This window comes from Bacillota bacterium (assembly GCA_030019365.1).
Taxonomy (GTDB): domain Bacteria; phylum Bacillota; class Sulfobacillia; order JACIYH01; family JACIYH01; genus JACIYH01.
Window position 1 is genome coordinate 1 of record JASEFA010000005.1, and the last position, 115343, is coordinate 115343.

95 protein-coding genes, 3 pseudogenes and 2 riboswitches are annotated in these 115343 nt (G+C 67.8%); of the genes and pseudogenes, 69 read left to right on the top strand and 29 right to left on the bottom strand.

The annotated features are described in order from the left end of the window. Nucleotides 1–87: 87 nt before the first annotated feature. A complete protein-coding gene (locus QME70_08855; protein MDI6894697.1) occupies nt 88–2979 on the bottom strand; it encodes an FAD-linked oxidase C-terminal domain-containing protein in 2892 nt (963 codons plus the stop codon). 136 nt (nt 2980–3115) lie between these two features. On the opposite strand from QME70_08855, the gene QME70_08860 reads away from it, so the two are divergent. The 18 genes from QME70_08860 (at nt 3116) to QME70_08945 (ending at nt 23518) form a co-directional block, all read left to right on the top strand. Continuing rightward, the gene (locus QME70_08860; GenBank protein ID MDI6894698.1) at nt 3116–3904 is read left to right on the top strand and encodes an IclR family transcriptional regulator; all 789 of its coding nucleotides are present in this window, start codon (nt 3116–3118) and stop codon (nt 3902–3904) included. 177 nt (nt 3905–4081) lie between these two features. After that, a complete protein-coding gene (locus tag QME70_08865; protein ID MDI6894699.1) occupies nt 4082–4861 on the top strand; it encodes a hypothetical protein in 780 nt (259 codons plus the stop codon). Between the two features lie 57 nt (nt 4862–4918). Beyond that, nucleotides 4919–6763: an energy-coupling factor transporter ATPase gene (locus QME70_08870; protein MDI6894700.1), complete on the top strand. Its 1845-nt coding sequence runs from the start codon at nt 4919–4921 to the stop codon at nt 6761–6763. 2 nt (nt 6764–6765) lie between these two features. Then, nucleotides 6766–7578, top strand: coding sequence for an energy-coupling factor transporter transmembrane component T (locus QME70_08875; protein MDI6894701.1), 813 nt, complete (start codon nt 6766–6768; stop codon nt 7576–7578). A 56-nt stretch (nt 7579–7634) separates the two neighbouring features. Then, nucleotides 7635–8939 (top strand): aspartate aminotransferase family protein, encoded by a 1305-nt coding sequence (locus QME70_08880; GenBank protein ID MDI6894702.1) that lies wholly within the window; start codon nt 7635–7637, stop codon nt 8937–8939. 233 nt (nt 8940–9172) lie between these two features. Next, nucleotides 9173–10933 carry a PucR family transcriptional regulator ligand-binding domain-containing protein gene (locus QME70_08885; GenBank protein ID MDI6894703.1) on the top strand — a complete coding sequence of 587 codons (1761 nt, stop codon included), beginning with the start codon at nt 9173–9175 and terminating at the stop codon, nt 10931–10933. Between the two features lie 219 nt (nt 10934–11152). Continuing rightward, complete coding sequence (locus QME70_08890) at nt 11153–12196, top strand: leucyl aminopeptidase (protein MDI6894704.1); 1044 nt, start codon at nt 11153–11155, stop codon at nt 12194–12196. Between the two features lie 5 nt (nt 12197–12201). Then, nucleotides 12202–12927: an aspartate/glutamate racemase family protein gene (locus tag QME70_08895; protein ID MDI6894705.1), complete on the top strand. Its 726-nt coding sequence runs from the start codon at nt 12202–12204 to the stop codon at nt 12925–12927. A gap of 5 nt (nt 12928–12932) precedes the next feature. Then, nucleotides 12933–13904 (top strand): aminopeptidase, encoded by a 972-nt coding sequence (locus QME70_08900; protein ID MDI6894706.1) that lies wholly within the window; start codon nt 12933–12935, stop codon nt 13902–13904. 128 nt (nt 13905–14032) lie between these two features. Further along, on the top strand, nt 14033–15721 hold the full coding sequence (locus QME70_08905; GenBank protein MDI6894707.1) for an ABC transporter substrate-binding protein: 1689 nt from the start codon (nt 14033–14035) through the stop codon (nt 15719–15721). Nucleotides 15722–15862: 141 nt separating this feature from the next. Next, on the top strand, nt 15863–16894 hold the full coding sequence (locus tag QME70_08910; GenBank protein ID MDI6894708.1) for an ABC transporter permease: 1032 nt from the start codon (nt 15863–15865) through the stop codon (nt 16892–16894). After that, nucleotides 16887–17756 (top strand): ABC transporter permease, encoded by an 870-nt coding sequence (locus QME70_08915; protein ID MDI6894709.1) that lies wholly within the window; start codon nt 16887–16889, stop codon nt 17754–17756. The genes QME70_08910 and QME70_08915 overlap by 8 nt, the downstream gene beginning before the upstream one ends. A gap of 2 nt (nt 17757–17758) precedes the next feature. Further along, complete coding sequence (locus QME70_08920) at nt 17759–18748, top strand: ABC transporter ATP-binding protein (protein MDI6894710.1); 990 nt, start codon at nt 17759–17761, stop codon at nt 18746–18748. Next, nucleotides 18741–19784, top strand: coding sequence for an ABC transporter ATP-binding protein (locus QME70_08925; protein MDI6894711.1), 1044 nt, complete (start codon nt 18741–18743; stop codon nt 19782–19784). Before QME70_08920 ends, QME70_08925 begins: the two co-directional genes overlap by 8 nt. Beyond that, nucleotides 19750–20301, top strand: coding sequence for a nitroreductase family protein (locus QME70_08930; protein MDI6894712.1), 552 nt, complete (start codon nt 19750–19752; stop codon nt 20299–20301). Before QME70_08925 ends, QME70_08930 begins: the two co-directional genes overlap by 35 nt. A 4-nt stretch (nt 20302–20305) precedes the next feature. Next, nucleotides 20306–20614 (top strand): DUF6092 family protein, encoded by a 309-nt coding sequence (locus tag QME70_08935; GenBank protein MDI6894713.1) that lies wholly within the window; start codon nt 20306–20308, stop codon nt 20612–20614. A gap of 82 nt (nt 20615–20696) precedes the next feature. Further along, the gene (locus QME70_08940; GenBank protein ID MDI6894714.1) at nt 20697–21929 is read left to right on the top strand and encodes a DUF917 domain-containing protein; all 1233 of its coding nucleotides are present in this window, start codon (nt 20697–20699) and stop codon (nt 21927–21929) included. 5 nt (nt 21930–21934) lie between these two features. Then, on the top strand, nt 21935–23518 hold the full coding sequence (locus tag QME70_08945; protein MDI6894715.1) for a hydantoinase/oxoprolinase family protein: 1584 nt from the start codon (nt 21935–21937) through the stop codon (nt 23516–23518). A gap of 74 nt (nt 23519–23592) precedes the next feature. Here the strand turns inward: QME70_08945 and QME70_08950 are convergent, their stop codons facing one another. Beyond that, on the bottom strand, nt 23593–23787 hold the full coding sequence (locus QME70_08950; protein MDI6894716.1) for a hypothetical protein: 195 nt from the start codon (nt 23785–23787) through the stop codon (nt 23593–23595). 130 nt (nt 23788–23917) lie between these two features. Here QME70_08950 and QME70_08955 point away from each other — a divergent pair, with 130 nt between their 5' ends. The 9 genes from QME70_08955 (at nt 23918) to QME70_08995 (ending at nt 35224) form a co-directional block, all read left to right on the top strand. Beyond that, a complete protein-coding gene (locus QME70_08955) occupies nt 23918–25528 on the top strand; it encodes an ABC transporter substrate-binding protein (protein ID MDI6894717.1) in 1611 nt (536 codons plus the stop codon). A gap of 98 nt (nt 25529–25626) precedes the next feature. Further along, the gene (locus QME70_08960; GenBank protein MDI6894718.1) at nt 25627–26589 is read left to right on the top strand and encodes an ABC transporter permease; all 963 of its coding nucleotides are present in this window, start codon (nt 25627–25629) and stop codon (nt 26587–26589) included. A 4-nt stretch (nt 26590–26593) separates the two neighbouring features. Then, nucleotides 26594–27436: an ABC transporter permease gene (locus QME70_08965; protein ID MDI6894719.1), complete on the top strand. Its 843-nt coding sequence runs from the start codon at nt 26594–26596 to the stop codon at nt 27434–27436. Nucleotides 27437–27663: 227 nt separating this feature from the next. Next, a complete protein-coding gene (locus QME70_08970; GenBank protein ID MDI6894720.1) occupies nt 27664–29283 on the top strand; it encodes an ABC transporter substrate-binding protein in 1620 nt (539 codons plus the stop codon). A gap of 2 nt (nt 29284–29285) precedes the next feature. Further along, entirely contained in the window at nt 29286–30206 is a 921-nt protein-coding gene (locus QME70_08975; GenBank protein MDI6894721.1) for an ABC transporter permease, read from the top strand. 46 nt (nt 30207–30252) lie between these two features. After that, the gene (locus QME70_08980) at nt 30253–31080 is read left to right on the top strand and encodes an ABC transporter permease (protein ID MDI6894722.1); all 828 of its coding nucleotides are present in this window, start codon (nt 30253–30255) and stop codon (nt 31078–31080) included. A 16-nt stretch (nt 31081–31096) separates the two neighbouring features. Continuing rightward, a complete protein-coding gene (locus QME70_08985; protein ID MDI6894723.1) occupies nt 31097–32794 on the top strand; it encodes a D-aminoacylase in 1698 nt (565 codons plus the stop codon). Nucleotides 32795–33210: 416 nt separating this feature from the next. Then, nucleotides 33211–34338 carry a homocitrate synthase gene (nifV, locus tag QME70_08990; GenBank protein ID MDI6894724.1) on the top strand — a complete coding sequence of 376 codons (1128 nt, stop codon included), beginning with the start codon at nt 33211–33213 and terminating at the stop codon, nt 34336–34338. Nucleotides 34339–34426: 88 nt separating this feature from the next. Further along, entirely contained in the window at nt 34427–35224 is a 798-nt protein-coding gene (locus QME70_08995; protein ID MDI6894725.1) for a hypothetical protein, read from the top strand. 87 nt (nt 35225–35311) lie between these two features. On the opposite strand, the gene QME70_09000 is transcribed toward QME70_08995, so the two are convergent. The 6 genes from QME70_09000 to QME70_09025 all read right to left on the bottom strand — a co-directional run bounded on the left by QME70_09000 (nt 35312) and on the right by QME70_09025 (nt 42457). Continuing rightward, complete coding sequence (locus tag QME70_09000) at nt 35312–36034, bottom strand: aspartate/glutamate racemase family protein (GenBank protein ID MDI6894726.1); 723 nt, start codon at nt 36032–36034, stop codon at nt 35312–35314. Then, nucleotides 36031–36987 (bottom strand): LD-carboxypeptidase, encoded by a 957-nt coding sequence (locus tag QME70_09005; GenBank protein ID MDI6894727.1) that lies wholly within the window; start codon nt 36985–36987, stop codon nt 36031–36033. Before QME70_09005 ends, QME70_09000 begins: the two co-directional genes overlap by 4 nt. A 56-nt stretch (nt 36988–37043) precedes the next feature. After that, nucleotides 37044–37991, bottom strand: coding sequence for an ABC transporter permease (locus tag QME70_09010; protein MDI6894728.1), 948 nt, complete (start codon nt 37989–37991; stop codon nt 37044–37046). Then, entirely contained in the window at nt 37895–38827 is a 933-nt protein-coding gene (locus QME70_09015; GenBank protein ID MDI6894729.1) for an ABC transporter permease, read from the bottom strand. Before QME70_09015 ends, QME70_09010 begins: the two co-directional genes overlap by 97 nt. Before the next feature lie 63 nt (nt 38828–38890). Further along, nucleotides 38891–40516, bottom strand: coding sequence for an ABC transporter substrate-binding protein (locus QME70_09020; GenBank protein MDI6894730.1), 1626 nt, complete (start codon nt 40514–40516; stop codon nt 38891–38893). Between the two features lie 177 nt (nt 40517–40693). Then, a complete protein-coding gene (locus QME70_09025) occupies nt 40694–42457 on the bottom strand; it encodes a PucR family transcriptional regulator ligand-binding domain-containing protein (GenBank protein MDI6894731.1) in 1764 nt (587 codons plus the stop codon). A gap of 152 nt (nt 42458–42609) precedes the next feature. On the opposite strand from QME70_09025, the gene QME70_09030 reads away from it, so the two are divergent. The 7 genes from QME70_09030 to QME70_09060 all read left to right on the top strand — a co-directional run bounded on the left by QME70_09030 (nt 42610) and on the right by QME70_09060 (nt 50875). After that, nucleotides 42610–43536, top strand: a complete 927-nt coding sequence (locus QME70_09030; protein MDI6894732.1) for a DUF1848 domain-containing protein — start codon at nt 42610–42612, stop codon at nt 43534–43536. A gap of 31 nt (nt 43537–43567) precedes the next feature. After that, a complete protein-coding gene (locus QME70_09035; protein MDI6894733.1) occupies nt 43568–44761 on the top strand; it encodes an MFS transporter in 1194 nt (397 codons plus the stop codon). Between the two features lie 33 nt (nt 44762–44794). Next, a complete protein-coding gene (locus QME70_09040) occupies nt 44795–46024 on the top strand; it encodes a GNAT family N-acetyltransferase (protein ID MDI6894734.1) in 1230 nt (409 codons plus the stop codon). 43 nt (nt 46025–46067) lie between these two features. Then, nucleotides 46068–46979: a dihydrodipicolinate synthase family protein gene (locus tag QME70_09045; GenBank protein MDI6894735.1), complete on the top strand. Its 912-nt coding sequence runs from the start codon at nt 46068–46070 to the stop codon at nt 46977–46979. Nucleotides 46980–47273: 294 nt separating this feature from the next. Further along, complete coding sequence (locus QME70_09050; GenBank protein ID MDI6894736.1) at nt 47274–48512, top strand: iron-containing alcohol dehydrogenase; 1239 nt, start codon at nt 47274–47276, stop codon at nt 48510–48512. A gap of 86 nt (nt 48513–48598) precedes the next feature. Then, on the top strand, nt 48599–49009 hold the full coding sequence (locus tag QME70_09055; GenBank protein MDI6894737.1) for an SCP2 sterol-binding domain-containing protein: 411 nt from the start codon (nt 48599–48601) through the stop codon (nt 49007–49009). Nucleotides 49010–49024: 15 nt separating this feature from the next. Next, a complete protein-coding gene (locus QME70_09060) occupies nt 49025–50875 on the top strand; it encodes an aldehyde ferredoxin oxidoreductase family protein (protein MDI6894738.1) in 1851 nt (616 codons plus the stop codon). Between the two features lie 103 nt (nt 50876–50978). Here the strand turns inward: QME70_09060 and QME70_09065 are convergent, their stop codons facing one another. Next, the gene (locus QME70_09065; GenBank protein ID MDI6894739.1) at nt 50979–52076 is read right to left on the bottom strand and encodes an Ldh family oxidoreductase; all 1098 of its coding nucleotides are present in this window, start codon (nt 52074–52076) and stop codon (nt 50979–50981) included. A 132-nt stretch (nt 52077–52208) separates the two neighbouring features. Here QME70_09065 and QME70_09070 point away from each other — a divergent pair, with 132 nt between their 5' ends. Beyond that, complete coding sequence (locus tag QME70_09070) at nt 52209–54689, top strand: N-acetylmuramoyl-L-alanine amidase (GenBank protein ID MDI6894740.1); 2481 nt, start codon at nt 52209–52211, stop codon at nt 54687–54689. 24 nt (nt 54690–54713) lie between these two features. Here QME70_09070 and QME70_09075 read toward each other — a convergent pair whose 3' ends face one another. The 3 genes from QME70_09075 to QME70_09085 form a co-directional block, all read right to left on the bottom strand. Next, complete coding sequence (locus tag QME70_09075; protein MDI6894741.1) at nt 54714–55010, bottom strand: PDGLE domain-containing protein; 297 nt, start codon at nt 55008–55010, stop codon at nt 54714–54716. A gap of 69 nt (nt 55011–55079) precedes the next feature. Then, a complete protein-coding gene (locus QME70_09080) occupies nt 55080–55730 on the bottom strand; it encodes an energy-coupling factor ABC transporter permease (protein MDI6894742.1) in 651 nt (216 codons plus the stop codon). Further along, complete coding sequence (locus QME70_09085) at nt 55676–57226, bottom strand: ATP-binding cassette domain-containing protein (GenBank protein MDI6894743.1); 1551 nt, start codon at nt 57224–57226, stop codon at nt 55676–55678. Before QME70_09085 ends, QME70_09080 begins: the two co-directional genes overlap by 55 nt. A gap of 280 nt (nt 57227–57506) precedes the next feature. Here QME70_09085 and QME70_09090 point away from each other — a divergent pair, with 280 nt between their 5' ends. From QME70_09090 to QME70_09100, 3 genes are all read left to right on the top strand, one after another. Next, on the top strand, nt 57507–58718 hold the full coding sequence (locus QME70_09090; GenBank protein ID MDI6894744.1) for a S8 family peptidase: 1212 nt from the start codon (nt 57507–57509) through the stop codon (nt 58716–58718). An 823-nt stretch (nt 58719–59541) separates the two neighbouring features. Beyond that, entirely contained in the window at nt 59542–60336 is a 795-nt protein-coding gene (locus QME70_09095) for a TIGR04076 family protein (protein ID MDI6894745.1), read from the top strand. After that, nucleotides 60333–62225: an aldehyde ferredoxin oxidoreductase family protein gene (locus QME70_09100; protein MDI6894746.1), complete on the top strand. Its 1893-nt coding sequence runs from the start codon at nt 60333–60335 to the stop codon at nt 62223–62225. The genes QME70_09095 and QME70_09100 overlap by 4 nt, the downstream gene beginning before the upstream one ends. Nucleotides 62226–62297: 72 nt before the next feature. On the opposite strand, the gene QME70_09105 is transcribed toward QME70_09100, so the two are convergent. Then, entirely contained in the window at nt 62298–64091 is a 1794-nt protein-coding gene (locus QME70_09105) for a PQQ-binding-like beta-propeller repeat protein (GenBank protein ID MDI6894747.1), read from the bottom strand. Between the two features lie 471 nt (nt 64092–64562). On the opposite strand from QME70_09105, the gene QME70_09110 reads away from it, so the two are divergent. The 3 genes from QME70_09110 to QME70_09120 all read left to right on the top strand — a co-directional run bounded on the left by QME70_09110 (nt 64563) and on the right by QME70_09120 (nt 68337). Next, on the top strand, nt 64563–65804 hold the full coding sequence (locus tag QME70_09110; protein MDI6894748.1) for an MFS transporter: 1242 nt from the start codon (nt 64563–64565) through the stop codon (nt 65802–65804). Nucleotides 65805–66211: 407 nt separating this feature from the next. After that, nucleotides 66212–67531: a trypsin-like peptidase domain-containing protein gene (locus QME70_09115; protein ID MDI6894749.1), complete on the top strand. Its 1320-nt coding sequence runs from the start codon at nt 66212–66214 to the stop codon at nt 67529–67531. A gap of 116 nt (nt 67532–67647) precedes the next feature. Beyond that, complete coding sequence (locus QME70_09120; protein ID MDI6894750.1) at nt 67648–68337, top strand: diphthine--ammonia ligase; 690 nt, start codon at nt 67648–67650, stop codon at nt 68335–68337. Here the strand turns inward: QME70_09120 and QME70_09125 are convergent. The 10 genes from QME70_09125 to QME70_09170 form a co-directional block, all read right to left on the bottom strand. Continuing rightward, nucleotides 68291–69910 carry a cobyric acid synthase gene (locus QME70_09125; protein MDI6894751.1) on the bottom strand — a complete coding sequence of 540 codons (1620 nt, stop codon included), beginning with the start codon at nt 69908–69910 and terminating at the stop codon, nt 68291–68293. The genes QME70_09120 and QME70_09125 overlap by 47 nt on opposite strands. Further along, complete coding sequence (gene cobD / locus QME70_09130) at nt 69900–71015, bottom strand: threonine-phosphate decarboxylase CobD (GenBank protein ID MDI6894752.1); 1116 nt, start codon at nt 71013–71015, stop codon at nt 69900–69902. Before cobD ends, QME70_09125 begins: the two co-directional genes overlap by 11 nt. Further along, on the bottom strand, nt 70931–71968 hold the full coding sequence (locus QME70_09135) for a GHMP kinase (protein ID MDI6894753.1): 1038 nt from the start codon (nt 71966–71968) through the stop codon (nt 70931–70933). Before QME70_09135 ends, cobD begins: the two co-directional genes overlap by 85 nt. A gap of 43 nt (nt 71969–72011) precedes the next feature. After that, entirely contained in the window at nt 72012–72776 is a 765-nt protein-coding gene (gene cobS, locus QME70_09140) for an adenosylcobinamide-GDP ribazoletransferase (GenBank protein ID MDI6894754.1), read from the bottom strand. A 4-nt stretch (nt 72777–72780) separates the two neighbouring features. Next, nucleotides 72781–73767, bottom strand: coding sequence for an adenosylcobinamide-phosphate synthase CbiB (gene cbiB / locus QME70_09145; GenBank protein ID MDI6894755.1), 987 nt, complete (start codon nt 73765–73767; stop codon nt 72781–72783). A 7-nt stretch (nt 73768–73774) separates the two neighbouring features. Next, nucleotides 73775–74656, bottom strand: coding sequence for an alpha-ribazole kinase (locus tag QME70_09150; GenBank protein ID MDI6894756.1), 882 nt, complete (start codon nt 74654–74656; stop codon nt 73775–73777). Continuing rightward, the gene (locus QME70_09155; protein ID MDI6894757.1) at nt 74653–75234 is read right to left on the bottom strand and encodes an ECF transporter S component; all 582 of its coding nucleotides are present in this window, start codon (nt 75232–75234) and stop codon (nt 74653–74655) included. The genes QME70_09150 and QME70_09155 overlap by 4 nt, the downstream gene beginning before the upstream one ends. A gap of 11 nt (nt 75235–75245) precedes the next feature. Beyond that, on the bottom strand, nt 75246–76808 hold the full coding sequence (cobU, locus tag QME70_09160; GenBank protein MDI6894758.1) for a bifunctional adenosylcobinamide kinase/adenosylcobinamide-phosphate guanylyltransferase: 1563 nt from the start codon (nt 76806–76808) through the stop codon (nt 75246–75248). 115 nt (nt 76809–76923) lie between these two features. Then, nucleotides 76924–78012, bottom strand: coding sequence for an iron ABC transporter permease (locus tag QME70_09165; protein ID MDI6894759.1), 1089 nt, complete (start codon nt 78010–78012; stop codon nt 76924–76926). A gap of 12 nt (nt 78013–78024) precedes the next feature. Then, the gene (locus QME70_09170; GenBank protein ID MDI6894760.1) at nt 78025–79023 is read right to left on the bottom strand and encodes a cobalamin-binding protein; all 999 of its coding nucleotides are present in this window, start codon (nt 79021–79023) and stop codon (nt 78025–78027) included. A 137-nt stretch (nt 79024–79160) separates the two neighbouring features. Next, nucleotides 79161–79366, bottom strand: a riboswitch (cobalamin riboswitch). Nucleotides 79367–79460: 94 nt separating this feature from the next. On the opposite strand from QME70_09170, the gene QME70_09175 reads away from it, so the two are divergent. The 5 genes from QME70_09175 to larC all read left to right on the top strand — a co-directional run bounded on the left by QME70_09175 (nt 79461) and on the right by larC (nt 84096). Continuing rightward, entirely contained in the window at nt 79461–80777 is a 1317-nt protein-coding gene (locus QME70_09175; protein ID MDI6894761.1) for a D-alanyl-D-alanine carboxypeptidase family protein, read from the top strand. A gap of 105 nt (nt 80778–80882) precedes the next feature. Then, nucleotides 80883–81113 (top strand): hypothetical protein, encoded by a 231-nt coding sequence (locus tag QME70_09180; protein MDI6894762.1) that lies wholly within the window; start codon nt 80883–80885, stop codon nt 81111–81113. 73 nt (nt 81114–81186) lie between these two features. Further along, the gene (gene larE / locus QME70_09185; protein ID MDI6894763.1) at nt 81187–82038 is read left to right on the top strand and encodes an ATP-dependent sacrificial sulfur transferase LarE; all 852 of its coding nucleotides are present in this window, start codon (nt 81187–81189) and stop codon (nt 82036–82038) included. Next, nucleotides 82020–82784 carry a nickel pincer cofactor biosynthesis protein LarB gene (larB, locus tag QME70_09190; GenBank protein ID MDI6894764.1) on the top strand — a complete coding sequence of 255 codons (765 nt, stop codon included), beginning with the start codon at nt 82020–82022 and terminating at the stop codon, nt 82782–82784. The genes larE and larB overlap by 19 nt, the downstream gene beginning before the upstream one ends. Nucleotides 82785–82794: 10 nt before the next feature. After that, nucleotides 82795–84096: a nickel pincer cofactor biosynthesis protein LarC gene (gene larC, locus QME70_09195; protein MDI6894765.1), complete on the top strand. Its 1302-nt coding sequence runs from the start codon at nt 82795–82797 to the stop codon at nt 84094–84096. A 113-nt stretch (nt 84097–84209) separates the two neighbouring features. Here larC and QME70_09200 read toward each other — a convergent pair whose 3' ends face one another. The 4 genes from QME70_09200 to QME70_09215 all read right to left on the bottom strand — a co-directional run bounded on the left by QME70_09200 (nt 84210) and on the right by QME70_09215 (nt 90221). Continuing rightward, nucleotides 84210–84986 (bottom strand): anaerobic ribonucleoside-triphosphate reductase activating protein, encoded by a 777-nt coding sequence (locus QME70_09200; GenBank protein ID MDI6894766.1) that lies wholly within the window; start codon nt 84984–84986, stop codon nt 84210–84212. Next, entirely contained in the window at nt 84983–87088 is a 2106-nt protein-coding gene (locus QME70_09205) for a ribonucleoside triphosphate reductase (protein MDI6894767.1), read from the bottom strand. Before QME70_09205 ends, QME70_09200 begins: the two co-directional genes overlap by 4 nt. A gap of 569 nt (nt 87089–87657) precedes the next feature. Beyond that, nucleotides 87658–87846, bottom strand: a riboswitch (cobalamin riboswitch). Between the two features lie 424 nt (nt 87847–88270). Next, nucleotides 88271–89467 (bottom strand): (Fe-S)-binding protein, encoded by a 1197-nt coding sequence (locus QME70_09210; GenBank protein MDI6894768.1) that lies wholly within the window; start codon nt 89465–89467, stop codon nt 88271–88273. Further along, entirely contained in the window at nt 89457–90221 is a 765-nt protein-coding gene (locus QME70_09215; GenBank protein MDI6894769.1) for a hydrogenase iron-sulfur subunit, read from the bottom strand. The genes QME70_09210 and QME70_09215 overlap by 11 nt, the downstream gene beginning before the upstream one ends. Here QME70_09215 and QME70_09220 point away from each other — a divergent pair. The 3 genes and pseudogenes from QME70_09220 to QME70_09230 all read left to right on the top strand — a co-directional run bounded on the left by QME70_09220 (nt 90127) and on the right by QME70_09230 (nt 91762). Next, nucleotides 90127–90345, top strand: a complete 219-nt coding sequence (locus tag QME70_09220) for an NAD(P)H-dependent oxidoreductase subunit E (GenBank protein ID MDI6894770.1) — start codon at nt 90127–90129, stop codon at nt 90343–90345. The genes QME70_09215 and QME70_09220 overlap by 95 nt on opposite strands. 305 nt (nt 90346–90650) lie before the next feature. Beyond that, nucleotides 90651–91163, top strand: a pseudogene (locus QME70_09225) (NADH-quinone oxidoreductase subunit F). A 131-nt stretch (nt 91164–91294) separates the two neighbouring features. Then, nucleotides 91295–91762, top strand: a complete 468-nt coding sequence (locus QME70_09230; protein ID MDI6894771.1) for an SLBB domain-containing protein — start codon at nt 91295–91297, stop codon at nt 91760–91762. 728 nt (nt 91763–92490) lie between these two features. Here QME70_09230 and QME70_09235 read toward each other — a convergent pair. Continuing rightward, nucleotides 92491–93369 (bottom strand): MBL fold metallo-hydrolase, encoded by an 879-nt coding sequence (locus QME70_09235; GenBank protein ID MDI6894772.1) that lies wholly within the window; start codon nt 93367–93369, stop codon nt 92491–92493. Between the two features lie 276 nt (nt 93370–93645). On the opposite strand from QME70_09235, the gene QME70_09240 reads away from it, so the two are divergent. From QME70_09240 to QME70_09335, 20 genes and pseudogenes are all read left to right on the top strand, one after another. Next, on the top strand, nt 93646–93828 hold the full coding sequence (locus QME70_09240; protein ID MDI6894773.1) for a hypothetical protein: 183 nt from the start codon (nt 93646–93648) through the stop codon (nt 93826–93828). A gap of 320 nt (nt 93829–94148) precedes the next feature. Next, nucleotides 94149–94289: pseudogene (locus QME70_09245) on the top strand (FmdE family protein). A 312-nt stretch (nt 94290–94601) separates the two neighbouring features. After that, the gene (locus QME70_09250) at nt 94602–95426 is read left to right on the top strand and encodes an FmdE family protein (protein MDI6894774.1); all 825 of its coding nucleotides are present in this window, start codon (nt 94602–94604) and stop codon (nt 95424–95426) included. 361 nt (nt 95427–95787) lie between these two features. After that, the gene (locus QME70_09255; GenBank protein MDI6894775.1) at nt 95788–96330 is read left to right on the top strand and encodes a NifB/NifX family molybdenum-iron cluster-binding protein; all 543 of its coding nucleotides are present in this window, start codon (nt 95788–95790) and stop codon (nt 96328–96330) included. Nucleotides 96331–96361: 31 nt separating this feature from the next. Then, nucleotides 96362–96667: a NifB/NifX family molybdenum-iron cluster-binding protein gene (locus QME70_09260; protein ID MDI6894776.1), complete on the top strand. Its 306-nt coding sequence runs from the start codon at nt 96362–96364 to the stop codon at nt 96665–96667. 234 nt (nt 96668–96901) lie between these two features. Then, nucleotides 96902–98536, top strand: coding sequence for a transposase (locus QME70_09265; protein ID MDI6894777.1), 1635 nt, complete (start codon nt 96902–96904; stop codon nt 98534–98536). Nucleotides 98537–98669: 133 nt separating this feature from the next. After that, nucleotides 98670–98975 (top strand): DUF5320 domain-containing protein, encoded by a 306-nt coding sequence (locus QME70_09270; protein MDI6894778.1) that lies wholly within the window; start codon nt 98670–98672, stop codon nt 98973–98975. A gap of 311 nt (nt 98976–99286) precedes the next feature. Then, on the top strand, nt 99287–100282 hold the full coding sequence (locus QME70_09275; protein ID MDI6894779.1) for an ATP-binding protein: 996 nt from the start codon (nt 99287–99289) through the stop codon (nt 100280–100282). Next, nucleotides 100243–101142, top strand: coding sequence for an ATP-binding protein (locus tag QME70_09280; GenBank protein MDI6894780.1), 900 nt, complete (start codon nt 100243–100245; stop codon nt 101140–101142). The genes QME70_09275 and QME70_09280 overlap by 40 nt, the downstream gene beginning before the upstream one ends. 432 nt (nt 101143–101574) lie before the next feature. After that, nucleotides 101575–102498 carry a UbiA family prenyltransferase gene (locus QME70_09285; protein MDI6894781.1) on the top strand — a complete coding sequence of 308 codons (924 nt, stop codon included), beginning with the start codon at nt 101575–101577 and terminating at the stop codon, nt 102496–102498. A 115-nt stretch (nt 102499–102613) separates the two neighbouring features. After that, complete coding sequence (locus QME70_09290; GenBank protein MDI6894782.1) at nt 102614–103852, top strand: M20 family metallopeptidase; 1239 nt, start codon at nt 102614–102616, stop codon at nt 103850–103852. A gap of 224 nt (nt 103853–104076) precedes the next feature. Next, on the top strand, nt 104077–105258 hold the full coding sequence (locus QME70_09295; protein ID MDI6894783.1) for an amidohydrolase family protein: 1182 nt from the start codon (nt 104077–104079) through the stop codon (nt 105256–105258). Beyond that, the gene (locus QME70_09300; GenBank protein ID MDI6894784.1) at nt 105233–105748 is read left to right on the top strand and encodes an amidohydrolase family protein; all 516 of its coding nucleotides are present in this window, start codon (nt 105233–105235) and stop codon (nt 105746–105748) included. Before QME70_09295 ends, QME70_09300 begins: the two co-directional genes overlap by 26 nt. 61 nt (nt 105749–105809) lie before the next feature. Further along, nucleotides 105810–107381 carry an ABC transporter substrate-binding protein gene (locus QME70_09305; protein ID MDI6894785.1) on the top strand — a complete coding sequence of 524 codons (1572 nt, stop codon included), beginning with the start codon at nt 105810–105812 and terminating at the stop codon, nt 107379–107381. 7 nt (nt 107382–107388) lie between these two features. Then, nucleotides 107389–108330, top strand: a complete 942-nt coding sequence (locus tag QME70_09310; GenBank protein ID MDI6894786.1) for an ABC transporter permease — start codon at nt 107389–107391, stop codon at nt 108328–108330. Nucleotides 108331–108344: 14 nt separating this feature from the next. Next, nucleotides 108345–109172, top strand: coding sequence for an ABC transporter permease (locus QME70_09315; GenBank protein MDI6894787.1), 828 nt, complete (start codon nt 108345–108347; stop codon nt 109170–109172). Between the two features lie 125 nt (nt 109173–109297). Continuing rightward, nucleotides 109298–110260: a MoxR family ATPase gene (locus QME70_09320; protein MDI6894788.1), complete on the top strand. Its 963-nt coding sequence runs from the start codon at nt 109298–109300 to the stop codon at nt 110258–110260. A gap of 18 nt (nt 110261–110278) precedes the next feature. Beyond that, nucleotides 110279–111508 (top strand): DUF58 domain-containing protein, encoded by a 1230-nt coding sequence (locus tag QME70_09325; GenBank protein MDI6894789.1) that lies wholly within the window; start codon nt 110279–110281, stop codon nt 111506–111508. Between the two features lie 26 nt (nt 111509–111534). Next, complete coding sequence (locus tag QME70_09330; protein MDI6894790.1) at nt 111535–113892, top strand: transglutaminase domain-containing protein; 2358 nt, start codon at nt 111535–111537, stop codon at nt 113890–113892. Nucleotides 113893–114175: 283 nt separating this feature from the next. Beyond that, complete coding sequence (locus QME70_09335) at nt 114176–114667, top strand: YkvA family protein (GenBank protein ID MDI6894791.1); 492 nt, start codon at nt 114176–114178, stop codon at nt 114665–114667. Here QME70_09335 and QME70_09340 read toward each other — a convergent pair. Further along, a pseudogene (locus QME70_09340) lies at nt 114621–114773 on the bottom strand (LuxR C-terminal-related transcriptional regulator). The gene QME70_09335 and the pseudogene QME70_09340 overlap by 47 nt on opposite strands. Between the last annotated feature and the right edge of the window lie 570 nt (nt 114774–115343).

Sequence of the window (115343 nt, forward strand, 5' to 3'; positions counted from 1 at the left end):
GGTTCGTGGAAGCCGGTGGGAGCCGTGCCATCATCGGCTCGCTCATGCAGGCGCTGGACGCCCTGGCCGGCCGCGCCGGTACCTGGGTCACTCACGGGTGACCGGGAGCAGGCGCGCTGCGGGAGCGAGGATGCCAGTGGGATCGAGATGCTGCTTCAAGCGGAGCACCAGGTCTCGAGTCGCAGGGTGGTAGGCCGTCAGCGGGTGCCAGGGCGCCACCTCCGGCTCCAGGAGGTCATGCCAGCCATACAGGCCCATCCGGCCCTTGCCGGCGAGCAGCCCTTCCCATCGGCGCAAGACGTGGCTCACTCCGTTCCCTGCCCCCTCCAGCAGGAAGTCGATTGTACCGGGGGAGCAGGATGCGTTCATGGTCGGCCGCCACGGGCTGGCTTCGGCATCGCGGTAGAGCCTTTCGGCAGCGGCGGGCAGGAGCGATGGGGGCAGGACGATGTATCCTGCCACCCAGATGTCGCGGTCGGCGCGGGCCTGGGCGTCGGTAGTGGCTTGGCGCTGCCGGCACCAGGCCAGCCCTGCCTGTCGCCTCGCGGTATCCCAGGCCTCCCGGGCTTCGGCCTCCGGCAGGGCCCGGAGTTCCAGGCGGTGGCGGTGAGCCCGCCCCAGGAGTTGCTCCGCCCACCACTCGACGTCTTCGTGCACGCCCGCCAGGCCGATCAACAGCACCCAGTTATCTTCGCCCGGTGCGGGGGACAGAAGTTGCAGGGGTCCGTCGCAGCCCCAGGCAGAGACGTCTTTCAGCAATCCCTCGAGTTCCGGGCGGCGGACGGCCACCGCCAGGGTCCTTTCCGTTTCGGGCCGGGGCCACAGGCGCACGGTGGCTTCCACCAGCACGCCCAGGACTCCCCACGAACCGCAGAGCAGGCGGGTGACATCGTAGCCGCTCACGTTCTTGATGGTCTGGCCACCGACGCGACAGACCCGGCCCCGGCCGTCGACGAAGCTTATGCCGAGAAGGTTATCCCGCGTGGCGCCGTACCGGGGCCGGCCGGGGCCGCAGGCATTGGTGGCGATTTCGCCTCCCAGGGTGGAGCGGGGTGCGCGCCAGCAGTCCACCGCGTACATGCAGTTGCCCCCGGCGGCCAGGGTGCGGTCCAGTTCCTCGGGGTGGCATCCCACCTCCAGGGTCGCGGTGAGGTTTTCCAGGGTGATGTCTGCCACCCGGCGCAGGTTGGCGGTGGAGACGGCCACGCCGCCTCGAAACGGGGCAAATGCCGTTCTCGCCAGTTCGCCGCTGCCGACGGGCCAGGCCGGGACGCGGCGGGCGGCCAGGATCCGGATGGTTTCCGCCAGCTCCTCGCCGGTGGCGGGGACTGCCACTGCCGCGGGACGGTGCCTGCCCCCGAACCCGAAGGCAGCTATTTGGGAGTCCTGCGTGAGCAGGCCCATCCCCAGAGCGTCGCCGAGTTCGCGGAGGGCGCGCTCAGTGTCGGTCGTGCCGCCGGCCGCCGGGGGTCCGCCGGAGGCAGGTGGCCGCGGACGGCAGGCCGGTGACGCAGGCACATCTGGTGGGTGCCCGGCGGGGCGGGGGATGAGTTTTCCGGGATTGAGCAGCCATCGGGGGTCAAATGCCAGCTTGATGGTGCTGAGGTACTCCAGGGTGGAGGGAGAGAAGGCTGCCGGCATGAACTCCAGCTTTTCTGTGCCAATGCCGTGCTCGCCCGTGAGCGTGCCACCCAGGCGCAACGCTTCCGCCACCAGGGTGCGGCTCACTTGCAGGGCCCGTTCCAGCTCCTCAGGGCAGCGGTCGTCCAGGAGGACGGCCGGGTGCAGGTTGCCGTCCCCCATGTGTCCGAGCAGGGAAATGGGCAGGTCTGTCTGCCGGGCCAGCTCGGCCACCTTGCGGAACATATCGGGGACGCGGTGCCGGGGGACGGTAACGTCCAGGGTGAGGTAGGTGGGCTTGAGCCTGCCATACATCCCCGAAGATGCCCGCCTGGCCGCCCAGAGTTTGTCCCTGTCCCCGGGATCGGTGGCGGAGCGGATGTACGCCCCGCCCGCCTGCCAGGCGATTTCTTCCGCCAGAAGGATCTGGCGCCGCAGGCCGGGACCGGGTCCGTCTACCTCGACCAGCAGCATGGCCTCGGCGTCGGTGGGGAAGCCCAGGTGCAGGTGTTCCTCGGCCAGGCTTATGTCCAGGCGGCCCATGATCTCCAGGGCGGCGGGCATCAGGCGCGCCGCCACCATGCGGGAGATGGCCTCGGCCGCCTGCTCCATGGTGGGGAAGAAGGCCAGCATGGTGGCGTGGTTCCGGGGCAGCGGGGCCAGCCGCAGGGCCAGCCTGGTGATGAAGGCCAGGGTCCCCTCCGATCCCGCCAGCAGGCTGGTCAGCTCCAGCAGGGGGCGAGGGAGATCAGGGCAAGGCACGGGGTCGAGCTGGCCGGTGGCAGCCACGGTGCCGTCGGGCAGCACCAGCTCCAGGCCCACGATGTGCTGGCGGGTTACCCCGTACTTGGCGGCGCGGGGTCCCCCGGCGTTTTCGGCGGCATTACCCCCCAGCGTGGACATGGCCTGGCTGGCGGGATCGGTGGGGAACATCAGGTTCCACCTGGCGGCGGCGCGCTGCAACTCCAGGTTGGTTACCCCCGGTTCCACCAGCGCGACGCGGTTTTCCGGATCGAGGGTCAGGATGCGGTTCATGCGGGTGAGGGCAACGACCACACCCCCGGAGACGGGTACAGGGCCGCCGCTCAGGGACGTGCCGGCACCCCGCGGGACGAGCGGCACGCCCTCGCGGTAGCACAGCGATGCTACGGCAGCCAGCTCATCGCGGTCGGCGGGGAGCGCTACCAGGTCGGGGAGGCCTTCTGCGACCCCGCCATCGTAAGCGTAAGACTCCCGTGCCAGGCGGCTCTTCAGCACCCAGCGCTGTCCCACGATGCGGCCGAGTTCCTTCTCCAGGGCCGTGGCGGCTCCCCCCTTCGGGCGAGGGTGTGGCTTGGATCCGCTGCGGTACCCCCGCATCTCGCATCCCTGCCCCGGCCCCGCTATGCAGCATGAGCCGGTGCGCTAAAATGGAAGTGTAACGGGTTCCGTTGCCGGAGTCAAACTGGCCGGGCCGCGGGCTGAGTGCGCCGCGGGCCGCCGCGGGGGTGGGAGCATGCGAGCGGTGGAGAGAACCATCCAGATCCTGGAGGTGCTGGCGGGGGCAGAAAACGGAGTGAGGCTGGCAGACATCTGCCGGCTGACCGGCCTGGACGGGAGCACCGCCCTGCGGTTCCTGAACACTCTGGAGAGGCTGGGATACGCGGCCCGGGATCCGGCCGGGAGGCGGTACCGTCTTGGTCCGCGCGTGGGGCGGCTGGGGGACGGCCCGGCGCTGAGCGTGTTGCAGCGGGTGGTGCGGCCCCACATGGAGGCACTGCAGCGTGCCTGCGGTGAAGACGTCAACCTGGGCACCATGGACGCGGGTGCTGCTCTCTGTCTGGAGACGCAGAAGTCGTCTCACGTGCTGGGAGTCAATATCTCCAGCGGACTCCGCATGCCGGCTCACGCTTCTTCCCTGGGGAAGGCCATGCTGGCCTTCGTCCCTGCCGGCAAGCGGCGGGCAGTGCTGGCGGGCATGCAACTGGAGAGATGTACGCCCAATACCATCACCGACCCGGGGAACCTGGAACGGGAACTGGAACTGGTGCGGCGGCGGGGATATGCCACCGACCGGGAGGAGTTCAGTCCGGGCGTGGTTTGTGTAGGGGCGCCTGTGTTCAACGCCCAGGGTCAGGTGGTGGCCTCCCTGAGTATCACTGCGCCCGTCCAGCGCGTCCCCCTCGGGGAACTGGAGAGGCGGTACGCCGCTCTGCTGGTGGAAACGTGCCGGACCATCTCGCAGGAGCTGGGATGCCAGGATCCGCCGCTCCCCCCCAGTGGGGGTACGCATCCCCCCGGCTAAGACATAGCCCTCGCTTCGCCCTGTTATGCTCCTGGCCGGGCAGGGTGGACGCCTGGCAGGAATCCCGCCCTCCGATCGCGAAATAAATCAGTGAGCGCAAACTCTGATTGCGCCTGGTGCAAAACGGGAGCACGGTGTTGCGCTCACCGAAAGTCTATGCGAAAGGAGGATGCGGAGATGTCGACGGAGGTGAAGGAAGTTACCCGGCGCGCACGGGGGGCTTCGGTGGCCTGGGTCACCCTGTTCGGTGCGCTCATCGGGGTGACGGCCCTGGTGCCCATCTTCCCCTATGTGGGAGGGGGCGGCTACGTTCCGCTGGCGGTGCCCTTTGCCGCCATTGCCCCCTTCCTGCTGGGTCCGTGGGGGGGCGTGGTGGCCTCGATCATCGGAGGACTCATCGGCATGTTCATCGCGCCCGGCGGATTCCCCCTTGGTCTCCTGGACGTGGTGCTGACGGCGGTCCTGCCCGCTTTCTTCGTGGCGCTCTATGCTAACGGGGAAAGGTACTGGGCCCTGAACACCGCCTGCGTCGCTCTGGTAGCGGTGTTCACCCTGGTGTTCCCCTACTACGTGCCGGGAGCTGCGGCGGGCTTTGAAACCCCGCCCCAGCCCCTCTACTGGGGTCTGAGCGCGTACTACTGGCTTCCCTCGTTGCTGGTGGCGGTGAGCCCGCTGGGGACCCGCGTCATACCGCGCTGGCTGCGAGGCGAGGACCGGGGACGCAAGTATCTGGGCATCTTCGTCACGATTCTGGTCTCGCTGCTCGTCTGGTGGTTGCCCTGGACGCGGCCCTACTGGTACCTGTTCAAGTACCCCGCTGCCCTGGCAATTGCCACCTTCATCGGGTACACCTGGTGGGTTCCCGTGCTGTCTGCCATTACGGCCGTGATCACCATGCCGGTGGTGGAGGCTCTTGCCCGCACCGGGCTGCCCAAGGTGGAGAGGGCCCTCTGGTGAAGTGTACGCGGGGTGCGGTGTGGGTAGGGACCCTCGGTCCAGGACGGAGGTAGCTGGTTGGAGGATGGAGGCGGCAGGGTGGCAAGCAGGCGCTCCCCTCTGGTGAGCATCGCAGGTCTGAGCTTTTCTTACGACGGCAGCAAGGATGTGCTGCGGGAGTTGACACTGTCCCTCAGTCCCGGAGATTTCCTGGTGGTCCTGGGGGCCAACGGGGCCGGGAAGTCCACCCTGTGCTACCTGCTGTCGGGGGTCATCCCGCACATCTATGGGGGGCGCCGGCGGGGTACTGTCCTGGTGGACGGGCTCGATCCCTGGGAGCATCCCATGCACGAGATGGCACCCCACTGCGGGATGGTACTCCAGGACCCGGAGACCCAGCTATTCATGCCCACCCTGGAAATGGAGCTGGGGTTCGGGCCGTCCAACCTGGGTATCCCCCGCGAGGAGGTCATGCGCCGCGTGAGGCACTTCCTCTCCCTGGTGGGCCTGCAGGGATACGAGCGCAGGCCCACCAGGGCCCTGTCCGGGGGGCAGAAGCAGAGGGCGGCGCTGGCCAGCGTCCTCACCATGTTGCCCCGCGTGCTCATCCTGGACGAGCCCACCTCGCAGCTTGACCCGCTCGGCTCCCTGGAAGTGGTAGAGGCCCTGCGCACCCTGGCGCGCGAGCGCGAGATCGCGGTGATAATGACCACCCACAAGGTGGAAGAGGTCTTGGGCATCGCTACTCACTGCCTGGTCCTGCGCGAAGGGGTTCCCGTCCGCCAGGGCCTGTTTGCAGAAGTGGCCGCCGACGTGGATGCCCTCGAGGAAGCAGGGGTGCAGGCACCCGTCGCCCACCGGGTGCTGCACGCCCTGGGGGCGTCCCCTAGCTGGGTGCCGGCGGACCCGGGGCAGGTGGCGCTGGTGATAAAGAAGCTGGTGGATGAGCAGGGCGGGCCCCCCGGCGAGCGCAGCGAGCCCCCGGGGGAAGACGGTGCCCCCTCAGAAGCCGCAGAGGTTCAGGCGGGCCAGGAGGCGGAAGCCGACCAAGCAGCGCAGAAGCCAGGAGCGGGCGAAGTGGTCCTGCAGGTGGAGAATCTCGAGGTCACCTACCCGGGGTCGCCGCCGGTCACCGCCCTGCGCGGCGTCAGCCTGGCGGTGCGGCAGGGCGAGCTCCTGGGTATCGTGGGGCAGAACGGGTCGGGGAAGACCACCCTGGTCAAGGCCCTGGTCGGCTTGGTGCGTCCGTCCCGGGGCCGCATCGTGTACCGGGGCGAGGACATCACCTCCCGGAACACGGGCGAGATCACCCGGCGCATCGGCCTGGTGCTTCAGAATCCCGATTACCAGCTGTTCAACATCTCCGTGGAGGAGGAAGTAGCCTTCGGCCTGCGTAACCTGCGCCTGCATCCCGGAAGCATCCCCGGGCGCGTGCGCGAGGTCCTGGACACGTTGGGTCTGTATGGGATGAGGGACCTCTTTCCGTTCAAGCTCTCCTTCGGTGACCGCCGCAAGCTCTCGGTGGCGTGTGTGCTGGCCATGGGGCCCCAGGTGCTGATCCTGGACGAGCCCACCACGGCCCAGGACTACCGGGGCCGCTACCTCCTGGCCGAACTCGCCGACGGGTTGAGGAAGCAGGGGCATGCCGTGATCATGATCACCCACGACATGGACCTGGTGGCGCGGTACGCCACCCGCCTGCTCGTCCTGCACGAGGGCCGGGTGTTGCTGGAGGGGCCTACGGCCCGGGTATTCCAGCAGGAAGAACTGCTGGCGCAGGCGTGGCTGCGGCCGCCGGGCGCCCACGTGCTGGCCAGGAAGCTGGGATTGCCCGCCCACATCATGACCCCCGAGGAACTCCTTCATTGCCTCGGGTATATCGGTCCGGCCGTGCCCGCGCAGGGCCGCGCGGGGAGGAACTAGCCGTGCAGACGCCCTTTGCCTACTTCGATAGCCCCTCTTTCGTACACCGTCTGCATCCCGTGGTCAAGCTGGGCTTCGTGCTGGCCACGCTGGTGGTGATCCTGCTCCCCTACTTCCCCACCGGGCGCGATTACGGGACGCTGCTATTGTGGCTGGGGCTGGCGGGCCTTTTCTGGGTCCTGGCCGGCATCCATCCGCGGCGGTTCTACGTCTTGCTCAAGATCCTGCTGGCCACGTTCGCTTTCCTGGTGCTGGTGCAGGGGTTCATGTACCGGGGCGGCAGGCCGCTCCTGGTGCTCGGTCACCTGCCCATCCCCGGCGGTGCCGACCTGGGGGTGCTGACGGACGCGGGCCTGCTGTTCGGGATTCTCCTCTGCATCCGGGTGCTGGTGGCGGTGGCCAGCGTGCCCGTATTTGTCTCCACCACTTCTCCCGGCAAGGTCATGGCCATGTTCCGCCGCCTGGGCATCCCCAACCGGTTTGCCTTCATGTTCGTGAGCGCGCTCACCTTCACCGATCTCATCTTCGAGATGTGGAACAGCATCCTGGATGCCCAGAAGCTGCGGGGGTTCGACCTGTCGTCCATGGGTACCATCGACAAGCTGCGCAGGGGCTTCATCCCGGTGGTGGTTCCCCTCATCCTCCTCCTGTTCCGCCGGGGTGACGAGCTGGAGATAGCCATGGGGGGCAAGGGATTTGGGGCACCGGGCCGGCCTACCGAACTCGAGCCGCTGCGCTTCGGGTGGCGGGACCTGGTGGCGGCGAGCCTGATCGCGGGTGCCGTGGTCGGGGTGTACGTGGTCAAGTTCCTATGACGAGTAGTGCCACTTGACGCTACTGCTATTTGTCGCAAGGCGAGGAGGTCAGGACGGTGCAGGAGCGTTCCTTTGTGGATCTGGCGGCGCGCCTCGGGGACCTGCTGGCTCCCAGCCTGGCGGTGGACTGGCCCAATCTGCCCGTTTCCCGGGCCAGCGGCACTTACGTGTGGAGTACGGACGGCCGGCGGTACCTGGATTTCGTTTCCGGGATGGCCACGGCCAACCTGGGGCACTGCCACCCCCGCGTGGTGGCGGCGGCGAAGGAGCAGATGGACCGTCTGGTACACGGACCCATCGGGGTGCTGCTGTACGAACCCATCGTACGGCTGGCGGAGGAGTTGCGGGGGGTGGTGCCGGGCGGCCTTGATATGTTCTTCTTCGGCAACAGCGGGGCAGAGGCAGTGGAGGGAGCCCTCAAGCTGGCCCGCTATGTCACGGGGAGGTCGGCCGTGATTGCCTTCGAGGGCGGCTTCCACGGGCGCACCATGGGGGCCGCTTCGGTTACGTCTTCGAAGAGCAAGTACCGCCTTCACTACGAACCCCTGCTTTCGTCCGTGTACTTCGCTCCCTACCCGTACTGCTACCGCTGCCCGGTGGGAAGGGAGCAGGGGCGGTGTGGCCTGGAATGCCTGGACCGGCTGGACTCCATGTTCCATCACCTGGTCGATCCCTCGCAGGTGGCGGCGGTGCTCGTCGAGCCCGTGCTGGGCGAGGGCGGCTACGTGGTGCCTCCGGCCGGTTACCTGAAGGGGTTGCGGGAGCTGTGCGACCGCCACGGCACCCTGCTCGTGTTCGATGAGGTGCAGACCGGGTTCGGTCGCACCGGCGCCATGTTCGCCGCTCAGGCCATGGGGGTGGTCCCGGACGTCATGGCGGTGGCCAAGGGGATAGCGTCCGGGCTTCCTCTGGGGGCCACCGTGGCTCCTTCCCGGCTGATGAAGGAGTGGTCCCCCGGAGCCCACGGCACCACCTTCGGGGGTAACCCGGTTTCCTGCGCCGCCGCCCTGGCGACCCTGGCCGTGCTGCGCGAGGAGGATCTCCCCGCGCGCGCCCGGGGACTCGGCGAGTATGCCTTGAGCAGGCTGAGGGAGATGGCAGATCGTCACCCGCGGGTGGGAGACGTGCGGGGTCTGGGGCTCATGATCGGCATCGAGTTCGTAGATCCGGCTGGCCGCCGCCCCTATGGAGAGCTGGTGGCCCGCGTCCTGGAGGAGTGCCTGGCTCGGGGGCTGATCCTGTACCCCTGCGGCACTTTCAACCAGGTGATCCGGTTCATTCCGCCCCTTACCGTCTCTGAAGAGGACCTGGACGCCGGCCTGGAGATCCTCTCCCAGGCGCTGGAGGCCGTTGGGGCCTGAAGACCTGCCTCTGGCTCGGGGCGAATGGGCCTTCGGGTTTGAGCCGTCGCTGGCCGTCCCGTGACTTGCGGTGCCCCTGCGGGAGGACCCCTGCAGGGGCGCCTGGGTCTGAGGGTCCCCGTGATCAACCCGCTGCGTGGTTGGCTGGCCGGGGCGACACCGGCCGGGACAAGGTATCGGGTACGGAGGTGGAGAATACATAAGGCTATCGGTACCGAAGGTGTGACTCAATTATGAGCCAGGGGCGACCAAACGCTTCTCCTTACCAGGCGGTAGTCTCCGGTATTACGGTGCGAGAGGCCTTGAAGCTAGGCGCTCTCACGAGGGCCCGGGTGGTGGCCGGCCAGGCGGGCCTGGATAACATCATCCGGTACGTGAGCGTGATCGAGGTCCCCGATGCCGTGCGCTGGTTCCAGGGCTACGAGCTCATGATCACGGCCGCCTACTCGTACCGTCACAGCGAGGAGGCCCTGGTCCAGCTGGTGGAAGACCTGGTGTGTGCCGACGCAGCCGCCCTGGCCATCTGCTACTCCCAGCGGTACCTGGGGGGCATACCCCCCCGGGTCATCGCCCGGGCCGACGAGCTGGGTTTTCCCCTGCTGGAACTGCCCCTCGACGTGAAATACATCGAAATCATCACCCCCGTGCTCACCGCCATCGTCAACAGGCAGGCGCAGTACCTGGATTTTGCTCTGCGCACCCACGTGGAACTGGAGAACATGGTGCTCAAGGGCGCAGGCCTGGAAGCCATGGTGCGGCGAGTGGCCGAGTTCCTTGAAGTTCCCGTTCTGCTGCTCTCCCCCTCGTTCCAGGTACGCTTTTCTGCAGTGCCTTCTGAGCGGGCAGTGGCGGCGGCCACGGCGGCTGGGGTGTCTCCGGACCGACCGGCCACGGCTGGCGAGGCCGGGCCGGCCGCAGCGGCTGGCGCGGTTGTGACGGCCACGACCGACTGGCGGGTAGTTCTGGCCGACGCCCGGCCCGACGGCGAGCACGGCAGCACCGTCCTGGTGGGTGAAACGGGGGGCGTGAGCTTCACCGCCGTACCTCTGGGCACGGAGACCCTGCTTCTTGGCTACCTGCTGGCTCCCGGCATCGAACCCGGAGAGACGAAGCGGCTCTTGCTCTCGCAGTGTTCCATGCCCCTCACCGTGGAGTTGCTCCTGGAGAGGGCCAGGCAGGAGGCGGAGCTACGTCTGCAGAGGGATTTCTTCGATGACCTCTTCAACGGCGAGATGTCCAGCGAGGTCGCCCTCCGCCGGGCGAAGGCGTACGGCATCGACCTGGCCGGGTGCTCCCTGGTGGTGGTGGCTGACATCGACTCGCTGGCCAAACAGTTCCTGAAGTCGGGGGAAGAAGAACGTATCCAGACCCTAAAGGAGGGTCTCAAGAAGCTGGCCAGTGCTCTGGTGGAAGCGGAGGCGGAGGGTGGCGCGGCGGTCTCCCGCAGCGACTCCGTAGTCGTCCTGCCCCGCTTCCCGGGAGTGGGAAGGGAGGATGCTCTTTCTCGGGCCAAGCATCTGGCGCAGCGCCTGTGCCGGGAAGCCGCGAACCGGCTGGCACCCGCCACGGTATCGGTGGGGGTGGGAGCCTACTGCCCGGATCCGGGCGATCTGTCCCGCGGGTTCCGGACCGCGCACGGGGCGATAGAGATCGGGCGCCGCCTGCGCGGGCCCAGCTCGGTGCACTGCTGGGACGAGCTGGGCCCTTACCAGCTGCTCTTCGCCATGAAGGGCTCGGACGAGGCCCGGGACTTCGTGATGCGGAACCTGGGGCCCCTCCTGCACGGACCCGGCACCCGCAGCGAGGAACTCCTCGGTACGCTGGAGACGCTGCTGGCCTGCGGCGGGAATCTGGAAGGGGCAGCTGCCCGCCTCCACCTCCACCGCAACACGGTACGGTACCGTCTGGATCAGATCCGCCGCCTCCTGGGTCGGGATCCCCTGGCTCGCGCTTTCGAGATGGAGCTGGCCCTGGCTCTGCGCAAGCTCTTGTGACATCTGGTCATGGCACACAAATCGGGGACCTTATCCTGTCCCCGCCGGACAAAACGGCTCCCGGCCGCCGGCAAGGGCCGGAGGTTTGCTCCCTTTCGGATCTGGCGCCATGTTCACCATTGCCACAAAATGACCGCGATTTTCGTCACCGGTGCCGAAGGTAACTCCCCGGCGGCGTGGAACCCTCACGCTACTAACGGCCTGGGAGGTGGGGCGTCAATGCCGTCTGTACAGGATCTGGAGCTGGCAAGGGCGGCGTACGTCATTGTCAACGAGCTGTGCAAGGTGAGGCCGGGCGAGAGCGTACTGATCACCGCAGATTCGGCTACCGAGTGGAGGCCCGCGGAGGAGACGGCCAAGGCAGCGGAGGTGGCCGGTGCCAACGTGATGATCGCCTGGCATTCCACCCCCGGCGGGTACGGCAAGGTGGCGGACCCGCGACTGCCCGACGGGCTCAAGGCGGCCATACCCAGTACGGACGTATGGATAGAGTACAACAACCAGTGGTTGCTGTATTCATCGCCGTGGCTGGAGGCGATGACGGGCACCAGGGTGCGTTACCTTTTCCTGGGCGGCCTGGACACCGACCAGATCGTGCGCTGCATCGGCAAGATCGACATCAGGGCTCAGGACGAGTTCCAGCGTGAAATCGTTTCCATGACCCGTCGTGCCTGCCGCATGCGGATCACCACTCCAGCCGGCACCGATGTCAGCTTCGAGAATGATCCGGAACGACCAGTGACCAACGAACTGTTCGCCGATACACCCGGAGCTCACTTCCTGCTGGGCCAGATCGGCTGGGCCCCGGTGGAGGAAACCATCGAGGGTGCCATCGTCTTCGACGGGTCCTTCTCGGGAGGAGGCGAAGCCGACCTGGGGGTTCTCAAAGAGCCCATCAGGCTGACGGTAAAAGAAGGGGTGATCAGGAGCATCAACGGGGGAGACGAGGCCAGGAAGGTCCGCGAGTGGCTGGAGAAGCTGGGCGATCCCAAGATGTACCACCTCGCGCACGTGTGTTACGGCTTCAATCCGGGTGCCCGTCTTTCCGGGCTGTGCACCGAGGACGAGCGGGTGTGGGGCAGCACCGAGTGGGGTATCGGGTTCCAGGGGCCTTTCTTCAAGGGGAAGGTGGGACCGGCCGCCACCCATGCCGATGGCATTTGCCTCAATTCGTCGGTGTGGATGGACGGCGAACTGATCATGCAGGAGGGTAAGCTGGTGCACCCCAAGCTCGCCCGGCTTGCCGCCGCCCTGGGCAAGTGACCGGCGTGCGCATCCGGTTGGTGCTTCCCCACGGATCCCAGGAGTACCGCAGTGGCCTGGCCGAGGAGTTGGGAATGCTGGTGGCGCCGGTAGTGGAGCTGGAAGTGCTCGGCCTGAGTCACGCGGTCGAACGGATCGACTCGGCGTACCACCAGGTGCTGGTAGCTCCCCATCTCGTGGAAGAGGTGGCGCGGGCGGAGCGGGAGGGGTGCGACGCGGTGGCGGTGGACTGCCCGGGGGATGCGGTGTTGCGTGCCCTCAAGGAGGCGGTTCGCATCCCGGTGGTGGGCGTGGCGGAGGCCGGCATCCTGTATGCGCTGGCGCTGGGTGACAGGTTCTCGGTCCTGTCATCGCTGCCGGAGACGGCCCGCATGATCGAAGAGAGCATCCGAGCCCGGGGGTTGCGAGAGCGGCTGGCCTCGGTGAGGGCCGTCAGCGTTCCGGGAGCGGAGCAGGGGAATCACGACCGCGCCGCCAAAGCGCTCCTGGCGGCTGCCAGGCAGGCCATCGCGGAGGATGGGGCCGATGTGGTCGTGCTTGGCCATGCGGGCACGCCGTCGCTGGCCAGGGGGCTGGCGGCGGAGTTGCCGGTGCCTGTGGTCGACCCGGCCCCGGCGGCGATCGAACTGGCCCGGAGCCTGGTCAGCATGGGGATCGTGCAGAGCAAGGTCTGTTTCCCGCAGCCGCGGGCAAAGGATGGGGGCCAGCTCCCGGGGCGGGCGTGGAGGTGAGCGGGTTGGAGACCGAACTTGAGGCGCGCCTGGGGGAGGGTGCGCGGGTGGCCGTCTCCCAGTGCCTGCGGGTGGGTCCCGGCGAATCGGTCCTCGTCGTAACCGATCCGGATTGCCGGAAGGTCGCCGAGGCCCTCTGGGCGGCGGCTTCCGCAGCCGGAGCGGAACCGCTGCTCCTGGTGATGCGGGCGCGGCAGGCCCATGGCGAGGAACCGCCGCCCGCGGTGGCGGAGGCCATGAAAGTCGCGGGGGTTTGCCTTGCCCCCACCAGCCGGTCCCTCACCCACACCGTGGCAAGGCGCCAGGCGACGGCGGCCGGGTGCCGCATCGCGAGCATGCCGGGCATCACCCCGGAGATGATGGCCCGCACCCTGGCGGTGGACTACAGAGGCATCGCCGCCCTCACCGAGAAGGTGGCGGCTCTCCTGGACGGAGCCGCGGAGGCGCGCGTCCGCACGCCGGCGGGGACCGATCTCACCCTGGACATCTCCGGGCGGAGGGCGATGCGCGACACGGGCCTCTATACCCGGCCGGGCGATTTCGGCAATCTGCCGGCAGGCGAGGCCTACATCGCCCCCGGGGAGGGTTCGGCGAGGGGCCGGCTGGTGGTCGACGGCAGCATGGCGGGCGTCGGCACCCTGGATCAGCCCCTGGTCATTGAGGTGGTTGACGGTCAGGCCGACTCCATTACGGGGGGTGTGGCGGCCGCCAGGCTGACGGACCTGCTGGACCGGGTGGGGCGGGATGCACGTAACCTGGCGGAGCTGGGCATCGGGACCAATCCGGCGGCCCGGGTGACAGGGAATGTCCTGGAGGATGAGAAGGTGTTGGGGACCGTACACCTGGCGCTCGGTGCAAATGCCAGCTTCGGTGGGAAGGTGCAGGTGGGGTCCCATCTGGACGGTGTACTCCTGAGCCCCGACGTGTGGGTGGATGGGGTGCAGATCATGCGGTCCGGGCAGTTGCTACTGCCCTGACGTGAGGGCAGGGGAGTGAAGCGGAGCGGAGCTGCCTGCGGCGTGTTGGGAGGCGGGAAGGGGGGAAGAAGCCGGTACAAGAGCAAGACTTGCCCTGACACTCGCAAACGGAGAGGAGGGTTCGACTCATGACAGGCAGAGTTGGCATCAGGGTGCTGGTGTTCCTCACGCTGGTGGCCTTGCTTGCAACCGGGGTGGCGGGTTGCCGGAAACCAGAGCCCAAGCCGCAGGCCCCCGCGGAGATCAAGCCCGAGGACAGGATCCTGCGGATGGATGAGGACTGGCCCACCTACATCGACCCGGCGGTGGGCAACGATTTCTCCGACAGCATCGCGCTGGTCAACCTGTATGATACGCTGGTGTTCCCCAACCTGGACGGTTCCGTGCGGGCGCATCTGGCCACCAGCTGGGATGTGTCTCCGGACGGCCTCAAGTACAGCTTCCACCTCAGACCGGGAGTAAAGTTCCACAACGGTCAGGAGGTCACGGCCGAGGACGTCGAGTTCTCCATGAAACGGCTGCTCACCATCGGAGAAGGCTTTGCCTACCTGTTCAAGAATGTCTCGGACGTGAAGGCCCCAGACAAGTACGCCGTGGAGTTCACGCTCAAGGAGCCGTTTGGCCCGTTTATCAAGGCGCTGGTGAGGTTCTACGTCCTCAACAAGAAAGAAGTGCTCGACCACCTGAAGAAGCCCGGCCAGTACGGGGACATGGGGGACTACGGGAAGGAGTGGCTGCTCACCCACGATGCCGGTAGTGGACCCTATAAGGTCAAGGAAATGAAGATGGAGGAGTATCTGCTGGCGGAGAAGTTCAACGAGTGGTGGGGCGGGTGGGACAAGGACGCGCCCGTGTACTTCAAGGAGTTCGCCAGCCCCGATCCGGTTACCATACGGACCCTGATGGCGCGTCGCGAGACGGAGCTGACCGACGAGTTTCAGCCCGAGGAGAACCTGGCTGCGCTGGAGAAGATCGAGGGTGTGCAGACGGCGGGATTCTTCAACGGCAACAACCTCAACATCATGCTGCATACGAAGAAACCCCCGACGGATGACATCCACTTCCGCCGGGCCCTGGCATACTGCCTGGACTACGAGACGGTGGTCACCAAGATCTGGCCCAGCTGCAAGCAGGCCCGGGGGCCGGTGCCGCACAACCTGCCCGGCCACAACCCCAACGTCTACCAGTTCAAGCGCGACCTGGACAAGGCCAGGGAGGAGCTGAAGAAGTCGAAGTATTACGGCCAGCTGGACAAGTACCCCGTAACCCTGTCCTGGTGCGCCGAGGTTCCCCTGGAGGAGAAGCTGGCGCTGCTCTTCCAGGCCAACGCGGCGGAGCTGGGCATCAAGGTGGAGGTTACCAAGAAACCCTTCGGGGCCATGATTGCCGATGCGCAGTCACCGGAGACGACGCCCAACGCGTCCATAGTCTACGTAGCTCCCCACTATCCCGAGGCGGGGTCCATTCTCACCTCCCGTTACCATTCCAGCACGTGCGGTAGCTGGGAGCAGTGCGAGTGGCTGCAGAACAAGGACGTGGACGCCGCCATCGAGCAGGCGCTGCGGACGACCGACGAGCAAAAGCGGTTCGAGGTGTACCAGAAGATCCAGGAGATGATAGTGGAACTGTGCCCCACCATCTGGGTGCTGGACCAGTTCGAGAAGCGGGCCTACCAGGCGGCCTATGTGTACTGGCCTGCCGGAGAGGCGGGTAAGGCCGGCAAGAGCATCCTGCCGGTCATGGGGTACGGAGTGTATGCCCACGATTACAGGGTGTATCCGGAGAAGAAGATGGAGCTGCTGAAGGCATCCAAGTGACGGGTCGGCAGAACTGGTCCGGCCGGAGCGGAGCCGGGCGGGGGAAGCCCGGGCTATCGAGGCCGGGCCAGGCGGGTAGTCGGGCGGCGGGCCTGCTCGCGGGGGCGGGCCCGCCCTGGCCAAAGAGGGGGAGGTTGGACCGTGAGCGTCGGTAGGTTCGTCGTCCGCAGGTTGGCCCTTTCTCTCCTCGTCCTGGCGGGGCTTTCCGTCCTGATTTTCCTGATAGCCCGGGTGGTGCCGGGGGATCCGGCCAGGCTGGCTCTGGGACCCCGGGCGCCGGAGTGGGCGGTGGACAACCTCCGCAAAGAGATGAACCTGGACAAGCCCCTGGAGGTCCAGTACTACCTGTGGATCAAGGGGCTTTTCCGGGGGGACCTGGGCAAATCGCTGCTCACCCGGCGGCCGGTGCTGGACGATATCAAGGAGTTCCTCCCGGCCACCTGCGAAATCGTGCTGCTTTCCGCGCTGGTCATGGCGCTGGGGGGGATCACCCTGGGATTGCTGTCGGCGAGCTACCCCAACTCCTGGTTCGACAATGTCACCCGGGTGGTGGCCTACCTGGGGATCGTAACTCCCTCCTTCGTGTGGGCGGTGGTTTTCGTGCTGATCTTCGGCTACCTCTGGCCCATCCTGCCCGCCATCGGCCGACTGGAAATGGGCGTCGAGGCTCCTCCCGTCCTCACGGGGTTTCTGCTCCTGGACAGCCTCATCTTCGGCAAATACGAGGCGTTTTGGGACGCCCTGCGGCACCTCATACTGCCGAGCGTGGCCCTGGCTCTGGGCGGCATGGCCCAGGCTGCTCGCATCACCCGTTCCAGCTTGATGGAGAACATGAGTAAGGATTATGCTCTGGCCCAGGTGGCGTACGGTATTCCCTGGCGGGTGATCCTGCTCAAGTACCTGCTCAAGCCCTCCCTGATACCTACCGTTTCCATTATGGCCCTGGACATTGCCGCTCTCTTTGCCAACGCCTTCCTGGTGGAGCTGGTCTTCAACTACCCTGGGATCTCCGGCTACGGCATCAGGGCCATGCTGAACAAGGACATCAATGCCATCACCGGAGTGATCATGATCCTGGGGGTCATATTTACGGGAATCAACATCATCGTGGATCTGATAGTCGCTTACCTCGACCCGCGGGTGCGGCTGCTGGGAGGGAACCAGCGTGCATAAGACACAGGGCTGGGGAGAAAGAGTGGGACGGGCGTGGTACAGGTTTTCCCGCAACCGGCTCTCGGTGGTGGGGCTGGCGGTGGTGCTGTTGGTCGTGTTCCTGGCGCTGCTGGCGCCCGTTGTCGCCCCTTACCCGCAACACGCGGGGGCCTTCGTGGATTACGGTAACGCCAACCTGCCCCCGTCGGTGGCCCACTGGTTCGGTACCGATGTCTTCGGCCGCGATATCCTGAGCCGGGTCCTGTTCGCCTTTCGCGGGGCGCTCATCATGGCCGTGGGGGTGCTGGTGGCGGTGGTTCCCCTGGGGACTTTTCTGGGTCTGGTGGCGGGCTACTACAAGGGGACCTGGCTGGACACCTTCATCATGAGGGTAACCGATGTTTTCCTGGCCCTGCCCGCCCTCATCCTGGCCCTGGCCATCTGCGCCGTCCTGAGGCCCACCCTTTTCAATTCCATGATGGCGGTGTCCGTGTCCTGGTGGCCCTGGTACACGCGCCTGGTGTACGGCATGACCTCTTCCGTTCGCAACGAGTTTTACGTGCAGGCGGCTGAGGTGACGGGAGCAAGCAAAGGCCATATCCTTTTCCGGGAGATACTCCCCAACTGCCTGGCTCCCATCTTCACGAAAATGGCCCTGGACGTGGGCTGGGTGATCCTGGTCGGGGCAGGTCTCAGCTTCGTGGGCCTGGGAGAGCAGCCACCCACGCCGGCGCTGGGGACCATGGTATCCGACGGCGCCAAATACCTTCCCCACCTCTGGTGGAACTCGGTCTTCCCCGCCATTGCCATCATGGTGATGGTACTGGGTTTCAACCTCCTGGGGGACGGCGTGCGGGACATGCTCGCCAGGGAGGAGGGATAACGATGCGGGCTGACGCTCTGGTGGAGATCAGAGACCTCGCCGTCTGGTACCGGGTGTACGGTGGGGTGCTCAAAGTGCTGGACGGCGTGAGCCTGGCGGTACGCCCGGGCGAGAAGGTGGGCATAGTGGGCGAGACGGGGTGCGGCAAGACCACCACCATGAAGGCGATACTCAGGATACTACCCGGCAACGCCCTCATCCCGCGCGGCCGCATACTGTTCAACGGTACCGATGTCCTCAAGATGCGGGGCCGCGAGCTTCAGGAGCTGCGCGGACAGGGCATCGCCATGATATTCCAGGATCCCACCGCGGCGCAGAACCCGGTATTCACCGTCGGCCAGCAGATAATGGAGGTCATCAAGTACGCCCGCGCCGGGGGCGGTGCCCGGGAGAGGAGGGACCTCGCCATCGCCGCACTCAAGGAGGCGGCTCTTCCCGACCCGGAGCGGATCATGCAAAACCACCCCTTCCAGCTCTCCGGGGGGATGCGGCAGCGGGTGTGCATCGCCATGGCCCTGGCCACGGCCCGCACCCTGCTCATCGCCGACGAGCCCACCACCAACCTGGATGTGACCATCCAGGACCAGGTCCTGCGCCTCATGAAGAGGCTGGTCGAGGAAAAGGGGACGTCTCTCATCCTGATAACGCACTCGCTGGGAGTGGCACGGGAGATGACCGATGTTGTCAACGTGATGTACGCAGGCAGTATGGTCGAGGTGGCTCCCACGGAGGATTTGTTTGAGAATCCCCTCCACCCATACACCCTGGGCCTGCTGCGTTCCATCCCCAAGCTGACCGGGGGTGGCATGGCCGAAGGCATTCCCGGTCGTATCCCCAACTACGCCGACCCACCCCGCGGCTGTCGCTTCGCCCCTCGTTGCGAGCGGGCGAACGCCGTCTGCTCGGAACGGAAGCCCGATTTCTTCCCGGCCGGACCGGGCCACCAGGTGGCGTGCTGGCTGTACGGGGGCGGGGGTGAAAGCGTTGCCTGAGGAACTCCTGCTGGAAGTACACAACCTCAAGAAGTACTTTCCTACCGGGCAAAAGGGAGTGTACGTGAGGGCGGTGGACGGGGTCAACTTCGAGTTGAGGCGAGGTGAGGTGCTGGCGCTGGTGGGCGAGTCCGGGTCCGGCAAGAGCACCACAGCTTACACCGTTCTGGGGATATACCAGCCCACCGCCGGCCAGGTACTGTTCAAGGGCCGCGACATTTCCGCGGGACTGTGGCGACGCCCCCTGGCGGTGAAGAAGGACATCCAGATAGTGTTCCAGGACCCGGGCACGTCCCTCAACCCCAGCCGCACCATCGCCCAGATACTGGGCCTGCCCCTGGCGGTGCACGGTATCGGTAGCAAGGCAGATCGACAGCAGAAGATCATCGACCTGCTGCGCCTGGTGGAACTGCCGCCCGACTTCATGTATAAGTATCCCGGGGCCGTCGGGGGCGGGGAAAGGCAGATGGTGGCCATTGCGCGTGCGCTGGCGACCAACCCCAGCCTGTTGGTGCTGGATGAGCCCACTTCTGCCCTGGACGTTTCCGTCCAGGCGAAAATCGTCAACATGCTGATCAGGCTGCAACAGGACCTTCACCTGGCGTACCTCTTCATCACCCACGACCTCAGCGTGATGAGGAACGTGGCCACCCGGGTGGCCATCATGTACCTGGGCAAGATCTGCGAGACGGCTCCGGTTCTGGAGCTGTTCTCTAACCCGGTGCATCCGTATACTCAGATGTTGCTCTCCTCTATACCCGTGGTTTCCAAGGCGGAGGAAGCGGTGAAGACGAAGAAAATCCAGTCCACCGGTGAAATCCCCAGCCCCGTGCGCGTGCCCCCCGGGTGCGGGTTCCACCCCCGCTGCCCGCTCCGGGTTGATCTCTGCGTGCGGGAGGATCCCCAGATGCACGAGGTCAGGCCGGGGCATTTCGCCCGATGCCACCTCCTGGCGGGGGAGGCGATGGAGGGTGGTAACGGCAGGAAGGGGGGCGGAGGCGATGGAAGTTCGCGAAGCCATCAGACAACGGCGTAGCGTGCGCAGCTACAGGGCGGACCCGGTTACCCGCGAGCAGCTTTGCTCCATCCTGGAGGCGGCGGTATGGGCCCCCAGCGGAGGGAACACCCAGGCTTGGGTGTTCGTGGTGGTGACCGAGGAGCGCGTGATCCGCGACATCAAGGCTTTTTCGCCCGGCATGTTCGCGCCTCCCCCCGCCCTGGTGGTCGCGTGCAGCGATCTGGACCGGGCCGGCAGGCGCGGGGGGCGGCTGGGAGCAGAAGTGCTCAGCCTGTGCGACCTGTCCATGGCCTGCCAGAACATGATGCTGGCCGCCGTGGGGATGGGTCTGGGTTCCTGTGTGGTGAGATCTTTCAACCAGACTGCCGTGGCCCGACTGCTGGGATTGCCCCCACACGTGAGGCCGGAACTGCTGGTGACGTTGGGGTATCCCGCCCGTGTCCCTCCGGCACCCCGGCGCCGACCGCCCGATGAGGTGGTCCACTGGGAGAGGTTCGGAGGAACGGCCCAGGTCGCCCCGGCAAGCAGGGGGTGAACGTATGGGGTTGGCCGGCAACGAGGAGAAAGCCCGGGGGCTGCTCTTCCGGTACCTGTGCTACCTGGCCTCCAGCGCCGCAGGCCTGGTGGATGAGCCCCGGCTGTACGGGCCCTTTCGCCTGGTGGACGCCGCCGAAAGGCTGATCGACATCATGAGCGAGCTGGGCTGGAGCGATCCTTTCCTGAACGAACTGCACGACTTCATCGCCCGCGAAAAGGACGGGGTGATGACCGATGAGGAGGGGTTCGTGGCCTTCCTCAATCAGGTGGTGGACAGGCTGGCGACGGAGTTGCCAGCGCGCTCTGGATGAAGGTGCCCTCCAGGGCGAGGCGGCCGGGCCACACCGTATGCGGGCGGGCGAACCCCGTTGCGGATAATGAGGGGGCTGGGGCATGCGGAAGCTGGGAGTGCAGGAAATCGAAGATATAGCCCTCGGGGCCGCCGTCCTGGGGACGGGCGGCGGAGGTGACCCCCACATCGGCAAGCTCATGGCCATCCAGGCCGTGCGGGAATACGGCCCCGTGGAGTTGATCGACCTCGAGCAGGTACCGGATGATGCCATCATCATGCCCCTGGCCATGATGGGCGCACCCACGGTCATCGTGGAGAAAATCCCAAACGGCGACGAGTTTCCCCGTGTCTACCACGCCCTGAAGCAGTATCTGGGCAGGGAAGTGTACGCCACCATGCCCATCGAGGCAGGCGGGGTCAACTCCATGATTCCGGTGGCCTCTGCCGCCCGCCTGGGTATCCCCCTGGTGGACGCCGATGGCATGGGGCGGGCGTTTCCCGAACTGCAGATGGTAACCTTTCATCTGGGCGGGATCACCGCCACCCCCATGGCCATGACCGACGAGAAGGGCAACCTGATCATCCTGTCCACGGTGACCAACCTGTGGACGGAGCACCTGGCCCGCAGTGCCACCGTGGTCATGGGCGGCTCTGCCATGATCGCCATCTACCCGCTGACCGGTGCCCAGGCCAGGGAATGGGCGATCCGGGGCATCGTCACCCGGACGGAGGAAATCGGCAAGACGCTGCGGCTGTGGGGCAGGCGCCCCGGGTCGGTGCGGTCGCAGGCGGCCGCGCTCCGGCGCGACCTCCCCCCGGTCGTCGCGACCATGCCAGGTGGAGTGGCCGGGGAGGAATGCGCAGGTGGGGCGAGCACCGGGCGGCGGGCGGGCCCGGGCGAGGTGCCGGAAGGCGATGTGGTGCAGGCTGTGCTGGCGCTGACCGCAGGATACCTCCTCTTCCGGGGCAAGGTGGTGGATGTCGCCCGGCGCACGGTGGGTGGTTTTGCCCGGGGTGAGGCGGTGCTGGAAGGCCTGGACGAGTTCAGGGGCCAGAGCATGCGCATCCACTTCCAGAACGAGAACCTGATCGCCCTCCGTGACGGTGAGGTGCGGGCCACCGTCCCCGACCTGATCACTGTGCTGGATGCCGAGACGGCCCGGCCGATCACGACGGAGGGGTTGCGCTATGGGTATCGGGCCGTGGTGGTGGGGATGCCGTGCGATTCCAGGTGGCGCACTCCCCGGGGCCTGGAGACGGTGGGGCCCAGGTACTTCGGTTACGACGTGGACTACATCCCCATCGAACAGAGGATGGCCGGGCAGAGGGGGTAGTGGGGGTGACTTACCGACTGGGCATCGACGTGGGGGGCACCAACACCGACGCCGTGGTGCTGGACGAAGTCGACCGGCCGGTGGCGAAGGCCAAGAGCCCCACGACCCCTGACGTAACCTCGGGCATCGTGCGGGTTCTGGGAAAGGTGCTGGGCCAGGGGCTGGTTGACCCCCGCCAGGTCGCGTACGCCATGCTGGGGACCACCCACTGCACCAACGCGATAGTGGAGCGCAGGCGCCTCACGCCGGTTGCCATCGTGCGCATCGGCCGGCCGGCGACGGCGGCGGTGCAACCGCTTACCGGGTGGCCGGAGGACCTGGCATCTGTGTGTGGCCGGTACGTCTACCTGGTGCGCGGAGGCCACGAGTACGACGGGCGCGAAATCGCCCCGCTGGACGAGAAAGAGGTAGCCCGTGCCTGCCGGGAAGTGAGGGGCAAGGTGGGATCACTGGCCATCTGCTCGGTGTTCTCACCGGTGAGTTCCGCCCACGAGCTGCGGGCGGCTGAGATAGCCCGCGAGGAATTGGGCGGGGTGCATATCTCACTATCCCATGAGATAGGCAGCATCGGCCTGCTCGAGCGGGAAAACGCCACCGTGCTCAACAGCGCCGTGTCCGGGGTGGCCGGCCAGGTGGCAGCCGCGTTCGAGCAAGCCCTGAGGGAAAGGGGCATTGAAGCCCGTACCTACTTCGGGCAGAACGACGGCACCCTGATGGCGGTGGATTATGCTGTGCGGTATCCGATCTTCACCGTGGCCTGCGGGCCCACCAACAGCATCCGGGGGGCAGCGTTCCTGTCCGGGCTGCGGGACGCAGTCGTGCTGGACGTGGGAGGGACCACCACCGACGTGGGAGTGCTGGCCAACCGCTTCCCGCGGGAGTCGTCGGTGGCAGTCGAGATCGGCGGGGTGCGCACCAACTTCCGTATGCCCGACCTTATCTCCATAGGCCTGGGCGGAGGGAGCATCGTGCGTCTCGGGGCCGGGACAGGAGCCGGGCCGGGGGGCCGGTCGGGGGGCGGGCTTACGGTGGGACCGGACAGCGTGGGTTACCTGCTGGAGGAGAAGGCGGTGGTTTTCGGGGGCGACGTCCTCACCGCCACCGACGTGGCGGTGAAGCTGGGGCTGATTGACCTGGGTGACCCGTCCCGGTTGAGCGTGCTCGACCGGACGACCGCGCAGGGGGCCCACGCCCGCATGGTGAGCATGATGGAGGACGCCCTGGATCGCGTGAAGACAAGCCCCCAGACCGTGCCGGTCGTCGCCGTGGGGGGAGGCAGTATCCTCATCCCGGATCGCCTGGCGGGGGCGTCGGAGGTGGTGCGTCCCCAGCACTTCGAGGTGGCCAATGCCATCGGGGCTGCCATTGCCCAGGTGAGCGGACAGGTCGAGCGCATTTTCTCGCTGGCCGGGATGGGACGGGAAGAGGCTCTGGAAGAGGCCAGGCGGATGGCCAGGGATGAAGCGGTGAGGGCGGGAGCCGATCCCGCCACCGTAGAAATCGTGGAAGTGGACGACGTCCCGCTCGCCTACCTGCCAGGGAACGCGACCCGCATCCGGGTGAAGGCAGCTGGCAGCCTGGCCGGATAACCGCCCATGCACCTGCGCGTGAGGCCCTGCGCGGAGCGGGCAAGTTCGTGCTGGCGGTGAACAGGCTGGTTAGGTTAGAGTACCTGGCTTCTTACCTCCTCCGCAGGGGTTTGGGGCGCGGGCGGCACCCCCTTGTCGGGCACCACCCCCTTGTCGGGCACCACCTCGCGAGCGCCCTCCCGGCTGTCCCGGTAGCGGGCCGACAGTCCCAGCCGGCCCGCCACCACCTCTACCGGCTCGTCCACTGCCTCTGCGACGGCCAACGCCATGGCCCGCCTGTTCCGATTGGCGGCTATCAGTCTGGTCGTTGTTCCTGGGTGGCAGAGGGCGCGTGAAGCAGGATTACCGGTTTGGGCGTCGAATCTTCGCTGTAATTGTTGGGGGGGGGAGGTTTTTTCAATGAGACTGAAGAAGGGCTTGCGGCTTATTGTAGTGGGTGTGGTTTTGCTCGGACTCCTCGGGTCCGCCGGGGCGTGCAGGCAGAGCGAGCCGCAGGCGCAGAAGACCGGGAAGGAGGGCGGCACCCTCATTGTGGGAAACCCATACGGGCCCACCACCTTTGACCCGGCCTACTGCACGGAGCAGGGCGGCATCGACGTGATTATGCTAGTATTCGATTCCCTAATTGCGCACGACGACAAGTACCAGATCATGCCCCAGCTTGCCGAGTCGTGGGAAAGCCCCGACCCGGTCACCTGGGTTTTCCATCTCCGGAAAGGGGTCAAGTGGCAGGACGATAATGAGGTCTTCCCGAAGGGGAAGGCCCCTGAGGTGACAGCCGACGACGTGAAGTACACTATCGAACGTCTGCTCAACCCCGAAACCAAGTCTACCCGTGCTTCCCTGGTGAAGCAGGTGGACAAGGTTGAGGCGGTGGACAAGTACACCGTCAAGATCACCACCAAGCAACCGGATGCTTTCTTCCTGGACAACCTGGCCTCGGTCTTCATCGTCAACCAGCAGGTCATCGAGAAGCTGGGCAAGGACCGCTTCGCCAAGAATCCGATCGGCAGTGGCCCCTTCAAGTTCGTGGAGTTCGTCCCCGACAGCCACGTCAAGCTGCGTCGTAACGAAGCCTACTTCGTGAAGCCGTACCTGGACGAGCTCACGGTGAAGATCATCCCCGACCAGAACGTCCTCCTGGTGTCGCTTGAGTCGGGGGACGTGGGACTGGACCGGCTGCTGCCCTCGCCTGAGATCCCCCGCATCAAGTCGGACAGCAGGTACGTCACCTACCCGGGTCCGTTGCGCGCGTACCGGTACGCTGCCTTCAACTGCAAGAACCCCCTCTTCACGGACGTCCGGGTGCGCAAAGCGATAGCGATGGCGCTTGACCTGGACAGTGCCATCAAGGCCATTTTCCCCGAAGGCGTGGCGGAAAGGGCTTACGGGCCGGTCCCGCCCAACATCGTCGGGCACGATCCTTCGCTGAAGGACCTCTGGAAGTACGACCCCGAGGGAGCGAAGGCCCTGCTCAAAGAGGCCGGCTGGAAGCAGGGATCTGACGGCCTGTGGGTGAAGGATGGAAAGAAGCTTACCTTCACCATCAAGGCGCCTTCTCAAGATCCCAATCGCTCCAAGTTCGCCGTGATCATGTCCGAGCAGCTCAAGGCGATCGGGGTCAAGGCCGAAGTGCAGCTCCTGGAATGGGGGACGCTCATTTCGGACATGGACAGCGGCAATACGGACATGTATATCGTGGGCGGATTCAGCGGCCCCAGCGGCATGATATTCCTGTTCCACAGCCGGAACCAGGGGTCGGCGGGAAACGCATCATTCTACTCCAACCCCCAGGTGGACGAGTTGCTCGACCGCGGCGCAGTGACGGTGGACAGGGCTGAGCGGGAAGCGATCTGGAAGCAGGCCCAGCGCATCGTGGTGCAGGATTTCGTGCATATCCCGCTCTACCACGAGGCGTGGTTCGGTGCGCACTCCACCAAGGTCCAGGACTTCATGCCCGACTGGGGGTTCGTCACGGTCAAGAACAACACGTGGCTTCAGAAAGACTGACGCGCGGGCTTGCCTGCGCGTGAGCCGGCCTGACGCCTGTCCCTGACAGCCTGCCTCCCGGGAGGGCCGACCTCCCGGGAGGCTGCGGGTGGTAAGCCATGGCACAGTTCATTGGTCGTCGCTTCTTGTTGCTGATCCCGTTATTGCTCGCCATCTCGTTCCTGGTGTTTTCCATGGTCCATCTCGCCCCGGGTGATCCCGTTGCCCTCATGTTACGCCAGACCGAGCAGACGGTGGGCACGGAGGAGATTGCCAAGCTGAGGCAGGAACTCGGGCTGAACGACCCCATGGCGGTGCAGTACGGGCGCTTCTTGTGGCGGGCACTGCATGGCGACCTGGGCAAGTCTATTTTCACGGGCCAGGACGTGTTTGAGACCATGGTGCAGAGGATGCCCGCCACCCTGACGCTCGCTCTATCCAGCATGCTGGTCTCGACCCTGGTGGCCGTGCCGGTGGGGGTGATCTCGGCCACCAGACAATACTCCCTGATCGACCACATGGCCCTGGGCGGGGCCCTCGTGGGGGTGTCGATGCCGAGCTTCTGGCTGGGCCTGATGCTCATCCTGTTGTTTTCGTTGCGCCTGGGGATACTCCCCGCGGCGGGTATGGCCCAACTGAAAGACGGGTTGATCCCTTTCCTCCGGCACCTGATCCTGCCCTCGGTTACCCTGGGGCTGGGGATGGCGGCCCTCATAACCCGGCTGACGAGGTCGAGCATGCTGGAAGTGGTGCGGCAGGACTACATCCGCACCGCCCGGGCCAAGGGCCTGGGCGAGCGGAGCGTGATCTACAAGCATGCCCTGAAGAATGCGCTCATTCCCGTGGTTACCGTCATGGGGCTGCAGTTCGGGGGGTTGTTGGGGGGCGCAGTGATCGTGGAAACCATATTCGGCTGGCCTGGAATGGGCAGACAGGCAGTTGCTTCCATTATGAGGAGGGACTTCCCCATGATCCAGGGGAACGTGCTCCTCATGTGCACTCTGTTCGTCCTGGTCAATCTGCTGGTGGACATCTCGTACACGTTCCTGGATCCCCGCATCCGGGCAGAAAGGATGCACTAGCGGGATGGGCGGCTTGAAACGGTTCTCCAGGCGGTACGGCCGCAACCGGGTGGCGGTGTTCGGGGCTGCCGTGCTGTTCCTGGAAATCCTGGTGGCTGTTCTGGCACCCTGGCTGGCACCGCACGATCCCACGAAGCTGCAACTGGGCAGCGTCCTCTTGCCGCCGGGTACGCCCGGGCATATGCTGGGCACGGACGAATTCGGCATGGACGTCTCCAGCCGCCTGATTTACGGTGCCCGCATATCGCTGACCGTGGGCGTGGTGGTGGTATCGATCTCTGCTGCCCTGGGCATCATCCTGGGCGCGCTGGCGGGTTACTACGGGGGATGGGTGGACACGCTGGTGATGCGGGCGGTCGACCTGCTCCTGGCGTTTCCCTTTTTTGTCCTGGCCATCGCCATCATGGCCGTTCTGGGGCCGAGTCTTTACAACGCCATGATAGCCCTGGGGGTGATCGGCTGGACGGGTTATGCGCGCATCGTGCGCGGGCAGTTCCTGGCCTTGCGGGAGAAGGAGTTCGTGGAGGGGGCGCGGTCGGCCGGGTGCAGCGACCTCTACATCATCGTGAGGCACATGCTGCCGAACAGCTGGGCGCCCATTATCGTGCAGGCCACTCTGGGTCTCGGGGGAGCTATTCTATCGGCTTCGGGTCTCAGCTTCCTGGGTATGGGGGCTCAGCCCCCCACTCCCGAATGGGGAGCCATGTTGAGCACCGGGCAGTACTACATCCGGCGGGCTCCCTGGCTGACGACCTACCCGGGTCTCGCCATCATGGTGACAGTTCTGGCGCTCAACTTCGTGGGTGACGGCCTGCGTGACGCCCTTGACCCCCGCCTCAAGACGTAGAACAGGCTCAGGAAGTCCGCCAGCCCCACCATGCTCTGCGCGAGCGCCGGGGTTTCATCATCTTGTAGAGAAGCAGGAGTTTTTCGCCGGCCAGCGAAGTAGATAGACCAACTCCGGGGCAACTGTCCGTTTGGTCGAGACGGTGCGCTGGACAGTCTCGCCAGGCGAAGGGCTCTTCGTCCGGGCAGGCGGGGCCGGGGTGCACTTTCACTCGGGGAGGGAGCAGCATGAGCCGGGACCTCAGAGGTCGAATGGGCAGAGTGGCAGTGGTATTCCTGCTGGCGACGGCGCTGGTCATGGCCGGGGCGGCGGGTTGCGCGAAGAAGGAACAGGCCCAGCAACCCCCCGCGCAGCCCGCGGGACCGCAGCGGGGGGGTAACCTGGTGGTGGCCACGGACCGGGAACCGGATACCTTTGATCTGTATCACGTGACCTGGTCCGGGGGGCTCCAGCTGGTCTACGAGTCGCTGGCCAGTCGCGACTGGGACTACAAGTATGCTCCGGCGCTGGCAGAACGGTGGGAGTCCTCGCCGGACGGGCTGACCTGGACCTTCCACCTCAAGAAGGGGGTCAAGTTCCACGACGGTACCCCCCTCACGTCGCAGGCCGTGAAGCGGCACTTCGAGGTATTGCTTGACCCGGCAACCGCGGCTGCCAACGCGCTTGACTATGCGTGGATCAAGGGGATGGAGACCCCTGACGAGAACACCATCGTGTTCAAGCTCGATAAGCCCTATCCCAACCTGCTGTTCCGGGTGAGCCAGACTTACGGAGCCATTCAGGACCCGGTCGCCTACGAGAAGTACGGACCCAAGGGAACCAAGCAGTACGGGACCACGGTGGTGGCAGGGACTGGGCCCTTCAAGCTGAAGGAATGGGTACCGGGGGACCGCATGGTCTTCGAGCGCAACCCCGACTATGCGTGGGCTCCCCCCTGGTGTGAGAATCAGGGCCCGCCGTATCTGGATACGGTCACGTATCGCATGATCCCCGATGCGGCCACCCGGCTGGCGGAGCTGGAAACGGGTAACGTGCAGATCCTGCTGAGCCTGCCGGTTGAACACTACGATCGGGCCCGGCAGATCCCCAACGTGGAGGTCCTCAAGGAGCCCGCATTCGGCCTCGGGTATCTGGGCATCGCCACGGACAAGAAGCCGTTCAGCGATGTGCGCGTCCGCCGGGCCATCAACCTGGCCATCGATCGGGAGGCCCTGGTGAAGTCCGTGTTCTTTGGCCTGGCTCAGCCCGCCTATGGATACCTGCCCCCGCTTCTGGCGGAGTTCTACCTTGACAAGCAGGCCCACCGCTACGATCCCGAGGCGGCGAAGCAGCTTCTGGCGGAGGCCGGGTATCCCAAGGGCTTCAAGTGCACCCTGGCCACTCAGAACCGCACCGAGCACGTGCGGGTGGCCCAGGCCATCCAGCCCATGCTGGAGGCGGTGCGAATCAAGACGGATCTGGTGCAGTACGATGAGGCCAGCTACGTGGCCATGCTCAAGGCTGGCAAGCAGGAGCTCTTCATGCGCCAGTACTCCTGGGACAGTGCGGACATCCTTCAGTGGTTCCTGGACAGCCATCAGTTCCCTTACCCCAACCATTCCCGCTGGCGTGACCCCAGGACCGACGAGATGATCTGGGCGGCGGAGACGTCACCCAGCATGGAGGCGCGCACGCAGAAGTACCTGGAAGTGCAGAAGTACCTGATCGACAACGCCGTCTGGTGCCCCCTGTGGTATCCCCTCAACCTCCAGGCGGTGCGCACGGACATGGTGGCGGGGTACCGCCTGCACCCGGCCGACGTTTTCCTGAACGACGTCTGGCTTAAGACGGCAGGCGGCGGCAAGTAGCGGTGCGGACGTACGTCCTGCGCAGGATCCTTCTCATGGTGCCGGTCGTCCTCGGGGTCACGCTGGTGGTGTTCTGCATCATCCACGTGGCCCCGGGGGACCCGGTCCTTCTGCTGGTGGGCGAGCGGGCGCCACCGGAAGTGTACGAGCGTGTCAGGCGGGCCTGGGGGCTGGATCAGCCTTTGCCGGTGCAGTACCTGACCTTCCTCGCCAACGCCGCCCGGGGAGAGCTGGGGACCTCCATATTGTTGAGGCGGCCGGTGGGAGACCTCCTGCTCACCGCCGTACCCGTTACTCTGGAGCTGGGATTCTCGGCCATTGCTCTCTCGGTGCTGGCGGGGGTGGTGGCCGGGGTCATTTCGGCCGCCAGGGCGGGATCGGCGGCAGACCAGGCGACCATGGTGGGTGCTCTGCTGGGCGTCTCCGTACCGGAGTTCTGGCTGGGGCAGCTGCTCATGCTGGCCTTCGCGGTGCGGCTCAAGTGGTTGCCGGTTTCCGGGTATGGAGGGATCGGCCATCTCATCCTCCCCATGGTCGCGCTGGGCGCGGCCGGGGCGGCGGTGATCGCCCGCACCACGCGGTCCAGCATGCTGGACGTGGTCCGGCAGGATTTCGTGCGTACGGCCAGGGCAAAGGGCCTGGCCGAGCGGGTGGTGATATACAAGCATGCTCTGCGCAACGCCATGCTTCCCGTCACCACACTGGTGGGCCTGCAGGTGGGTTACATGCTGGCCGGGTCGGTGGTGCTGGAAGAGGTCTTCAGCAGGCCCGGGATGGGCCGTCTCATGGTGAAGGCCATCCTGGCCCGGGACTACCCCGTGGTGCAGGGCTGTCTCCTGGTCCTGGCTGTCTCGGTCGCAGTGGCAAACCTGGTGGCGGACCTGTGCTACGTTCTCCTTGACCCGCGCATCCGTCTGCATTGAGGCGGGATACGGCGGCCGGGTGCAGGCAAGAGGGGCGGTGGGTTAGTTGTCGAAGTGGAGGCGGTTCACGCGCAGGACGTCTGCGCGGGTGGGGGTGATCGTGGTCCTGGTTTTCCTCGGGGTGGCGGCCCTGGCGCCCTGGCTGGCCCCATACAGTTACAGGGCCCAGGACCTGAACAGGATTCTCCTGCCCCCGTGCCGGGCCCATCCCCTCGGCACGGACGAGTTCGGCCGCGACATCCTCAGTCGCATCATCTGGGGCACACGCATTTCCCTGGCGGTGGGGGCCATTGCGGTGGGGATAGGGGCGACCGTGGGAACGGCCCTGGGCGCGGTGGCGGGCTACTGGGGGGGATGGGCAGGCATGCTCATCGTAGGCCTGGTCGACGTCATGTGGTCGTTTCCCACCATTCTCCTGGCCATCGGTCTGGTCGCGGTTTTGAGGCCCGGTCTCACCAGCGCCATGATCGCCCTGGGACTGGTCACCTGGCCCCAGTACGCGCGGGTGATGAGGGCGCAGGTCCTTTCCCTGCGTGAGAAGGAGTTCGTCGAGGCAGCCCGATCCCTGGGTGCCTCGGATGGGATGGTGCTGCTCAGGCACATCGTACCCAATGCCATTTCCCCCAACGTGGTCCTGGCCACCATGGGGATGGCGTCGGCCATCCTGGTGGAATCGGCCCTCAGCTACCTGGGCCTGGGGGCGCAGCCCCCCGCCCCGAGCTGGGGCGCCATGCTCAGCGAGGGGCGCAACTTCATCTACCGGGCCCCCTGGATGACTCTGGCGCCAGGCCTGGCCATAGTGGTGGTGGTGCTGGGGTTCAACCTGTGTGGCGACGCCCTGCGCGACGCCCTGGACCCTTACCGCGATGCGTGATGGGAGGAGATGCTGGTTGTTCGAGACGGTGATCCAGGGCGCCACGGTGGTGGACGGTTCCGGCGGGCCTGCCTTTGCGGCAGACGTGGGCATCTCGGAGGGGCGGATCGGCGCTATCCGCAGGCTAGCCCCGGCGGCGGACGTCAGGGGAGCTCCCGACCGACTGACGGAGATCCGGGTAAGGGACGGGTGTGAGGGGCTGGCGGAGCCCCAGTTGATGCGCGAGCCGGTGGGACTGGCTGGGGCACAGCTCATCGATGGCGGGGGACTGGTACTGGCTCCCGGGTTCATAGACATCCACAACCATTCCGATCTCACCCTTCTTGTCGCTCCTCGGGCAGAGAGCATGATCTGCCAGGGCGTGACCACCGTAGTGGTGGGCAACTGCGGCTTCTCGCCCGCCCCCTGGCCGGGGGTCGCGGGCGGCGCCCCTGCCCTGGCCATGCAGGAGGATGCCACCTTCCTGGCCTGTGGGATGGACGTACGCTGGGAATGGCGCTCCTTTGCCGAGTACCTGGCTGCCCTGGAGGCTGCCCGCCCGGCGGTAAACGTGGTGGCTCTGGTGGGTCATGCGGCCATCAGGGAGCAGGTGCTGGGTCGCGACACCCGCGCTCCCGGCGAGGTCGAGATGCGGCGCATGCGGGCGCTGGTCGAGCAGGCCCTGGCGGACGGCGCGGCCGGCATGTCCTCGGGCCTCATCTACTATCCCAGCTGCTACGCCACGACCGCGGAACTGGTCGCCCTCGCCGCTGTGGTCGCCTGCGCGGGCAGGATCTACGCCAGCCACGTCCGCGGTGAGGGCGAGACCCTCCTGGAAGCGATCTCGGAAGCCATCGAGATCGCGCGGCGGACGGGCGCCTCCAGCCAGGTGTCCCACCTCAAGGCGGAGAGCCGCATCATGTGGGGAAAGCTGCCGGAGGCCCTGGCGCTGATTGACGCGGCCCGCAGGGAGGGTCATGCCGTGGGCTGCGATCAGTATCCGTACGCCGCCTACAATACCTCGCTGGGATCGTTCCTGCCCCCCGAGGTGATGGCGGGGGACTGGCGTGGGGTGCTGAAGAGCGAGAGTGGTCGCCGGGCCATCCGGCAGGCCATGTTCGAGGGACTGCCGGCGTGGACCTCGTCTGTGCGGGGGATGGAATGGACGGACTTCGTGATCGATGGCACCGATGATCCTGCGCGCGACGGGCGCGACCTGGGGACGCTGGCCGCGGCGGGCGGCCGGGATCCCTATGATTTCCTGTTCGACCTCTTGCTGGAGTGCGGCCCTCACGTCAGGGTGATAGGCTACGCCATGAGTGAGGCCGACGTGGAGCGGGGGGTTGCCCGCCCGGACGTCATGGTGGGTTCCGACGGCTTCGCCCTTCCCCTGGAAGGGGATGTGGGGGGTCGTTTCCCTCATCCCCGGTCGTTCGGGACGTTCCCCCGCGTCCTGGGCCACTACTGTCGGGACCGGGGGCTGCTTTCCCTGGAGGCGGCCGTGCACAAGATGACCGGCCTGCCAGCCGGGAAGTTGAGCCTGCGCGACCGGGGGCTGGTGCGCGAGGGATACCGGGCGGACCTGGTGCTGTTCGACCCGCGGCACATCCGGGACACTGCTTCCTTTGCCCGGCCCAAGGTACGCCCGGTGGGGATATCGTGGGTGTTTGTGAACGGGCGCCCGGCCCTGACCCCGGATGGCTGGGGCGAACGGGCCGGCCAGGTGATCCACTGACGCTGGACGGTTGGGGCGAACGGGCGGTTGGGGCGAACGGGCGGTATCATGTGCCCGCCCAGCTTTTGAGAACAAACCGGCGGGAGGTCACCTCGTTGCTCGACCTGCTCATCAGGGGGGCGTGGACGTGATCTGCGACCTGTACCCGCGCAGGTCAGCCTTTCCTGCCCAAAGCTGAACATGGATTAGCTTTGCGCCAAGGTACTCACTGTGCACACCCCGGGCTGCCCCCGGGGCCGACGGCTACCTCCATCACCATCTGGCCAGCCCGGCGCCTCCGACACCCGTTCGGGGACAGCCGGGCGTTGTCACTCCTGGCCGGGTTGGAGGGGGAGGACCGCTGCCGCTCCGGGGCTTGACAGCGGTGGATACATGTATACAATCATCCTTAAATCCAGGTATGGGGGTGAGACGCTGTGAGTGGCAGACGCATCTTCGTGGTGGATACCACCCTGCGCGATGGGGAGCAGACCGCAGGCGTAGTGTTCACGCCGAGGGAGAAGGAGTACATCGCGTGCCTGCTCGACGATCTGGGAGTGGACGAGATCGAGGCTGGCGTCCCGGTCATGGAGGGAGCCGAGAAGGAAGCGGTGCGCACGATCGCGCACCTGGGTCTCAGGGCCAGGGTTATGGCGTGGAACCGCGCGCTACCGGAGGACCTGCGGCACTCCCTTGACTGCGGTGCCCCCGCGGTGGCCCTCTCCATCTCCGCTTCCGACATCCAGATTGAGAAGAAGCTGAGGACGACGCGGCGGTGGGTCCTGGACACCATGGCGCGCACCACGGAGATGGCCAAGAAGCAGGGGCTATACGTGTCCGTGAGCGCCGAAGATGCCTCGCGGGCCGACCCGGCATTCCTGGTGGAGTTCGCCAGGACGGCGCGGGATGCGGGGGCGGACCGCCTCCGCTTCTGCGATACGGTGGGCCTGATGCATCCTCTCGCAGTGCACGAGGCGGTCGGCCGCTTGCTGCAGGGGGTACCCGGGTTGCCCGTGGAGATGCACACCCACAACGATCTGGGACTGGCCACCGCCAACGCATTGGCCGGAGTCATGGCGGGAGCGTCGTTCGTGGGCGTGACGGTGGGGGGATTGGGTGAGAGAGCCGGGAATGCAGCCCTGGAAGAAGTGGTGATGGGGCTCAAGCACCTGCTGGGGTATGAGACGGGCGTTGACACCCGGTACCTGGCCCGGGTGGCTGAATACGTGGGTGCGGCCGCGGGCAGGCCGGTACCCCCTGGCAAGTCCGTGGTGGGGCCTGGTGTGTTCGCACACGAGTCGGGCATCCATGTGGATGGTGTCCTGAAGGATCCCAGCACATACGAGCCCTTTGATCCGGGCGAGGTGGGGCTGGTCCGTCGCCTGGTGGTGGGCAAGCACTCGGGAGCGGCCGCCGTCCTGGATTGCCTGCGCAGGTCCGGCATCGAGGCGGACGGCGCCCTGATCCCGGAGCTCCTGGCCCGCGTCCGCCAGTGTGCTATCGATCTCAAGCGCTCACTGCAGGATTGGGAGCTGGCCCGCCTGTACCGAAAGTTGCAAGAGTAGCGAGCCAGCGCCATCGTTCCCTGAACCAAGGAGGATTCGGGGTGGCATTCATCGAATACAAGCGTAGCTTGGCACCATAAGCGACAGCATGTCGTTTTCGGCGGAAAGCATCCGGGCTACCCTGCGGTTGGTGGAGTCGAGGGGGCAAACTCACCGGGCCGAAGAGGGGCAACTCGCCGTCGTGCTCGTCGAAGTCGACCCACCTTCGCAGACGGACGACCCCTATGAGCGCGAGCACGCGCGGCTTCAGGCCCAGGCCGTGCTGGTGCACGGTGGTCGGCAAATGCGGGCGGCAGTGCTGCACCTGGGCGGGTTCCGCTTTGCCCTGTACACCTCGAAAGGGGATCTGGATGAATGCACGGGATGCTACCGTGCTCTCCCTCTGCTGGGCTTGCTGGAGGATCGCCTGGGAGCTAGTGCACGAGCCGGCATCGGCTTGGCTCTCCACGCCCATGACGCGCAGCAGGAGGCGGAAAGAGCCCTCGAGCTGGCGCGCAGGTCTCCGGGGGGCAATGCCTACGTATCTGCCGGTGGGGAGGTGATGGGACCGATTAGCCCCCGCTTCGCCGCGGGCTGCGGGGTGCCAAGAGCCCTGCGTGCCACGCATCCGGGGCTGCTCGCCCTGGCCAGCCGAGCCGGGATCAGCGCCCCGACCTTGCGCCGGGTTCTGCAGGCCTGGTACGCGGCTGGTGGCACGGGGATAACCAGCGAGGTACTGGCGAGCTCGACGGGCACCACCGTACGCTCGGCCCAGCGCATCCTCCGTCACCTGATGAGGTGCGGGCTGGCGGAGCGCGTCGGGCAGGGAATTCGGCAAGCGCGGGGACGACCCCAGGTGATCTACCGTCTGAAACTCGCGGACTGGAATGCCGCAGAAGGAGTGTGAAGGTGGTGTTCACCTGGGGCCTGCGTAGCAATGCAGACGGGGCACGGGCCATCGCCGAAGTGGCGCGTGCTGTCTACGAAGCTTCCGTCAGCCCTTAGGGATCCCCGCCGGGGGCTGCGCGGGCATGTAGAGCCACCTGCGGCAGTACCGGAACCCGATACGAGCCTGCGTTACCGCCAGCCATAGCCCGGCCTCCGTCGGCTCCACGACGGGGGCGGGCACCTGTTCACGCACCGCGTGGACGTACGCGTACATCCCGGTGCATCCCAGGACGATCACGTCGGCGGCGTGGCGGTTGATGGCCTCCTGAGCGCACGCCACCATGGCCGCCACCGTCCTTTCCCGATCTGCCCCCAGTTCCAGCACGCCCATGGGGACGGGAATGCTGGCGGCAAGGCGATGGGCTGTGCCCAGCTGGGCGGCCCGCATGTGGGCATGGGAGACCGAGTTGTTCAGAATGGAGACATGTCCGATCCGCCACCCCAGCGAGCAGGCCAGCAGCCAGGCTGCCTCCCCCGCCCCCACCACGGGGATGTCCAGGAGCTCCCGCAGGGGGTGCAGGCCGGGATCGCCGAAGCAGTTGATCACCACGGCATCCACCACCGGTTCCCGGCCGCAGCGATCGAGTGTTCCTTTCACCAGGTAGTGGGCGGCCTCTCCCTCGTCGTAGAGGGTTTCCACTGCCCGCGGTCCTTCCTCCAGGCCCCAGCACTCCACCGATACTGACCCGGGGAGACCGAGGCGCGTCACATACTCTTGCCAGCCCGCCAGGTTAGCCCCGAGGACGGGCGTCGCCAGGAGGATCCTCACGTCCGTACCCCGCTTTCCTCCACGATCACAGAGCAGTTCGAGGCGGCAAGGGTCACCCGCACGCCCAGGGGAAGGGTCAGGCGCCGTTCGCCGTGGCCGGCCGCCAGCCCGTAAATGGCGGGCTTGCCCAGGGGTTCGATGAGGTCGCCGATGATCTCCCGCAGGGTGAGCATGGGGCGTTTGGTGTTGCCCGGTACGCAGTCTACGCATTCAGCGATGATGAATCCGGCTGCGGCATCCAGCTTCCCTGCCAGCTTGAGGTGGGTGAGCATGCGGTCGAAGCGGTACGGCACCTCACCCACGTCTTCGAAGAGCAGGATCTTGCCGGCCGTGTCCAACTCATACGGAGTGCCCAGCGTGGTCACGAGAAGGGAGAGATTCCCTCCGGTGAGTGGGGCGGTAACCCGGCCGGGGCATATGGTTTGCAGGGGTGGTCCCTCGGGCGGGTTCCTCAGTTCCCCCAGGGGTTCGGGCCGGGTCACCGCTCGCTCGAACCATTCCCTGGTGTAGGTGAATTCCTTGCTCATGTCGTAACCGGCCATGGGCCCGTGAAAGGTGACCAGCCCCGCCAACCCGGCCACCGCGCAGTGGATGGCGGTGATATCGCTGTATCCCACGAATACCTTGGGGTGGTGCGCTATGGTCCCGTAGTCCAGCAGGGGGAGGATCCTGGGTGTCCCGTAACCGCCCTGGATGCACACGATGCCGTCCACCTCGGGGTTCTGGAAGGCCCACATCAGGTCCGCCGCCCTCTCCTCGTCCCGGCCTGCCAGGTACCCCCGCAGCTTGAGGGCATTGGGCGAGAGCATGGTGCGGAATCCCATGTCATGCAGGCGCTTTCTCGCCAGTTCCAGCATTTCAATGGAGACATGGGCATCGGGGTGCACCGGGGATGCGGGCGACACCAGCGCTATGGTGTCTCCGGGGCGCAGGATCTTCCCTTTCAGTGCCATGTTCAGTCCCACCTTTCGTGCAGGTCATCTGGTCCGTGCGGGCCGGGATGGTCTTATCACTTGGAACCGCGCATGCGCGGGTCGAGGACATCGCGGAGGCCGTCTCCCAGGAGATTGAGGCCCAGGATGGTCACCGCAATGCACATACCGGGAAAGGTGGTCAACCAGGGGGCGGCCCAGAGGTAGTCCCGGCCCCTCCCCAACATGGAACCCCAGCTCGGGTGCGGGGGCTGTACCCCCAGGCCCAGGAAGCTGAGGGCGGATTCGTCCAGAATGGCCCCTGCCATGCCCAGCGTGGCTGCCACCAGCAGGGGGGCGACGCAGTTGGGGAGCACGTGGCGCACCAATATCAGGGCATCCCTGGCTCCCAGCGCTCGCGCCGCCGTGACGAATTCTTGCTCCCGCACGCGCAGGGCCTCTCCCCGCACCAGCCTCGCCATGCCCGGCCAGCTCACCAGCGCCAGGGCCACGATCACGTTGGTGAGCCCTGGCCCCAGGACCGCCATGGTGGCGATGGCCAGCAACAGCCCGGGGAACGCGAAGGTGAGGTTAACCACCCAGCTCACCACTTCGTCTACCCGGCCCCCGAAGTACCCGGCCAGCAAGCCCGCGACGGTCCCGGCGGAAACGGCTACCGTCTCCACCGCTACCCCCACGGTAAGCGAAATGCGCGCGCCGAACAGAAGGCGACTCAACTGATCACGGCCTATGTTGTCGGTCCCCAGGGGAAACTGACGGCTGGGCGAGTGCAGGGCGCTGCGGTTATCGAAGTACTTGATGGGATCGTACGGGGCCAGCCAGGGGGCGAAGAGGGCAGCCAGCAGCACCACTCCCACCAGTATGGCCCCGATCCGGAACGACCGGTGGCGCCACAGTTCCCTGCCCAGCAGCGTCGCCTCTCCCTCCCTCAGCCCTCTACTCGAATGCGGGGGTCGATGTACGCATACAGTACATCCACCGCCAGGTTCACCAGCGCAAACATGCCCACCGTGAACAATACGCACCCCTGCACCACGGGCAGGTCTCGCTGGCCGATGCAGTCCACCAGCAGCCTGCCCACCCCCGGCCATCCGAACACGTTCTCCGTGATCACGGCGCCGGTGAGGAGCCATCCCGCCTGTACACCCATGACGGTCACCATGGGAACCAGGGCGTTCCGCAGGGCGTGCTTGTATATCACCACGCGCTCCGCCAGTCCCTTTGACCGCGCGGTGCGGATGTAGTCCTGGCGGAGCACTTCCAGCATGGCAGAACGGGTCATGCGGGAGAGCATGGCCATGGACGAAAGGCCCAGGGTCACGCTGGGCAGCACCAGGAAGGCAGGAGACCCGTACCCTCCCGCCGGGAGCGCGCCCAGCTTCACCGCGAAAAGATACATGAGCAGCAAGCCCAGCCAGAACACGGGCATGGATACGCCTGCCACGCAGAATCCCATCAGGGAGGCATCGATCCAGCCCCCCTGGCGCACAGCGGCCGCGATGCCACCCGGGACGCCTATGGTCGTGGCGACCGCCAGAGCCGCAGCACCCAGCTCAAGCGTCGCCGGAAAGCGCTCCAGGATGATCCGGGTGACGGGCTGATTGAAGCGGAAGGAAAAGCCCAGGTCTCCCCGCACGGCGTTGAACAGGAACTTGAGGTACTGCAGGTAGGTGGGGTCGTTGAGCCCCCACCGCTCCCGGATACGCTCGGCCGCCTGGGGATCCAACTGGCCGCGCTTAGGATCCATCAGGCTGATGGTGGGATCCCCGGGTATCACGTTCATGAGCACGAAAGTGACCAGGGTGATTCCCACCAGCAGCGGAACCAGCATCAGCAGGCGGCGCCATACGTACCTTGTCAGCGTCTCTTACCTCCGGGGGAGGGGGGAGGGGTCGCAGGTACTGGCTGACCCCTCCCCCGCAGCTCATGGTTTGCCCTCCACGGAGAGCTTGTCGAGGGGCTGGTAGTCCATGTCGACGGGGTTGGGGATGAGGCCCTTGACCCAGGGCTGGTGGACGATCACCGCCTTGTTGTAGTTGAAGAACCACCAGGGCGCATCGTCCACGATGATCTTCTCGGCCTCCCGGGCCAGCCGGATCATCTCCCCTTCGTCCGTCGTCGCCTTCATCTGGTCCACCAGCCGGTCAACCTCGGAGTTACTGTAGCGCACGCGGTTGCCGGCGCCTCCGAAGGACTTGCTGTGGAATAGCAGCAGCCAGTCGTAGGGGTGCACGGCTCCGCACACAGAGTACATATAGGCCTGGAAGTCCCCGGCATTGGCGCGGTCGATCATGACCCCCCACTCCACCTGGACCGGGTTGACCTTGATTCCCACCGCCTCCAGGTAAGGCTGGATGGCTTCCACCGCCGGCGAACCCCAGGCAGGGTGAGAGGTGCACAGGACTTCAAATTCGAAACCTTTGGGGTATCCCGCCTCTTTCAGCAGGGCCTTGGCCTTCTCTGGATCGTAGGGGTAGCCCTTGAGGGCCGGGTCGTATCCCATGAGCGAGGGAGGGAAGAGCCCGGTGGCCGGATATGCCTTCCCCTGCAGCAGAGTCTCTACCAGAGTCTTGCGGTCAATGGCGTAATTGATAGCCTGCCGCACCAGCTTGTTGTCGAAGGGAGGCTTCTGGCAGTTGAAGGCGATGTGCCGGGTATACAACTCGGGTACTTCCACCAGGTTGTTTGCCCACTTGGGGTCGTTCTTGTACTTGAGGTATTGGGGATCCCCGAGCAGCATGTAGTCGATCTGCCCGGCGGCGAACATGGCATCGCGGGTGGCAGCCTCCTTGACGATCAGGGTCTCGATGACATCAGTCTTGGGGGGGCCGGCCCAGTGGTCCTTGTTCGCCACCAGCACCACCTTGGAGTCCTTGACCCATGAGTCGAACCTGTAAGGCCCGCTTCCGACCGGCTTCATGCCGAAGTCGGCCCCCAGCTTCTGGACTTCCTCCTTGGGGACTACGGAACAGCAGATGTTGGTGAGCCGGAGGAGGAATGTAGGATCGGGCTCGGCCAGCTCGATAGTAAGGCTGTACGGGCCGGTCACTTTGATGCCGGCAACCTCGGTTGCCTTCTTCTCCGCGAAATCCTTGGCTCCCTTGATGGACGCCAGGGTTGAAGACAGTGGCGACATGTTATCCGGATTCAGCAGGCGCTCGAACGAGTACTTGACGTCGTCGGCCTTTATCTCCCGGCCGTTGTGGAACCTTGCCCCCTGACGCAGCTTGAAGGTGTAGGTTAGCCCGTCAGGGCTCACGGTCCAGTCTGTGGCCAGCTCCGGGGTGAGTTTCTTCTGCACCACGTCGTAGTTGAGCAGTTGCTCGAAAATGGCCGAATTCAGCACCAGGGCCGTGATCTTGTCCTTGAGGATGGGATCCAGATTCTCAGGGTCACCGTAGAGGTCGACACGGGTCAGCCTGGTCTGCTGTGCCTGGGGCGGACCGGCCGACCTGGTACAAGAGGTGGCCACCAGCGCCACACCTAGAACCACAGCCAGGAGGGCGACCAGCCACACCCCCCGGCGTCTTCCCGCCCACCGTGCCTCCATCACCCTGTCCCTCCCTCTCTGCGCACACTCGAGTTAACCGCCGCTTGCGGCACGGAATCCTCTCAACGCAGCTTCCCACCCCCGCTTTTCACGGTTCTGGCCTGTCCCCAGGTTGGGTGACCATTTCGCGCGGGAAACGGGAGTGTCCTTTGAACCGCCTAGCCAAAAATGACACCGTTATTCTTGCGCAGTTTGGTCAAAGGGGTGATATCCCAGGCGCCAGAGCGCCAGGGCCAGGGCCACCTTGGGCAACATGCGCGGAGCCAGAGGGTCAAATCCCAGGAGATCTGCCATCCGCTCGATGCGGTATTTCACGGTACCCCTGTGCAGGTATAGCTGGCGGGCTGCCACGGTGCGGTTTCCTCCCGCCGTGATCAGCGCCTCCAGTGTGGGCAGCAGCTTCCCGTGGCGGAGCGCATCGTGATCGGCCAGCGGCTTTACGATCCGGGTGTGCAGTTCCCTGGCTGCGTCCGTGTCAGCCACCAGGGAAGCGATGTGGAAGAGATCGATTTCATCCCAGAAGTGCAGTTCCCTTTCGGGGTGGATCGTCTTCCCGATGTCCAGAGCGAGCCGCGCGCGAGACCAGCTGTGCCTGAGCTGCGCAACGCCCTGAAAGGGTGGGCCGATACCGCACTGGAAGGGCACACCGACAGTGTGCTTGAGTGCTTGCATGATGACGGTGCCGGCGGCCTGCTCCCGCTCCAGATCGCCTCCTTCCCCTCCCCGGCGGGAGGGTATGACGGCCGGAAAAGATACTACCGTTCCCTCGAAACTCCCTGCCGGTGCGCGTTTCTCCCCGGTCCTCTCCAGGAAGGCACCGGACACGGCCTCTGCGGCTGTCCGCATGAGCTCCACCCTCTCTGCGAGCCCAGTACCAGGGTGAAGGTGGAGCTCAATGACGACCGCCACCCTTGAGCCCCGCAGCGACCAGCCGAGAGCGGCGGCATCGGGCTCCAGTTTTTCGTCCTCCTTGACCTCGCCGGATAGGAGCTGTACGAGGAGCTCGCTTTGCATCCGCCAGGCCGCTTCCGCCGTAGCCCGGTGGTTGGCAAGCGCCAGGGCAACCGACGCTATCCCGTGCTCGACCGCGAGAGCGTCCCCACCGGCTGGCGCTTCGCCGAACCCCAAGAGAAGAAACCCGAGTAACCGGTGCTCCACCGAGATGGGGTAGGCCCAGCAGTCCCCCCACGCTCCGCCACCGCCAGCGGTAACACGCCAGCCCCTCGGGTTCCCTGCCTGGAATTCTCCCTGCGCCAGAGCGACCGCGAGGTCGTGACGCAGGGTGGCTGCCATGGGAACGGTGGACGCGAGGATGCTGCGGTCCTGCGCGGCGACGGCGGCCGGCCGTCCGCCCAGCAACAGGGACAGCTCCTCTACCAGATCCTGCAGGCTGCGCCCGCCCTGGAAGCCTCCGATCGCTCCGGGAGTCGGGCCGAAGCCGACCCCGCTTTCGGCCGGGCGCGGGCGGCCTGCCACTACCGCTTCGATGACAGGGACCATCACCTGCCAGTACGCCACGTCCGGCGGTAGTTGTACGACGGGGAAGTCGGCTGCCTCGGCTGGCGGCAGCCAGACCTCGGTGGCGAGTCTGACCCCCGGCCTGAGCGCCACCGCCAGCCCCGACGCACCGACCGAGATGAGTTGATCGACCGCGGTACGCTGTGCCCCCGGGTCGTCCTTCAGAGCGTAAAAGGTCGTCAGCACCAGGGAGCGCGGGCGGACCCACCGTGCGCCATCGGGTGTCTCCAGGACCTCGACCCACTCGACCGGTCTGTCCAGGCCCCGCTCCCCCGTCAACAGGACCGCACGTCTCAGTACACCCAGGGTGAGTGCTTCACGTACCGATAGCGGCATGGCACCTCCCGCCTTCCCGGCTCCGTGGCGGGCAGGCTTCTCCGGCTGGTATTTACACGTGGGCCGACCCATGTCCTGCCTGACCATCGGCCACCTGCGCACCGCACTGGAATCTGGCTCACTCAACCACGCCGCCATGCTCATCAGCATTGCCGCGCACCCGGAGATCGGCCAGGATCATCACGGCGCGGAACGTCGCGGGCCTGGTATGGCGCGGAGGTCCGTGGTAGGATGAGGTCGTGATCATCAGTGCCAGCAGGCGAACCGATATCCCGCGATTCCACACCCCCTGGTTCCTGGAGCGGGTGCGGGCCGGGTACTGTGTTTATCCCAATCCCCTTGATCCCCGGCGGCAGGTGCGGGTTTCCTTGCGGCCGGAGGACGTGGACGTGATCGTCTTCTGGAGCAAGGACCCGGCTCCTCTCCTGTCGGTGCTCCCGGAGCTGGCGGCGCGAGGCTACCGGTTCTACCTCCATTTCACGGTGAACGGGTATCCGCCCTTTCTCGAGCCCGGGGTCCGTCCCCTCCCCGAGATCCTGGACGCCTTCGCCCGCCTGGCGGATGCGGTGTCCCCCGACCGGGTGATCTGGCGATACGATCCCATCGTGTTGAGTGATGCCACGCCACCGGATTACCACCGCAGGCAATTTGAGGGCCTTGCCGCCCGGCTGGCCGGCCACACCCGGCGCGTGGTGGTCAGCGTGTTCGACGACTACCGGCGTGCGGGGGCGATGCTGCGCCGGGCGGCCCGCCGGGCGTCTGTGCGCCTGGACCTCTCGGGCCCCGGCACTCCGGTCATGGATAGCCTCCTTGCCGATCTGGCCGCCATATCCCGGTCAAACGGCCTGGACATCTCCAGCTGCGCCGAGCTCCAAGACCTCACCCCTCTGGGCATCCGGCCCGGGAAGTGCATCGACGACGGATTCATCCGGGGTACCTTCGGTATCCGGGTGAGCGGCCGGAAAGACCCCGGACAGCGTCCAGCCTGCCGGTGCGTGGAGAGCCGCGACATAGGGACGTACGGCACCTGCCGCCACGGTTGTACGTACTGTTACGCCACCGGTTTTGCCAGAGGGAAAGCACGGGGGCACGAAGAAGCTGGTGAAGGGGCAGGGCGGGTCAGATGTGCTGACCCGGCGGACGGGGTGGCAGGAAGTGCCGGCTGATGGAGGGCCGCTTCCGGCGGGAGCACTGGGGATGAGGACGGCCGGATACCGGTACTTCGTGGTGAGGTACGTGCTGGCCGTGGGGGCGGTCGAGTTCTTTGCCTTCAAGATGCTGGACCCTTTCTACCTGCAGTTCCTCACCACGGAGCGGGGCATCGGGCTCACTCCCGGCCAGTTCGCCACCTTTGTGGCCCTGGGCGGCTGGGTCACCATGGCCCTCGATTACCTGACCGGTGCCGTGGCCGACAGGGCGGGGCGTCGTGCCACCTGGGCGGCGGCCCTCTTCGTTTACGCGGGTGCCATGTTCTGGCTGAGCCGCGCCATGACCTTCCGCCAGGCACTGACGGTCCCCATCCTGCAGGGGATTTCCTGGGCGCTGTCGAGCGGGTCCCGGGAAGCGTGGCTGTACGACCATGCCGGGCAGGACGGTACCCGGCGGGCGATGGCGGCCCTGTACCTTTACTCGGTGCCCCTGACCCTGGCGGGTGCGGGGATGGCGACCTGGCTGGGGACGCGCGCGAACATCAGGGCTCCCATTGCCCTTACCGGGGCGATCATCCTGGGTGTGGGCCTGCTCGTGTTGACCTTTCCCGAGAACTACGGATCCCGGGCGCGGCGGTGGCGGGAGGTGCTAGCGAGCGGGCTGGGTCAGTTCAGGTCGAGCCGGGTGCTGCAGCTTCTGGCCCTGCAGAGCTTCTTCATGACGCTGCCCATCTGGATTAACAGTGCCTGGTGGCTGACGTTTGTGGTGGAGGAGTGGCACGTCAATCCGGCCCGGGTGGCCCTGTCCTTCGGGATCACGGCCACGGCGGCGGCGGGCGCCGGGCTGATTCTCTCTCGCATGAAGGTCACCCGTTACCGGGCCCTGCTGGTCTATCCGACTGCGGCTGCTGCTGCCGCTTACCTGCTCATGGCCCTCGCCACCGTACCCGCCGTCTTCGTATGCCTGGTGGTGGTGGCGGTGGCGAGCAGCTATTTCCGCAGCACCGGGATCGCCCTCCTGCGCAACGAGCACATCAGAGAAGAGAGAGCCACGGCCCTATCCTTCCTGAGCACCCTGGAGGGTGCCTTCTGGGTGGTGGGACCCCTCCTCTGGGGAGTGCTCATCGGGCGAGCGGGAATGCGGGTCTCGTTCGTCGTGGCCAGTATCTGCTGCGTGGCCTCGATGGGGCTCCTGCTCCTGGCCATGAGAGCCCATGCCTCCATGGGCAGGCTGGATGAGTGAGCACGGTGTGGACGTAATCAAGGGGGCTCGAGCATGAGGCACGAGCAGCACGTGCAGGTGAGGATGCTGCGACGGGAAGACCTGCCCGCGATATACAGGTGGTTCCGCCACCCGCTGGTCCTCCGCCAAACGTTGCAGTTGCCGTCGCTCCAGCTGGGATGGATGACCAGGTGGTTCCAGGACCCGCAGAACACCATTCAACTGGTGGCCGAGGCGATAGGAGGGGCCGGGACGGGCGACGTCGGGCCAGCCCGGGTGGTCGGAATGGTGTCCCTGCACCGCTTCTCCGGGCGGCAGGATCACGTGGTGGGCCTGGGCATCTCGGTAGACCCCGAGTACCAGGGGCAGGGGATAGGGACTGGTCTGATGACGGCTGCCCTGGACCTGGCCGACCGGTACTGGCGGCCGGTCCGGGTGGAACTGGACGTGTACCCCGACAACGAGGTGGCCCTCCGCCTGTACCGGCGGTTCGGCTTTGAAGAGGAAGGACGGAGGCTGCACCACGTCATCCGTGACGGTGCTTATGTGGACACGGTGGTCATGAGCCGCATCCGCTGGCAAGGAGCAGCCCCAGGCAGCACGAGCGATCCGCAGGCACACTCAGCGGCCTCGCGCCGCACCAGCGATCTCGAGCGGCAGGCGATGGCCCCGGGCGGCGCCATCGGTCCTGAAGGGGAGGCGATGGCCCCGGGCGGTGCGGCCGCCCTCGAGGTGCGCCCACCGGCCCCCGGCGATGCTGCCGGGCTGGTGCGGCTGTACTGCGACCCCGAGCTGATGCGGAACAGCCTCCTGCTGCCGTTTCCCCCTCCGGACGAGAAGAAGATCGCGGGAGAACTCGAGTCATTCCCCCCGGCACCGGTTCACGTTTTCGTGGCCCTGTGGCGCGGTGAGGTGTGCGGAGAGGTCCGCCTGGTGCCCTGGCGCTCCCGGCTCTCGCGGGGTGCTGAGATCACCCTGCTGGTGCCGCCTCCGGGCAGTCCCCTCGCGGTCGCGCTGGGCTTCCCACCCGACGGGGTGGTGCGGGCCCTGCTTGGTGCGGCGCTCAACCTGGCCGATCACTGGCTCCTCTTGCACCGTCTGCAGCTGGACACCTATGCTGACGAGGCCTGGGTGTTTCCCGTCCTGCAGGAGCTTGGCTTCCTCCAGGAAGCCCGGCGGCGCCTGGCAGTCCTGCGCGACGGTGTGTTCTCCGACCGCCTGGTGTGGGGTCGGCTGGATGCCGGCCGGGCAGGATTTGCACGCGGGTGTGGGGAAGACACATGAGCTGGCAAGACGGATACGGAAGGCGACCGGGGGGAGTAACAGCATGGCAGAGGCAAGGTTCAGAGGAGTGTTCGCGCCGATTCCCACACCGTTCGGTGAAGACGGGGAAATCGCGTACGGAGCGCTGCGGGATAACCTGGCCCGGTGGGCCCGGACCCGCCTGGCCGGTCTGGTGGTGCTGGGGAGCAACGGCGAGTTCCCGTTGCTGGAGCCGGACGAGAAGGAGGCTCTGGTGGGGTTCGTGCGGGAGCACTTCCCCGCGGACCGGCCCGTCATCGCGGGCACGGGGTGCGAGTCGACGCGGGCCACCATCCGCTTCACCAAGAAGGCGGCCCAGCTGGGAGCCGACGCCGCCCTGGTGCTCAATCCTCATTACTACAAGGGATCGATGACCGAGGCAGCCCTCAAACGGTTCTACCTGGATGTGGCAGAGGCCTCGCCCATCCCCATCATGATTTACAACATGCCCGGGAACACCGGCCTCAACCTGCCCGCCAGGCTGGTGGTGGGGCTGGCCGAGCACCCCAACATCGCGGGCATCAAGGACAGCTCGGGTAACATCGTGCAGATCTCCGAGATCCTGGCCGGAGCCCCGCCCGGATTTGCCGTCTTTGCCGGGTCCGGCAGCTTCCTGCTGCCCACCATCCTGATGGGCGGTGTGGGCGGCACCCTGGCCGTGGCCAATGTGATACCGGACCGGTGCGCGGACATCATGGCTCTGGCCGGTGCCGGCCGCCTGGGGGAGGCGCGCGCCATCCAGCTGAGCATCCTGGCAGCCAATGCTGCGGTGACCAGCCGGTGGGGGATTGCCGGCCTGAAGGCGGCCCTGGATATGATCGGCTATTACGGTGGTCCGCCCCGGCCTCCCATCCTGCCTCTGGACGAGGAGGTCCGGGCCGAACTGCGTGCCATCCTCACTCGGGCAGGTGCTCTTCCCCCATCCAGCGAGTGCTGATGGTGGCCAGGAGCAGCGAGCGCTGGTTGGGGCACCCCGTCTTGCGGCACAGGTTGGACAGGTGAGTGCGCACCGTGTGAAGGCGGCCCACACATCTACGGGCGACGTGCGATCCACCAGCAGGACGATGAGCGCCGGGCCAGATCCCTGTTCATGAGGAGACCCACGCTGAAGGGCATACATCTCGCCTCACCTTCCGGATCTTCAAGCGAGAGGCGAGCCCTTCTGGACATTCCGTCTGCAAGAGTTATTCGACGGATAGCGAATATTTCCTTGACAGCGAGGGGGTGCGGTGTGGGGGATCGGGTATGGGGTTTCTTCCAGTTCCAGTTGCCCACGCGGGTTGTGGCGGGAACGGAGGTGCTCTCGAGCCTGGCCGAAGAGGTGGCGGCGCTGGTCGCCCGGGGTGAGCAGCCGGAGCCATCCTGCCGGGTGCTCCTGGTGACCGACCGCTTGCTGGCAGACGCGGAGCCGGTAACCATGGTGGTGGACTCCCTCCGCCAGGGGGGTCTGGAGGTTGAGGTTTTCGGTGAGGTGAGTCCGGACAGCTCCCTGGACACGGTGCGGCTGGGCGCCCAGGCGTACCGCGAGGCGGGGGGCGGGGTGCTGGTGGCCGTGGGGGGCGGGAGCAGCATCGATACGGCCAAGGCCATCAACATGATGGTGTCCACGGGGCAGGACATCCTGGACCTGCAGGGGGTGGGGGTGCTGGAGCGGCCCCTGCGTCCTCTGGTGGCCGTGCCGACCACGGCGGGCACGGGCAGCGAGGTAACCTTCTTCGCCATGATCAGGGATACGGAGCGGGGAGAGAAGCTGCCTTTTGTGAGCGCGTATCTGGCGCCTCACCTGGCGGTCCTGGCGCCCCAGCTCACGGTGGGCATGTCCTCCTTCCTCACCGCCAGCACCGGAATAGATGCCCTCACCCATGCGGTGGAGGCTTTCCTGTCGGGTAACCGCGACCCCGTTTCGGATGCGCTCGCCCTGCGGGCCGCGGGCCTGATCGGACGCTTCCTGCCCCGCGCCACCGCCTGCGGCGCCGACCTGGAGGCCCGCGCCCACATGCAGGTGGCGGCCTGCCTGGCCGGGATGGCCTTCAACCATCCCATGGTGGGGGTGGTGCACGCTCTCGCCCATGCCGTGGGCGGGCGGTACGGTGTGCCCCACGGGTTGGCCAACGCCATTTTTCTCGCCGAGGGGATGCGCTTCAACCTGCCGGGCAACGAGGAGCGCCTGATCGAGCTGGGCCGCGCCATGGGCCTGCCGGGGGTGCCCGCGCCCGGGGCGGCCGTCCCCGGCCAGCCGCAGCGGGAGGATCGGGGGCGAGCCGGCGAGGTGGCGGCCGGGAGGGTGGTGGACGGGGTGGCCGCCTTCATAGATTCTCTGGGGATACAGCGCAGCCTGGGGGCCGCGGGGGTGGGTGAGGACGCCGTGCCCGTAGTGGCGGAGCTGGCCCTTGCCGACGGATCCCTGGCTGCCAACCCCCGCTGGCCCGAGTACGACGACCTGGTGGCCATGGTCAGAGCCGTGCTGTAGGTGAACGCCCGGGCCGCGACTGGGGCGGGGCGGGATGGGACCTCCTGCCGCCGGACCGGGCGGGGGGATGGAAAGGGGGAGTACCGGTGCCGTATTTCAAGGACGCCGACGACGTGTACGACCTGCTGGGGGGCCTCTTCCGCCAGGGCCGGGAGCACGCCGACCTGGCCCCCAAGGTGGCGGCGTCGAAGATCTTGATCCAGTTCCAGTATCGAGAACCGGAGGCCGTGATAACTATCAATGCCAGGAACCCCCAGGAGCCACCCTTTGACGTCATCCTGGGTCCCACCGACATCAAGCCCGACGTCGTGATGAGCATGAAGGCGGACGTGGCCCACGAGTTCTGGCTGGGCAAGGTGAACCTGCTCACCGCCCTGGCCCGGCGCCAGATCGTGGCCCAGGGGCCGGTGTCGGTGGCCATCAAGCTGGTGCCCGTGCTGGGGCCGGCGTTCAGCCTCTACCGGCAACTTCTGGAACAGAAGGGCCGCCCGGCCTGAGGGAGGTGAGGGCAGATGAGCGGCTGGCACGGGCGCTATCTGGAGGTGGACCTCGGCGGGGGCCGGGTGCAAGCGCGTGCCTGGCCGGAAACCTGGGGCGAGCACTTCGGGGGAGGCAGCGGCCTGGGGGCCTGGCTCGTCTGGAGCGAACTGGGAGCGGCCCTGCCGCATCAGGATCCCCTGGATGCCAGTTCGCCCCTGGTGTTCTTCACCGGTCCCCTCACCGGTAGCGGCCTGCCCGGCACGGCCCGGTCGGTGGTGTGTGCCCTTTCGCCGCTCACGGGCATCTGGGGGGAGGCCAACGCGGGCGGCAACTTCGGCCCCGTCCTCAAGGCCGCGGGCTGGGACGGCATCCTCATCAGAGGGCGGGCGGCCCGGCCCTGCTGGATAGAGGTGGGGGACGGCGGTGCCGTGATGCACCCAGCCGATGATCTGTGGGGTCGGGACACGTACGAGACCACGGCCGTCGTGCTCGACCGGGCCCTGCGGGGAGCACTGGCGGCGGTGGCGTGTATCGGGCCGGCCGGCGAGCGGCGGGCTCCCCTGGCCGCAATCATCCACAACCGGGGCCACGCCTTCGGCCGCACGGGCATGGGGGCGGTCATGGGGAGCAAGAACCTGAAGGCCATCGCCGTGGGGGGCAGGACGCTTCCGCCGGCGGCCAGCCCCGCCTTGCTGCGGGAAGTCCGTGCCCGCATGCTGGGTAAGATCAGGGAACACATCGTCACCCAGTCCCTCTCCTTTGCCGGAACCGCCAGTTCCATTGATCTCTCCAGCCTGAGCGGTGACCTCCCCGTGCGCAACTGGACCCGCCCCGGCTGGGAGGGAGCGGAGGCCATAAACGCCACCAGCTACGAGTCCATCCTGGTGGGAAGGGAAAGCTGCTTCGCCTGCCCCGTGGGATGCAAGCGCCGGGTGCGTACGGAGCGGGCGGAGGGGCCGGGGCCGGAGTACGAAACCCTGGCCGCTCTGGGAAGCCTGCTGGAGGTGGCCGACCTGGGGGCCATCGCCCATGCCAACGAGATCTGCAACCGGGCCGGCCTGGACACCATCAGCCTGGGTGGGACCATCGCCATGGCCACGGAGCTGGACGAAGCCGGCCTTCTTCCCGCCGGGATGATGGGGAGCCTAAGGTTGCGCTGGGGGGATGCCGCCGCCATGGTGGAAGCGGTGCGACAGGCAGCGGCGGGTGAGGGCCTGGGGAGGTGGCTGGCGCAGGGTACGCGCCGGCTGGCGGCGGCGCTGCCCGACGACGAAGCTATCAGGGACGCGGCGGTGCACGTCAAGGGACTGGAAGTGCCCATGCACGATCCCCGGGTCAACCACGGCATGGCCCTGGCCTATGCTACCTCGTACCGGGGGGCCTGCCACGTTTCCGAGCTCAACTACTTCCTGGAACAGGGGGCGGCCAGCATGCCGGTGCTGGTACCGGGGGAGCCCCTGCCGGGCCCGTCCGGCGAAGGCAAGGCCGCCCTGCTGGCGGCAGCCCAGGATTTCACGGGACTGGCGTGCAACTGCCTGCTGTTCTGCTACTTCGTCCTGGTGGCCCTGGACGAGACCGACGTCTGCCAGGCCGTTGAGGCGGTCACCGGGCGTCCCGCCACGGTGGCGGGGCTGCGGGAGACCGGGGAGCGGGTATGGATGCTGAAGAGGCTCATCAACACCGCCCGCGGAGTCACCCGCAGGGACGACCTGCTGCCCGCCCGGCTGCTGAGAGCCTTCGACGAGGGGCCGGTGGCGGGGTCGTCTCCCGAACCGGAATCCATGCTGATCGAGTTCTACCGGCTACGGGGCCTGGACGAAGAGGGCCGGCCCCGGGCGGAGACGCTGGCCCGCCTGGGTCTGCCGATGGCGGGCGCGAGGTGAGGTGCTGCCTCTTCGGCGTGCCGGGCGCCGGACCCCTGGGCGCACGCAGGGGCCCGGCCGGCAAAGTGCTGGTCCGGCCTTAGCACGGCGCAAGGGCGTCGGCTCAGAAGGGGAACGGCCAGGAGACACCCAGTTCGCGACAGTTGGTCCTGATCTCCTCCAGGACGGCGGCGTTGACCGGGATCCCTTCCCGGGCTCTTTCCTCTTCGGCTTCGAATTCCTTCTCCCCGGCCAGAAAGATGCGATCCTGGCCTTCTTCTTTGGGGGAGCTTTTCAGCTCGCGGATGAACTCATCCAGGCGGGCCTTGAACTCTGTGGGGGGCATGACGGCGGCTATCTTGATGGCGGCGAAGAAGTGGCCCACGTTGGACGGCCGTCCCTGGGGGTCGCCGGGCGGATAGACGTGGGTGAGGAAGCCGGCACCGGCGAGCACACCGCAGAAGATGTCCACCGCGGCGGACAGGCCGTATCCCTTGTAACCCGAGGTTTCCGCCGGGCCACCCAGCGGGAACAGACCACCGCCGCGCAGGATGCGGTCGGGGTTGTCGGTTGCCTTTCCGGTTTCGTCGGCTCCCCAGTGGGGAGGCACCTTTTCCTTGCGACGGTCGAACACTTCGATGCGGCCGATGGGTACCACACTCGTGGCCATGTCCAGCACGAATGGCCGCTCCGTGCCGGCGGGGGCGGCCACGCTGATGGCGTTGGTGCCGATGATCCGCTTACGCCCGTATGTGGGGATCACCAGGGGCTGGGTGTTGGTGAGGGAGATACCGATCATGTCGCGGGGCAGGGCCATCATGGCGTAGTAGCCGGCGATGCCGTAGTGGTTGCTGTTGCGCACCAGGACAGCCGCCATGCCCGCTTCCTCCGCCATCTCCAGGCACATACTCATGCCCCGCACTCCCGCCACCTGGCCCATGCCGTTGTTGGCGTCCAGCACCGCCAGCCCGGGGGTACGTTGTACCACGGTCACTTCGGTGCGGGGGTTGATACGTCCCACCCGCAACCGGTTCAGGTAATACGTGTTGATCCTCTGCACCCCGTGGGACTCGATCCCCCGCAGGTCGGCCCTGACCAGGACGTCGGCTATGGTTTCGGCCTGATTCGGCGGGACATCCACCCGCTCCAGGATGCGTGCCACGACGTCCTTCATTGCCCGGGCGTCGACCCTTACGTAGACGGGCTGGCTCGCTTGCGCCACCGGCTTTCCCTCCCTTGGACGGTTTGCTCCTGATTTTCGACACGGCCCGCTTTTCTCCTACCGGAACTCTGGCGGAAACAGCAGGGACCTCCCGGGCGTCAGTAATGGGTGGGAGCGCATGGAGGCAGGCCGATGGGACGTTGGACAGGCTCGGGGCAGGGCAGGTGGACACCCCTGCTGGCGGTCTTGTTTTTGATGGTGCTGGTGGCGGGCATCGCTCACATTCCGCGGGGCGCGCCCGTCCTGGCGGCGACCGTGGACTTTCCCCTTGAGGGCCTCATCGCTCTGGTGGCCGGTGATGTCTGCAACCTGAGGGCAGGACCCGGTACTTCGCACCGGGTGACGGGCCGGGTCACGCGGGGAGACCGGCTGACCGTACTGGGTGCCCGCGCGGGCTGGGTCAACGTGCAGCACGACGATGGACCGGCCGCCTGGATCGCGGGGTGGCTGGTGGAGATAGACCTCACCCCGCGCCGGGCGGTGGCCGTCGTGGAACGCGCCAATGTGAACATGCGGTCGGGGCCGGGACTGGATCACCCGGTGGTGGGCAGAACCGACCGGGGGAACCGTTATCCCGCCCGGCTGCTGCGGGGTGAGTGGGTCCAGGTGGTGGCCGGAGAGGGGACGGCCTGGATCTGGCTCCCCCTGGTTTCCCTGCACGCCGGGCCACCCACCGGCGCGCCATCGACGGGCGCACCACCTGCCGGCGGGCCGACCGCCGGCGCACCAGGCACAGGCGCACCACCCGGGGCCGGGGTGGCGCCGGGGGCGGAGCCGGCCGGGGGGCCGGCGGGATCGGCCGTGCCGGTGCCGGGAGGATCTCCGGGCCTGTCGCCGGGCTTCCCGGCCGGGATGCTGGTCTATCCCGCGGGCACGAAGACCATCGTACGGCGCAGCGCCGTCCCCGATGCGGAGCCAGTGGGCACGATCACGGTGGGCAATCCGGGCCGCTACCTGGGCACCCGCGAGGGGTGGGTGCGCCTGGAGACGGGCGATGGGGCGCGGGGCTGGGTTCCGGGTGGCGAGGTGCGCATGGAATGGCCGCACGACCGGCGCATCTACTCCCGGGTGGGGCCGGCGCTATGGGAGATGGGCAGCTACCGCACCGCCACCGTGACCGCACGTAACGTCAACTTCCGGGCCGGCCCGGGGCTGGGCTACCGGGTGCTCACGCGGCTGGGTCGGGGGGACACGCTGAGGGTGGTGGGTACCTCGGGTGCCTGGATCCAGGGGGTTTCGCCCCGAGGGACGGTGGGCTGGGTGGCGGCGTGGCTCACGGGTGGGGTGAGGGCGCCCCGCGACGCCTTCCGGATCTCGGTGGAGGGAGACGAGAGAAGCCGCCTCCTCAGCATATCGGGCGGGTTTTCTTCCGCCACCGTTCTGCCCCTGGAGGGAGGAAACTGCCTGGCCGTGCGCACTTCCTCTCCCCTGGCGGCCCGAGGTGCCCTGGGCGTGGGCACCTACGAGTTCGACTACATCTCCGTGGCCGGGAGCGAGGTGAGGGTTTTTCTCCGCGAACAGGCCAGCTACCGGGTGCTGGGTAACGAGCGCGGGCGCCTGGTGCTGGAGTTCCGGCCGGTGGTATCGGCAGTGTCGCTCGAGGCAGGGGACAACGGTGAGGTGCTGACCATCCGTACCGTGGGGTACGCGCGGCCGCAGGCGACGAGAAACGGTGAGCGGGTGGAGGTGTTCCTGCCCGGTGCCGGCCCCGATCCCGCGCTGGCCGCCCCCCGCGCGGGGGGTGCTGCGGGCGGCGTTCAGGGCGACGGCGTCGGAGGTGCCGCCGGCGGCGGCCCGGGCTCCGGTACGGGCAGTGTCCCCGGGGCTGTCCCGCGTCCTGGATTGGTCACGGGGGTGGACCTGCGCACGGGGGCCGAAGGGGTGACCCTGAGCGCGAGCACCCTGCCGGGGGTGACCTTCCGGGTGGAGAAGGGCGCCAACGCCATCCGCGTTCGCTTCTCCCCGCCCGGCCTGCGGGGCAAGACGGTGGTGATCGATCCCGGTCACGGAGGAGAAGACACGGGGGCGCGCGGGCCTACCGGTTTGCTGGAGAAGCATGTTAACTGGGAGATGTGCTGGCGGCTTGCCCAGTCGCTCCAGAGCCGGGGGGCGAAGGTTATTCTCACCCGGTACGGGGACAGCTCCGCGCAGCCGCCCGCCGACTGGACGGGGGAAGGGGACGATTACGAAGGGGAGCTGTCCTGGCGGGCGGCGTGGTCCCGGGGAGCGGACCTGTTCGTATCCGTGCACAACGACTACTACCCCGCCCGGTCGGTGCAGGGGACCACTACCTATGTGACGCCGGGCACCCTCAACGGGGCGGAGTCGAGGCGGCTGGCCGGGCTTGTGCAGGAAGAGGTGGTGGGTGCTCTCGGCACCCTCAGCCGCGGTGTGCAGGAGGCTGAATACTACGTGACCAGGAAGGCCCGCTGCCCCGCCGTCCTGGTGGAGTTGATGTACGTGTCCAACCCCAGGGAGGAATCATTCCTGCGGCAGGAAGCCACCCAGTGGCGGGCAGCTCACGCCATCCTGAGAGCCCTGGAGCGGTATTGTGGCGCGCCGACCGCCCAAGCGCCGCCGCAACCGGAGGGACCCCCGGTACCCCGTCCGTGACGCGGGTGGACTTGCGGGTAGCGGCTAGTGGCGGGTGGCGCGTAGGGCCAGACGGGTGAGCCCCCACACGACGAAGAAGGTTACCGCCACCCCCAGGAGGCCGGCCAGGGCGGTGGCCGCGCTGCCCGGCACGCCGGGGAGGATGTAGTCCGGGATGGGTGCCCGGAGGAGGGTGATGGCCCGGGCGATGAAACCGTGGTCCTCGGCTACCCGTTCCAGGCCGTCCGGCCAGGAGGAGGCAACGGGTGCGAGCAGCAGCGCCACCAGGCCGGCGGCCGCCAGCATCCACCAGTGAACTCTGCTGTGGCGTCGTTCCCTCATGGGATATCCCCCGCTTTCTTCACAGTAGGGCGTTCGCGTCAGCTTTCCCCCTGGTGACCGACCCGTCCCTCAGGCTGGCAGCTTAGCCGGCTGGGGTGGCACTGCACCCAGGAGGCCGGGGCGCACGCGGGCCAGGTAGGCGAGGACGGCGGTGGTGATGATACCCTCGCCCAGCCCGATCAGGGCGTGCCACGATGCCATGGCGGGGAGAGCCACCCGCAGGGGGATGGCGCCCGCGAGGGCGAGCTCCAGGGCGGCGGCTACCGCCGCCAGCACAACCGACACCCAGCTGGCCAGGAAGGCGGGCACGGGGCGAAAGCCGGCCGTGCGCCGAGCAAGCAGACGGTAGGTCAGATATCCCGCCAGGGTGCCCAGCACGGCCATGTTGAGGACGTTGGCCCCCAGGGCGGTGATGCCGCCGTCTCCGAATACCAGGGCCTGGATGATGAGCACTGCCGTGAGACTCAGGCACGCTGCCCAGGGTCCGAACAGGATGGCGAGCAGGGTTCCTCCCAGCAGGTGTCCGGAGGTGCCTCCGGCGATGGGGAAGTTAACCATCTGAGCGGCAAACACGAAGGCCGACATGGCGGCGAGCACGGAGATGCGACCTTCGTCCAGTTCGCGGTTGAGGCGGGAGGTAGCATATCCCACCGCCCCTGCACCCATCACCGCCGTGCCCGCCAGGGTCCGGGGGTCCAGAAATCCGTCCGGAATGTGCATGACTTCGCCTCCTCGTCCAGGAAGTCGCGGGGATCGCGTCCGGGTGGTGTCAGCATAGCTGCCCAGGGCACGCGCAGCCGGGCCCGCTCCACCAGTTGCCCGTTGGCCAGCAGGCCGGGCGTGCCCGAGGCCAGAACCTCACCTCCCTCCAGGAGCAGCATGTGGTCGGCCCAGGCCGCGGCCAGATCCACGTCGTGGGTGGCCAGGATGATGGTCTTGCCGCCCTGGCGCAACGTTTCCAGGATGGCCAACAGCTCGGACTGGGTGGCCGGATCCAGGAAGGCGGTGGGCTCGTCCAGCACCAGGATGGCCGGGTCCATGGCCAGCACTCCCGCCAGGGCGACCCGCCGCTTCTGCCCGTACGACAGATCGGCGACCGGACGGTCGGCCAGGTGGTTTATCTCCAGCTGCTCCAGGGCACAGCTCACCGCCTCCTCCACCCGGGCGGAGGGCCAGCCCAGCTGCAGGGGGCCGAAGGCCACGTCCTCGCGCACGGTGGGGGCGATGACCTGGTCGTCCGGGTCCTGGAACACGAAGCCCACCCGGGTGCGAGCCCAGGGCAGCGCCGCCCTATCCAGGCGATGTCCCAGTATGTGCACCTCCCCCCGGCCGGGGGAGAGCAGGCCATTGAGGTGAAAGAGCAGGGTGGACTTGCCGGCTCCGTTGGGACCCAGCAGGGCCACCCGGCTGCCGCGCGGCACCGTGAAGGATATGCCCTTGAGCACGGGCGGGCCTCCCGGGTAAGAGAACCACAGGTCGCGCACCACGACGGCAGCGTCGTCCGTCCCCTCCGCCACGGCCCCCGCCACGGCAGCGTCGCCCGTCGCTGCCACGGCCGTCACGGGCGCAGCTGCGCTCACGGACCGGTAGCCGCGGGCGACCATGGCCTGGTGGATGCGCTCGCCGCGGTCCAGGGTGCGGAGCAGGGATGCGCCCAGCAGGCGACCCAGGATGGCTGCCGAGCCGGAGTGCAGGACGGTGCGGGCGCGGAATCCCCGGCACGCCAGAGCGCGCTGCATGCGCAGGATCTCCCGGTGCACGAGATCGCCGTAGCGGACGATGCCACCGATGAGGCGGGTGAGGATGGGAGGAAGACCCAGGTGGCGGAGGGCACGCAGGAGACCGGGCCACCCGGCGGTGCTGACCAGAAGCGCCACCGCCAGGAGCGCCGAGAACATGCGCAGGGAAAGGAGCAGGCCCCGCTCCAGTCCGGGCAGGGAGAGGCTCAGGCCCGGCCAGGCGCTCCCCAGAGGCGATACGGTGGGCGGGGATCCGGTCAGCCCCAGGACCGCCACAGTGGTAACGGCAAGGAAGAGAGGATATGCCAGGAGCCTGGCCAGGTTCCGCCAGGAAACGCCCCGCCAGCGGCACACGGCCAGCAGAACCAGCACCGCGCCCGCCAGGACCGGAATCCTGTTCAGGTTGACCAGGACAACTATGCCCGCCAGAAACCCTGCTGCCAGAATCCTCCTCTGCGTCACATGCGTCACTGCCACGCACAGATCACCGCTCACATTGTAGCACGAAAGTCCGCTGCGTGCTACCCCCGCCGCGGAATGTCGAAGGTGATCGCGTCGATGTGGTGCGGGGAGGTCGCAACGTGATGTTACATGCGGGGGCGGAGGCGGCGCATCCGCATAATCGTCGACACCACGGTTGGCAGGGGGCTGGTCAAGGTTGAAGGATAAGACCAGGCCCCCTCGAAATACCAATTGACTGGCAGGAAAGAGGTGGGTGGGTACCTGCCGGCACGGGATGGGAAGGGAGGTTTGAACCGTGGAGAGACGCGTGTGGTTGCTGGCCCTGGCCGTGGTTCTCTGCGGCATGCTGGCGGGTAGTGGATGGGCGGTCGCTGCGGCAGCGGCTTCGGCGGGAGGCACGGCGGGGGGTCTGGCGGGTGAGGCGGGGGGGCACCGGTACATCGTGGTGTTCCGCCCGGGTCTGCCGGCCGCCGAACAGGTTGCCCTGGCCCGGCAGCACGGAGGTCAGGTCGTTCACCAGTTAGGCCTGGTCAATGCGCTGGCCGTGGAGTTTCCGACGGCGGTGCCGGGGGCCCTGGCCAGCCATCCCGGGGTGGCCCGGGTGGAGGTGGACGCGCGGGCCTTTGCCCTGGCGCGCAAGCCGCCAGCCCAGCCGGCTCAGCAGGTGCCCTGGGGCGTGGACCGGATTGACGCCGATCTGGCCTGGGCATCGTCCCGGGGCGCGGGCATCAAGGTGGGGATAGTGGATACCGGGATCGACAAGGACCATCCCGACCTGCTGGCCAGCGTCAAAGGCGGGTACCTGGCCATCCAGACGGGCGCGTACAAGAACAAGGGGCCGGACGCCTGGGACGATGACAACGGGCACGGCACGCACGTGGCCGGCATCGTGGCAGCGGTGGACAACACCATCGGCGTGGTGGGAGTGGCCCCCGAGGCCTGGCTGTATGGGGTGAAGGTGCTGGACCGGACCGGGTCCGGGTACTACTCCGACATCATCGAGGGCATCCAGTGGTGCATCGATAACGGCATGCAGGTCATCAATATGAGCCTGGGCGGTTCCACGGACAGCCCCGCCCTGCACGACGCCATCATCACCGCGTACAACCGGGGGATCACGGTGGTCTGCGCCGCCGGCAATGAGGGTCCCGGGGAAGACACGGTGTGCTACCCCGCCCGCTACCCGGAGGTCATCGCCGTGGCCGCCACCGCGGCCGACGATTCCGTCCCCGATTTCTCCAGCCGGGGCCCCGAGGTGGACATCGCCGCACCGGGCGTGAGCATCCTGTCCACCTGGAAGGGCGGGGGCTATGCCACTGCCAGCGGCACCTCCATGGCCAGCCCCCACGTGGCCGGGACGGCGGCACTGTACCTGGCCGCACGCGGGCCGGCTTCTCCCGATCAGGTACGCCAGCACCTGATGGCGACCGCGGAGCCCCTGCCCTATCCCTCCACCTGGGTGGGGGCCGGGCTGGTGGACGCCCAGGCAGCAGTCTCTTCCCGCTGACGCCTTCGCCGGCTGCAGGCCGGGTGCAAGCAGGAGTTAGCCCTTCGTGGGGCGAATCAACCGGGGTCGCCGGGCTTTCCGGCGCCCCGGTTGTTCTTTCGCCGCCTGAGAAGGTGACCTCTTGCTGGCAGGCTACCTGTATCTCCTGGTGGCCGTATTCGCCTGGTCGTCCTACCCCGTCCGCACCAAGATCGCCTATGGCGTGGGGTTGACGCCCCTGGCATTGGGTTTCCTGCGGTTTGGGCTGGCCCTTCCCGTCCTGCTCCTCGCCTGCGTCGGGCTTTACCGGCGGAGCCTGCGCGCGCTGCTGCGGGACCGTTCCTTGGGGTGGAGCGTGCCCGCCCAGGGGATGGCTTTTGCCGGCGCTGCCCTCACATCTTTCTACGCGGTGGAGATGATGCCGGCCTCCCTCGCCACCATTCTCCTCTACCTGTCGCCGGCGCTCACATCTCTCCTGGCGGCGGCTTTCGCCCCTTGCCCTGGTGCTGGCGGGCCTCTTGCTGGGCGAGCGGCTCCTCCCCGTGCAGGTGCTGGGAGCGACCCTGGTGGTGGCCGGTGTGCTCATCCTGGGCCTGGAGGACTACTATCGCTTTCGTCTGCGCTCCTGAGCCGGTGTGGCGCCACGCCATACCACGGCAACCGGCGGAGTGGCAGCGGGACCGGTGACGGCCGGGGCACCGGTTCCCCGGGTGACCGGGCGGCTTTCGACAGGGGAATTCCCTTCGCATGACGAAGATCTCTGCATCTTTGGCCGTGGGCCGTCCCGGTCCCGCTCCGGAGGCTGGCCCGTTGCGGCCTGGTATTCCCTGCGTGGAGGTTCGTCATGTACGATTTGCGCATTGTGGTGGAGGAAGTCAGGGGCTTCTGCGATATGCCCATGCGGCCGGGTGACTACTGTGAACTGCGGGGCAGCCGGCTATCCGTTCCCGAGGGCCGCTATTTCTGCATGTGGGCGCTGCAGAGCGTGCTGCCCCTGTTACCCGTCAAGCAGCGCCGCACCGCGGAGGAGAACGACTGGATTCCCCGTACTTTTCGGGTGGCCTGTCCTGACCCGGACGGCATGGTCATCCTGCGCATCGAGCAGATCGACCCCCGTGCCGAGCGGGGTACGGCGGGCCCGCTGCCGCGGCTACTGGTGGACCACCGCGCCTGCGCGGGGTGCCGGGCGTGTGAGCTGGCCTGCAGCTACCGGCACGAAGGGGCCTTTGCTCCCTCCCTTTCCCGCATCTGGGTGAGGAAGGATGAGCCCGCCGGGCTGGACGAGCCCGTGGTGTGTCGGCAGTGTGGAGTGGCCCGCTGCGTGCAGGTGTGCTCCTGCGGGGCCCTGAGCCGGGACCCCTGCACGGGGGCGGTGCTGGTGGACGCGGGGCTGTGCATGCGCTGCGGCGACTGTGCCGAGGCGTGTCCTTTCGGTGCCATCAGGATTCACCCTGACACCGCCCTTCCCCTCATCTGCGACCTCTGCGACGGCAATCCCGCCTGCGTGGGACGGTGCGTCACGGGCGCCCTCCGTTACGGCCGGGCGGGCGACGCCGCGCGCGATGGCCGGGCGGGCGCGGGTGAGGGCGGGGGGGCAGACAAAATGAAGGCGAGTGCGGCTGGGGGGCAGGCGGGATGAAGGCGAGTGCGGAGCGGGGGTGCGGTTACGCCGGGCGGGTGCTACGCGTCGACCTGGACACGGGGCGGAGCACCGTCGAGCCCCTCGATGCCGAGCTGGTCCGCCGGTACCTGGGGGGACGCGGCCTCAACATGCGGGTGCTGCACGATGAGGTTCCGCCCGAAGTGGAGCCCCTGTCCCCCGAGAACCGGCTCATGTTCGCCACCGGCCCCCTGGTGGGTACCACCTTCTCGGGTGCTTCCCGGGTCAACGTGAGCGCGCGGTCTCCCCTCACCGGCATCCTGGGGGACAGCAACGCCGGGGGGTTCTTCGGACCCGAGCTCAAGTACGCCGGCTTTGACCAGGTGATCATCGGGGGGCGGGCGCCCGACCTGACCTACCTCCTGATCACGGAGGAGGGGGCCTGCCTGCGTCCCGCCGGGCACCTCCGGGGCCTGGACGTCTGGCAGACCCAGCAGGCCATCCGGGCAGAGCTGGGCGATGAGGGTGTGCAGGTGGGGGTGGCGGGCCCGGCCGCCGAGAACGGGGTGCTGTTTGCCGGAGTGTTCTTCAACCTGGCCCGTCCCGCTGCCCGCACCGGCATGGGGGCGGTAATGGCGGCCAAGAACCTCAAGGCGGTGGCGGTCCGGGGCCGGGGGGCGGTGAGGGTGGCCGACCGCGCCGCTTTCGACGCGGCGGTGGCGGAGGCCGACGCCGCCATATTCGCCCATCCCGAATACGAACCCCGCAAGCGGCTGGGCACGACCCGACTGGTGCGGGCCCTGCACGGCCTGGGGTGCCTGGCCAGCTTCCACTTCCGCACCGGCCGGTTCCCGGGGGTCGACCGGGTCTCCGGCGAGCATCTCGCGGCCACCTACCGGCTCAAGGGCAAGGCCTGCTTCGGTTGCAACATCCCCTGCAGCCGCTTCTTCCGCGTGGATTCCGGACCCTTCGCCGGGCTGGCCAGCGAGGGTCCCGAGTTCGAGGGCCTGGCCGGGTTCTCGTCCCGGGTGGGGAACGACGACCTGGCGCTGGCCCTGCGCGCGGTCGACATGTGCAACCGTTACGGCATGGACGTCATCTCCACCTCCGAGGCGATCTCTTTCCTGATGGAGCTGGCCGAAGCTGGCACTGTGAGCCCCGGCGAGACCGACGACCTGGACCTGCGTTGGGGCAACGGCCAGACCATCCTGGCGCTCATCGAGAAGATCTGCCGGCGGGAGGGCATAGGGGAGGTACTGGCGGGCGGGGTGCGCCGCGCCGCCCAACTCATCGGGCGGGGAAGCGAGCGCTACGCCATGCACATCAAGGGCATGGAGGTGTTCCAGGCCGACCCCCGCGGCATCAAGGGGTACGCCCTGGGGCTGGCGGTGGCCAGCCGGGGCGGCGATCACCTGCGCTCGGAACCGTGGTTCGAGCTCACCGGAAACCGGGAGGAAGCCCTGCGCCGCTTCGGGGTGGCGGAGGCGGCCGAGCGCCTTGCCCCGGCAGGTAAGGGCGTCCTGGTCAAGCACTACGAGGAGCGGTGCGCCCTGGCCGACTGCCTGGAAGTGTGCAAGAACACCCTGGTCAACATGGAGATCCTGCCCTACGACCAGGCGGCCCGCATCCTGAGCGCCGCCACCGGCTGGGAATTCTCCGAGGAGGAAGTGCGCGACGCCTGCGAGCGCCTGGTGAACCTGGAGCGTTGCTACAACGCCCGCCTGGGGCTGGGGCGCGGGGACGACACCCTGCCCGAGCGCTTCACCCGCGAGCCCCTTCCTTCCGACAGCGGACCCTCGGCGGGCAGCGTGGTGGAGCTCGACCGGATGCTGGACGAATATTACCGCGCCCGCGGCTGGGACGAGTCGACGGGCCTCCCCAAGAAAGAGACGCTCTCCCGCCTCGGCCTCGAACCGCCAGCCACCTGACCACTGTCAGTCCCGCCCAACCGGGTACGAATCCCCGTCGGGGCTTATGTGCCCTGAGGTGGCGGTCAAGACCTACGGGGCCGGGGCCGCTGCGGGGGCGGGGACGGCGAAGATGCCCCGGCTGGACGCCACGTATACCATGTCCCCGGCCACGGCCGCGTCGTAGGCCTGACCGGGTGGGTAGTACTGCCACGACACGCTGCCGGCGTAGAGATCGCAGGCGATGATCCCCGGTCCGTAACGGATGATGAGGGTGTTGCCGGCCAGGACCCAGTTCTCGTGTTCCTGGAAGCCGGCGGGCAGCGAGGAAACCCGCGACCGGTCAAGCTCCCACAGGAAGCCCCCGTCGCCCGCCCGGTAAGCGCTGATGCGGTTGTACGAGGTGAGCAGGAGGACGTCCCTGTAACTCCGGAGCCTGCACCATTCTCCCGCGGGCACCGGGATTGAATACCGGGGGCTGCCGTCAGGCCCCAGGTGGTGGATGGGGCCGTGGTCCCGCGTCAGCACCGCCACAGCCAGGCCGTGAGGCGTGGCCGCCCAGTCGACCCCAAAGCAGTCGTCCGAGAGTTGCCGGGTCCAGAGGGTGTGTCCGTCCAGGCCGCGGGCGGTGAGGTACCGCCCCTCGCTCCCGGCTTCGGCCACGTAGATGGTGTCCAGAGAGGGAGCCACCTGCATGCCGGCGAACCTGCCGCGGGCAAACGTCTGCCAGCGGATGGCGCCGGTTTCCGCGTCGCACACATACAGGCACTCGGGCTGCAGGCCCACGATGCCGTCCGGGGTGGCGCTCAACCGGGGAGACATATCGGGGGGCGAAGACTCGTTGACCCGGAAGTCTACGAACTCCTTAGCGCGGGTGGTACTTGCAGGGGGTTCGGGAGGCTGGGGCCGCGAGGCCCACACCAGTTGCCCGTGGGCATCGAGCCGGCGGAGTTCCCGGGAGGTGAGCACCCAGAAACCTTCCTCCGGACAGGGGACCACCTGCCCCGCATCACCCAAGTCTACATTGTGCATGGTGCGGTCCTGCAGGTCCAGGATCTGGCCCGTTGAGCCTCCCCGGGGCCGCAGGAGCACGTGGCCGGAAGACACCACCGGCCTCTCCCATACGTTACGGGCGGTATCGGAGCGCATCCGGTTCGGGCCAGGATCCAGGTCGGCCGTCCAGAGCAGGTGGCCGTCACCGCTGTGGAGCACCTCTGTCCTCCCCGGGAGGGGCACGAACACCAGCGCGTCCCCCTCCACGGCCAGGTCGGCCGGTGCGAATGAAGCCCTGCTCCAGGGTCGCGGCGCCAGGTGAGCCCAGACTGCCGGCCAGGGAGTCCGCGACCAGACCGGTTGGGGCTGCCCGGCGGGGCGGACGGGGACCGCCGCCCGCGCGCTCAGGAGACTGGTGGCCGCGCTCAGGGTGAAGGAGGCCAGAAATATGAGCGCCACCGCGCCCCTTCGCCGCTCGCTCAGATTCCTCACGCGCTCCGGCACCAGGGGGGCCAGCGCCAGGGAAAGGATTACTCCGGCCAGGGACATGAGGAAGAAGGAATGGAGGTCCGGTGCCCAGCAGCCGTGGCCCGCCCAGAGGGGGATGGCGAGCACACACGCTATCAGCGTCAACACAGAGAGGCCCGCCGCTCGCGCGATCTGCGCTGCCGTGGCCGGCCTGGCCGGCCCTCGGGCGAGCCACACCGGCCAGAGGACCGTCGCCGCCACCAGCATGTATGGTGTCAGCAGCCATCGACCCGCGGTCAGACCCGCTCTGGGCAGGCGAAACAATACCTGTGTCACCACGAAGCACGCCAGCAGAACGGCGGGAGCCACCCAGCGGTGCATCCTTTCCAGCCGCAGTAACAGCGACACCATCACCGGCCGTTCCACGCCCTGTCGCCCTTTCCCCTGGTTCCTCAACTGAGAGACGTGCTATCCATCGTCTGCGTTCCCAGGTCATCCCGTGCCTTGCCGCATCTTGACACTCAAATGCTTCAGGCTTCATGCCATTTGGGGTTGTCCGTGGTGGGACGTGCTTGAGACCATTTCGAGCGGCAGGGAGCCGCCCCTGGGGTGCCGGGCCTCAGCCGGTTGGAAGGCAGGAGTTTCACGAACGGAGAGACCCGGCGGTGTGCGGTGAATCACGGAGCGGGAATCCGTGTCATCGAACGGGCGCTGACATGCGCTTCCGGTCCGTGGTATGATGTCCTGGCGAACGTATGCGTGAGGATCGGTCTACCGGGTGGGCCCGTGGCCGTGGGGGAGTGGCACAGAAGTGTGGTGGCGGTGTCATAGCCGCACTCAATGGATGACCTTATTCTGACGACGAACCGGCCGCGCAGGCCGTGGCAGGACTGGCGGGTGCTGGTGGGCCTGTTTTTCGCGGGCTGGGTGGTGATGTACACCAACCGCACCATCCTCTCTGCAGGCCTCAAGCTGCTGGAGCAAGAGTGGTCCGTGGGTCCGGCAGGCCTGGGCCTCATCAACTCCGCATTCTTCCTTGCGTACGCTCTCATGCAGGTGCCGGCCGGTGTCGTGGGCGACCGGCTGTCGCGCCGGATGGTCCTGCTGGCGGGGTGGTTCCTGCAGGCGGCGGGCACGGTGGCCGGTGCCTTCTGCCCCGGCATCGGTCTTTTCGCTGGTGCGCGGGTCGCCACCGGCCTGGGGCAGGGCACCTACTACTCCACGCAGTATGCTCTGGCCACGGCCTCCGTGCCGCCCGAGCGCCGGGCCCGCGCCCTGGCGCTCATCAATTCGGGGATGAGCGCTGGTATCCTGGCTGGTTGGGGTGCGGGGGCGGTCGTGCTCTACCGGTGGCAGGTACCGTGGCGGTCCGCCTTCCTGCTCCTCGGGCTGGTCACTGCGGGTCTGGGTATCGTGATGCTGCTGGCGGTGCGGGAGGGGCTACGTCCCCGGCCAGCCACGGTCCCGGGCCGGGACGGGGCGACCACTGCGCGGGGCGGAAGCGGGAAGACCCTGGTGCTGGCCTGCGCCACTTCCTTTTGCAGCATGTATCCTTTCTACGTGTTCCTGACGTGGCTGCCCTTCTATCTGCAGGCGTCCCGCCACCTGGAGGGCGGGGAGGCCGGGCTGGTTTCCGCACTGGTACCCCTGGTATCCATCCCGGCGTCTTTGCTGGCGGCGGCCTGGTCGGACCGCCGCGCCCCGACGCCGTTGCACGGTGTCGCGCCGGCCTCGTCCGACCGCGCCGCCCCGATTCCGGGCGGCCGGACGGCAGGGTCGCGGCGGGCGACCGCGCTGGCTGGGCTGCTTCCTGCTTCGGCGGTTGCGGTGGTGCTGGTGGGGCTGGTTCCGGGACATGCGGCGTTGTACGCCGGTGTCCTGCTATACGGTTTGACCGGGAAGCTGGTGGTGGACCCGCTGCTGGTGGCTGAGGTTGCCGGGGCGACCCCCGCGGAGGCGTACGCGAGGGTATTCGGGATACTGAACCTTGCCTCCACCGTGCCGACCTTCCTTGCTCCCGCGGTGACGGGCTGGCTTGTTGGTTTCACCGGCAGGTTTGAGATGGCATTTGTGGTGAGTGCCGTCGTGCTTGCGGCCGGTACTGCCAGTGCGACGGCCCTCCGCCGCTCGAGCACCTGATGCCAGGCGCGAGCAGGGTGCCCCCTCGCTGGTCCCTCGCTGGAGGGCTGGGGCAGCAGTGTCAGCGGACTGACCGCGAGACGGTCTTAACCGTCAGTTAGCTGACCATGTGCCCGCTCGGGCTGGACCCACGGGAAGCGACGGTAAGCATAATACGGCACATAGGCCACATATGTAAACGGATGCGGCTCGCGTGGGGAGGTCGGGCTGCTTCAGTGTCAGCGCACTGACCGTGGTGGGCCGCTGAGTGTCAGCGCGCTGACTGTGTCGGGATCTGCCGCCGCGATCGCGGCGGCTGGACTGGCGCTCCGGGGTGCGCCTTCACATTGTTTTCACATTCTTCGTCTATACCGGAGATGGCCGCCCGCAGCCCACGAGGTGCGGGCGCTGGGAGGTCGAGCAAGATTATGGAGGTAAATCCGGAAAACACACGCCCGGTGGGCGACGCAGAGATGGCCCCGGTGGGCGACGCAGAGATGGCCCCGGCGGGCGAGGTCGCGTCGCAGGAACCCCGTATGGCCTCAAGGCAGCGGTGGTTCGCACGGCAGGGGCGGTTCTGGAGGGATAGGGCACCGGTGCTGGCGGTGGTGGCCCTGCTGGTGGCCGGGATGATGATGGGCGGGACGGCGGTGTGGGCACATCTCTCCGCCCGTGCCGTCGCCCAGATACCGGTCGGTCACCCTCTCAGCGTGACCGCCCTCCCGGAGGAAATCCCGCCCGGTACCGTTACCGCCGTCTACAACCGGGTGGCACCGGCGGTGGTTAAGATGGAGGTCAGCAAGGTCACGCAAGGCTTCTTCGGGCCTCAGTCGGAACAGGGTACGGGGTCGGGAGTGATCGTGGACGGGCGGGGCTACATCATGACCAACTACCACGTGGTACAGGGTGCCCGCCAGGTGAAGGTGACCCTGGTCGATGGTGTTACCGTGGACGGCGTGGTTACCGGCACGGACCCGGGCAACGACCTGGCCGTAGTGAAGATCAACCCCTCCGGGCACGACCTGGGTGTTGCCGTCCTGGGTGACTCGGACCGGGTGCAGGTGGGGGAGCTGGCCATCGCCATCGGGAATCCCTTCGGGCTCGACCGGACGGTTACGGTGGGCATCATCAGCGGCAGGGATCGCCAGATGATGGGAGTGACGGGCCGGACCATACGCGGTCTCTTGCAGACGGATGCCGCCATCAACCCGGGCAACTCGGGAGGACCCTTGCTGAACGCCCGCGGAGAGGTCGTCGGCATCAACACGGCCATCCAGAGTCCCGTCGAGGGGTCGGTGGGCATAGGCTTCGCCATCCCGATCAACACCGCGCGGCGGGTGCTCCCTGCCCTGGTGAGCGGCCAGCAGGTAGAGCATCCCTGGCTGGGGATCGGGGGCGTTGCCATAACCTCCGAACTTGCGGACCGGCTCCGGCTGGACACCCGGAGCGGCGTCCTGATCACGCAGGTGATCGAGGGCAGCCCGGCCGACAGGGCGGGGTTGCGCCCGATGTCCGTGACCCAGTCGGGCAGAACACTGGTGGGCGACATCATCACGGCGGTGGACGGGCGTGCCGTGAAGTCGGTGGACGACGTATCGCGCTACCTGGAGACGAAGCGGCCCGGGGACCAGGTGACGCTGACCGTGTTGCGTGACGGAGCCACGCTGCGGTTGAAGGCCACCCTGGCCGCCTGGCCCGAGAACCTGCCGCGGCAGGAGTCGGTGCCGTCTTTCCCCGGCCTGCCCTGAACCGCCACCGTTACTGGGGTTTGAGCGCAGGCATGGCTGTGGTACACTGGAACGCGAGGTGAGCCATCCCTGCAGGGGACGGTGTCTGACGGGAATTTCGGGGAGGGGGGCGCGCGTTGCGGTGCTTTGTCTCCTGGAGCGGCGGCAAGGACAGTTGCCTGGCGTTGTGGCGGGCCAGGCGGTCCGGGGCCGACATCGGTTACCTGGTCACCACCTATTCGGGAAGAACCGAGCGCACCATGGCCCACGGTTTGCGGCTAGAGTTGGTGCGGACTCAGGCTGAGGCCCTTGGTGTCGAGCTCATCGCGGTGGAAACCGGGTGGGAGGAGTATGAGGCCAGGTTTAAGGCAGCGATTTCCTCGCTGCGCGAACGGGGCGTGGAAGCGGGCGTCTTCGGTGACATAGATCTGCGGGAGCACCGGGAGTGGGTGGAGAGGGTGTCGCGGGAGGCGGGCCTCAATGCTTTGCTCCCGCTGTGGGGCGCGGACCAGAGCGTTCTCCTGCGGGAGTGGGTGAGCGAGGGGTTCACGGCCGTCATCGTGGCCGTTCGGTCGGACCTGGGCCTGGAGTGGCTGGGGCGGACGCTGGACCGGCGGTGCACGGCCGAGCTTGACCGCGCCCTGACCCGGCGCGGACTGTCGCCGTCAGGGGAGAGCGGCGAGTACCACACCCTGGCGGTGGACGGCCCGCTCTTTCAGCGGCCGCTGGAAGTACGTGAGGCGGTCCCCGTGCTGCGGGGGCGTCACTGGATGTTGGACATCAGCGAGTTTGGCCTGGGGGAACGCAGGCCTGAGGCGGGGGGCTGAGCCCCAGCAGCCGGTAGATGAATTCCATGTCCAGGTGGGCCCGCACGATGCGGGCCAGCTCGTCGTACCGTCCTTCCCGCGATGCGGACAGGTCTCCGGCGGCCGAGAGGACGAAGGCCTCTGGCGCTGCGGGAGGAAGGCCCCGCCGGCGACGTAGCCAGTTGACGAACGCCCGGCGCAGGTGGTCGTTGTAGAAGATGTCGTGCAGGTAGGTGCCAAACACCAGGCCGGAGGGGTCCACGGCTCCCTCGGGTATGTCGGCCGGAAGGTTCCTGCGGCGAGTTATGTGCAGCCAGGGCTCGGCCCCCTGCAACCTGATGGTGGTGCCCATGTGCACTTCGTAACCGTGCACTGTGGTATGAGTGAGCTCCTCGAGGAACCCGGTGCTCCCGGTCACCTCGGCCTCCACCAGGTGGGTTTCCTTGGCGGGCAGGAACACCGTGCAGGCGTCCAGCAGCGCCAGGCCCTCTTCCTCGCCCGCCGGTCCGTCGATCCCCAGGGGATCGGCCACGGCGAGGCCCAGCATCTGGTATCCTCCGCAGATGCCCAGTACGGTGGTGCCCTGCCTGAGCAGGGCCTGGATTTCCCGCTGATACCCCTGCTCCTTCAGCCAGCGCAGGTCGGCCAGGGTGCTCTTGCTGCCCGGGATGATTACTGCGTCGGCGGCACCGATGGGGCGTCCGGGCGGCACGTAGCGCAGCTGCACGCCGGAATCTGACTCCAGTGGGGCGAAATCGGTGAAGTTGGCGATGCGGGGAAGACGCAGGACCGCCACCACGGGCGTGTCTTCTTCGGTGGGTGTCCCCGGCGAGGCGCCTCCCGCCCATCGGCGGGTGCTTCGTTGGTCCAGGGAAACCGAGTCTTCGTCGTCCACGAGTGGCTCCGGGACGTAGGGGAGGACGCCCAGCACCGGCTTGCCCGTGTTGCGGGTGAGGAACTCGAGTCCCGGGCGCAAAAGCTCAGCATCGCCCCGGAACTTGTTGACCACTAACCCGGCTACCCTGTCCCGTTCGTCGGGCTCCAGGAGGGCCAGGGTGCCCACCACCGCGGCGAGCATCCCTCCCCGGTCGATATCGGCCACCAGGAGCACGGGGGCGTCGGCCAGAGAGGCCACGTACATGTTGGCCAGGTCCCGGTCCCGCAGGTTGACTTCCGCGGGGCTGCCCGCCCCTTCGATCACCACCACGTCGAAACGCCCGAGGAGTTGCCGCAGGCTTTCCTCGACCACCTTTGCCAGCACGGGGACGTGGCGTTCCCGGTACTGGCGGGCCTCTGCTTCCCCGAGGGGCCGCCCGAGCACTACCACCTGGGAGCGGGAGTCGCCCCCCGGTTTGAGCAGGATGGGGTTCATGATGGCCTCCGCAGGTATCCCGGCGGCTTCGGCCTGACCGGCCTGGGCCCGCGCGATTTCCCGGCCATCGGGCGTGACGTAGGAATTGAGGGACATGTTCTGGGCTTTGAAGGGGGCGACCCGCAGGCCATCCTGGTGGAGGATACGGCACAGTGCGGTCACCAGCACGCTCTTCCCCACGTGGGAAGCCGTCCCCTGGATCATGATGGCCTTACCGCTCATCGGCGAGCACCTCCCGCAGGGCGCGGGCCAGGCGCTCGTTCTCGCCCGGCAGCCTTACCGCCACCCGGATGTAATCACCGGCCTCCAGGCCGGGGAAATCGGAGCAATCCCGCACCAGGATCAGCCGGCGCGCCAGCCGGGCGGCCACCACGCTGGCCGGGCGCGGCTCAAACGGAGGGGGCGAAGGTCTGGTGTGGAGGAGCAGGAAGTTGGCGGCCGAGGGGAAGACCTGTAAGCCCGGGATGGCGGACAGCGCCTCCGCCAGTGCCCGGCGGAGGCCAGGGAGCAGGCGGCGGGTGCGCTGCACGTACTCCTGCTCCTGGAGGCAGCCGATGCCGGCCACCTGAGCCAGGACGCTCACACTCCAGGGGTCGCGGGTTTCCTCCATGCGGCTGACGAGGGGTGCCGGCGCCGTGAGGTAACCGAGCCGCAGGCCGGGCAGGCAGTACAGCTTTGTGAGGGAGTCGAGCACGGCCAGCCGGGCCCCGGTGCCGTCGGAAGACCCGACCAGCCGCCGCAGGGAGAGCAGTTCGGGCCGGGGGAGGAAGCCCAGGAAGGACTCGTCCAGGAGCAGCCAGGCGCCGGCGCGGGCGGCGGCGTCCAGGATGGGAGCCAGTTCATCGGGAGTGGTCAGGGTGCCGGTGGGACTGTTGGGGTTGCACAGTATCGCCAGGTCGTACCGCCCGTGGTGCAGGGCGGCGGCCAGGCGGTCCCCGGGCAGCCGGAATCCCGCTGCGTCCATGGGGAGGTAATCCACCTCGCCTCCGCACGCGCCCACGGCCCGGGCATACTCGCCGAAGGTGGGGGCGGGGATGAGGGCCCGGCGGGGACTGATGGCCCGGCAGAAGCAGTAGATGAGTTCGGCGGCGCCGTTCCCCACCACCAGGTGATCCAGGGAAACGTCCAGGTGACGGGCCAGTTCCCTCTTGAGGGTTCCTCCCCGGGGCTCGGGGTAATGAGCCACATCTCCGAGGTGATCGCGCAGGAGAGCCATCACCCCTGGAGGAGGGCCCAGGGGATTCAGGTTGGCGCTGAAATCCAGGATCTCTGCGGGGTCCGCTCCCAGAGTGCGGGCAGCTTCCCATATGCGTCCGCCGTGCGCCATACTCTGACACCACCTCCGGTGACGCCGGTAAGACCGAGAACGGTGGCGCCGGGCCAGCCAGAAAGCAGTTCCGCCACCAGGTTTCTCGTGCGGGGACAGGGTGGCAGCAGCACCCCCAGGACGGTGCCGCTGTGGGCGTTGACCACCCCCAGGGCGCCCCGGCGGCAGGCCCCCCGTACCAGTTCCGGGAGACCGGGGCGGGGCAATATGGCCTGGTGAGCCAGGGTGCTGACGGTTGCTCCCCGCGCCATCAGGACGGGGTCGCGGCACCTTATGCCGCGGTGCACGAGGCGCAGGGCTTCTCTCACCAGAGGCTCTTTGCAGCGGTTGAGCGCATCCAGATTGGGTCGGCGGTTGAACTGTTCCGTGTCCACTTCTCCCCCCAGATCCACGACGATCAGCCCCAGCGCGGGCGGCGGCCCCACGGCCTTCATCAGGGTACCGCGGCGGTGATCCAGCAGTGCCAGCCCGGGGAACATGGTGCTGTCGCTGGGTTCGATGGCCAGCGCTATCCGGGCCAGCTGCTCGGGTCGAAGTTGCTCGCCCAGGGCGGCCGCGGTGGCCCCGGCCGTGGCCAGGATGTCGGCTGTGCTGGTCCCCAGCCCCTTGCCGGGAAGGCCGGGGGTCACGAGGTGGATCGCCGCGCGGCGCACCTGTCTGCCCAGGGCCAGGAGGGTTACCTCCAGGGCGCGCACGGCCTTGTTTCCCGCGCCGGGGATCGGTCGGGGAGCACCCGGGGGCAACAGGGCGTGCTCCACGGTGACGGCCACCGGTCCCGGTGACGTGGCGGGTTCCAGCCAGACCCGTGCCCGGGAGTAGAGGGGGACGGGGCAGGATATGAGGAAGTCCCGTCCCCCGATGGTGCCTTGTACCAGTTCCCCGCAGGTGAGCGGAGCCCTGGCTTCGCCCCCAGCCCATTCAGGCAACCGCAACCACCATCCCTTCTCGGGCAACGGCCACTACCACCTCTCAGGCAATGGGCGCCGCCATCCCTTCTCAGGCAACGGCCACCACCGTCAGCAGGAATACGGTCTCGGCCAGCTCGCACAGGGCTCCGTACACGTCGCCGGTGAGTCCTCCCAGCCGCCGGGCCAGGCGGCTTGCCGCCAAGGAGCTTCCCACCAGGCCCAGCACCGCCCCTCCCGAGAGGGCGGGAGCGTAGCGGGGGTAGCCCAGGCAGGCTGCCGCCACCAGGAGGGAGGTAATGGCCAGAGTCAGGACGGCCTGGCCGCGTGATACCCGGCCTGCAAAGGGAGACGCCAGGCCGGGCAGCTCCCGGGGGTAGCGGTAGAAGGGCATCACCGTGACCATGCCCTGGCGGCCCAGGGCGGACATCACCAGGAGCGCCGCCGTGCGCGGAGCGGCCGGGAGGGCCGCCAGGCTCGCGTACTTGAGCAGGACGGTTAAGAAGGCGGCGGCTGCCCCCACGGCTCCCACCCGGGGGTCACGCATGATCTCTAGGGCCCGTGCCGCCGGAGCGCGGCTGGCCAGACCGTCGGCAGTGTCCGCCACGCCGTCCAGGTGGATGCCCCCGGTGAGCGCCCACGCCAGGGCGACCAGCAGGGCCGCCACGACCTGGCCCGGCAGCAGGGGGGAGAGGAGGTGGTTGGTCAGAGCCAGCGCCCCACCCAGGCAGGCGCCCACCACGGGGAAGAAGGGCACGCAGCGCACCAGATCCCCGGGGGACAGCGATGCGCCGGCGCGCTCTGCGCCCGTAGGAATGACGGTCAGGATCGAGAAGGCGGTTCGCAGGCGCCGCAAAATGTCACCTCCAGTGCCGGCACAGTGTGAGCCCCAGGGCGGACAGACCGGCACCGCAGATGAGGGCCAGCCCGGCGGCCGTCGTGACGAGGGCGAGGGCTGCCCGCACGTCCCCGGCCTGAAGGGGACGCCCGGGTTCACCGAGATAAGGGCGAAAGGAGGGGACGCCGCGATAGCGGTTCGGGCCTCCCAGGCGCACACCCAGCAGACCCGCCATGGCCGCTTCGGGATAGCCGCTGTTTGGACTTGGGTGGGCGCGGGCGTCCCGGCGGAGGATGCGCAGCGCCCGGCGCCAGTCGTATCCGCGCACGGCGCCGGCGGCCAGCAGCAGGGCGGCGCTGAGCCGGGCGGGCACCAGGTTGGCCAGGTCGTCCAGGCGGGCGGCACCCCAGCCGAAGAAGCGATACCGTTCGTCCCGGTAGCCCAGCATGGAGTCCAGGGTGTTCACGGCCCGGTAGGCCAGGGCCCCGGGGGCCCCGCCCAGGAAGGCGAAGAACAGGGGAGCCACGATGCCGTCACTGGTGCTTTCCGCCGCGCTCTCCACCGCCGCGCGGGCCACTTCCGCCTCGTCCAGGCCGGCGGTATCGCGACCCACGACCAGGGACACGGCCCGGCGGGCGGCGGAGAGGTCGCCCCTGTCCAGGGCGCGGTAGACGGGCACCAGATGATCTCCCAGGCTCCTGGTGGCGAGGCTGGTGTAGATGAGAAGAACTTCCACTGCCAGTCCCACCAGGGGATGCGCGGATGTTGCCCACCCCACAGCGAGGACGCCGCAAAGGGCGGCCAGTCCCACCACCGTCACCACCAGCAGGCTGCCGGCCAGCCGCTGCCACCCGGGCGGGTGGTGCGCCTGCCGGAGCACTTTTTCGAGAGCGGCGGTCAGCTTCCCCATGGCCACTACGGGATGGGGCAACCAGCGGGGGTCGCCCAGGATCAGGTCGAGCAGGAAGGCCAGGGTCACCCTGAACCACAGCGCCTGCATGACGGGCATCACGGCCTCATCCCCCGCCCTGGCAGGAAGGGTGCCCGGGCCCGTCCGGGGCTGGAGGGATCAGAGTGCCCACCGGGTAACAGGGCCGCCGGCTCGGAGCCATGTGCCGCAGGAAGTCGGGCAAGCGGGCGGGCGGTACCGTCGCCAGGAAACAGGTGGCCGGGCCCGCCGACCTCTCCAGGTCCGGCTGCCCTTGTTCCCCGGCGCAGCTGTCGCCGAGGGTGCCAGCGGGTATGGCCGCCTCAACAGGCCCGGGGGTGGGGGAGAAGCAGAGTCCGGCGCGACGCGCCAGTCTGCCCGCTTCCCGGGCGATCCCGCCCGATCCCACGGGGATCAGGTCCCCGACCTCCCCACATCCCATGGCCAGGCGCAGGGCGGGGATGTCGGCGATGTCCGGGTCGTCCAACTGCACTTCGGCACCCACCTTGGGCTTCCCCACGGCCACCCCCAGGTCGCCTGCCCGAGCCCGGCCAAAGCGAATGGCGCCCCGGTTCACCCACCCCAGGACCGTGATCCCAGCCGAGGTCTGGGCGGTGGGGATATTCTTCTCGGTGCTAATGAGGAGGTTGCCGGCGGGGATGCCTGCCAGGGATGCCTCATCCCGCACTCCCCGCAGGATGGCTTCGCCGGCGGGATGCGGCGCCACGCCCAGGGTGGCCACCACCAGGAACGGTTGTCCACCCACCGCCAGGACCTCCAGTAGGGGGACCCGGCAGGTGAACCGGCCCACCACGTAGGGGGGGACGGCCACCACATCGGCGGGTCGGTCACCTATGCCGGCGCAGGAGTCGCACGCCACCACCAGAAGCCGCCCTCTGGCCACCGGGATGGCTACCACATCGTCGAGGTGGGCGAGACGCGCCCATGGGGATAGGGCAGCACGGGTCAAGCGCCGGCATCCTCCTTTCGACAGGCGGACCCGCGTGCCGCCCGGCCTGCACCTGAGCGAGACCCCATCGGCGCAGCAAGGGCAAGGCGGGGCACCACCCAGGTCAGGCGGGCGCGCACGGCTGCCTGGTAGGCCAGGGCCGCCAGGCCCAGGTTGAGGGCGGATGCCACCAGAAGGGGGATCAGCATGGCGGCGAAGAAACCGGGGCCGAATCCCGGAATGGGCAGGAAAAGGGCGGGGAAGACCACCCCGTTGAGGAGCAGCCCAAGGGCGAACGCCCACCATGGTCCCTTCCTGGCTCCGCACGCTGCCACTGCGGCGGCGCAACCGCCCATTCCGGCCGCGATGACCAGGTGGATGGCTATGGTAAGGGGGAAGCCTGCGGTGAGGGCGGTGAGCAGGTGTCCGGCTGCCGCCACCACCGCCCCCTGGCCTGGCCCCAGGGCCAGGGCGGCGAAGTAGCCGGGGGCCGAGTCCAGAGCCGGCGTCCCGGTCAGCGCGGGCACCTTGAGGGAGGCGCCCACGGCGCTCAGGGCGATGAGGATGGCCAGCCGCGTAAGGGTGCGCACCGTCGGCATATACTGTCACCTCACTTGATTTGCACCGGAATTCCCGAGACCATGAGGTACACCCGGTCTGCCAGGGAGGCGAACGACTGGTTCACCCGTCCCGTCACATCGCGGAATGCGCGTCCCAGCGGCCATTCGGGCACGAGGCCCATCCCCACCTCGTTGGTGACCAGGATGCACTCTCCCTGCAGTCCCTGGAGTACGGGACCGAGGCGGGCGACTTCCTCGTATACGCGCTGGCAAAGGCCGTCGTAGTCCCGCACTTCACCGGCCCCCCCTGTGTCCCCCCGGCGTTCGTCGGTCCGGCCTTTGTCCCTCGGGTTTTGGTCGTTCGGGCGTTCGTCATCCCGGCCTGAGCCGGTCTGTTCATGGTCGTCGTCCGGCAGGCAGCTGCCGTGCTCTGCTGCCTGGCGGAGGAGGTGGTTGGAGGCGAGGAGGGTGAGGCAATCGACGACGAAGCAGGTATCGGCCGAGTCTTCTGCCGCCAGGACGGCGCCCGGGTCGAAGGGCTCCTCCCTGGTCGTCCACGAAGAAGGGCGGCCCCGGCGGTGTGCCGCCACCCGCGCCCGCATCTCCTCGTCTCCCGGGATGCAGGTGGCCACGTACACCACCTTCTTGCCGGACCGGGAGGCCAGCTCTTCCGCGAAGCGGCTCTTTCCACTGCGCGCTCCCCCCGTCACCAGGGTCACCCTGCCCTGGGGGCGTTCGGGACAGCCCCCGGCGCATGCTGCGCTGTGGGCCGGCGCCGTGGAATGGGTGGCAGGGATTGCGGAGGCGGCGCCGCGGGGGGCAGGAAGCACCACCGGGCAGCCCGCCACGGGGTGGGTGGTGAGCACCACATCCACCCCGTACGCTTCCCGCAACAGGCACGGCCGCAGGACATGATCTGCCGGGCCCGCGGCCAGGATGCGGCCTCTGGCGAGCAGGATGAAGCGGGGGAAGTACTGGGCGGCCAGGTTGAGGTCGTGCATGGCGGCCAGGACCGTGACCCGGCGCTCCCGGTTGAGACGCCGCGCGATTTCCAGGATCTCCACCTGGTAGGCAATGTCCAGGTGGGAGGTGGGTTCGTCGAGGAGCAGGATCTCAGGCTCCTGGGCGAGGGCGCGGGCGATGGCCACCCGCTGCAGTTCGCCCCCGCTCAGGGCGGACACGGGCCTATCCGCCAGGGACTCCACCGCGGTGAGGCACATGGCTTCCCTCACCACGGCCAGGTCGCGGGGGCCGGGACCCGCGAAGGGGGGCAGGTGGGGGTGACGCCCCATGGCCACCAGTTCCTCCACCGTGAACTCGAAGTCGGTCGCGTGGGTCTGGGGGACCGTCCCCATCTGGCGGGCGATCTGGCGGGCGGGCAGGCGGGACGCGTCACGCCCCCCGACCAGCACCACCCCCCGGCGGGGGCGCAGGGCCCGGGTGAGGCACCTGAGCAGGGTGGACTTGCCCGCCCCGTTGGGTCCTATGATGGCGACCATGTCCCCGCGCTCCACCGCCAGCCAGATCTCCTGCAGTACCGGCCGGGAGTCGTAGCTGTATTCCAGGTCGCGCACCATGATGTGGGCCCTGGCGTGAGCCGTCCCCGAGGCCATGCGATGACCCATCAGGGTGTCGGATGTGGGGTGAGCCGTCGCCGTGGCTTTCACCTCCTGTTCGTCGCACCTGGCCAGGGTCTTCTATACGCGACGTCGCCTGGTCCGGGGCTCGTCAGGTGCGCTGGCCGAAGAAGCGCAGGCGCCTGCGCTGCCGCAGCACATACACGAAGAAGGGGGCACCCGTCATGGCCGTCACCAGGCCTACCGGCAACTCGGCGGGTGCGAGCACCGTCCGCGCCACCGCATCTGCCAGCATGAGGGTGCAGGCACCCCCCAGGGCGGCGGCGGGGATCACGAAGCGGTGATCGGGGCCGCCTGCCATGCGCACCAGGTGAGGCACCACCAGGCCCACGAAGCCGATTACCCCGCCCGATGCCACCGCCACCCCCGTGAGCAGGGACGCGGTGGCCAGCACCACCTTCTTGGTGCGTTCGACCTCCACCCCAAGGTGGTGGGCGGTCTCTTCGCCCAGGAGCAGGGAGTTGAGGTCGCGGGCGCAGGCCAGGGCCACCAGCATGCCTCCGGCGAAGTAGGGCAGGGCGATACGCACACCCTGCCAGGTGGCGGCGCCGAACCCGCCCATCAGCCAGAATACTATCTGGTGCAGGCGTTCGTCGGCGGTGAGATAGGTGAGGAGGGAGACCAGGGCCGAGACGAAGGCACTCACCGCCACCCCGGCCAGCACGAGGGCCAGCACGGAGATGAACGCGCGCTCTCGCGCCAGATGGTACACCAGCAGCACTGTGCCCGTAGAGCCCACGAAGGCCAGCACCGGGACGGCCCCCAGGCCGAACAGGTGCAGTTCCAGGGAGAGCACGATGGCCAGCACCGCCCCCAGGGAGGCGCCCGAGGAGGCGCCGATCAGGTAGGGATCGGCCAGGGGATTGCGGAACAGGGCCTGGAACAGGGTGCCCGCTATCCCCAGGCAGCCGCCCGTGAGCCCCGCCACGAGCACGCGGGGGAGGCGGAGTTGCCAGATGATGGTCTGCTCCAGGGACCCGGCGGCAGCCCCCGGCCCGATGCGCGGGATGCCCGGACCGGTGCGGAGAGCGCACAGGATGCGCCCCGGCGATACGGGGACGGCCCCCATGCCCACCCCGGCCACCAGGGCCAGCGCGGCTGCCACCCCCAGACCGGCCAGGAGGATCTTGCGCCTGCGCCACATGGCGCCCATGGCCCCGGTCAGGGTCCCCTCACCCATGGCGCTCATCGCCTACCTGGGGAAGAGGTCGGGGTGGATGATGCGGGCCAGCTCTTCCACGGCGTCGGCGATGCGAGGGCCGGGACGAGAGATGATGTCGGCATCGATGGCGTGGACGCGGCCGTTCTTGACGGCGGCGATGGCGGCCCAGCCCGGACGCGCCTTGAGCTTGTCCACGGTGAGCGATGCCGACCCGTGGAAGCTGGGGAAGATGATCACGGCGGGGTTACGCTGGATGACGGCCTCGGAGCTGAACTCCGGGTAATCGGTCTGGGCGTCGTAGGCGATGTTGCGTCCTCCCGCCAGCTCGATGAGCTGGTGGATCAGGGTGTGGGGGCCCACGGTCATGATGGGTTCGGAGTACACCTCGTAGTAGACCCAGGGTCGCTGGTCTCCGGGCACGGAGGCATCGATCTTATCTTTGACCCGGGTGATGCGGTTACGGACGTCGGAGGCGAGCTTCCCGGCGGCCTCGGTGGCGCCGGTGAGGCGCCCCACCGTCTGGATGTCTGCCAGCACCCCATCCACGTCCTTGGGGTCGAGCAGCACCACGGGGATGCCCAGGGCTTCCAGCTGGGGCAGTACCTTCTTGTGCATACTCGTCCCCAGGATCAGTTCCGGCTTGAGGGCGGCGATCTTCTCCACGCTGGGGTCGGAAAAGCCTCCCACCTTCTCCAGGGTCTGGGCCTCGGGAGGGTAGTTGCTGAACTTGTCCACTCCCACCACCTTCGACCCCAGGCCCAGGGCGAACACGGTTTCCGTGCAGGACGGGGCCAGGGAAATGATCCTCTGGGGCTGGGCGGGGACGGTCACCTGGCGCCCGGTGCCGTCGGTTATGGTAAGGGGGAATGGCGCCGGCTGGGCCGGCCCGGCCTCGGGCTTCTTGCCAGCGCATCCGGCGGCCACGGACACCGCCATGACCGCGGCGAGCAGCAGGACGAGCAGACGAGGCCCCGTCCCGCCCCGGTGGGCGTTCGGGTGCAGATTCGGGGACGATTTCCTGCGGGTCATCCTGGGAATGCTCCTTTCTGTTCTGGTTACGGGCCCCGGAACGCCGTGACCCCGGCCTCTGGGGCCGGGGTCACGTGGAGGATGCCGGAAGGATGTACCCTTTCCTCACGGTGCACGCCCCCTTCCCTCGAAGGTCGTCACACGCCGGCCGCGCGGGCAGGTTTCCTGGCTCCAGATCGTCGCTGGCGGCGCCTTCCCGTTCTCCCTTTCAGGTCTGGCTGAAGGACGAGAGAACAGTGGCATCCGTGCCGCCGGCTTCCCGGTTACAGTGGCGGGACCGCTCAGGATTTGCACCTGATTCCCTATTAGCCCCATAGGGGGCACCCGTACGGCATATTCAGTTGGCAGGAGCATTCTACCACGTGCGCGAAGCCCAGACAAGGCTGCTGGAGGTGCTACCGGTGGCGGGGGTCGGAGGTGGATGGCGGAGGTGGACAGTGAGGTTGGGTAGAGCTTTGAGCCTCAGGGCGGCGATGGTCGCGGGGGTGCTGGCGGCAGCGTTACTTGGGGCCGTGCTGGTTCCCGGATCGGCTGCGATACGCGGATCGGCTGCGGGGGCACCCGGCTGGCCGGATGTGGACGCCCGGGCCGTGGTGGTGATGGATGCGGGGTCGGGTCGCATCCTGTATGCCCGCTCGCCTGACGAACGCTGCCTCATCGCCAGCACCACCAAGATCATGACGGCGCTGGTGGCCGTCGAACGGGGCAACCCCGATGACCTGGTCACGGTGAGCCGCCGCGCAGCCACTGTGGAGGGTAGCCGCATCTACCTGGAGGAGGGCGAAAGGGAGGCCCTGCGCGACCTTCTTTACGCCCTCATGCTCCGCTCGGCCAACGACGCCGCCATCGCCATCGCGGAGCAGGTGGGGGGATCCGTGGAGGGGTTCGCCCGCCTGATGAACGAGAAGGCCCGCAGCCTGGGCTGCCGAAACACCCACTTCGTCAATCCCCACGGTCTGGATGACCGCGACCATTACAGCACCGCCCGCGACCTGGCCACCATAGCGGCTTACGCCATGAAGAACCCCGTATTCCGGCAACTGGTGTCCAGCCGCCGCTGGCAGATGCCCTGGCCGGCGAAGAACTCCACCCGGGTGCTGTACAGCGAGAACAAGCTCCTGGCAGACGAAGACGGAACCGGTATCAAGACCGGCTACACGGTGGCAGCAGGGCACTGCGTGGTCGCCTCCGCGCGGCGGGGTCAGTTCGAGCCGGTGGTGGTCATGCTGGGGGCCGGGCTGGAGTTCTGGAAGGATGTGCGGGCCCTGCTGGACCACGCGTTCGCCTGTTACCGTCCGGTCACCGTCGTCCGCTCGGGGCAGCCCGTGGCTTCCCGCCCTCTCACCGACGGGGCGGTGGTTGAGGGGGTGGCGGGGGCCGACGTGGTGGTTCCCCTGCTTCCGGAGGAAGCAGCCTCCCTTGATGGCAAGGTTAGGACCGCGGTGCGGTGGGACCCTGCTCTCCGGGCCCCGGTGGCGGCGGGGCACAGGGTGGGCGAGGTGGAGGTGTACTGCCCGGATGCGCCTCCTCTAACCGTGCCTCTGGTCGCCGCCAGCGCCGTAACCGTGCCGGAGCGGTCTCTGCCCTGGCCCTGGCTGGTGGCGGTGGCCGGAGCCGGCCTGCTCATCTGGCGGCGATGGCGCCGGACCCGGAGTGCAGCTACGGGGACCCGGTGGTCGCGGATCAGGAGTGCACGCGGGCAGTCGTGGGCCCGTTGGAGCTCACGACCTGGTAGGCCCAGGGGACCGAGGTAGGACGCCGTGCGCGCGCGTCTCCCTGGTTGGCGCTGAACCTGCGGGCGGCAGCGCCCCGGCAGGTCAGACGGAGCAGGCCGGGCCTGGCGGTGGTGGTCGATACCGATGACCCGCCCCTCTGGCCGTAACGTGGGGCTGGGGGGCAGTGATCCGGTGGAGGACGCCCGCAAGGTTGCCCGGCTGTGCCGGCAAGATCCGCGGGTGAACGTCCCGGTGGTGGACGTGGAGAGGCCCGCCATGGTATCCTTCGGGTTGACCAGGGAACTGGCCCGAGCCCTCGGGCCCGCATATCGAGGGTGGATGAATTGCCGGCCGATTCCCTGGCCCAGAGACTGACGCACTGGGTCAAGTGGGGGGAGGTAGCCTGGGCAGCGACAGCGAGAGGCGCCTCGCGGAGAAGGTCGCCCGTTTGCGGGGGATGCTGGGCCAGTTCCCCGGTGCGCTGGTTGCGTTCTCGGGGGGCGTGGACAGCACCTTCCTGCTGCACGAGTGCAGGCAGATACTGGGAGAGCATGTGCTGGCGGTCACCGCCAGTTCTCCCATCCATCCCGAGGAGGAAGTGGAGCGGGCCCGGCGGCTGGCGCAGGAAACGGGGGTAGCGCATCTGGTGCTGGCCACCTCGGAACTGGATCTGCCCGGTTTCTGCTCGAACCCTGCCGACCGCTGCTATTTATGCAAGCGGGCACTGCTCGGGCTCCTCTGGGAGGTGGCGAGGAGCAGGGGGATCCCGTGCGTGCTGGAGGGATCCAATGCCAGCGACCGCGCCGAATACCGGCCCGGGCTGCGGGCGGTGGCGGAGACGGGTGCGCGCAGTCCCCTCCAGGAGGCGGGGCTCACGAAGGGAGAGATTCGGGAGCTTTCCCGGCGGGCAGGACTGCCCACCTGGGATCTTCCTCCCATGGCTTGCCTGGCGACCCGGTTTCCCTATGGCACACCCATCACCCCCGCCGCCCTGGCGGCGGTGGCCGGGGCAGAACGTGCCCTGCGCGGGATGGGATTTGGCCTGGTGCGGGTCAGGTACCACGGCACGGTGGCGCGTATCGAGGTCCCGGGGGAAGAGATGGGCGTGTTGCTCGCGCGTCGCGACCAGGTGGTGCAGGCGGTGAAGGCGGCCGGATTTCCGTATGTGGCTTTAGACCTGCAAGGTTACCGTACTGGCAGCATGGACGAGGTGCTGGCTCGAGGTCAGCCCGGGTATCCCGGCGGCGAGGCATCTCATCGCCATGAGGAGGGTGGTGGCGCGTGGACCGGGCGGCGCTGAAGACCCTCCTTGAGCAGGTACGGTCGGGTGAGCGGGATGTGGAGCAGGCCCTGGCCGAGCTGGCCCTTCTCCCGTACGCGGACCTGGGCTATGCAAAACCGGATTATCACCGGGCCCTCCGCCTGGGTTTTCCTGAGGCGGTGTACTGCCCGGGTAAAACCCCGGAGCAGGTGGTGGAGATCCTGAAGGTTCTGGCCAGCCGGCACGAGGTGGTAATGGCCACCCGCGCCGACCAGGCGGTGTGGCAGGCGGTGCGGGCCTGGAACCCGGCCGCCCGGTATCATTCCGCGGCGCGCATCGTGGAAGTGCGCCCGGAGCACGCGGCGAAAGCACCGGGGGTGACGCCAGCCGGCTTCGTGGCGGTGGTGTCGGCGGGCACGGCCGACCTCCCGGTGGCGGAGGAAGCCGCAGTCACCCTGGAGATAGCGGGTGACCCGGTGGAGAGGGTGTACGACGTGGGAGTGGCGGGTTTGCATCGCCTTCTTGACCACCTTGCTCTCGTGCGGCGGGCGCGGGTGGTCGTGGTGGTGGCCGGGATGGAAGGTGCGCTGCCCAGCGTAGTGGCCGGCATGGTGGGCCGTCCGGTGATCGCTGTTCCCACCAGCACCGGTTACGGGGCGAGCTTCGGGGGACTGGCAGCTCTTTTGGCCATGCTCAACAGCTGCGCGCCAGGGGTGGCCGTGGTCAACATCGACAACGGCTTTGGGGCCGCGCAGATTGCCCATCTCATCAACTGCCAGCAATAGGGGGTGGCGGGTGGGGGATCACAGGGGTTCCGGCCGATTGGTGTTCGTCGACCCGGTCTCGGGGGTAAGCGGGGACATGTTGCTGGGTGCTCTGGTGGGCGCGGGTGTGGAGGTGGCCGATCTCAACGCCTCGCTGCGCATGTTGCCCGTGGATGGGGTGGAGCTGGTCGCGCACAGGGTCAGGAGGGGGGCCGTGGCCGCCACCAAGGTGGAGGTCCTGGGGGTGAGCCGGCAGCCCGTCGGGGATGGCCAGCATGGGGACGGCACCCACCGGGGCCTGGCCGAAGTGCTCGCCCTGCTGGAGTCAAGTTCCCTGGCTCCAGAGACGGTATCACGGGCGGTGGAGGTTTTCCGCGCGCTGGCCGAGGCGGAAGGTCGCATCCACGACCTTCCTCCAGACCGGGTGCACTTCCACGAGGTGGGTGCCCTGGACGCCATCGCCGACGTGGTGGGCGTGATCGAAGGGCTGCGCTTACTGGGAGCCGAACGGGTCCTGTGCGGGCCTCTCCCCCTGGGGGGTGGGCGGGTGGCGTGCGCACACGGCATCCTGCCCGTTCCCGCCCCTGCCACCCTGGACCTTTTGCGGGGGTTTCCCACCCGGGAGGCTCCCGGGGAAGGAGAGCTGGTCACGCCGACGGGGGCGGCACTCATGAGGGTGCTGGCGGAGCCGGCGCTGGTGTGGCCGCGCCTGGTTCCGGAGGTGGTCGGGTACGGGGCGGGCACCCGGGACCTGCCCTGGCCCAACGTCCTGCGCCTGGTGGTGGGCCGGGAGTGGAGGCCCGGTGGGTCGGCTGCTGGGGCCGGGCCGGGGCCGGCGGCTGGGTCGTGGGCGGCGGAGGTGGAGGCGGCCTGTGAGCTGGGCTCAGCCCTCGAAGAATCCTTCCTGCTGGAATGCAACGTCGATGACATGAACCCCCAGCTTTTCGAACACGTTCAGGAGAAGCTCTTTGGGGCGGGGGCCCTTGATGTGTTCCTGCAGGCGGTACAGATGAAAAAGCACAGGCCGGGCGTGCTGGTGTCGGTGATCTGCCCGGCCGAATGCCTGACCGCTGTGTTGGGCGTGCTCTTGCGCGAAACCACCACTCTGGGGGTGCGCGGGCACCGGGCGACGAGGTGGATGGCCGAGCGCCACATAAAGGAAGTGCCCACCCGATTCGGTACCCTGCGGGTGAAGTGCGCATACCTGGACGGCAAGCTGGTGAACGTGGCCCCCGAGTACGAGGACTGCAAGGCCGCAGCTGCCTCATCCGGGGTGCCCCTCAAGGTAGTCATGGCCGAGGCCATGAAGGCCGCGCTGCAACGGTGGCACTGAGCAGGCAGCCCCCGTCCACCCACGGGCGCTACGGGTGCTCATGCCGCGTTCCGGGGCTGCTAGCAGCGATAGCAGACAGCGCCTGAACCCCGTGATGGGCCAGACATGAGTTTCTAAAGGATGTGCTGCCTTACTTCGACCCGGGCCACCAGGTGGGCTATGCGGCGGGCGAGGCGCTCGAGGTGGGAGTGGGGGCAGGGGGGCGGTTTCTTCCAGCTTTGGTCCAGCGTTTTGCCGGGAGGCCAGTACTGCTGGAGTACGTACCTCTGCGGTCCCTGAAGCCATCTGGCCACCTCTTCCACGTCGTTTGCGGACACCAGGCCGGGTACGACCGTGGTTCTGAACTCGTGGTCGATTGCGCTCTGCTGCAGGAGACGGATGCTTTCTTCGATGGTGCCCGGGTCCACCCGGCTCCGGGTGACCCTTCGGTACTTGTCCGGGGGGGCCTTCACATCCATGGCGATGTAGTCCACCAGGCCGCGCTCCAGCAGACGCCTCAGCACGTCGGGGCGGGTGCCGTTGGTATCCAGCTTGGTTTTGAACCCCAGCGGTCTTACTCGGGCCAGAAACCCGGGCAGGCCGGGGTCCAGGGTGGGCTCGCCGCCGCTCACACATACGCCGTCTGTGAATCCCCGGCGGCTTTCCAGGAAGCGCAGCAGTTCTTCTTCCGGGATGCAGGGGAGGTCAGGGGAACCCAGGACCAGGTCGGGATTGTGGCAATACGGGCACCTGAGGTTGCAACCGGCCAGGAAGACGGTGGCGCACACCATGCCGGGAAAGTCGAGCAGGGTGAGCTTCTGCAGCCCCCGGGCAGAGATGGCAGTGGGCCCCCTTCCCCCGAGGTCGTTCTCCCCATCGCCGCCGGATGCCCTGGAGAAGCCGCCCGTCATACCGGAGTGGCCCCTGCCTGCTCCGGCAGGAGGAAGGCCCTTCGCGTGCGGAACTCCTCCTGCTTGCCGGGATTCCAGCTCTGCACGGGCCGGTAGTATCCCACCACCCGGCTCCACACTTCGGTCGCGCTCTGGCACCGGGGGCATGTGGGGTGTTCTCCTTTCAGGTAGCCGTGCCGGGGGCAAATGCTGAAGGTGGGAGTAACGGTCAGGTAGGGGATACGGAAGCGGCCCAGGACCCTTTGCAGGAAGGCCTTCAGGGCTTTGGTGTCCTCGACGCTCTCCCCCAGGAAAGCGTGGAAGACGGTTCCCCCGGTGTACCTGGTCTGCAGTTGTTCCTGCAGGGTGAGGGCTTCGAAGACGTCATCTGTGTACCCGGCCGGAAGGTGGGTGGAGTTGGTGTAGTAAGGTTCCTGGTCACCCGCGGTGACGATGTCCCGGTAGCGCAAGCGGTCAATCCGGGCCAGCCGGTAGGATGCTCCTTCGGCCGGGGTGGCCTCCAGGTTGAACATCTGGCCGGTTTCCTGCTGGAACCCCACCAGCACCTCCCGCATGAATTCCAGCACCTCGAGGGCGAATTGCTGGCCGGCCGGGGTGCCGATGTCCTCGCCCAGGAAGTTGAGCAGCGCCTCGTTCATCCCCACCAGGCCGATGGTGTTGAAGTGGTTGGCCCAGTGTTGTCCCAGGCACTCCTTCACCTGGCGCAGGTAGTGGCGGGAATACGGGTACAATCCACCCTCGCTGAACCTCTCCAGCACCTGGCGCTTGATGAGGAGACTGTCGCGGGCGAGAGCCATGAGTTCCCCCAGGCGTGTGAAAAACCCGTGGGGCGTCTTGGCCAGATAGCCGATGCGCGGCAGGTTGATGGTGACCACCCCTATGGAGCCGGTGAGGGGATTGGCGCCGAACAGCCCTCCGCCCCGGCGGCGCAGTTCCCGGTTGTCCAGGCGCAGGCGGCAGCACATGCTGCGCACGTCTTCCGGCTGCAGGTCGGAGTTGATGAAGTTGGCGAAGTATGGGATGCCGTAACGGGCGGTCATGGCGGCGATGCGGTCGGCCACCGGACTCTCCCAGTCGAAGCCGGGGGTGATGTTGTAGGTGGGGATGGGAAAGGTGAATATGCGGCCGCAGGCATCACCCTCCAGCATCACCTCGCAGAACGCGAGGTTGAGCATGTCCATCTCCCGCTGGAATTCGCCGTAAGGGGCTTTCTCCAGGCGCCCCCCCACTATGACCGGTTGCCCGGCCAGGTACGGGGGTACCGTCACATCCATGGTCAGGTTGACGAAAGGGGTCTGGAACCCCACCCGGGTGGGCACGTTCAGGTTGAAGATCGCCTCCTGGAGGGCCTGTTTGACTTCGTGATACCGGAGACCGTCGTAGCGGATGAAAGGCGCCAGGTAAGTATCGAAGTTGGCCAGGGCCTGGGCTCCTGCCGCCTCGCCCTGGAGGGTGTAGCAGAAGTTGACGGCCTGGCCCAGGGCGGTGCGGAAGTGCCTGGGAGGGGCGCTTTCCACCTTCTGCCCCACGCCGGCAAACCCGTGGAGCAGGATGTCGGCCAGGTCCCAGCCACAGCAGTAGGGGGCGAGGATGCCCAGGTCGTGGATATGGAGGGCTCCGTCCTGGTGGGCTTCCCGTACGCGAGGGGGGTAGATCTTCTCCAGCCAGTACCGGGCGGAAACGGCGGAGATGATGTGGTTGTTCAGTCCCTGCAGGGAATAGTTCATGTTGCTGTTTTCGCTCACGCGCCAGTCCAGCTGGTCCAGGTAGTCCTGCACCATCTTCTCGGCGTTCACGAGCAGGGCGCGGAAGTCCCGCAGTTCCTGGTGCTGCTGGCGATACAGGATGTAGGCCTTGGCGGTGCGGGCATGGCCGTTCTCGATGAGGACCTTTTCGACGATGTCCTGCACGTCCTCCACGGTGGGAAACCGGTCGGTGAACTGGTGGGCGACGATGGCCACCACCTGGTCGGCCAGGCGTTCGGCCAGGGCCCGATCCTGTCCTCCCACGGCCCGCGCCGCCTTGAAGATCGCGCTGGCGATCCTCTCCCGGTCGAAGTCGACCAGGCGCCCGTCGCGCTTCACGATCTGCTCCGGAGTCATTCCGGCACCCTCCTTTCTCGGTGTACGGTAAGGGGCTGCGGTCAGGTGAGTGCAGGAGATGTAACGGCCCTTTCCGGCCACGCAGTCGACCAGACCCTGCTGCTGCGCCGCGGCCAGCGCCTGGCGTACGGTGGTACGGCTGATGCCGAACCGCCTGCACATTTCACGTTCCGACGGGAGACGCTGGCCCGGACGGAGTTCGCCGCTGTCCACCCATGCGGTGATCAGTTGGGAGAGCTGGGCGTGCAGCGGGACCGGCCGATCATGATTCACCGGGGGTCCTGGTGGCGCTGTCGTTGCCGAGGCCCCGAGGGGCCCCGGATTCCCGCTTTCCGGGTGGCATGGGTCCATATGTGGCGATCGCCTCCATGTCTCGGGCATAGAGCCAGCCGGTAACTACCCCGGTCCTCAAGCAGGCCATTCGGCTTTGCCCCACGAGATCGGAGCCTGGCCCGGCCCTGTGCCCCGGTTAAGGGGTTACGAGTATGAAAGAAGCCTCGACCGAGGTGGATCGAGGCCGGTTCGCTCGCCTATGAGCATCACGCGCTGCCCCCTTTCGACCGAAGGTGCAGGCTTCTTCACGGGCGGGCAGGTTTCCTGACTCATGGGTCACTGCCTTCCCCGGCCTTCCCGGGCCACATGGGCCCAGTGGCATCCTTCGGGGTCGGCTACCCATTCACAGTGGCGGGACCGTCCAGGATTCGCACCTGGTTCCCTTTTGACCCCCGCGTGGGGGCACCCGCGCGCGATCTGCGGTTGTCAGCGGTATTCTACCACCGCCGTGAGGAAGGGACAAGCCTGCGCGCGGCCCATGCGTACAGCTCGGCAGGGGCAGCGTTGGGGCAAGTCCGGGCAGGGATCTCTGGGGAAGATGCCGGGGAGCCGGTTCCCGGAAAACGGTCAGGATGTCTTTTTGACGAAGATGCGGGAGGCATCTTCAGGCTGGAGCTCAGCCGGGAACCCTGCACGGTGACCTCTACGGTCCCGTCGAGGCCACTTGAGCCCTCCACATTGACCCTCGCTCCGGGGTGAAGCCCCAGCGCCACCATACGCAGCCACAGGGACCGCGGGCCGCCGAAGCGCCTCACCCTGACCTGGCTTCCGGCCGGCACTTCGGTGAGCACCGGGTATCGCCTGTCCATCCTTTGCACCGCCTTTCTCTTGGCCGGACGAGCCGCTGCTTCACAGGAGCAGGGCCTCTGCCACCAGTTCGCACACGTTCAGCACCCGGACCCCCAGGCGATAGTGGCGGTTGAGTTCGTCCAGCTGGTCCACGCAGGTGTGGCAGGAAGTTGCTACGATGCGGGCACCCGTGCGCTGGATTTGCCGTGCCTTGACCTCCCCCTTGGCCAGGCGGTCATGGGCGAGGGGAGTGACCGCCCGCACCCCACCGCCACCGCCGCAGCAGTAGTTCAGGACGCCGCGGGGTTCCATCTCGATGAAGCGCTCGACCGCGTTCCTCAAGGCCAGGCGCGGTTCTTCCACTATTCCCTCGCGGCGGGCCATGTTGCAGGGATCGTGGTAGGTTACGGGCAGGGGATTGCGCCTGGAGTCGAGGTGCAGGCGCCCCTCGCGGATGTACCCGGCCACCAGCTCGATGATGCTGGCGGCAGGTACCCGTCTGCCCAGCCAGCGCGGAGCCCCCCAGCGAAAAGCCCGGTAGGCGTGACCGCATTCAGGGAAGGCGACCACCTGGGCGCCTAGGGCATCGGCCTCCTGAGCCAGACGGCGGGCCAGTTCGCCCGCGCTGAGGTCGTCGCCCGTGTAAAGGGCGTAGTTGGTGCAGTCCCAGTGGCGGCTTGAAACCGTCCAGCTCTCGCCCGCAGCATGCAGTATCTTGACCACGGCCGAGATGGTCAGGGGATAGAACTTGGGTTCCCTGGGGTTGAAGGTGTACAGGATGCGGGCTCCCTTCTGGTCGATGGGGATACGGATCGAATCATCGCCCAGTTCGGCGCGTAAGTCCTCTTCCACCCAGGCCAGGGTCTCCAGGAACTCGTCCTCAGTGACCGCCATGTTGTTGCCGCTTTCCATGGAGACGTCCACCACGTGCTGGAGGGTGGGCGGCACCACCCCTTCTTCCACGGCGCAGGTGCGGACGGTGCGGGCGAGAAGGCCCACATCGATGCCGTTGGGACAGGCCGCGCTGCACCGACCGCACATGGTGCACACCCAGAGGGCAGGGGAACCCAGGAGTTCGCGCCAGCGCCCCATCTGGAGCATGCGGATGAGGCGGCGGGGGTCAGTGCCGGTGGCAATGTTCACTGTCGGACAGCCGGCCGTGCAGGTTCCACACGCCCAGCACGCCCACAGGTCGGCCTGGGCCTCGACCTGCCCGGGTTGCAGGCTCTCGGGGATGGTGAGAACGTCATTGCCCACCTGCACATACCCTCGCTTCGGCGGCGGAACTCATGGCCGCCAGGGTTTCTACCAGAAGGGAGGCCCGGTCGGGCGTGAGTCCCATTACCGACACGGTGACCTCCTCTGTTCCCAACTGCGCCAGGATAGCCCTGACCCGTTCTACCCGCTTGCGGGCACGCTCGGGCCCGGCCCCGTAGTGACACTGGCCCTCGCGGCATCCCGCCAGGATGATGCCACGCGCCCCCAGGCTGACGGCCTTGAGGATGAGGGATTCATCCACGCTGCCCACGCAGGGCACGCCGATCACCCGGGTGCCCGGCGGGAAGAACAGCGATGAGCGCTCGACTGCGGTAGAACCGCAATGACTGCAGGCGAAAACGACCAGCTCGGATCCCGCGGGCTCAACGGCCTCGGCCCTGCCCGTGCCCGGGGCAAGCGCTGCTTGGACTTCGGCGGCCAGCTCGCCGAGACCGGGCCAGGAGAGGACGATGGCCCCGGCCGGGCACTCGGCCGCGCATATGCCGCAGCCCTGGCAGGAAGAGGAGTCTATGCGGGGCTTGCCGCCCTCGAGCAGGATGGCGCCTGCGGAACAGAGCCGCAGGCAGGTCAGGCAGGCCGAGCAGGCACCTGCGATGCTGGCGACCCGGGCAGCGGGAGGTCTATCAGGGGGTGCCCGTATGCCCGGTCGGCGAGGTCCTGGAGCTGCCGACGCAACTGGGGGGCTCGACTTCCGCTTCCACCTGGAACCGGTGCGCTGCCTGGGTTGTTGCAGCCTGGCGCCCGTGCTGCGGGTGGACGGCAGGACCTTCGGGCACACCAACCCCCGGGATGTGGCCCGCCTGCTCGCCGCGGCGGTCCCGGAGCCAACCTCCTGCGGGGCAGGTGAGGGGACATGATCCCCCTGCCCGCTCCGACGTCGCCTTCCTCTCCCGTCCTCCGGGAACTGCGGGAGCGGGGGCTGGCGCAGCTTCGCCCCCCGGTCCCACGGGTAACTGTGGGGCTGGCCAGTTGCGGCCTGGCTGCCGGCGCCGGAGAGACGTGGAACACCCTGCAAGACAGTCTCCGCGCCAGCGGTTTGGCGGCCCACCTGGAACCGGTCGGCTGCCTGGGATGGTGCCAGAAGGAGCCGCTCGTGGAGGTGCGGCTGCCCGGCCGCCCCGCCCTGGTGTTTGCCCGGGTCAACCAGGGGGTGGCCGGGCAAATGGCGGCCTGGCTGGCGGGGGGTGAGTTCCCCGTCGCCAACCTCCTCGGGCAGTACCCGGTCACCGATACCCCTCCTGAACCGGCCCGGTGGGACGGCGGGGAGATCCCTCTGCTCTGGGATCTCCCGTTCTACCGGGGCCAGCTCCGCTGGGTGACACGCAACTCGGGCGTGATCAATCCCGGGGACCTGGGGGAATACGTGGCCCGCGGCGGCTACCTGGCCCTGGAGCGGGCCCTGGCCCGGGGGCCGGAATGGCTGCTCGACCAGGTGATCCACGCGGGCCTGCGGGGCCGGGGGGGCGCCGGCTTTCCCACCGGAGCCAAGTGGCAGGCGGCCCGCCGGGCCCCGGCAACCGAGAAGTACGTGATCGCCAACGGCGACGAAGGCGACCCCGGCGCCTACATGGACCGGGGCCTGCTGGAAGGAGACCCCTTTTCCGTGCTGGAGGGGATGACCATCGGAGCCCTGGCGGTGGGTGACTGCCACCAGGGCTTAGTCTACGTGCGGGCGGAGTACCCCCTGGCGGTGGAACGGCTGACCGCCGCCATCGCCGAGGCGAGAAAGGCGGGCTTCTGGGCAGTGACGTTCTGGGCTCGGGGCTGGCGTTCGACGTGGAGATCGTACGCGGGGCAGGCGCCTTCGTGTGCGGTGAGGAGACCGCTCTTCTGGCCTCGGTGGAAGGGAGAATGGGTGAGCCCTGTCCCCGGCCTCCTTTCCCCGCCGAGAAGGGCCTGTGGGGTTGCCCCACCGTCATCAACAACGTGGAGACATGGGCCAACGTGCCGCTCATCCTGGTGGCGGGCGCCGACCTCTACCGTGGGGCAGGCACGGAAGCAAGCCGGGGGACGAAGGTGTTTTCTCTGGTGGGAGACGTGACCAATACCGGCCTGGTCGAGGCGCCCATGGGGACCCCTCTGCGCCACGTGGTGGAGGTCATGGGAGGGGGGCTGTCGCGCGGGTCGCGCATCAAGGCGGTGCAGACGGGGGGTCCCTCAGTGTCTGCGGGCATGCCCCCAGGGTGCCATAATGGGGCAACCTCGCGGGGCGCACGACATCAACCAGGGGCGCTGTACCCGGTGCGGGGTCTGCCGGGATGCCTGTTCGTTTGAAGCCATTGTGGTGGAACCCCGCCCCACGCCTCCGGCAACCCAACCGGGTTTCCGAGAGGCCACAGCCCAGGCCGACCAGGAAAAGGTGAGCGGCCGTGAGTAGTCACATTATAGTGGATGGCCTGAGCCTCCCCGTGCGGCCCGGCGATACCATCCTGGCTGCCTGTCGGCGGGAGGGGGTGGAGATCCCTGCCTTCTGCCATCACCCCGGGCTGGAGCCATACGGGGCCTGCCGCCTGTGCGTGGTGGAGGTGACCACAGCCGGTGCCCGCCCGGAGGCTCCGGGGCGAGTGGTGGCTTCCTGCACCACCCCCGCACGGGGAGAGATGGTGGTGCACACGGTTTCCCCGCGCGTGATGCGCGTGCGGCGGGCCGTCATAGGATCTCTCCTGACCCGCCTTCCCACGGTTGAGGTCCTGCAGGAACTGGCCCACGATTTGGGTACGCCTGCGGGATCGGCGCCTGCGTGGAGGTTTGCCCCACGGGAGCAGTCGAGATGGTCATCGCCCGCGACCTTCCGGACCCGGACACCGGAGTTGCCGCAAGCCGTGCGCACCTGGCTGCCTGGCGGACCACCGTCTCCCTGGGTAGCTGTCGCGCCTGCGGCCGCCCCCTGTGGAGCAGCCGTATGGGTCGCACGGCCCCGGAGGGAATGGCCGACCTGTGCCCGGCGTGCCGCCGCAAAAGGCCCTCTCCCGCTCGCACCGGCTCAGCGGATGAAGCCGCCGTCAGAACTCGAAGCGGGCGCCGGTGGCCAGGGGCTGCCAGCGCTCCCCCAGGGCCTGCCGCAGCGCGAACTGGGCTTCGGTGCCCGTGCAGTGGCCGGCCACCACCTGCTGCGGCGCGAGGGCCAAGAGTTCCGACACGGTGTGCTCGATTCTCTGTGGTTTGGCCTCCACCAGGTGGAATCCGCCCAGCACGGCGCGGATGCGGTCCACGCCGGTGAGCTTGATGGCATGTTTGAGGATGTTGATGATCCCCGCGTGGCTGCAGCCGGTGATGACTACCAGTCCCTGCTCCTTCAGGTTGACCAGCAGGGAAACGTCGTCGGGCATGGGGTCGGGTACCAGACGGCCATCCTGAACGGTCCACACGGGGAAGCCCACGTCCTCGAAGTCGGTGACGCGGGCCACCTCCCCGGTGGTGGTCACCCCCTCCATGAGCGAGAGGGGATCGCGCGTGAGGATGAGGAGTGCTCCTGCCCGGGCGAGTTCGCCGGCGCTGTCTGCCGTTCCCATACCGACGTGGTACAACCGGGGCCGGACTACGAAGTTGGGCCGGAAGACGGCAGGATGGGCGACCACAGGGATGTCCCTCTTCCCCATGCGCCGGATGACCTCTGCCAGGCCCCCGGTGTGGTCGTAATGGCAGTGGGTGAGGACAATGGCGTGCACCGAGTCCGCCTGGATTCCCAGCCGGGACATGTTCTCCCCGAGGGTATCCGGTGCCTGCCCCACGTCCACCAGGAAGTTGTAAGCGTGCTTGCCCGAAGCCACTTCCACCCAGAGAGAAAGACCGTGCCTGGCGGCGACGTCGGAACGTGCCACCGAATTCTCCAAGAGGACGGTAACGCTCACCCGGTCTGCCTGCCCCAGTGCACCCAGCACCCTGCTCACCCCCCGTGGTTTGTCCCGTCCCACATCCTTTCGCCTCGCAACCCCCGTATCCTCTCAGGCGGTGGTCTCGCCAGCAGGTATCATTACTGAAAGGCATGCCTGGTCGGGGCCGAAGCGCTGCACGGCCAAGGTAGAACCGCGGAGTTCTGGCCGGGACCCCCGGCGGTAAGCGAATCTTGCGCGGAGGAGCCTGGCAGCCAGGGCTCGCATAGGGTCCGGCTTTCCGGGGAACAACAGTTCTGGGAGATCGTTGAAGGAGGGGGAACCTTGCCTCGGACGGATGACGTGCGTCCCGCGGAAATGACTCACAAAGAACTAGAGAGGCTCCAGCAGATAGAAAAGGAATTCAACCAGTTCCTGCTCACCCAGGGCAAGACCGATCCTGTGTATCTGGTGGCCTACAGCAGGCCCGCCGAGAGCGGTGCCGGAGGACCGGCCCGGGCCCGCTAGGACCGGGCGAGCCTTGTAACCAGGGCGGCCTTCCTTGGAAACCGGGAGGCTGGCTCACGTGGCCAGGCCGCGCGAGCGGCGGGCTCAGACGGTGAATCCACGCAGGCGGTGGGCCACCTCCGTCACGCGGCGGCCCAGGTACCTGGCCACGGCCGGGTTGCCCTCGTCGGGTTCGTTGGTCGCCCGCTTGGCCCTCCTGCTGTCTCAGGGCGGACGGCACCGGTGGCGGACGGCGTCGGGGCAGAAGGAAAAGGAGACAGGGGCGTCGAACCACAATCTCGTGCCACGACGTCATGGATCGTAACACGGGGGTGGAGTAGATGTGCCGGCAACCTACACCCTGGGAACGGGCGGTGGAGTTTCACGGTCACGAGTGTCCCGGTCTCGCTCTGGGGTTCAGGGCAGCCCAGGCCGGCCTGCGTGTACTGGGAGCAGAGCGGGTTGGGGACGAGGAGATCGTGGCCCGTCCACTCAGGCCAACCTGTTGCGCCTGCTGAGGGGATTCAGAGCAGCCACGGATTTGCCATGTTGCCTGGCAGGGGAGGGTGGTGGAGGAAGGGCGCCCCGAGCGCATTTTCGCTCCCCGGGAGGTGCCGGCGTGGACTTTGAGGTGAGGCCCATCGACGGGAGTCCCCTGGTGGACATCAAGCCTTACGTTCCGGACCTGGACTGCGTTCCCGCCGATGCCCCTGGGTGGTTCAGGAGGACGGCAGCCTCCGGACCGGCCCCGGCAGGGGCAGCTTCCTCCGCTCGAAACGGTGGAGGTCTCGGAGATGGATAGGGAGCATATCCTCCGGCTGGTGCAGAGCGGTGAGGTGGACCACATCGGGGCCCGGGTGGAGGTGGACTTCGACAACCGCCAGCAGGTGCCGCTGGGGTTCCGCTACCGCGGCCGTCACCACGAGGTGGTGGAGCTGATCCGGGCAGAACAGCCGTCCGCGCTGCACTACCACTACCTGGTGCGCACCACGACCGGCGTGTACGACCTGGTGCTGGTGCGGCAGCATCCGGGCCCGGGCCTGTCGCCTTCCGCCTGGTGGCTCGATTTCCGGGTGCGGGATGGCCAGGATGCGGGCGAGCCCGGTGGCCTCCCGGCGCGGTCACCGCAGGACGCGGGCTCCCTGGGACCCGGGCTGGCTCTGGTGAGAGGCGAGCTCCTGGGAGTGGTGGCCTTTCACGGCCACCTGTGTCCCGAACTGGCCCTCGGGTACCGGGCAGCGCTGATCGCCCGCGCCCGGCTGGACTTCGGCCGTCACGATCAGGGCCACCAGTCCGTGGTGATGCACAGCCCATCTTCGGCCGCCGACGCCATCCAGTATCTCACCGGCTGCACGGTGGGTAAGGGCACCCTGGTCCTGGACGATGCCGGATGCCAGGCGTTCTGCTTCGAGAACCGCAAGGGCAGGCTGCTGCTCAAGGTCGTGGCGGGGGTGCTGGACAAACCGCGAGAGTTGCGGGAGATAGAGGAAAAGATGGAGCAGGGCCGGGCTTCCCCCGAGCAACTTGCCTGTTACCAGGCGGAGGTGGACCGTCTGGTCAGGCGCATCCTGGAATCCCCCGACGACGCTCTGTTCGCCCACGTCCTGCTCACCAGCTAAGAGCCCGTCCGCTGATCGGACCGCGTGCCGGGCAGCTGCTTTCGCGTTCCATTGCTACGAGGAATCGTACTTCCGGGAGCGCCGCGACTGCTGACCATTGCGGTGGTCGGCCACTTGCCGCTGCTGCCTGTTCTGCCAGTGCCGCCTGTTCTGCCGCTGAGTGCCGCCGTGCCGCTGGTCAAGAAGGCGGGACGATTATTGACATACGGTCATTATGGGGGTATACTACGTAACGGGCATACGTCCTGAACGGGGGTGATCGGATGCCTGGCGTGCCCTCCCCATCTGCCAGCGGCGGGGCCGTGGTGCCCCTGCTCTCATCCCTGCTTCCGGTATCGGGAAAGGAGTGAGTGCATTGAAGATGGCGGTGGCGGCGCAGGGCCAGGACCTGGATTCTCCGGTGGAAATGCGCTTCGGACGGGCCCCCTTTTTCGTGCTGGTGGACGCGGAGAGTCTGGAGTCGGAGGCCATCCCCAACCCGGCCATCAGCTCGGCGGGCGGAGCGGGGATACAGGTGGCCCAGCTTCTCGCCCGTAGCGGCGTGGGGGCGGTGGCGGCGGGTAACGTGGGTCCCAACGCCATGAGTGCCCTGTGCGCCGCCGGCGTACGAGTCTATGCCGCCAGCGGGGCGACGGTCCGGGAAACGGTGCAGGCTTTCCTGCGCGGGGAGCTGGTCCCTCTCGATGAGGCCACCGTGGCCGGTCACTTCGGCACCGCCTGGTCAACGGCACCCGGTGCACCAGCGGGCGCAGGCCCGGGCGGCCCGGGCCTGGCCGGGCGCGGCGGTGGTGGGATGGGCCGCGGGGGCAGCGTGGGAGCTGGTGGTGGCATGGGCCGGGGCATGGGGGGCAGAGGAGGTATGGGTCGCGGGCGCGGTGGCGGCCGCGCCGGTGGCCGGGGCTGATGTACGGGACAGAAAGGGGGGGAATCGCCGAGTGAGGATTGCGGTGGCATCGGAAGGCGGTATGGTGGCTCGGCACTTCGGTCGCTGTCCCGAGTATACGATCTTCGAGGTACGGGACGGGACGGTGACGGGCAGGACGGTAGTCCCCAACCCCGGGCACCAGCCCGGCTTCCTGCCCGTGTATCTGGGCGATATGGGGGTCTCGTGCATCATCGCGGGGGGCATGGGTCCCCGCGCTCAGGGTCTGTTCGAGCAGCAGGGTTGTCAGCAGCAGGGGGATACCCAGCAAGCTATGCCGTTTCCCAGCAATACTTGCAGCCGGCGGATGAAGGAGTGAGTCAAAGTACCGGTCACCGACCATTTCGAGGGGCAGGGAGCCATCCCTGGGGTGCTGGGCCTCAGCCGGTTGGGCGGGCAGGAGTTTCATGAACGGGGAGACCAGGCGGCGTGCGGTGATCGCGGGGCGGGAATCCGGGTCAGCGAACGGGTGTTGACATGTGCCTTCGCTCCGTGATATGATGTCCTCGCGAACATACGTGTGAGGATCGGTCTGCCGGGTGGGCCCGTGGCCGTGGGGGAATGGCATTGGAGTGTGGTGGCGGTGAAGGTGACATTCGAGGCCAAGATCAAGGATGCGTCTCTGTATCCTCTCTTTGAGTCCTTCGCCGCCCTGTTTGGCTGTGTGGAACGGGCACTGTTCCGCGACCGCTACGTGCGGGGCGAGCCCCTCCGTGACTGCAAGCGCCGCTACCTGGGCACGTTCGGCATCACCGCCCGCATGTTCAACGCCGTTGCCTTCGTGCTGGAGGGCAAGGTGAAGGCGGCCCGAGAAGCCCGGGGGCGGCACCTGCGCGCGCTGAGGAACCAGATCCGCGCCCTGGGACGCTCCCTGGCCGAACTGAAGGACCGCCTGGGCCGCGCCGAGGCACGGGGGTCGAAGTGGCGGCTCAGGTTCCAGATCCACCAGAAGAAGCGGCGCCTTGCCTGCCTCAAGGCGAGGCTTGCGCAATTGGAGGCAGGTCTTGACCGCGCGGTACCGCCCCTCTGCTTTGGCTCGGGGCGGCTCTTCCGGGCCCAGTTCCACCTGGGGGAGAACGGCTACTCCTCGCACGAGGAGTGGCTGGAAAGGTGGTGCTCTGCCCGCTCCTCCGGGTTCCTCTGCCTGGGCTCCCGGGACGAGACCTCCGGCAACCAGACCTGCACCCTGTTTCCCGACGGCTCTATCAGGCTGAGGGTACCGGACTGCCTGGCGCCGAGCTTCGGCCGCTGGGTGATGATCGGGGATGTTCGCTTCCGGCGGGGTGAGGAGGCACTGCGGTATGCCATCTCCGCGGGCCAGGCGATCAGCTACCGTTTCTTCCGCAGGGAGAAGAAAGGTAAGGTGGTGTGGTACCTCGGGGCCACCGTGGAGCAGGCTCCTTCTCCGCTGGTGACCGACCCCGCCCTTGGGGCCCTGGGGGTGGATCTCAACCCCCATCTGCTGGCCGTGGCGCAGGTGGACCGGTACGGCAACCCGGTGGCCTGGCGCCACCTTCCCCTCCTCCTTCACGGTCGCAGGCGCGAGCAGGTTACCGCTGCCCTAGGTGATGCCGTGGCGGAGGTGGTGGCCTGGGCCAGGGCAGAAGGCATACCCATCGTGGTGGAGGAACTGGACTTTGAGAAGAAGAAGGCAGAACTCCGGGAGAGAAACCCCCGCTACGCCCGTCTGCTCTCTGCCTTCTCGTACCGCAAGTTCTGGGTGATGCTCAATTCCCGGGCGGCCCGGGAGGGTGTGGGGGTGATGGCGAGGGACCCTGCCCTCACCAGTGTGATTGGGGAAGCGAAGTTCGGCTCCGGGTACGGGCTATCGCCCCATGCAGCGGGGGCGGTTGCGATAGCGCGGCGGGGCTTGCGGTTTGGGGAGCGGCTCCGGTCCAGGTCCGCCCTCGTGCTACCTGTAAGGAATCGCACGAGGCACGTCTGGTCAGACTGGAGGCGTTTATCCCAGGGGCTGCGTGCCCGAGGGGCACGTGGTCGGCGTCTCTCCGAGAGAGATCGGGGCAGGGGGCTACCCCTATCCCGGGTGGCACGGGCGGCCATGCCGCACGGCCCACCCGGTGATGGTCTATCCCCGGTCCCGGGGTGGGAATCCCCGGCGCAAACCGTCGGGAAAGCTGTTCGCCCGGCGTGCTTAACGGTATTGCCAGGAAACTGCAAGTATCATTGAGTTTTCAGGAACGGTATCAGGACCGTAGTGGGGGTGGAGGGCCCCGTGGACGGGGCGGTGAGCGCTTTCCTGCGCGGAGACCTGGTGCCCGGCGAGAGTTTCTGTGACCACCCTCATGGAGGAGGTGAGTGCGATGCCGTGGGGTGATCGGACCGGTCCCCTCGGGCTCGGTCCCATGACGGGCAGGGCGGCGGGGTTCTGTGCCGGGTTCCCCGTGCCCGGGTTCGCCAATCCCATTTCGGGATTGGGGTGGGGCCGGGGGCGGGCGCGGCGCCCGTGGGCGGGCTACCCCGTGTCCCCGGGACCATACGCATGGGGGTATCCCGACTACGGGCCCGCGTACGACGAGAAGAGGACCCTGAGGGCGTGGGGTGCGACCCTGCGCAGGCGGCTGGAAGCCGTGGAGAAGAGGCTGGCCGAGCTCGAGAAGGGCAGGTGAGGAGACGTGCCGAGAGGCAGGTTCTGGTTCGGACCCGGGTTCTGGAAGGGCGGACCCGGCCCCTGGGGGGGGAGGGCGCCGGTGGCGCTGGTGGGCGCGTCCGGGAGCCTGGCCCGGCATGGCGCTCCGGGAGGAACTGCGCCAGATCGAGGAACGCCTGCAGGAGCTGGAGAAACCCCAGGAGCGCGACAGCGACTGAGGGAAGGAATGGGGGCGGGGGCCGGGTCCGCAGGCGGCCCCCGCCCGGTGTGTGGCAGAGGAATGCGGCGAAGGAGCGACCGGAAGGACGGGGTGAGCCTGTGGTCATAGCGGTGGCGAGTGGCAAGGGGGGCACGGGGAAGACGACGGTGGCCGCCAACCTGGCCCTGGCCGCGAGCGTTCGCCTCCCCGTCCAGTTCCTGGACTGCGACGTGGAGGAGCCCAACGCTCACCTTCTCCTGAAGCCCGTCATCGCGGAAAGGGAGAGCGTGGAGATACCGGTTCCCCGCGTGGACGAGGCCAGGTGCACTCACTGCGGCAGCTGCGCGGATGTCTGCCCGCAGCATGCCATCGCCGTATTCCCCAACCGGGTGCTGGTCCTGGCGCAACTGTGCCACGGGTGCGGGGCGTGCAGGCTCCTGTGCCCCCAGGGGGCCATCAGCGAAGTGGGCCGCCCCGTCGGGGAGGTGGGGGTGGGTAACGCTGAGGGCGTGGCCCGTCCACGCGCAGGCGGTGCTGAACGGGGCAACGCTGGCGGTCTACCCGACCGGATCCCGCCGGGCGGGGAGGAAGGCGGGATGCCTGCCGGCCTTGCCTTCGCGCAGGGGCGCCTGAAGGTGGGCGAGGCCCTCGCGCCCCCGGTGGTCCGGGCGGTGAGGAAGAAGGCTGACCGCCGCCGGCTGGTCATCGTCGACGTGGCTCCCGGTACCTCCTGCCCGGTCGTGGAAGCCCTGAAGGGGGCGGATTTCTGCCTCCTGGTGACCGAGCCCACCCCGTTCGGGTTGCATGATCTGGAACTCATGGTGGAGGTCCTCGAGAAGCTGGGCCTGCCTGCGGCGGTCGTGATCAACCGGGCGGTCGTGGGTGATGCGGGAGTCCCGGCCTTCTGCCGCCGCCGGCGCCTCCCCATCCTGATGGAAATCGCTCAGGACAGGCGTATTGCCGAAAGTTACGCCCGGGGCATCCCCCTGGTGCAGGCGGATCCGGAATGGACCGATCGCTTCCTCGTCCTGCTGCGCCGCATCCAGGAGGTGGCCCCGGCAAGTGTGTCGCGGTGGGAGCGAGAGAGGTGTCGATCACGAGCGACAGGAGTGGGGCCGCCGCGGTGAAGGAAGTTGCGGTGATCAGCGGCAAGGGCGGCACGGGCAAGACCACGGTGGTAGCCGGTTTTGCCTCCCTTGCTGCCTGCAGTGGCCCTGTCGTGCTGGCGGACTGTGACGTCGATGCCCCGGACCTGCACCTTCTCCTCCACCCGGAGATCGGGGAAGCCCACGATTTCCGGGCCTCCCGCAACGCTTTCATTGACCGTGATAAATGCACGGGATGCGGCCTCTGCGAGACGCACTGCCGCTTTGATGCCATCGCCGGTGCGGTGGTCGATCCCCTGTCCTGTGAAGGGTGTGGTGTATGTTACTGGGTGTGCCCCGAACGCGCCATTACCATGGGGGAGCAGCTTTCGGGGCGCTGGTATGTATCGGAGACGCGTTACGGGCCCATGGTTCACGCCCGCCTGGAGCCGGGCGAGGAGAACTCCGGGCGCCTGGTGACCCTGGTGCGCAGGAGGGCGAGGGAGCTGGCCGGGGAGCGAGACGCAGGTGTGCTCATCACCGACGGCCCCCCTGGCATCGGTTGTCCGGTGATCTCCACGGTGACCGGGGCTGACCTGGCCCTGGTGGTCACCGAACCCACCCTCTCCGGGATGCACGACCTGGGCCGCGTTCTGGGAGTGTGTCGCCACTTCGGTGTTGCGGCCCTGGTGTGCATCAACCGCCACGACCTCTACCCGGAGGCGGCGGATGCCATCGACAGGGAGTGCCTGGCCCAGGGAATACCGGTGATCGGACGCATCCCTTACGACGCCGGGGTCACGGAAGCCATCGTCCGGGGCGTTCCCGTGGTGGAGTACGGGGACACCGAAGTCTCGCGCGCGATTGCGGGACTCTGGGACGAAGTGCTCGCCCGGCTGTAAAGGTTCCGGCGCGGGGTCACCCGTCGCCCTGCCGGTGGATGACGGCCGGCCTAGCCTTCCGAGCATAGCCCTCACCCGCTTCGCGGGGCCGGCCTGGGCACCGCCGTGCTCGCCACCGTACACCCGGTGGCTGGTCTCACGATCTTCCTCATGACCCTCAGCTTCGCCCTCAGGGAAGGCGGCGGTGTGCGGACTCGAAGGCGCTGGCGGCGCAGCGCTGCGCCAGGACCCACCCCCCTTTGTGTCGAAGGCAACATGGGGGGATTTCGTGGCCGCCGCCTCGCGGGGAGAATGGTATCTCCATGTTTCCCGGGCTGACCCCGGCGACGCGCCGGGCGCCTCCGGGTCGCCGCCGGGAGTGCCGCCTGCCACATCCGGGGTTGCACCCATCTCAAGGGGCATGAAGCCAGCAAAGGCAGGGGGGTTGGGAGGATGAACGGTGACGCCGCCGCCGTAGCGGGGCGGATCAGGCGGACAGGCCGGGCCGTGGCCATGGTGGAAACCACCAAGCTGCGCTCGGTGGCGTTGCTCACCCTTGTGGGACTCGCAGCGGGAATTTACGCGCTCTTTGCAGAAGTGCCCGGCACCACGCGCGCGGCCGCCTCCTGGCGGTTGCTCCTGGGGACGCTGGCGGTGCTGGCCGGCAGCATGGGGACTAACGCCATCACCGGTTATGTGGACCGGCGCATGGACGCCATCATGAGCCGCACCCGGCATCGCCCCGTCCCTTCCGGCCGGCTGGCACCGCGGGAGAGCCTTGGCCTCGGCCTGGCGCTGGTCGCGGCGGCGACGGGACTCACCTTGCTCACCAGGCACCCCTGGAGCACCTTCTGGCTCGTGTTCGGGGTCGTCGACGTAGCCCTCATCTATAATGGATGGTCCAAGCCCAGGACACCCTGGAACGTGGTCCTGGGGTCCCCGGGAGGTGGTGCCCCGGTGATGGTGGCCGCGTCGGCGGTGACCGGTGCGGCGGCCAGCGTGCCCTCCTTGCTCCTGGCCGCGCTGGTGGTGGCCTGGACCCCCATCCACGTCTGGAGCCTGACCATCCGCTATGTGGATGACTACCGCCGGGCGGAAGTTCCCATGCTTCCCGTGATCATCGGTGTCGAGAAGGCAGCCCGGTGCGTGGGCTGGTCTGCGCTGGTCCTGTGCGTTCTGGCCTCCGCGCTGTCGGGGGTGATGCGCTTCGGTCGCGGGGCCAGTCTGACCCTGGCCGTGTTGCAGGCCCCCATCCTGGTCATGAGCGTGCTGGTGACGCTCAGGCCCACAGCCGACCGGGCCTGGCTTCTGTTCAAGCTGAGCAGCCCGTACCTGGCCGCTCTGTTCCTGTTGGTGGCCGTCCTCCCCCTCCTTTGATCCCGTTGCGCTTGTCGGGCACCAGCACCATCTATGGGCGGGGCGGGGATTATGTTGCGCGGGTCTGCCGGCCGGAGAAGTCCCGGGGGGATGCCGGGGGATTGGAGGGGTGCAATTGGACGGGCGGCATGACAGAGAGGGCCTGGAGCACAAGGAGGTCCTGAAGGAGGAAGTCGATCGACTGGCTCCGGACCTGGAGGATCTATCTCTCTTCATCCATTCTCACCCGGAGTTGGGGCTGCGCGAAGAGCTGGCCAGGGGTCGACTGGCGGAATTCCTGGCCCGGGAGGGATTTGAGGTCGGCCCGGGGCCGCGGGACTTGCCCACCTCTTTCGTAGCCCGGTACAGCGTGGGGTCGGGGCGGCCCCAGGTGGCGTTCCTGGCGGAGTACGACGCCCTCCCCGGGTTGGGGCACGCCTGCGGCCACAACCTCATCGCCGCGGTGGCGGCGGGGGCCGCGTCCGCAGTGCGGCGAGCCCTGGAGCGGTTCGGGGTGGCGGGGACGGTGCTGGTGTTCGGTACCCCGGCGGAAGAGGGGGCGGTAGATGACGCGGGAGGCAAGGTGTACTTCGTCGACGCCGGTCTGTTCGCCGGGGTGGACGCTGCCCTGATGGCCCACCCGTCATCGCGAAACGCCCTGGGGGAGTCTTCCACGGGGCGGGTGGCCCTGGAGATTACCTTCCACGGGAAGGCTGCCCACGCCGCCGGTGCCCCCCACGAGGGAATCAATGCCCTGGATGCGGCCATCCTCACCTTCAACGGGTGGAATGCCCTGCGCCAGCACCTGAAAGAGGAGGTTCGCATCCACGGCATCATTGCCGAGGGCGGCGTGGCGCCCAACATCATCCCCGACCGCGCCCGCATCAGGATGTATGTGCGCGCCCGGGATCCTGCCTACCTGGAGGAGGTCGAGCGTCGCGTCCGGGAGTGTGCTCGCGGGGCGGCCCTGGCCACGGGAGCCCGGGTGGAGTTCCGCTACACCGCCCGCACCTACCAGAGCGTGCTGGTCAACCGTACGCTGGCGCGCCTTTACGGCCAGAACCTGGCGGAACTGGGGGTTTCCCTGGAGCCCCCGGAGCCCAGGAGTGGCGGAGGTTCCACCGACGCGGGGAACGTGAGCCGGGTGGTGCCTCTAATTCATCCCTACTTCGCCATCTGCCCCGCGGGCACACCCGGGCACAGCGTTGAGTTCGCCCGCGCCGCCGCCAGCAAGGAGGCCCATCGCGCCATGCTCACCACCGCCACGGCCCTGGCCATGACGGCGTGGGACCTCTTCGCCGACCCCGGGCTCGCGGAGGAGGCCCGCGCTGAACTGGGAGGTGAGAACCGGAGTGGCTCCGGGAGCAAAGCGTGAGCCGGACCGGGAGTGCGCTGCAACCAGAGGGGCGCGAACCTGATCATCAGAAGCGACTGCAGCCAGCAGGGCGCGAACGTTATCAGGCAGGCTGCAGCCAGCCGTTCGTGAACCTGACCGGGAGTGATTGCGACCAACGGGCAGATGACGAAGCGAGGGAAGTGTTGGGTGAGGGCGCACCGGCCTCCCGACAACCTGGGGAGGGGGTTCGGTTCTTGGAAGATGTGGTCATTTACAATGCGAGAGTGGTCGACGGCACCGGACAGCCGTGGTTCACGGGATGGGTGGCGGTGCGGGGGGATCGCATAAGCGGGATGGGCAGGGGGCCGGCACCTCGGGCGCATCGCACCGTCGATGCGGGGGGGCTGGCCCTCTCCCCCGGGTTCATCGACATCCACACCCACACCGACGGGACCATCCTCCTCTATCCGGAGGCGGAGAGTGCCCTGCTGCAGGGGGTGACCACCCATGTGGGAGGCAACTGCGGTAGCTCCCTGGCCCCGGTGCCTGCCTGGGCGCGGGAGCGTATGCTGCCCAGATGGGAAGCGCTTGGTTTCCTGGTGCAGGTGAGTGACCGGAGGGCGGACCCCGACCTGGCCCGGCGGCTTGCCCCCTACTTCACCGAGCAGGGACCGGCGTGGGAGACCGTGGGCCAGTTCCTGGATCTGGTGGGGCAGGCCCGTCCCGGCATAAACTTCGGGATGCTGGTTGGGCATGGCACGGTGCGCCTGGCCGTGGTGGGAGAGGAAGCACGGCCCCCCGCAGCGCAGGAACTGGCCGGGATGGAGAGCCTGGTCGCGCAGGCCGTGGACGAAGGTGCCCTGGGGATGTCCACCGGGCTCATCTATGCACCTGGCATCCACGCCGGAACCGATGAAATCGTCCAGCTGGCCAGAGCGGTGGCGTCGCGGGGCGGGATCTACACCAGCCACATCCGGGGGGAGGGCGAGACGCTGGAGGTGGCGGTCTCCGAGGCCATGCAGGTGGGCAGGGAGGCGGGTGTTCCCGTGCAGATATCCCACCACAAGGCCACCGGCGAGCACAACTGGGGCAAGGTGCGGGGGACGCTGGAGATGGTGGACCGGGCCCGGGCCGAAGGGGTGGACGTAACCCTGGATCAGTATCCCTATACCGCCACCAGCACCGGCCTCACCGCCTTTCTGCCCCCGTGGGCGCACGAGGGAGGAGTGCCGGCCCTGCTGGGCCGGCTGGCGGATAGCGGCGTGCGGCAGCGACTGGAACGCGACATGCGGGAGGGTCTGCCCGGATGGACCAGCCCCTGGCGCGGGGTGGGCTTCGAACGGGTGCTCCTGGTGAGCGTGCGCGGGCAGCCCGAACTGAACGGGCTCACCATTGCGCGAGGTGGCCCGCCGGCGGGGTGTGGGCGACTTCCAGACCGCCTTTGACCTCCTGCTGGAAGCGGAGGGGGCGGTGCAGATCACCCGGCATGCCCTGTCCGAAGATGACGTCCGCCTGGTGATGCGACATCCCTGGGTGATGGTGGCTTCCGACGGGCGGGCGGGCGTGCTGGCGGGAGGCAGGGAACACCCCCATCCGCGTTCCTTCGGCACCTTCCCGCGCGTGCTGGGCTACTACTGCCGCGAGCAGCACGTGCTGGGGCTGGAGGAGGCGGTGCGCAAGATGACCGCCCTGCCCGCGTGGCGGCTGGGGTGGTGGGACCGCGGCATCATCCGGCCCGGCGCCGCTGCGGACCTCACCCTGTTTGACCCGGCCACGGTAGCCGATACCGCCACTTTCGCGGACCCGCGCCAGGCTCCGCGGGGAATTCGGCTGGTGCTGGTCAACGGCCAGGTGGCCGTGGAGGATGGCAAACTCACCGGGGTGCGGGCGGGCCGCTGCCTGCGCCGACCGCCTAGCAGTTTTCAGCTAGGCTGAAGGAACGGCCGGCTATTCATCGAATATTAGAAGTTATCCTGTGAGAAGGGGGAACGAGGACGTGAAAAGACGGCTACTCGGCCTGATGGGGGTGACCATGGTGGTGCTCCTGCTGGCGGGGTGCGCGGGCGGCAAGCAGCCGGCCGAGCAGCAGAAGCCCACCCAGGAGTTCGTCATCGCCAACGTCACCGACGTGGTGCAGTTCGATCCCGTGAAGATCGGGGATGCTCCTTCCAGCTTCGTGGCGTCGTTCATCTACGAGCAGCTGGTAAGGCGGGAGTTCGACGGCAAGTTCGTCCCCTCCCTGGCGGAGAAGTGGGATGTGTCCCCGGACGGGACGGTTTGGACCTTCCACCTGCGCAAGGGTGTGAAGTTCCACGATGGCTCGGATTTCAATGCCGACGTGGTGATCTGGCACTTCCAGAGGGCCATGGGCGAGGGATCCAACTTCAAGAAGCAGTTCTCCACCATCAAGGAGATGAAAGCTCCTGACGCCTACACCGTGCAGTTCACGCTGAGCGGTCCCAACGCCGCCTTCCTGGACGTCGTGGTCACCACCAACGGCGGCTATATCCCCAGCAAGAAGGCCTTCGAGACCCTGGGGGACAAGTTCGCCCGCGAGCCGGTCGGTACGGGTCCCTTCAAGTATCAGGAGTGGGTGCCCGGCCAGCGCTTCGTCATGGTGGCCAACGACGGGTACTGGGGTGGCCGGCCCAGGCTGGACCGGGTGGTGGTGCGCGTGATCCCGGAGGCCAACACCCAGGTGGTGGAGCTGGAGACCGGAGGTGTCCACTACATCAGCCGGGCTCCCAAGCAGGACCTGGAGCGGCTGAGCAAGAACCCGGCGGTGAAGATCCACTCCGGCCCCGGCTACATGATCCGGTACCTGTCGTTCAACACCCGCGCCAAGCCCCTGGATGACATTCGGGTGCGCAAGGCCATCAACCATGCCCTGGATGTGACCACGGTGGTCAAGACCCTGGGAGTGCCCATGTGCACCCCGGCCGATTCCATAGTTCCGCTGGCCAGCTGGGCTTACCCGGGGTCGGACAAGCTTACCCACTACCCCTATGACCCGGAGAAGGCGAAGCAGTTTCTGGCCGAGGCCGGATGGAAGCCCGGGGCGGACGGCGTCCTGCGCAAGGGCGGCCAGCCCCTCAAGCTGACCATCGACTCGCCCGATGGGCGCTACTTCATGGACAAAGAGATGTGCGAGGCCTTCAAGAACCAGCTGGCCAAGGTGGGTATCCAGGCCGAGATCAAGGTCATGGAGTGGGGGGCCTTCCTCGAGGAGGTGCGGGGAGGCAAGTACCAGGTGGCCTTCCTGGGATGGAACCAGTCATCGGGCGAACCCTCCCTGTTCTTTGATCCCCTGGTGAAAACGGGAGGACGGGGCAACTACGGCGGCTTCTCCAACGCCGAGCTGGATCGGCTCCTGGACCAGGGGCTGGCCACCACCGATCAACCCAGGCGCACGGAGATCTACGTGAAAGCGGCCCAGATCGTCAACGATCAGGCCTGGTTCGTCTTCCTGTCCAACGAGAGCGAAATGGTGATCACGTCCGCCAGGGTCAAGGGGTACCGCTGGAGCGTGCCCAGGGAGGACTTCACCCAGATCACCATCGAGAAGTGAACGGGTAGTGCACGCTTACGCTCTCCGCAAGCTGATGCTCGCCGTTCCCGTGTTGCTGGGGGTGTCGGTGCTGGTCTTCCTGATCGTGCACCTCACCCCTGGCGACCCGGCCCGCCTGCTGGCGGGACCGGAGGCCTACGAAGAGGACATCCAGGCGATCCGCGTGCGGCTGGGACTGGACCAGCCGCTGCCGGTGCAGTACGGGCGGTTCCTGAAGGGTGTGGTGGAGGGCGACCTGGGCACTTCCTTCCGCTCCGGCCGCCCCGTGGCCGAGGAGATCTGGACCCGTTTCCCCTACACCGTGGAGCTGGCCAGCGTGAGCCTGGTCCTGGCCATCGCCGCGGGCGTGCTGGTGGGGGTGTTCTCGGCAGCCCGCCAGAACTCGGCGTGGGACGCCGGTACCATGGGGGCGGCCCTGATGGGGATTTCTGTGCCGACGTTCTGGCTGGGGTTGCTCCTCATGCTCCTTTTCTCGTACTACCTGGGCTGGCTGCCTGCCTCCGGCCGGGGAGGGCCCTTGTGGACGCCGGCCGGGCTGGAATCGATCCTGATGCCGGCCATTGCCCTGGGCAGTCCGTCGGGAGCCGTGATCGCCCGCCTGACCCGCTCCAGCCTGCTCGAGGTGCTGTCCCAGGATTACGTGCGCACGGCGCGGGCCAAGGGCCTGCCGGAGCGGGTGGTGCTGTACCGGCACGCCCTCAAGAACGCCCTGATTCCTGTGGTGACGGTGGCAGGGCTGCGCCTGGGGGCGCTGCTGGGCGGGGCGGTGATCACGGAGCAGGTGTTCGCCTGGCCGGGGGTGGGGACCCTGGTGGTCAACGCCATCAACGCCCGCGACTACCCGGTCGTGCAGGGGACCGTGCTACTCATGGCCACCGTGTTCGTACTGCTGAATCTCACCGTGGACCTGGTGTACGGGCTCATCGATCCCCGCATCAGGTTCGACTGACGGAGGTCTGGGGCTTGGCGTTTGTGCGACGACTGCTGCGCTCCAAGCAGGCCATCACGGGAGGCGGGCTGGTGCTGGCCCTGATCCTAGTGGCGGTGCTGGCGCCCCTGCTGGCGCCGGAAGGGTACGACGCTCAGGACATGGGGAAGAGCCTGCTGGCGCCCCTCCCCGGATATCCCTTTGGGACGGACATGTTCGGACGCAGCCTGCTGTCGCGCATCATATGGGGATCGCGGGTGTCCCTGCAGATAGGGGTGCTGGCCATGACCATCAGCCTGGCGGTGGGGGCCACCCTGGGACTGGTATCGGGGTACTACGCCGGCACTCTGGACCGCGTCCTGATGGGCTTGATGGACGTCCTGCTGGCCTTCCCCGGCATCCTGCTGGCCCTGGCCGTGGTGGCTGCCCTGGGGCCCGGCCTGTACAACGTGATGGTGGCGGTGGGCATCCAGGGCGTCCCCCAGTTTGCCCGTCTCATCCGGGGAGCCACCCTGTCTCTACGGGAAAAGGAGTTCATTGAGGCGGTCAGGGCAGCGGGCGCCCGGGATCTGCGCATCATGAGGCGACACGTGGTCCCCAATGTGGTGGCACCCGTGCTCATCCTGGCCTCCCTGGAGATCGGGTCGGCCATACTGTCGGCCGCGGGCCTGAGCTTCCTGGGCCTGGGGGCCCAGCCTCCCCTTCCCGACTGGGGGGCCATGATCAGCCAGGGGCGCAACCTGCTCCGGAGCGCCTGGTGGGTGGGGGTGTTCCCCGGCCTGGCCATCCTTCTGACCGTCCTGGGGTTCAACCTGCTGGGGGACGGGATGCGGGACGTGCTCGACCCCCGGCTCCGCCTCTGATCCGCCCTGCTCCGCGGGTCGGCCCGTGATCCGCCCGCGCCACAGGGCGGCCCGTGATCCGCGCTGCTGGCTGCGGCCCCGAGCGGCATGCGGGAGTGGCTCTTCTTTGCAGCGGTGGGGGTTTGATGTATGATGGGCGTGCAATGGATCTTGCCGGGTGGGCACGCCGCGTAGAAGATAATGTGGCCCGCGTCATCGTGGGGAAGCGGGAGGCCATACGCAGCATCATCATCGCCCTCCTGTGCCGGGGGCATGTCCTCATCGAGGACGTGCCCGGGCTGGGTAAGACCACCCTGGTGCGGGCCCTGGCTCGCTCCCTGGGCTGCGAGTTCCGGCGCATCCAGTTCACTCCCGATCTCCTGCCCGCCGACATCACCGGGACCAGCGTTTTCGACCAGGGCCGGGGCGACTTCGTGTTCCGCCCCGGTCCCCTGATGGGACAGATCATCCTGGCCGACGAGATCAACCGCGCTTCCCCCAAGACCCAGTCCAGCCTGCTGGAGGCCATGGAAGAACGCCAGGTGACGGTGGATGGGGTCAGCCACCGCCTGCCGGAGCCCTTTATGGTGCTGGCCACCCAGAATCCCATCGAGTACGAGGGCACGTTCCCGCTGCCGGAAGCCCAGCTGGACCGCTTCCTGCTGCGCATCCAGCTGGGATATCCCGGCCTCTCGGAAGAGGTATCCATTCTGGACCGGTTTGCGGTCGGGCATCCTCTGGAGGGCCTGGAACCCGTGACCTCCGTAGGCGAGGTGCTGGCTGCCCGGGAACGGCTGGCCTCCGTGTACGTGGACGATTCCATCAAGGATTACATAGCCCGGCTGGCCCGGCGCAGCCGCGAGATGCCGGAGGTGTACCTGGGCGCTAGCCCCAGGGCTTCCCTGGCCCTGTTCCGCACCGGCCGGGCCCTGGCGGCCGCCTCGGGGCGGGAGTACGTCCTTCCCGACGACATAAAGCAGATGGCTCGCCCGGTGCTGACCCACCGCCTCATCCTGCGGCCGGAGGCTCGCCTGGACGGGACCACACCCCAGGATGTGGTGGACCGGCTGCTGGCGCAGGTTCCCGTCCCCCTTCCCCGGCCGGCCTGATGTCCTCATCGGGGGGTGATGCTTGCGCGCGGACTGGCGGACCGCAGGATCATCTACCTGCTGGTGGTTAGCGCGGGCCTGGCGGTCTTCGTGGGGGGGAAACCCTTCGCGCTGCTGGCGAACACCTCATTGCTCCTCCTGGGACTGACCTGGCTCTGGGTGCGGCTGTCCGTGGGGAATCTGAGTGTGTATCTGGAGCCGGAGCGGCGGGTGCTGACTACGTCGGACCGGACCGTCCTGCGCCTGCGGCTGAACAATGAGGGATTCCTGCCCGTCCCCCTGACCGTGGTGAGGGGAACGGCGGATTGCCGTCCTTCCCTGGACGGTTCCTTTTGCGGGCGGGTCCCGGCTCTGGGAACTTCCAGCATGGCCCTCGGCCCTCTGCACCTGCCCCGGGGGACGTATCACCTGGGACCGGTAGAAATCGAGGTGCGCGATCCGCTCGGGATCTGGCGGGCGGAGACCACCGCCCGGGGCGATCGGGTCACCGTTTATCCCCGCGTGCTGCCCGTGGATTCGCCTCCGGTGGCGCCGGGGAGATCTTTCGGACGCATGCGCACCAGGCGTCCCAGCCAGGAGGACTTCTCCAACCTGGTGGAGGTGCGGGCCTTCCAGCCCGGGGACAATCCGCGCCTGATTGACTGGAAGGCCACCGCCCGCAGGGGTTCCTGGCAGGTACGGGTACTGGAAGAGGGTGCGGTGCCCGAAGTGTGGATCTTCCTTGATGCCAGCGAGGAAGCGCCCGTGGAAGTGGCTGCCTCCCTGGCCCGGTGGCTGCTCCTGGGAGGAGCCGCGGTGGGTCTCGTGGGGCAGGGGAATCCGCCCGTGGCGGTGATGCCGGGCCGGGGCGAGAGCAAGTGGCGTGAGATCATGCAGGGCCTGCTGCGGGTGCAGCGGGGCCCTCTCCCCCTGGGCGAGGTGCTGGGGGTCCGGCTGGGCTCGCTCCCCCGGGGATGCACCCTCCTGGCCATTACCCCCCGGCTGGATGGCGTCCTGTTCGACGGGTTGCTGCGGGCCCGCGGGCGGGGACTGGGCGCCTACCTGGTGCTGGCGGGCGAGAGCGAGAGCGGCGAGACCCAGGGTGATCAGGGGCGAGTGGCCTACCTGGGCGAGCGGGGCCTGGGCGTGCTCCGGGCCCATCTAGTGGGGGACCCCCTGCGCTGGCGCCTCACCCGCATCCGGCAGCCCTTGCGCCGGGAAGCTTATGCTCACGCGGGGGCGGCCGGCGCTGCCCGCGCAGGAGGGTGACGGTGCCCGTGGCCGGAGGTGCGCAGGTGGGTTTGCCGGCGGGCAGCGGTGGAAACAAGGGGCTGGTGGGCAGGGCAGTCGGGCGCGGGGCGCTGGCGGACGCCCTGGTGCTGGGGGTCGTGGGTTATGCGGCCCTGGTGGCCCTCACCCGTTCTCTGCTCCAGGCCATGGACTACCAGTATCACGGGGCCCTGGTGATGCTGGTTGCCGCCGGGCAGTGTCTGGTGGCGGTGGCCCTGGCCTTTTGGAGCCGGCAGACGGCCATCGGCCTGGGCGCACTGGTGGCGGTGCTCGCCCTCGAGAGTGCGCGCCCCGAGGTGCGGGCCTGGCTGGCCCGGGGGTGGGCGTGGGCGGAGGGCGGTCTGGCTGCCCTGCTGGAATGGGGTCGCGGTACCCCTCCCGTGCTGACGGCCGACCTGGCCTGGGCGGGGGCCATCCTGGCCCCGCTGGGGGTGGCGACCCTGGTCCTTGCCTCTTGCGCCCGGCGCCGTGACCCCTTCTGGCCCCTGGTGGCCGGGGGCCTGGTGCCCCTTCTGGAGTGGTTTTCCTTCTTCGATCGCGGCCTGGACTACCTGGGTCTGTACCTGGTGCTGGCCATGGCGTGGCTGGCCGCCTGGCGCAACGCCACGGCCGCCGGGCGGGAACGGGGTGCCGCTGGCGGGGAGGGGCCTGCCTCGCCCCCTCCACCTGCCTCGCCCCGGCGACCCGCCCCGCCCCTGCGGCCGAATCTCAGCGAGTCCCTCACCGGCCTGCGAGCGGCCGCCTGGGTGGCATTGCTGACGGCCCTCATCCTCGTACCGGCCCGGGGGCTGCCATCCTATCCGACGGTGTCTCCAGGCCGGGTGGTGGACTGGTTCCTTGACACCATACCGGGGCTGGGCCGGCTGCGAGGAGGGCTTGCCACCGGGCCGGTGGGGTTCAATCCCGACGCCGGCAACCTGGGAGGTCCGGTTTCAGCCGGCACGGGGGTGGCCATGGAAGTGCTGATCTCCCGGGCCGAGGTCCGGCCCGGGCCGGTGCTCCCCTATGCTCCCCACCAGCTCTACCTGCGGGGGACGGTGGAGCACGTGTATACCGGGCGGGGATGGCGGACCCGGCCCCACCGCTTCGCCTTTCCCACCGGTCCCCTGCAACTCAGGTGGTGGCAGCGACTCGGTGAACAGTTGTCGCCATTCTGGCTGGACGTGCAAATGGAGGTGAGGGCCCGGGATTTCCGGTATCCCTACCTGTTTTCGCCCTGGATACCCGTCGAGGTCGAGCAGAGTGGAGAGACTCTGGCCACTGGTGACATAGAGGTCACCTCGTCGCGCCGGGTGGATAGCTACATCGTCCGGGCCCGCGTGCCGCTGCACGCCCTGGACGAGCTATATCAGCGGGGGGAGGTGGACCCGGACAGGTGGCGGATGTACCTGGAACTGCCGCCTTCCGTCCCCCCCGAGGTCGAAGAGCTGGCCCGGCGGGTTACGGCTCCGGCAGGCAGCATCTACGAGAAGGCACTGGCGCTGGAGCAGTACCTGCGGAGGAACTATCCCTACGATACCGGGGCACCGCGTCCCGCCCGGGGCGAAGACTTCGTGGCCGATTTCCTCTTCGACCTCCGCCGGGGATACTGCGTCCATCACTCCACCGCCATGGCGGTGATGCTCCGCAGCCTGGGCATCCCCACGCGGTGGGTGCAGGGATTTGTCGTCGATCTGGAGTCCGGCACCTGGATCGAGGTGCCTGACGCGGCCGCCCACGCCTGGGTGGAGGTCTTCATTCCCGGATGCGGGTGGGTCACCTTCGACCCCACGCCCCGGTACGGTGTGCCCACGCGGGAGTACGTGCCTGCGCCCGTGAGCCCCGGCCCCGGTGCCGGGGTGCCCGGCCGGGCGGGTCCGGGTCCGGGCGGGTTTCCGGGTCGGCCGGAGCCTGCTCTGGAAGAACCGGGGGCCGCTTCCCCTTCTCCAGAGTTGCCCCGGCCGGCGGGCCTGCCGTGGGTGGCGGTGACCGCCGTGGTCGCGCTGGGCGGAGCGGGCGGGCGCATCCTCTACCGGCAGGCTTCCCTGCACCGTCAGCAGCGGTTGCGGGCGGGCGAGTCGGTGGGCGCTTTCGTCCTGCGCCAGTACCGACTCGTGGAGCAGTGCCTGGCCCTGCTGGGGCTGGTGAGGCGCTCCGGGCAGACGCCGCGGGAATTCCTGCGCGAATCGGGCCCTCACATGGAGGAGAGCGTGCGATCCGCCCTGGCCAGGCTCACCGCAGCAGTCGAAGAGGCCGCCTTCGCGCCCCCGGGTACCACGCCGCCGCGGTCATGGGAGGCGACGGCGGTGACGGACTGGGTGCGCCGGCGCATGGGGCGCTGGCGGTGGATACGCTGGCTTGCCCTGGGGCCGCCCCTGCCCTAGCCCGCCTGTCCTGGCGGGGGAGGCACTTCCTCGTGCGCAGCGGGGCGGGGCTGGGCATGGCGGTGATGAGCGCCCTCTAGCTCACCCTGGCCTTCCCGCCCTACAACCTGTGGCCGCTGATGGGCTGGCTGTGCCTCGCCGGCATGATGTTCTTCGCGGCCCTGGACGTGGCCACCAGCCGCCGCCCACCTCTCCGGCCGGCGGCACCCGATCGCCCCTGACACCCGCGAGTGTCCTGACCGGGGACCCCCGGGATATCCTACCGATGAAAAGGAGCTGGTCGATGACGCCCTGTAGCCACACCCACGACGTGAAACGGGTGCTGGCGCGGCTGCCCGCATACGCCCGCCTGGCCTGGGCCCTGTGGAGGGATGGCCGCCTGGGAAGAAGCCAGAAGGCTTTGCTGGCTCTGGCGGTCGGCTACAGCGTCTCGCCCGTGGATCTCATCCCCGGCTTCATCCCGGTGGTGGGCCAGATGGATGATTTCCTGGTGTTGCTGGCCGCCATCCGGCGTTCCCTGCGCCGTCTTCCCGCGCAGGAGCGGGAGCGGCTCCTGGCTGCGGTCGGTATCACCTCTGAGGACGTTGACGCTGACTACCTCCTCGTCCGGGCCGCGGTCCATTCTCTCATACGTCGCGCCGTGCGGCTGGGAGGGCGGACGGCAGGGACGGCGTTGCGAGCCTGTGTGCGAACGGGATATCGGGGCCTGAGCGCTCTTATGGACCGGTTTACTTCCCACGGGGGAACCGTTCGATCTCGGGGCCGGCGGGGATGAGCCCCCGCCGCCACGCGTATACGGCAGCCTGAGTGCGGTCGGCCAGGTGCAGCTTGGCCAGGATGTTGCTTACGTGGGTCTTGACCGTCTGCTCCCCGATGAACAGTTCACAAGCGGCCAAATTCTCGCCGCTCTCGTAGGAAATGGGTGGTGATTCTTTCGACACATGCCGGGTGTCAGGTGGCCTACCGCGACGTGGTGCTCCCCTGCCCGTGTGCCACCGTCACATAAGTCGTTGTTTTCCTGCGTTATGCAACCGGCTTGACTCAGGGAACTCCCCCGGACGTCTGCCGGGATACCGTTCTGGATAATCTTTCGCCACTTGCGCGCGCCGGGAGCGGCGAAAAAATCGCCGCTTGGCCTGCTCATCGGCGACGGTATGGGGTATGCGCAGATGACCCTGGCCTGCGTGGTCAGGGGAGGCGCATCACCCACGCTACCCCGGCCGCTTTCGCGGCGCACATAGAAAACCGCGACCTTGAGAACGAGATTGCCGTGCAGTTGCTGGATCACCGCGTGGACGTGCTGCTGGCTGCGCGGCATTATCCGCGACCCGCGGAGGATTTCGCAGCAGCTCGTGGAGGAAGTAGCGGGGCTGATTCGTAAACCGGGTGCGGGAGCAGCCTGGAGATCGTGGCAAGAGCGAACTGGGATGGGGCCGTCTGCGGACCAAATA

Excerpts from the sequence above, each read along its gene's own strand:
- QME70_08855 (MDI6894697.1), bottom strand. The coding sequence starts at position 2,979 with ATGCGGGGGTACCGCAGCGGATCCAAGCCACACCCTCGCCCGAAGGGG.
- QME70_08860 (MDI6894698.1), top strand. The coding sequence starts at position 3,116 with ATGCGAGCGGTGGAGAGAACCATCCAGATCCTGGAGGTGCTGGCGGGG.
- QME70_08865 (MDI6894699.1), top strand. The coding sequence starts at position 4,082 with ATGTCGACGGAGGTGAAGGAAGTTACCCGGCGCGCACGGGGGGCTTCG.
- QME70_08885 (MDI6894703.1), top strand. The coding sequence starts at position 9,173 with ATGAGCCAGGGGCGACCAAACGCTTCTCCTTACCAGGCGGTAGTCTCC.
- QME70_08890 (MDI6894704.1), top strand. The coding sequence starts at position 11,153 with ATGCCGTCTGTACAGGATCTGGAGCTGGCAAGGGCGGCGTACGTCATT.
- QME70_08905 (MDI6894707.1), top strand. The coding sequence starts at position 14,033 with ATGACAGGCAGAGTTGGCATCAGGGTGCTGGTGTTCCTCACGCTGGTG.
- QME70_08920 (MDI6894710.1), top strand. The coding sequence starts at position 17,759 with ATGCGGGCTGACGCTCTGGTGGAGATCAGAGACCTCGCCGTCTGGTAC.
- QME70_08930 (MDI6894712.1), top strand. The coding sequence starts at position 19,750 with ATGGAAGTTCGCGAAGCCATCAGACAACGGCGTAGCGTGCGCAGCTAC.
- QME70_08935 (MDI6894713.1), top strand. The coding sequence starts at position 20,306 with ATGGGGTTGGCCGGCAACGAGGAGAAAGCCCGGGGGCTGCTCTTCCGG.
- QME70_08940 (MDI6894714.1), top strand. The coding sequence starts at position 20,697 with ATGCGGAAGCTGGGAGTGCAGGAAATCGAAGATATAGCCCTCGGGGCC.
- QME70_08950 (MDI6894716.1), bottom strand. The coding sequence starts at position 23,787 with ATGGCGTTGGCCGTCGCAGAGGCAGTGGACGAGCCGGTAGAGGTGGTG.
- QME70_08955 (MDI6894717.1), top strand. The coding sequence starts at position 23,918 with ATGAGACTGAAGAAGGGCTTGCGGCTTATTGTAGTGGGTGTGGTTTTG.
- QME70_08960 (MDI6894718.1), top strand. The coding sequence starts at position 25,627 with ATGGCACAGTTCATTGGTCGTCGCTTCTTGTTGCTGATCCCGTTATTG.
- QME70_08965 (MDI6894719.1), top strand. The coding sequence starts at position 26,594 with ATGGGCGGCTTGAAACGGTTCTCCAGGCGGTACGGCCGCAACCGGGTG.
- QME70_08970 (MDI6894720.1), top strand. The coding sequence starts at position 27,664 with ATGAGCCGGGACCTCAGAGGTCGAATGGGCAGAGTGGCAGTGGTATTC.
- QME70_08995 (MDI6894725.1), top strand. The coding sequence starts at position 34,427 with ATGTCGTTTTCGGCGGAAAGCATCCGGGCTACCCTGCGGTTGGTGGAG.
- QME70_09005 (MDI6894727.1), bottom strand. The coding sequence starts at position 36,987 with ATGGCACTGAAAGGGAAGATCCTGCGCCCCGGAGACACCATAGCGCTG.
- QME70_09020 (MDI6894730.1), bottom strand. The coding sequence starts at position 40,516 with ATGGAGGCACGGTGGGCGGGAAGACGCCGGGGGGTGTGGCTGGTCGCC.
- QME70_09025 (MDI6894731.1), bottom strand. The coding sequence starts at position 42,457 with ATGGTCAGGCAGGACATGGGTCGGCCCACGTGTAAATACCAGCCGGAG.
- QME70_09035 (MDI6894733.1), top strand. The coding sequence starts at position 43,568 with ATGAGGACGGCCGGATACCGGTACTTCGTGGTGAGGTACGTGCTGGCC.
- QME70_09040 (MDI6894734.1), top strand. The coding sequence starts at position 44,795 with ATGAGGCACGAGCAGCACGTGCAGGTGAGGATGCTGCGACGGGAAGAC.
- QME70_09045 (MDI6894735.1), top strand. The coding sequence starts at position 46,068 with ATGGCAGAGGCAAGGTTCAGAGGAGTGTTCGCGCCGATTCCCACACCG.
- QME70_09060 (MDI6894738.1), top strand. The coding sequence starts at position 49,025 with ATGAGCGGCTGGCACGGGCGCTATCTGGAGGTGGACCTCGGCGGGGGC.
- QME70_09070 (MDI6894740.1), top strand. The coding sequence starts at position 52,209 with ATGGGACGTTGGACAGGCTCGGGGCAGGGCAGGTGGACACCCCTGCTG.
- QME70_09075 (MDI6894741.1), bottom strand. The coding sequence starts at position 55,010 with ATGAGGGAACGACGCCACAGCAGAGTTCACTGGTGGATGCTGGCGGCC.
- QME70_09080 (MDI6894742.1), bottom strand. The coding sequence starts at position 55,730 with ATGCACATTCCGGACGGATTTCTGGACCCCCGGACCCTGGCGGGCACG.
- QME70_09095 (MDI6894745.1), top strand. The coding sequence starts at position 59,542 with ATGTACGATTTGCGCATTGTGGTGGAGGAAGTCAGGGGCTTCTGCGAT.
- QME70_09100 (MDI6894746.1), top strand. The coding sequence starts at position 60,333 with ATGAAGGCGAGTGCGGAGCGGGGGTGCGGTTACGCCGGGCGGGTGCTA.
- QME70_09115 (MDI6894749.1), top strand. The coding sequence starts at position 66,212 with ATGGAGGTAAATCCGGAAAACACACGCCCGGTGGGCGACGCAGAGATG.
- QME70_09125 (MDI6894751.1), bottom strand. The coding sequence starts at position 69,910 with ATGAGCGGTAAGGCCATCATGATCCAGGGGACGGCTTCCCACGTGGGG.
- cobD (MDI6894752.1), bottom strand. The coding sequence starts at position 71,015 with ATGGCGCACGGCGGACGCATATGGGAAGCTGCCCGCACTCTGGGAGCG.
- cbiB (MDI6894755.1), bottom strand. The coding sequence starts at position 73,767 with ATGCCCGTCATGCAGGCGCTGTGGTTCAGGGTGACCCTGGCCTTCCTG.
- QME70_09155 (MDI6894757.1), bottom strand. The coding sequence starts at position 75,234 with ATGCCGACGGTGCGCACCCTTACGCGGCTGGCCATCCTCATCGCCCTG.
- cobU (MDI6894758.1), bottom strand. The coding sequence starts at position 76,808 with ATGGCCTCGGGGACGGCTCACGCCAGGGCCCACATCATGGTGCGCGAC.
- QME70_09165 (MDI6894759.1), bottom strand. The coding sequence starts at position 78,012 with ATGGGTGAGGGGACCCTGACCGGGGCCATGGGCGCCATGTGGCGCAGG.
- QME70_09170 (MDI6894760.1), bottom strand. The coding sequence starts at position 79,023 with ATGACCCGCAGGAAATCGTCCCCGAATCTGCACCCGAACGCCCACCGG.
- QME70_09180 (MDI6894762.1), top strand. The coding sequence starts at position 80,883 with ATGACCCGCCCCTCTGGCCGTAACGTGGGGCTGGGGGGCAGTGATCCG.
- QME70_09200 (MDI6894766.1), bottom strand. The coding sequence starts at position 84,986 with ATGACGGGCGGCTTCTCCAGGGCATCCGGCGGCGATGGGGAGAACGAC.
- QME70_09205 (MDI6894767.1), bottom strand. The coding sequence starts at position 87,088 with ATGACTCCGGAGCAGATCGTGAAGCGCGACGGGCGCCTGGTCGACTTC.
- QME70_09220 (MDI6894770.1), top strand. The coding sequence starts at position 90,127 with ATGCCCGGTCGGCGAGGTCCTGGAGCTGCCGACGCAACTGGGGGGCTC.
- QME70_09250 (MDI6894774.1), top strand. The coding sequence starts at position 94,602 with ATGGATAGGGAGCATATCCTCCGGCTGGTGCAGAGCGGTGAGGTGGAC.
- QME70_09255 (MDI6894775.1), top strand. The coding sequence starts at position 95,788 with ATGGCGGTGGCGGCGCAGGGCCAGGACCTGGATTCTCCGGTGGAAATG.
- QME70_09270 (MDI6894778.1), top strand. The coding sequence starts at position 98,670 with ATGCCGTGGGGTGATCGGACCGGTCCCCTCGGGCTCGGTCCCATGACG.
- QME70_09285 (MDI6894781.1), top strand. The coding sequence starts at position 101,575 with ATGAACGGTGACGCCGCCGCCGTAGCGGGGCGGATCAGGCGGACAGGC.
- QME70_09320 (MDI6894788.1), top strand. The coding sequence starts at position 109,298 with ATGTATGATGGGCGTGCAATGGATCTTGCCGGGTGGGCACGCCGCGTA.
- QME70_09325 (MDI6894789.1), top strand. The coding sequence starts at position 110,279 with ATGCTTGCGCGCGGACTGGCGGACCGCAGGATCATCTACCTGCTGGTG.
- QME70_09335 (MDI6894791.1), top strand. The coding sequence starts at position 114,176 with ATGACGCCCTGTAGCCACACCCACGACGTGAAACGGGTGCTGGCGCGG.